The organism is Kitasatospora sp. NPDC041917 (assembly GCF_055589745.1).
The window spans coordinates 1-115,343 of sequence record NZ_JBVJBI010000025.1; the positions used below are offsets into that span (position 1 = coordinate 1).

General features: G+C 71.9%; 96 protein-coding genes, 1 pseudogene and 2 riboswitches (1 of these 99 running past the window's edge). Of the genes and pseudogenes, 50 read left to right on the plus strand and 47 right to left on the minus strand.

All coding sequences use genetic code 11. The features are described from left to right. A partial coding sequence (locus ACZ6EM_RS26665; RefSeq protein ID WP_465773400.1) for a hypothetical protein occupies window positions 1-954 on the plus strand: 954 nt, incomplete at its 5' end. Here the strand turns inward: ACZ6EM_RS26665 and ACZ6EM_RS26670 are convergent. Then, window positions 921-2,120, minus strand: coding sequence for an acyltransferase family protein (locus ACZ6EM_RS26670; RefSeq protein ID WP_465773401.1), 1,200 nt, complete (start codon window positions 2,118-2,120; stop codon window positions 921-923). The two genes, ACZ6EM_RS26665 and ACZ6EM_RS26670, sit on opposite strands and share 34 nt — an antisense overlap. A gap of 248 nt (window positions 2,121-2,368) precedes the next feature. Here ACZ6EM_RS26670 and ACZ6EM_RS26675 point away from each other — a divergent pair, with 248 nt between their 5' ends. After that, window positions 2,369-5,395 carry a bifunctional [glutamine synthetase] adenylyltransferase/[glutamine synthetase]-adenylyl-L-tyrosine phosphorylase gene (locus ACZ6EM_RS26675; RefSeq protein ID WP_452178355.1) on the plus strand — a complete coding sequence of 1,009 codons (3,027 nt, stop codon included), beginning with the start codon at window positions 2,369-2,371 and terminating at the stop codon, window positions 5,393-5,395. Between the two features lie 77 nt (window positions 5,396-5,472). On the opposite strand, the gene ACZ6EM_RS26680 is transcribed toward ACZ6EM_RS26675, so the two are convergent. After that, entirely contained in the window at window positions 5,473-6,441 is a 969-nt protein-coding gene (locus tag ACZ6EM_RS26680; protein ID WP_465773402.1) for a phosphatase PAP2 family protein, read from the minus strand. A 319-nt stretch (window positions 6,442-6,760) separates the two neighbouring features. On the opposite strand from ACZ6EM_RS26680, the gene pulA reads away from it, so the two are divergent. The 3 genes from pulA (at window position 6,761) to ACZ6EM_RS26695 (ending at window position 17,166) form a co-directional block, all read left to right on the plus strand. Then, on the plus strand, window positions 6,761-12,283 hold the full coding sequence (gene pulA, locus ACZ6EM_RS26685; protein ID WP_465773403.1) for a pullulanase-type alpha-1,6-glucosidase: 5,523 nt from the start codon (window positions 6,761-6,763) through the stop codon (window positions 12,281-12,283). 570 nt (window positions 12,284-12,853) lie between these two features. After that, window positions 12,854-15,181, plus strand: coding sequence for a M4 family metallopeptidase (locus ACZ6EM_RS26690; RefSeq protein WP_452178357.1), 2,328 nt, complete (start codon window positions 12,854-12,856; stop codon window positions 15,179-15,181). A 221-nt stretch (window positions 15,182-15,402) separates the two neighbouring features. Next, a complete protein-coding gene (locus ACZ6EM_RS26695) occupies window positions 15,403-17,166 on the plus strand; it encodes a carbohydrate-binding module family 20 domain-containing protein (protein WP_465773404.1) in 1,764 nt (587 codons plus the stop codon). A 94-nt stretch (window positions 17,167-17,260) separates the two neighbouring features. Here ACZ6EM_RS26695 and ACZ6EM_RS26700 read toward each other — a convergent pair whose 3' ends face one another. Next, complete coding sequence (locus ACZ6EM_RS26700; protein ID WP_465773405.1) at window positions 17,261-18,004, minus strand: SDR family oxidoreductase; 744 nt, start codon at window positions 18,002-18,004, stop codon at window positions 17,261-17,263. Window positions 18,005-18,400: 396 nt separating this feature from the next. On the opposite strand from ACZ6EM_RS26700, the gene ACZ6EM_RS26705 reads away from it, so the two are divergent. The 3 genes from ACZ6EM_RS26705 (at window position 18,401) to ACZ6EM_RS26715 (ending at window position 21,282) form a co-directional block, all read left to right on the plus strand. Beyond that, on the plus strand, window positions 18,401-19,456 hold the full coding sequence (locus ACZ6EM_RS26705) for an alpha/beta hydrolase (protein ID WP_452178360.1): 1,056 nt from the start codon (window positions 18,401-18,403) through the stop codon (window positions 19,454-19,456). Between the two features lie 355 nt (window positions 19,457-19,811). Further along, a complete protein-coding gene (locus tag ACZ6EM_RS26710) occupies window positions 19,812-20,642 on the plus strand; it encodes a hemerythrin domain-containing protein (protein ID WP_465773406.1) in 831 nt (276 codons plus the stop codon). 238 nt (window positions 20,643-20,880) lie between these two features. Further along, on the plus strand, window positions 20,881-21,282 hold the full coding sequence (locus tag ACZ6EM_RS26715) for a hypothetical protein (protein WP_359896962.1): 402 nt from the start codon (window positions 20,881-20,883) through the stop codon (window positions 21,280-21,282). Window positions 21,283-21,390: 108 nt separating this feature from the next. On the opposite strand, the gene ACZ6EM_RS26720 is transcribed toward ACZ6EM_RS26715, so the two are convergent. Continuing rightward, on the minus strand, window positions 21,391-21,984 hold the full coding sequence (locus ACZ6EM_RS26720) for a DUF6891 domain-containing protein (RefSeq protein WP_387689314.1): 594 nt from the start codon (window positions 21,982-21,984) through the stop codon (window positions 21,391-21,393). A 101-nt stretch (window positions 21,985-22,085) separates the two neighbouring features. Between ACZ6EM_RS26720 and ACZ6EM_RS26725 the strand changes: the two genes are divergently transcribed. Next, window positions 22,086-23,048, plus strand: a complete 963-nt coding sequence (locus tag ACZ6EM_RS26725) for a DUF1152 domain-containing protein (protein WP_465773407.1) — start codon at window positions 22,086-22,088, stop codon at window positions 23,046-23,048. A gap of 26 nt (window positions 23,049-23,074) precedes the next feature. Here the strand turns inward: ACZ6EM_RS26725 and ACZ6EM_RS26730 are convergent, their stop codons facing one another. Both ACZ6EM_RS26730 and ACZ6EM_RS26735 read right to left on the minus strand, forming a co-directional pair. After that, window positions 23,075-23,638: an FHA domain-containing protein gene (locus ACZ6EM_RS26730; RefSeq protein ID WP_401054848.1), complete on the minus strand. Its 564-nt coding sequence runs from the start codon at window positions 23,636-23,638 to the stop codon at window positions 23,075-23,077. 181 nt (window positions 23,639-23,819) lie between these two features. After that, window positions 23,820-24,368 (minus strand): DUF1697 domain-containing protein, encoded by a 549-nt coding sequence (locus ACZ6EM_RS26735; protein ID WP_465773408.1) that lies wholly within the window; start codon window positions 24,366-24,368, stop codon window positions 23,820-23,822. A 179-nt stretch (window positions 24,369-24,547) separates the two neighbouring features. Between ACZ6EM_RS26735 and ACZ6EM_RS26740 the strand changes: the two genes are divergently transcribed. Further along, window positions 24,548-25,018, plus strand: a complete 471-nt coding sequence (locus ACZ6EM_RS26740) for a pyridoxamine 5'-phosphate oxidase family protein (protein WP_359896970.1) — start codon at window positions 24,548-24,550, stop codon at window positions 25,016-25,018. A 24-nt stretch (window positions 25,019-25,042) separates the two neighbouring features. Here ACZ6EM_RS26740 and ACZ6EM_RS26745 read toward each other — a convergent pair whose 3' ends face one another. Continuing rightward, entirely contained in the window at window positions 25,043-25,399 is a 357-nt protein-coding gene (locus ACZ6EM_RS26745) for an arsenate reductase family protein (protein ID WP_401053451.1), read from the minus strand. 132 nt (window positions 25,400-25,531) lie between these two features. Here ACZ6EM_RS26745 and ACZ6EM_RS26750 point away from each other — a divergent pair, with 132 nt between their 5' ends. Beyond that, a complete protein-coding gene (locus ACZ6EM_RS26750) occupies window positions 25,532-26,773 on the plus strand; it encodes a cytochrome P450 (RefSeq protein ID WP_452178365.1) in 1,242 nt (413 codons plus the stop codon). A 168-nt stretch (window positions 26,774-26,941) separates the two neighbouring features. Next, on the plus strand, window positions 26,942-28,039 hold the full coding sequence (locus ACZ6EM_RS26755; RefSeq protein WP_359896975.1) for a PP2C family protein-serine/threonine phosphatase: 1,098 nt from the start codon (window positions 26,942-26,944) through the stop codon (window positions 28,037-28,039). Here the strand turns inward: ACZ6EM_RS26755 and ACZ6EM_RS26760 are convergent. Next, window positions 28,020-28,643: a 3'-5' exonuclease gene (locus ACZ6EM_RS26760; RefSeq protein ID WP_380540287.1), complete on the minus strand. Its 624-nt coding sequence runs from the start codon at window positions 28,641-28,643 to the stop codon at window positions 28,020-28,022. The two genes, ACZ6EM_RS26755 and ACZ6EM_RS26760, sit on opposite strands and share 20 nt — an antisense overlap. A gap of 201 nt (window positions 28,644-28,844) precedes the next feature. Here ACZ6EM_RS26760 and ACZ6EM_RS26765 point away from each other — a divergent pair, with 201 nt between their 5' ends. The 4 genes from ACZ6EM_RS26765 to ACZ6EM_RS26780 all read left to right on the plus strand — a co-directional run bounded on the left by ACZ6EM_RS26765 (window position 28,845) and on the right by ACZ6EM_RS26780 (window position 32,998). Beyond that, window positions 28,845-30,263 carry a diacylglycerol/lipid kinase family protein gene (locus ACZ6EM_RS26765; protein WP_465773430.1) on the plus strand — a complete coding sequence of 473 codons (1,419 nt, stop codon included), beginning with the start codon at window positions 28,845-28,847 and terminating at the stop codon, window positions 30,261-30,263. Beyond that, entirely contained in the window at window positions 30,256-30,888 is a 633-nt protein-coding gene (locus ACZ6EM_RS26770) for a phosphatase PAP2 family protein (protein WP_401054590.1), read from the plus strand. The genes ACZ6EM_RS26765 and ACZ6EM_RS26770 overlap by 8 nt, the downstream gene beginning before the upstream one ends. A gap of 54 nt (window positions 30,889-30,942) precedes the next feature. Continuing rightward, entirely contained in the window at window positions 30,943-32,208 is a 1,266-nt protein-coding gene (locus tag ACZ6EM_RS26775) for an acyltransferase family protein (protein ID WP_465773409.1), read from the plus strand. Between the two features lie 625 nt (window positions 32,209-32,833). Next, complete coding sequence (locus tag ACZ6EM_RS26780) at window positions 32,834-32,998, plus strand: hypothetical protein (protein WP_465773410.1); 165 nt, start codon at window positions 32,834-32,836, stop codon at window positions 32,996-32,998. A gap of 50 nt (window positions 32,999-33,048) precedes the next feature. Here the strand turns inward: ACZ6EM_RS26780 and ACZ6EM_RS26785 are convergent, their stop codons facing one another. The 4 genes from ACZ6EM_RS26785 to ACZ6EM_RS26800 form a co-directional block, all read right to left on the minus strand. Then, window positions 33,049-34,044 carry a helix-turn-helix transcriptional regulator gene (locus tag ACZ6EM_RS26785; RefSeq protein WP_465715340.1) on the minus strand — a complete coding sequence of 332 codons (996 nt, stop codon included), beginning with the start codon at window positions 34,042-34,044 and terminating at the stop codon, window positions 33,049-33,051. Between the two features lie 175 nt (window positions 34,045-34,219). Beyond that, on the minus strand, window positions 34,220-35,398 hold the full coding sequence (locus ACZ6EM_RS26790; protein ID WP_465773411.1) for a hypothetical protein: 1,179 nt from the start codon (window positions 35,396-35,398) through the stop codon (window positions 34,220-34,222). A gap of 113 nt (window positions 35,399-35,511) precedes the next feature. Then, window positions 35,512-35,757, minus strand: a complete 246-nt coding sequence (locus ACZ6EM_RS26795; protein ID WP_465715336.1) for a hypothetical protein — start codon at window positions 35,755-35,757, stop codon at window positions 35,512-35,514. Window positions 35,758-35,849: 92 nt separating this feature from the next. After that, window positions 35,850-36,707, minus strand: a complete 858-nt coding sequence (locus ACZ6EM_RS26800; protein ID WP_465773412.1) for a hypothetical protein — start codon at window positions 36,705-36,707, stop codon at window positions 35,850-35,852. 280 nt (window positions 36,708-36,987) lie between these two features. Between ACZ6EM_RS26800 and ACZ6EM_RS26805 the strand changes: the two genes are divergently transcribed. After that, the gene (locus ACZ6EM_RS26805; RefSeq protein WP_465773413.1) at window positions 36,988-37,680 is read left to right on the plus strand and encodes a Crp/Fnr family transcriptional regulator; all 693 of its coding nucleotides are present in this window, start codon (window positions 36,988-36,990) and stop codon (window positions 37,678-37,680) included. Between the two features lie 31 nt (window positions 37,681-37,711). Here the strand turns inward: ACZ6EM_RS26805 and ACZ6EM_RS26810 are convergent, their stop codons facing one another. Next, complete coding sequence (locus ACZ6EM_RS26810; protein ID WP_465715331.1) at window positions 37,712-38,170, minus strand: hypothetical protein; 459 nt, start codon at window positions 38,168-38,170, stop codon at window positions 37,712-37,714. 502 nt (window positions 38,171-38,672) lie between these two features. Then, a complete protein-coding gene (locus ACZ6EM_RS26815) occupies window positions 38,673-38,924 on the minus strand; it encodes a hypothetical protein (RefSeq protein ID WP_465773414.1) in 252 nt (83 codons plus the stop codon). Window positions 38,925-38,989: 65 nt separating this feature from the next. On the opposite strand from ACZ6EM_RS26815, the pseudogene ACZ6EM_RS26820 reads away from it, so the two are divergent. Then, window positions 38,990-39,178: pseudogene (locus ACZ6EM_RS26820) on the plus strand (DUF255 domain-containing protein); the annotation flags it as partial. A gap of 1,234 nt (window positions 39,179-40,412) precedes the next feature. Continuing rightward, window positions 40,413-44,870: an NACHT domain-containing protein gene (locus ACZ6EM_RS26825; protein ID WP_465773415.1), complete on the plus strand. Its 4,458-nt coding sequence runs from the start codon at window positions 40,413-40,415 to the stop codon at window positions 44,868-44,870. Window positions 44,871-45,711: 841 nt separating this feature from the next. Here the strand turns inward: ACZ6EM_RS26825 and glnA are convergent. Then, window positions 45,712-47,124 carry a type I glutamate--ammonia ligase gene (glnA, locus tag ACZ6EM_RS26830; RefSeq protein ID WP_359896989.1) on the minus strand — a complete coding sequence of 471 codons (1,413 nt, stop codon included), beginning with the start codon at window positions 47,122-47,124 and terminating at the stop codon, window positions 45,712-45,714. 274 nt (window positions 47,125-47,398) lie between these two features. Between glnA and ACZ6EM_RS26835 the strand changes: the two genes are divergently transcribed. After that, window positions 47,399-47,866, plus strand: coding sequence for an RDD family protein (locus tag ACZ6EM_RS26835; RefSeq protein ID WP_401055512.1), 468 nt, complete (start codon window positions 47,399-47,401; stop codon window positions 47,864-47,866). 140 nt (window positions 47,867-48,006) lie between these two features. Here ACZ6EM_RS26835 and ACZ6EM_RS26840 read toward each other — a convergent pair whose 3' ends face one another. From ACZ6EM_RS26840 to ACZ6EM_RS26870, 7 genes are all read right to left on the minus strand, one after another. Beyond that, window positions 48,007-48,705, minus strand: coding sequence for a DUF4191 domain-containing protein (locus ACZ6EM_RS26840; protein ID WP_401054496.1), 699 nt, complete (start codon window positions 48,703-48,705; stop codon window positions 48,007-48,009). 192 nt (window positions 48,706-48,897) lie between these two features. Then, window positions 48,898-49,092, minus strand: a complete 195-nt coding sequence (locus tag ACZ6EM_RS26845; RefSeq protein WP_359896994.1) for a hypothetical protein — start codon at window positions 49,090-49,092, stop codon at window positions 48,898-48,900. A gap of 211 nt (window positions 49,093-49,303) precedes the next feature. Then, on the minus strand, window positions 49,304-50,257 hold the full coding sequence (gene lipA / locus ACZ6EM_RS26850) for a lipoyl synthase (RefSeq protein WP_359896996.1): 954 nt from the start codon (window positions 50,255-50,257) through the stop codon (window positions 49,304-49,306). 177 nt (window positions 50,258-50,434) lie between these two features. Beyond that, complete coding sequence (gene lipB, locus ACZ6EM_RS26855) at window positions 50,435-51,205, minus strand: lipoyl(octanoyl) transferase LipB (RefSeq protein WP_465773431.1); 771 nt, start codon at window positions 51,203-51,205, stop codon at window positions 50,435-50,437. A 241-nt stretch (window positions 51,206-51,446) separates the two neighbouring features. Beyond that, window positions 51,447-53,357, minus strand: a complete 1,911-nt coding sequence (locus ACZ6EM_RS26860; protein WP_465773416.1) for a helix-turn-helix domain-containing protein — start codon at window positions 53,355-53,357, stop codon at window positions 51,447-51,449. Window positions 53,358-53,424: 67 nt separating this feature from the next. After that, window positions 53,425-54,825 (minus strand): MFS transporter, encoded by a 1,401-nt coding sequence (locus ACZ6EM_RS26865; RefSeq protein ID WP_465773417.1) that lies wholly within the window; start codon window positions 54,823-54,825, stop codon window positions 53,425-53,427. A 153-nt stretch (window positions 54,826-54,978) separates the two neighbouring features. Beyond that, window positions 54,979-55,740, minus strand: a complete 762-nt coding sequence (locus ACZ6EM_RS26870; RefSeq protein WP_401055666.1) for a 3-hydroxybutyrate dehydrogenase — start codon at window positions 55,738-55,740, stop codon at window positions 54,979-54,981. A 368-nt stretch (window positions 55,741-56,108) separates the two neighbouring features. Between ACZ6EM_RS26870 and ACZ6EM_RS26875 the strand changes: the two genes are divergently transcribed. Next, entirely contained in the window at window positions 56,109-57,977 is a 1,869-nt protein-coding gene (locus tag ACZ6EM_RS26875; RefSeq protein WP_452178370.1) for a regulator, read from the plus strand. Window positions 57,978-58,257: 280 nt separating this feature from the next. On the opposite strand, the gene ACZ6EM_RS26880 is transcribed toward ACZ6EM_RS26875, so the two are convergent. Both ACZ6EM_RS26880 and ACZ6EM_RS26885 read right to left on the minus strand, forming a co-directional pair. After that, window positions 58,258-59,589, minus strand: coding sequence for an FAD-dependent oxidoreductase (locus ACZ6EM_RS26880; protein WP_401054957.1), 1,332 nt, complete (start codon window positions 59,587-59,589; stop codon window positions 58,258-58,260). Window positions 59,590-60,132: 543 nt separating this feature from the next. After that, complete coding sequence (locus ACZ6EM_RS26885; RefSeq protein WP_359897007.1) at window positions 60,133-61,038, minus strand: TIGR01777 family oxidoreductase; 906 nt, start codon at window positions 61,036-61,038, stop codon at window positions 60,133-60,135. Window positions 61,039-61,121: 83 nt separating this feature from the next. Between ACZ6EM_RS26885 and ACZ6EM_RS26890 the strand changes: the two genes are divergently transcribed. Both ACZ6EM_RS26890 and ACZ6EM_RS26895 read left to right on the plus strand, forming a co-directional pair. After that, complete coding sequence (locus ACZ6EM_RS26890) at window positions 61,122-61,619, plus strand: GNAT family N-acetyltransferase (RefSeq protein ID WP_359897009.1); 498 nt, start codon at window positions 61,122-61,124, stop codon at window positions 61,617-61,619. 169 nt (window positions 61,620-61,788) lie between these two features. Next, the gene (locus ACZ6EM_RS26895) at window positions 61,789-62,928 is read left to right on the plus strand and encodes a DUF2510 domain-containing protein (RefSeq protein ID WP_465773418.1); all 1,140 of its coding nucleotides are present in this window, start codon (window positions 61,789-61,791) and stop codon (window positions 62,926-62,928) included. Window positions 62,929-62,934: 6 nt separating this feature from the next. Here the strand turns inward: ACZ6EM_RS26895 and ACZ6EM_RS26900 are convergent, their stop codons facing one another. The 7 genes from ACZ6EM_RS26900 to cobU all read right to left on the minus strand — a co-directional run bounded on the left by ACZ6EM_RS26900 (window position 62,935) and on the right by cobU (window position 71,700). Beyond that, window positions 62,935-63,450, minus strand: coding sequence for a DUF4240 domain-containing protein (locus ACZ6EM_RS26900; protein ID WP_401052546.1), 516 nt, complete (start codon window positions 63,448-63,450; stop codon window positions 62,935-62,937). Window positions 63,451-63,607: 157 nt separating this feature from the next. Continuing rightward, window positions 63,608-65,404, minus strand: coding sequence for a 2-oxoglutarate dehydrogenase, E2 component, dihydrolipoamide succinyltransferase (sucB, locus tag ACZ6EM_RS26905; RefSeq protein ID WP_465773419.1), 1,797 nt, complete (start codon window positions 65,402-65,404; stop codon window positions 63,608-63,610). Between the two features lie 80 nt (window positions 65,405-65,484). Further along, window positions 65,485-66,891, minus strand: coding sequence for a dihydrolipoyl dehydrogenase (gene lpdA / locus ACZ6EM_RS26910; protein ID WP_465773420.1), 1,407 nt, complete (start codon window positions 66,889-66,891; stop codon window positions 65,485-65,487). A gap of 428 nt (window positions 66,892-67,319) precedes the next feature. After that, entirely contained in the window at window positions 67,320-68,822 is a 1,503-nt protein-coding gene (locus ACZ6EM_RS26915; protein ID WP_465773421.1) for a leucyl aminopeptidase, read from the minus strand. 258 nt (window positions 68,823-69,080) lie between these two features. After that, window positions 69,081-69,872 carry an adenosylcobinamide-GDP ribazoletransferase gene (locus ACZ6EM_RS26920; protein WP_401053649.1) on the minus strand — a complete coding sequence of 264 codons (792 nt, stop codon included), beginning with the start codon at window positions 69,870-69,872 and terminating at the stop codon, window positions 69,081-69,083. Between the two features lie 87 nt (window positions 69,873-69,959). After that, window positions 69,960-71,084: a nicotinate-nucleotide--dimethylbenzimidazole phosphoribosyltransferase gene (locus ACZ6EM_RS26925; RefSeq protein WP_380353205.1), complete on the minus strand. Its 1,125-nt coding sequence runs from the start codon at window positions 71,082-71,084 to the stop codon at window positions 69,960-69,962. Between the two features lie 28 nt (window positions 71,085-71,112). After that, a complete protein-coding gene (gene cobU / locus ACZ6EM_RS26930) occupies window positions 71,113-71,700 on the minus strand; it encodes a bifunctional adenosylcobinamide kinase/adenosylcobinamide-phosphate guanylyltransferase (RefSeq protein ID WP_380353207.1) in 588 nt (195 codons plus the stop codon). Between the two features lie 109 nt (window positions 71,701-71,809). On the opposite strand from cobU, the gene ACZ6EM_RS26935 reads away from it, so the two are divergent. Continuing rightward, a complete protein-coding gene (locus ACZ6EM_RS26935; RefSeq protein ID WP_359897024.1) occupies window positions 71,810-72,010 on the plus strand; it encodes a hypothetical protein in 201 nt (66 codons plus the stop codon). 76 nt (window positions 72,011-72,086) lie between these two features. Here ACZ6EM_RS26935 and ACZ6EM_RS26940 read toward each other — a convergent pair whose 3' ends face one another. Both ACZ6EM_RS26940 and ACZ6EM_RS26945 read right to left on the minus strand, forming a co-directional pair. Then, a complete protein-coding gene (locus tag ACZ6EM_RS26940) occupies window positions 72,087-72,827 on the minus strand; it encodes a class I SAM-dependent methyltransferase (protein WP_452180620.1) in 741 nt (246 codons plus the stop codon). Window positions 72,828-72,985: 158 nt separating this feature from the next. Beyond that, the gene (locus ACZ6EM_RS26945) at window positions 72,986-73,585 is read right to left on the minus strand and encodes a DUF3043 domain-containing protein (RefSeq protein ID WP_359897026.1); all 600 of its coding nucleotides are present in this window, start codon (window positions 73,583-73,585) and stop codon (window positions 72,986-72,988) included. A 316-nt stretch (window positions 73,586-73,901) separates the two neighbouring features. Here ACZ6EM_RS26945 and ACZ6EM_RS26950 point away from each other — a divergent pair, with 316 nt between their 5' ends. After that, window positions 73,902-74,690 (plus strand): PspA/IM30 family protein, encoded by a 789-nt coding sequence (locus ACZ6EM_RS26950; RefSeq protein ID WP_380546013.1) that lies wholly within the window; start codon window positions 73,902-73,904, stop codon window positions 74,688-74,690. Between the two features lie 36 nt (window positions 74,691-74,726). Beyond that, window positions 74,727-75,020 carry a PspA-associated protein PspAA gene (gene pspAA / locus ACZ6EM_RS26955; protein WP_401056369.1) on the plus strand — a complete coding sequence of 98 codons (294 nt, stop codon included), beginning with the start codon at window positions 74,727-74,729 and terminating at the stop codon, window positions 75,018-75,020. An 82-nt stretch (window positions 75,021-75,102) separates the two neighbouring features. On the opposite strand, the gene nadA is transcribed toward pspAA, so the two are convergent. Continuing rightward, a complete protein-coding gene (nadA, locus tag ACZ6EM_RS26960; protein WP_380546007.1) occupies window positions 75,103-76,287 on the minus strand; it encodes a quinolinate synthase NadA in 1,185 nt (394 codons plus the stop codon). Between the two features lie 219 nt (window positions 76,288-76,506). On the opposite strand from nadA, the gene ACZ6EM_RS26965 reads away from it, so the two are divergent. From ACZ6EM_RS26965 to ACZ6EM_RS26975, 3 genes are all read left to right on the plus strand, one after another. Beyond that, a complete protein-coding gene (locus tag ACZ6EM_RS26965) occupies window positions 76,507-77,430 on the plus strand; it encodes an NADP-dependent oxidoreductase (protein ID WP_465773422.1) in 924 nt (307 codons plus the stop codon). Between the two features lie 136 nt (window positions 77,431-77,566). Further along, the gene (locus ACZ6EM_RS26970) at window positions 77,567-78,031 is read left to right on the plus strand and encodes an Lrp/AsnC family transcriptional regulator (RefSeq protein WP_049651848.1); all 465 of its coding nucleotides are present in this window, start codon (window positions 77,567-77,569) and stop codon (window positions 78,029-78,031) included. Between the two features lie 241 nt (window positions 78,032-78,272). Further along, window positions 78,273-79,640 carry a pyridoxal phosphate-dependent decarboxylase family protein gene (locus ACZ6EM_RS26975; protein ID WP_401050761.1) on the plus strand — a complete coding sequence of 456 codons (1,368 nt, stop codon included), beginning with the start codon at window positions 78,273-78,275 and terminating at the stop codon, window positions 79,638-79,640. A 59-nt stretch (window positions 79,641-79,699) separates the two neighbouring features. On the opposite strand, the gene ACZ6EM_RS26980 is transcribed toward ACZ6EM_RS26975, so the two are convergent. After that, window positions 79,700-80,560, minus strand: coding sequence for a GNAT family N-acetyltransferase (locus tag ACZ6EM_RS26980; RefSeq protein WP_380546001.1), 861 nt, complete (start codon window positions 80,558-80,560; stop codon window positions 79,700-79,702). 245 nt (window positions 80,561-80,805) lie between these two features. Here ACZ6EM_RS26980 and erpA point away from each other — a divergent pair, with 245 nt between their 5' ends. Beyond that, on the plus strand, window positions 80,806-81,159 hold the full coding sequence (gene erpA / locus ACZ6EM_RS26985; protein ID WP_359897039.1) for an iron-sulfur cluster insertion protein ErpA: 354 nt from the start codon (window positions 80,806-80,808) through the stop codon (window positions 81,157-81,159). Between the two features lie 90 nt (window positions 81,160-81,249). Here erpA and ACZ6EM_RS26990 read toward each other — a convergent pair whose 3' ends face one another. Together ACZ6EM_RS26990 and ACZ6EM_RS26995 are read right to left on the minus strand one after the other, a co-directional pair. Then, on the minus strand, window positions 81,250-81,939 hold the full coding sequence (locus ACZ6EM_RS26990; RefSeq protein WP_452179428.1) for a hypothetical protein: 690 nt from the start codon (window positions 81,937-81,939) through the stop codon (window positions 81,250-81,252). A gap of 112 nt (window positions 81,940-82,051) precedes the next feature. Next, the gene (locus ACZ6EM_RS26995) at window positions 82,052-82,258 is read right to left on the minus strand and encodes a hypothetical protein (protein WP_465773423.1); all 207 of its coding nucleotides are present in this window, start codon (window positions 82,256-82,258) and stop codon (window positions 82,052-82,054) included. A 273-nt stretch (window positions 82,259-82,531) separates the two neighbouring features. Between ACZ6EM_RS26995 and ACZ6EM_RS27000 the strand changes: the two genes are divergently transcribed. Then, window positions 82,532-83,509, plus strand: a complete 978-nt coding sequence (locus ACZ6EM_RS27000; protein ID WP_380635129.1) for a carbohydrate kinase family protein — start codon at window positions 82,532-82,534, stop codon at window positions 83,507-83,509. Window positions 83,510-83,519: 10 nt separating this feature from the next. Here ACZ6EM_RS27000 and ACZ6EM_RS27005 read toward each other — a convergent pair whose 3' ends face one another. Continuing rightward, window positions 83,520-84,932: an aminotransferase class V-fold PLP-dependent enzyme gene (locus tag ACZ6EM_RS27005; protein WP_465773424.1), complete on the minus strand. Its 1,413-nt coding sequence runs from the start codon at window positions 84,930-84,932 to the stop codon at window positions 83,520-83,522. A gap of 369 nt (window positions 84,933-85,301) precedes the next feature. Between ACZ6EM_RS27005 and ctaC the strand changes: the two genes are divergently transcribed. The 4 genes from ctaC (at window position 85,302) to ACZ6EM_RS27025 (ending at window position 89,807) form a co-directional block, all read left to right on the plus strand. Next, complete coding sequence (gene ctaC, locus ACZ6EM_RS27010) at window positions 85,302-86,156, plus strand: aa3-type cytochrome oxidase subunit II (protein WP_380545991.1); 855 nt, start codon at window positions 85,302-85,304, stop codon at window positions 86,154-86,156. Further along, window positions 86,153-87,928: an aa3-type cytochrome oxidase subunit I gene (ctaD, locus tag ACZ6EM_RS27015; protein WP_380545989.1), complete on the plus strand. Its 1,776-nt coding sequence runs from the start codon at window positions 86,153-86,155 to the stop codon at window positions 87,926-87,928. The genes ctaC and ctaD overlap by 4 nt, the downstream gene beginning before the upstream one ends. Then, window positions 87,928-88,344 (plus strand): cytochrome c oxidase subunit 4, encoded by a 417-nt coding sequence (locus ACZ6EM_RS27020; protein WP_359897049.1) that lies wholly within the window; start codon window positions 87,928-87,930, stop codon window positions 88,342-88,344. Before ctaD ends, ACZ6EM_RS27020 begins: the two co-directional genes overlap by 1 nt. 206 nt (window positions 88,345-88,550) lie before the next feature. Further along, entirely contained in the window at window positions 88,551-89,807 is a 1,257-nt protein-coding gene (locus ACZ6EM_RS27025; RefSeq protein WP_401056290.1) for a L,D-transpeptidase, read from the plus strand. Between the two features lie 19 nt (window positions 89,808-89,826). Here the strand turns inward: ACZ6EM_RS27025 and ACZ6EM_RS27030 are convergent, their stop codons facing one another. The 5 genes from ACZ6EM_RS27030 to ctaE form a co-directional block, all read right to left on the minus strand. Further along, window positions 89,827-90,198 carry a GntR family transcriptional regulator gene (locus ACZ6EM_RS27030; protein WP_401052947.1) on the minus strand — a complete coding sequence of 124 codons (372 nt, stop codon included), beginning with the start codon at window positions 90,196-90,198 and terminating at the stop codon, window positions 89,827-89,829. Between the two features lie 118 nt (window positions 90,199-90,316). Beyond that, window positions 90,317-91,978 carry a cytochrome bc1 complex cytochrome b subunit gene (qcrB, locus tag ACZ6EM_RS27035; RefSeq protein ID WP_359897054.1) on the minus strand — a complete coding sequence of 554 codons (1,662 nt, stop codon included), beginning with the start codon at window positions 91,976-91,978 and terminating at the stop codon, window positions 90,317-90,319. Continuing rightward, window positions 91,975-93,027 (minus strand): cytochrome bc1 complex Rieske iron-sulfur subunit, encoded by a 1,053-nt coding sequence (qcrA, locus tag ACZ6EM_RS27040; RefSeq protein WP_380545985.1) that lies wholly within the window; start codon window positions 93,025-93,027, stop codon window positions 91,975-91,977. The genes qcrB and qcrA overlap by 4 nt, the downstream gene beginning before the upstream one ends. An 8-nt stretch (window positions 93,028-93,035) precedes the next feature. Next, entirely contained in the window at window positions 93,036-93,845 is an 810-nt protein-coding gene (gene qcrC / locus ACZ6EM_RS27045; RefSeq protein ID WP_359897057.1) for a cytochrome bc1 complex diheme cytochrome c subunit, read from the minus strand. Between the two features lie 187 nt (window positions 93,846-94,032). After that, a complete protein-coding gene (gene ctaE / locus ACZ6EM_RS27050; RefSeq protein WP_049651835.1) occupies window positions 94,033-94,653 on the minus strand; it encodes an aa3-type cytochrome oxidase subunit III in 621 nt (206 codons plus the stop codon). 396 nt (window positions 94,654-95,049) lie between these two features. On the opposite strand from ctaE, the gene ACZ6EM_RS27055 reads away from it, so the two are divergent. The 3 genes from ACZ6EM_RS27055 to ACZ6EM_RS27065 all read left to right on the plus strand — a co-directional run bounded on the left by ACZ6EM_RS27055 (window position 95,050) and on the right by ACZ6EM_RS27065 (window position 98,335). After that, window positions 95,050-95,475, plus strand: a complete 426-nt coding sequence (locus ACZ6EM_RS27055; RefSeq protein WP_359897059.1) for a response regulator — start codon at window positions 95,050-95,052, stop codon at window positions 95,473-95,475. A 119-nt stretch (window positions 95,476-95,594) separates the two neighbouring features. Continuing rightward, entirely contained in the window at window positions 95,595-96,671 is a 1,077-nt protein-coding gene (gene trpD / locus ACZ6EM_RS27060) for an anthranilate phosphoribosyltransferase (protein WP_401055594.1), read from the plus strand. Between the two features lie 108 nt (window positions 96,672-96,779). Beyond that, a riboswitch (SAM riboswitch) is annotated at window positions 96,780-96,898 on the plus strand. A 51-nt stretch (window positions 96,899-96,949) separates the two neighbouring features. Next, a complete protein-coding gene (locus ACZ6EM_RS27065; protein WP_465773425.1) occupies window positions 96,950-98,335 on the plus strand; it encodes an aminotransferase class V-fold PLP-dependent enzyme in 1,386 nt (461 codons plus the stop codon). A 3-nt stretch (window positions 98,336-98,338) separates the two neighbouring features. Here the strand turns inward: ACZ6EM_RS27065 and ACZ6EM_RS27070 are convergent, their stop codons facing one another. Next, window positions 98,339-98,620: an Lrp/AsnC family transcriptional regulator gene (locus tag ACZ6EM_RS27070; protein WP_049651832.1), complete on the minus strand. Its 282-nt coding sequence runs from the start codon at window positions 98,618-98,620 to the stop codon at window positions 98,339-98,341. Next, window positions 98,617-99,444 carry a rhomboid family intramembrane serine protease gene (locus ACZ6EM_RS27075; RefSeq protein WP_387689195.1) on the minus strand — a complete coding sequence of 276 codons (828 nt, stop codon included), beginning with the start codon at window positions 99,442-99,444 and terminating at the stop codon, window positions 98,617-98,619. Before ACZ6EM_RS27075 ends, ACZ6EM_RS27070 begins: the two co-directional genes overlap by 4 nt. A 201-nt stretch (window positions 99,445-99,645) precedes the next feature. Here ACZ6EM_RS27075 and ACZ6EM_RS27080 point away from each other — a divergent pair, with 201 nt between their 5' ends. The 6 genes from ACZ6EM_RS27080 (at window position 99,646) to ACZ6EM_RS27105 (ending at window position 106,856) form a co-directional block, all read left to right on the plus strand. Beyond that, window positions 99,646-99,909, plus strand: coding sequence for a hypothetical protein (locus ACZ6EM_RS27080; protein ID WP_380545977.1), 264 nt, complete (start codon window positions 99,646-99,648; stop codon window positions 99,907-99,909). 105 nt (window positions 99,910-100,014) lie between these two features. Next, entirely contained in the window at window positions 100,015-101,481 is a 1,467-nt protein-coding gene (locus tag ACZ6EM_RS27085; RefSeq protein WP_465773426.1) for an NYN domain-containing protein, read from the plus strand. 198 nt (window positions 101,482-101,679) lie between these two features. Continuing rightward, window positions 101,680-102,717, plus strand: a complete 1,038-nt coding sequence (locus ACZ6EM_RS27090; protein WP_359897070.1) for a C40 family peptidase — start codon at window positions 101,680-101,682, stop codon at window positions 102,715-102,717. A 338-nt stretch (window positions 102,718-103,055) separates the two neighbouring features. Next, a riboswitch (cyclic di-AMP (ydaO/yuaA leader) is annotated at window positions 103,056-103,209 on the plus strand. 10 nt (window positions 103,210-103,219) lie between these two features. Continuing rightward, window positions 103,220-104,356, plus strand: a complete 1,137-nt coding sequence (locus ACZ6EM_RS27095) for a C40 family peptidase (RefSeq protein WP_401045190.1) — start codon at window positions 103,220-103,222, stop codon at window positions 104,354-104,356. 239 nt (window positions 104,357-104,595) lie between these two features. Beyond that, complete coding sequence (locus tag ACZ6EM_RS27100; protein WP_401045193.1) at window positions 104,596-105,642, plus strand: C40 family peptidase; 1,047 nt, start codon at window positions 104,596-104,598, stop codon at window positions 105,640-105,642. A gap of 182 nt (window positions 105,643-105,824) precedes the next feature. Continuing rightward, a complete protein-coding gene (locus tag ACZ6EM_RS27105; RefSeq protein ID WP_465773427.1) occupies window positions 105,825-106,856 on the plus strand; it encodes a hypothetical protein in 1,032 nt (343 codons plus the stop codon). On the opposite strand, the gene ACZ6EM_RS27110 is transcribed toward ACZ6EM_RS27105, so the two are convergent. After that, entirely contained in the window at window positions 106,857-108,227 is a 1,371-nt protein-coding gene (locus ACZ6EM_RS27110) for a glycosyltransferase 87 family protein (protein ID WP_359897078.1), read from the minus strand. A 214-nt stretch (window positions 108,228-108,441) separates the two neighbouring features. Between ACZ6EM_RS27110 and ACZ6EM_RS27115 the strand changes: the two genes are divergently transcribed. Continuing rightward, complete coding sequence (locus ACZ6EM_RS27115; RefSeq protein WP_359897079.1) at window positions 108,442-109,578, plus strand: glycosyltransferase family 4 protein; 1,137 nt, start codon at window positions 108,442-108,444, stop codon at window positions 109,576-109,578. 85 nt (window positions 109,579-109,663) lie between these two features. Here the strand turns inward: ACZ6EM_RS27115 and ACZ6EM_RS27120 are convergent, their stop codons facing one another. Further along, window positions 109,664-111,457 (minus strand): AMP-dependent synthetase/ligase, encoded by a 1,794-nt coding sequence (locus tag ACZ6EM_RS27120; protein ID WP_452179422.1) that lies wholly within the window; start codon window positions 111,455-111,457, stop codon window positions 109,664-109,666. 336 nt (window positions 111,458-111,793) lie between these two features. Here ACZ6EM_RS27120 and ACZ6EM_RS27125 point away from each other — a divergent pair, with 336 nt between their 5' ends. The 5 genes from ACZ6EM_RS27125 to ACZ6EM_RS27145 all read left to right on the plus strand — a co-directional run. Continuing rightward, window positions 111,794-112,228 carry an SRPBCC family protein gene (locus ACZ6EM_RS27125; protein ID WP_359897082.1) on the plus strand — a complete coding sequence of 145 codons (435 nt, stop codon included), beginning with the start codon at window positions 111,794-111,796 and terminating at the stop codon, window positions 112,226-112,228. A gap of 26 nt (window positions 112,229-112,254) precedes the next feature. Then, window positions 112,255-113,427, plus strand: coding sequence for an ArsA family ATPase (locus ACZ6EM_RS27130; protein WP_452179421.1), 1,173 nt, complete (start codon window positions 112,255-112,257; stop codon window positions 113,425-113,427). Between the two features lie 140 nt (window positions 113,428-113,567). Beyond that, window positions 113,568-113,996, plus strand: coding sequence for a DUF5304 family protein (locus ACZ6EM_RS27135; protein ID WP_465773428.1), 429 nt, complete (start codon window positions 113,568-113,570; stop codon window positions 113,994-113,996). 191 nt (window positions 113,997-114,187) lie between these two features. Then, window positions 114,188-115,132 (plus strand): ROK family glucokinase, encoded by a 945-nt coding sequence (locus tag ACZ6EM_RS27140; protein WP_401053723.1) that lies wholly within the window; start codon window positions 114,188-114,190, stop codon window positions 115,130-115,132. Window positions 115,133-115,258: 126 nt separating this feature from the next. Beyond that, on the plus strand, window positions 115,259-115,343 hold the start of the coding sequence (locus tag ACZ6EM_RS27145; RefSeq protein ID WP_401053722.1) for an endonuclease/exonuclease/phosphatase family protein. It continues 740 nt past the right edge of the window; the window shows 85 of its 825 coding nt (coding positions 1-85); it begins with the start codon at window positions 115,259-115,261; its stop codon lies beyond the right edge, outside the window.

Sequence of the window (115,343 nt, forward strand, 5' to 3'; positions counted from 1 at the left end):
GAGACCAAGGCGCCGCTCGACCCGGAGCAGCCGCCCTGCCTGGACGCCCGCAAGGGCCTCGGCCCCAGGCCGATCAACAACAAGTACGAGATGAAGTACATCAACATCGACCCGGGCTCGGTCGGCCCGCTCGGTGACGCGATCTACTCCGCCAGCTCCGCCGACCTCGGCCTGATCGACGGCTCCCGGGTCACGTACGCCCGGCTGTACTGGGGCGGCACCCGCGGCATCGACGACGTCGTGCTGCCGGAGAACCAGATCGACGAGGTGTACCTGAAGGTCCCGGGCGAGCCCGAGTACCGCAACATCGCCAACGACCAGCCCTCCATCGGCTACATCACCACCGACGTGGAGAGCAGCTACCAGGCCTCCGCCGACATCACCGACCTGGTCAGGCAGGCCGGCAACGGCACCTACACCGTCGCCAACATGGACTCGGTGGTGAAGCCGCACAGCTGGGGCGGCTGGACGATCGTGGTCGCCTACGAGAACGAGTGCAAGCCGTACCGGCACGTCCACCTGTGGGACGGCTTCCGGGTCGAGCTGCCCGACAGCCCGCCGCGCGAGTTCGACCTCACCGGGCTCCGGACCCCGGCCACCGGCCCGGTGGCGGGCAAGCTCGGCTTCGTGGTCTACGACGGCGACCTCAAGTGGACCGGCGACACCCTCGCCATCAAGTCCACCCAGGGCCCGCAGGCGATCTTCTCCGACCTCAACCACGCCTCCAACGACGCGTTCAACTCCACCATCGAGGAGCTGACCCCGGCCGACCAGTTCGTCCGCACCCCGTACAACCGCAACAACTTCGGCTACGACTCCAACCGCTGGGACATCTCGCCGTTCCTGCGCAACGGGGACAGCGACATCAAGGTGCTGTTCGACACCGACAAGGACGGCTACGACCTCGGCGTCTTCTACGCCTACGTCAACCTGGACGGCTCCACCGAGGGCTGATCCCCCGTCGCACCACGGCGCCGCTGCCGCCCCACCCGCACCGCGCGGGCCGGCAACGGCGCCGTCGCGTCCCGGCCCCGGGCGGCGCCGCGCAGCAGCCGCTCGCAGGGGCGCTCCACCCAGCGGTACAGCACGCCCGCGGCGGCCAGCGAACCGCCGGCCAGCAGCAGCCAGACACCGAACGTCGCGGCCCCCGGCGCCGGGCGGCCATGGACGGACAGCCAGCAGCGGACGCCGATCTCGTGCACCAGGTACCAGGCGAACGACCACTCGCCGAGCCGGACGGCCGTGCGGCCCGCCAGCAGCCGGGGCGGGCACCCGGCGGCGTCGCACCGGGCGGCGGCCGCCAGCAGGGCCGCGAACAGCGGCGCGGGGAGCAACTGGGAGGCGCTGTACGGGCCGTACCAGAGGGCGTCCGGGACAGCGGCGTGCCAGGGGACCAGCAGCAGGTGCCAGAGCGCCACGGCGGCGGCCGCCGGCAGGAGCCCCGACCGCGCCGACCGCACCCGGGGGAGCGCGCCGTGCCGCACCGCCAGGCCGGTGACCACGCCGAGGACGAACTGCGGAGTCCGGGTCAGCGGCAGGTAGTCCAGCAGCCAGCCGCGCACCGTCGGGTCGGCGGGCAGCAGGGCGCCGGCCGCCCAGAGCACCGGGCCGAGCGCGGTGCACAGGGCCGCGAGCGGCAGCCAGGCGCGCCGGCGCGGGGCCAGCAGGCGCAGCAGCGGCGGGAACAGCAGATAGAACCAGGCCTCGGCACCCAGCGACCAGGAGGCCGGGTTGCCGCCGTACACGGTGGGCAGCGCCCACGGGTGCACCAGCGCCAGCGACCAGAGCGCGGCCGCCACCGGAAGCACCGCGCCGATCGCCGCGTCCGCGCCCAGGGACAGCACGGTGGTCAGCAGGTGCAGCGGCCAGATCCGGGCGAAGCGGCGGCGGGCGAAGGTCAGGGCCCCGGCCGGGGCCGGCGAGGCCCCGTACGTCCAGGCCAGCACGAAGCCGGAGAGCACGAAGAAGAACGTCACGCCCGAACGGCCGTACCAGGCGAGCGGGCCGAGCACCGGAAGCGTGCCCACCTTGTGGGAGAGGTGGTAGAGCACCACCAGCAGGGCCGCCCAGAAGCGCAGCCCGGTGAGCGAGGGCAGGCGGGCGGGGCCGGTCGTGGGCATCGGCGCTCCGGGGGAGGGGGCGGGGCCGCGGGCAGAGCTGCGGCGCCCGGCTGAACGAGCGCGGCCGGGACGAGGTCACGCCTACGGCGGTCGAGGGGCCGGCCGTGTCCACCCGGCGGGCGCGTCCGGCGGCGGGCACCGGGGGCGCGTAGCCTGCTAGGGCCCGCGGCTCGGACCCGGCAGGGAATCCGGGGGCGGGCCCTGAGGACGCGGGTGCGAGGACGGTCCTCGGACGGACGGAGGGGTCGATGGCGGTCGAGGAGCAGCGGGCCGGGAGCCGGGTCAGCCGGCCGGAGAACCGGCTGGTCCGGCGCGGGTTCACCGACCCGGCGCGGGCGGTGCGGCTGCTGGAGGGCCCCGGGCTGGAGGGCCTGGCCGACGACCCGCTGCTGCTGGACGCGCTCGGCGCCACCGCCGACCCCGACCTCGCGCTGCTCGGCCTGGCCCGGCTGCTGGAGGCCGCCGACGAGGCCGACCGGCACACCCTGCGCGACACCCTCACCACCTCCAAGCCGCTGCGCGACCGGCTGCTCGGCGTGCTCGGCGTCTCCACCGCGCTCGGCGACCACCTGGCCCGGCACCCGCACGACTGGCACGTGCTGGTCACCTTCGAACTGCGCGACATGCACCCCGGCCCGGAGGACTTCCGCCGCGCCCTCGCCGAAGGCGTCCGGGACGACGCCCTCGGCCCCGCCAACGCGCTGCGCGTCGCCTACCGCCGCTGCCTGCTCGCCATCGCCGCCCGCGACCTCACCGGCACCACCGACCTCGCGCAGACCGCCGCCGAACTCGCCGACCTGGCCGGTGCCACCCTCCAGACCGCCCTGGACCTCGCCGCCGAGCAGGACCCGGAGGCCGCCGCGGCCTGCCGGCTCGCCGTGATCGGCATGGGCAAGTGCGGCGGCCGCGAGCTCAACTACGTCTCGGACGTGGACGTGGTCTTCGTCGCCGAGCCGCGCGAGGGCGTGGACGAGCCGGAGGCGATCAGGGCCGCGACCCGGCTGGCCGCCGCCCTCACCCGGCTGTGCGCGGACACCACCGGCGAGGGCACGATCTGGCCGGTGGACGCCAACCTGCGCCCCGAGGGGCGCAACGGCCCGCTGGTGCGCACCCTCGCCAGCCACCTCGCCTACTACCAGCGCTGGGCCAAGACCTGGGAGTTCCAGGCGCTGCTCAAGGCCCGCCCGGTCGCCGGGGACGCGGAACTCGGCGCCGCGTACGTCGAGGCGCTCGCCCCGATGGTCTGGCAGGCCGCCGCCCGGGAGAACTTCGTCGCCGACGTGCAGCAGATGCGCCGCCGGGTGGTCGACTCCATCCCGGCCACCGAGCTGGACCGCCAGCTCAAGCTCGGCCCGGGCGGGCTGCGCGACGTCGAGTTCTCCGTGCAGCTGCTCCAGCTGGTGCACGGCCGCACCGACCCGGCGCTGCGCAGCGGCAACACCCTGGAGGCGCTGGCCGCCCTCTCCCGGGGCGGGTACGTGGGCCGGGCGGACGCCGCCTCGCTGGACGCCGCGTACCGCTTCCTGCGCTCGCTGGAGCACCGCATCCAGCTGTACCGGCTGCGCCGCACCCACCTGATGCCCACCGCCGACGAGGACCTGCGCCGGCTGGCCCGCTCGCTGGCGGCGCTGATCAACGACGACACCCGCGCCGACCCGGTGGCCGCGCTGCAGCGCGAGTGGAAGCGGCACGCGATGGAGGTCCGGCGGCTGCACGAGAAGCTGTTCTACCGGCCGCTGCTGGACGCCGTCGCCGAACTGCCGCAGGGCGCCACCGGGCTGAGCCCGGACGCGGCCCGGGCCCGGCTGGAGGCGCTGGGCTACGCGGACCCGGCGGCCGCGCTGCGGCACCTCAGCGCGCTCGCCTCCGGGGTGAGCCGCAAGGCCGCCATCCAGCGGACCCTGCTGCCGGTGCTGCTCGGCTGGTTCGCCGAGTCCGCCGACCCGGACGCCGGGCTGCTCAACTTCCGCCAGGTCTCCGACGCGCTCGGCCGCACGCCCTGGTACCTGCGGCTGCTGCGGGACGAGAGCGCCGCCGCCGAGCAGCTGGCCCGGGTGCTGTCGGCCGGCCGGCTCGCCCCCGACCTGCTGCTGCGCGCCCCCGAGGCGGTGGCCATGCTGGGCGATCCGCGCGGCCTGGAGCCGCGCGGCCGGGCGGCGCTGCAGTCGGAGGTGCTGGCCGCCGTCGGCCGGGCCGGGTCCACCCACGCCGCGGTGGCCGCCGCCCGCTCGGTGCGCCGCCGGGAGCTGTTCCGCACCGCCGCGGCGGACGTGCTCGGGCGGCTCGGGGAGGACCCCGCCGAGGCGCTGGACACCGCGGGGGAGGCGCTCACCGCGCTCAACGCCGCCACCCTGGGCGGCGCGCTGCGCGCCTGCGTAGCCGGGTGGGAGGCCGAGCACGGGGACCTGCCGACCCGGATCTCGGTGATCGCGATGGGCCGCTTCGGCGGCCACGAACTGGGCTACGGCTCGGACGCGGACGTGCTCTTCGTCCACGAGCCGCTGCTCGGCTCGCTGGAGGAGGAGGCGGCCCGGGCCGCCCAGGCGGTCTGCCACGAGCTGCGCACCCAGCTGGGCGCGCCCTCCACCGAGCCGCCGCTGCTGGTCGACGCCGACCTGCGGCCGGAGGGCCGCAGCGGCCCGCTGGTGCGCACCCTGGCCTCGTACGCGGCCTACTACCGGCGCTGGTCGCACGCCTGGGAGAGCCAGGCGCTGCTGCGGGCCGAGCCGGTGGCCGGGGACGAGGAGCTGGGCGCGCGGTTCCGGCAGCTGATCGACCCGCTGCGCTACCCCGGCGGCGGGGTGCCGGAGCGGGACCTGGTGGAGATCCGCCGGATCAAGGCGCGGATCGAGGCCGAGCGGCTGCCGCGCGGGGCCGACCCGACCACCCACACCAAGATCGGCCGGGGCGGGCTGGCGGACGTCGAGTGGACCGTGCAGCTGCTGCAGCTCCGGCACGGGCACGAGCTGCCGGCCCTGCGCACCACCCGGACCAGGGCGGCACTGGCGGCCGCCGAGCGGGCCGGGCTGGTCGGGTCGGAGGACGCCGAGGTGCTGGACGCGGCCTGGGTGCTGGCCTCCCGGGTGCGGGCGGCGGTGATGCTGGTGCGCGGCCGGCCCGGGGACAGCTTCCCGGGGGAGGCCCGGGAGCTGGCCGGGGTGGCCCGCTACCTCGGGTACGGCTCCGGGCACAGCGGCGAGCTGCTGGACGACTACCGGCGGATCACCCGGCGGGCCCGGGTGGTGGTGGACCGGCTGTTCTACGGCTCCGGCTGACGGGCACGCGAAAGGGGCCCCGTGCGGGGCCCCTTCGACGTTCCGGGCGGCCGGCGTGGCGGGCCGGCGCGGCGCCGCTAGCGGCGTGCGCTGCTGACCGCGGGCTCGCTCCACTGCTCGGGCACGGTGACCGGCTGCTCGGCCGCCGTCTCCCGGGCGGGCACCCTGGGCAGCTTGTAGACCCACTCGTGGTACAGCCAGCGGGCGGCGAGGAAGCCCACCGCCAGGCAGAGCTCGCCGCCGACGGCGTCCATCCAGAAGTGGTTGGCGGTGGAGACGATGACCACCAGGGTGGCGGCGGGGTACAGCAGGCCGAGCACCCGGACCCACGTCCGGCGGGCCAGGAAGAAGATCGCCAGGCCGCACCACATCGACCAGCCGATGTGCATCGAGGGCATGGCCGCGTACTGGTTGGAGACGTGCGCGGCGGGCCCGGAGGCCATCGAGCCCCAGGTGCCGTGGACCTTCACGGTGTCGATGAAGCCGCCGTCGGTCATCAGCCGGGGCGGGGCCAGCGGGAAGAAGTAGAAGCCGACCAGGGCGATCCCGGTGGTCACGAACAGCACGGTGCGGGCCGCGACGTAGCGCCCGGGGTGGCTGCGGTAGAGCCAGACCAGCACGCCGATCGTGATCACGAAGTGCAGTGTCGCGTAGTAGTAGTTCATCCCGGTGATGAGCCACCCGACGCTGTCCACGGCGTGGTTGATCGAGCGCTCGACGGCGATGCCGAGGTGCTGCTCCAGGTCCCAGATCCAGCGCGTGTGCTTCTGGGCTATCGCTTCCTGTTCGGGAACCGCGTTGCGCACGATCGAGTAGATCCAGTAGCTGATCCCGATCAGCGCCAGTTCGAACCAGATCCGCGGTCTGGCCGGTGACCGGCGCTGGGCGCCGATGCGGCCGCGCAGGATGGCGGTACGGGACTGTGCGGCACGGGTGGCTCCATCGGGCAGGCGGCCGGGGAGGGCCTTCGCTGCTTCGGAACCGCCACCACTGGCCGCGTCGGCGCGCCCGGCGTCGCCTCGCTGGATCTCGGTCGGTTCCCCCATGGACGGCAAGTCTGCCAGACCGCTCGTAGCCGTCTGCTCATCCTCTGGAAGTGGATTCTTCACCGGCTGTCCCCCTTGAGGGCTAGGGGCCGGCTCCCACCGGGGTAGGGGGTGCTCTGGGGTTCGGTGCGTACCGGTGGGACGGACATGCGTCCCATTGTCACGCCCGTCGCTCCGAGGGAGTAATCGGGGTGGTCGGAGACGGTCGCCCACCTGGAAATTTCCCGGCACGAAACGGTTTCAGCATCTTGCTGAAACATATTGCAGGCCGCTAGCTTCCTGGGAAAATCGATCGCCCCTTCCCCTAAGGGAGCCCTCAGTGGCCGATGCCCCGCTCCGTCCCCGACGGAGCACCGCCCGACGAACCACCGGCCGCCGCAGACCGCCGGGCCGCACCGCCGTCCTGCTGGCCGCCGCACTGACCGCCGCCACCCTCGGCGGCGCCCCCGCGGCCCTCGCCGCCGCCCCGCCGGCCCCGCCCTCGGACGCCGCGCTGGCGGCCACCGCCGGGCGGCACGACCTCACCCGCGAACAGTTCTACTTCGTCCTGCCCGACCGCTTCGCCAACGGCGACGCCGCCAACGACGGCGGAGGCATCACCGGCGGGCGGCTGGAGAACGGCTTCGACCCCGCCGACAAGGGCTTCTACCACGGCGGCGACCTCGCCGGGCTGATCCAGCGGCTCGACTACATCCAGGACCTCGGCACCACCGCGATCTGGATGGCCCCGATCTTCAAGAACAAGCCCGTGCAGGGCAGCGGGGCCGACGCCTCGGCCGGGTACCACGGCTACTGGATCACCGACTTCACCCAGGTCGACCCGCACTTCGGCACCAACGAGCAGCTCAAGGAGCTGATAGCCAAGGCGCACGCCCGCGGCATCAAGGTCTTCTTCGACGTCATCACCAACCACACCGCCGACGTCGTCGACTACGCCGAGAAGCAGTACGGCTACCGCTCCGCCGGCGCCTACCCGACGCTCGACGCGGACGGGAACCCGGTGGACGAGACCGCCGTCGCCGACGCGGGAGCGCCCTGGCCGCGGACCACCAAGGACTCCTTCCCCTACACCCCGGTCTTCCGCACCCCGGCCGACGCCGGGGCCAAGACCCCGTCCTGGCTCAACGACCCGGCGCTCTACCACAACCGGGGCGACTCGACCTTCGTCGGCGAGTCCGCCACCGAGGGCGACTTCAGCGGCCTGGACGACCTCGACACCCAGAACCCCAAGGTGGTGAAGGGCTTCGAGAAGGTCTACCAGCAGTGGGTCAAGGACGCCGGCGTGGACGGCTTCCGGATCGACACCGTCAAGCACGTCAACATGGCCTTCTGGCAGCAGTGGGCGCCCGCGCTCAAGGACTTCGCCGCCAAGCAGGGCAACAAGAAGTTCTTCATGTTCGGCGAGGTCTACTCCGGGGACCCGGCGGTCACCTCGCCGTACGTCACCAAGGGCAGGCTCCAGGCCACCCTGGACTTCCCGTTCCAGGGCGCGGCCCGCTCCTACGTCTCCCAGGGCGGCTCGGCGCGCGGCCTCGCCGACGTCTACGGCCAGGACTACCGCTACACCGGCGCCGACACCGACGCGTACGAGCTGCCGACCTTCCTCGGCAACCACGACATGGGCCGCTTCGGCTCCTTCCTGCTCGCCGACAACCCGGGCGCCGACGACGCCACGCTGCTGAAGAAGGACCGGCTCGGCAACGAGCTGCAGTTCCTCACCCGCGGCCAGCCCGTCGTCTACTACGGCGACGAGCAGGGCTTCACCGGCGCGGGTGGCGACAAGGACGCCCGGCAGGACCTGTTCGCCTCGAAGACGGCCTCCTACAACGGTGACCGGGTGCTCGGCGGGCCCTCCGGCCCGGCCGACCGCTACGGGCAGGGCGGCGAGCTCTACCAGGGCATCGCCGGGTTGGCCCGGCTGCGCCGGGACAACCCGGCACTGGCCGACGGCGCCCAGGTCGAGCGGTACGCCGCCGACGGCGCGGGCGTGTACGCCTTCTCCCGGATCGACGCCGGGCAGCAGGTCGAGTACCTGGTCGCGGTCAACAACGCCGCCGAGGCGAAGACCGTCACCCTGGACACCTTCTCGGCGGGAACGGGCTTCGACCGGATCTACCCGTCCGCGGGGGACCGGATCACCAGCGGCGCCGACCGCAAGGCGACCGTCACCGTGCCGGCGCTGTCCTCCGTCGTGTTCAAGGCGGGCGCCCGGCTCGCGGCCGTCGGCCCGGCTCCGCAGCTCGCGGTGCAGCCGCCGGCGGACGGTTCGAGCGGACTCGTCACGGTCGGTGCGAAGGTCGACGGCGGTGGCTTCGACCGGGTGAGCTTCGCCGCCCAGATCGGCAACGGGCCCTGGCAGACCCTCGGCACGGCCGACAACGGCGTGTACAAGGTCACCCAGGACCTCGGCGCCGTCGCCCCCGGCACGGTGGTCCGCTACAAGGCCGTCGTGCGGGACTCCGGCGGCCACCTGCGCTCCGCCACCGCGAGCTTCACCACCGGCGCCCCCGCACCGAAGCCGGCGCCCACCGCGGGCTCCCGCCCGTACGCCGTCGTCCACTACAACCGGCCGGACGGCGACTACGACGGCTGGAACCTCTACGCCTGGGGCGACCTCGCCGACGGCGAGGCCACCCCGTGGCCGGCCGGGCACGCCTTCACCGGGCGGGACGCGTACGGCGCCTTCGCCTACGTGCGGCTGAAGCCCGGCGCCTCGGACGTCGGGTTCGTCGTGGAGAAGGACGGCGTCAAGGACGTCGACGCGGACCGGCACCTCGACGTCGGCAGCACCGGCGAGGTGTGGCTCAAGCAGGGCGACCCGGCGGTGCGCACCGCCGACCCCGGCCCGGGCAACACCCAGCCCGCGAACACCGCCGTCATCCACTACAACCGGGCCGACGGCGACTACGACGGCTGGGGACTGCACGACTGGACCGGCGCGGCCACCCCGACCGACTGGGGCAAGCCGCTGGCGCCGGTGCGCCGCGACGCCTTCGGCGCCGTTTTCGAGGTGCCGCTGGCCCCCGGGGCGACCAGCCTCAGCTACATCCTGCACAAGGGCAACGACAAGGACCTGCCCGCCGACCAGTCGCTGGACCTCGCCGTCAACGGCAAGGAGGTCTGGATCCTCGGCGGCCGCGAGGGCTACCTGCTGCCGCAGAACCCGGCCGCCTCCGCGCAGATCGACCTCGCCGGGGCCAAGGCGCAGTGGATCGACGCGAGGACCGTCGTCGTCCCGGCGAACTACGGCGCGGGCGACGAGGCCCTGGCCGGCGGCACCAGCGCCCAGCTGGTGTACGACCCGGCCGGCGGCATCAAGGCCGACAAGGGCGTGCTGACCAAGCCCGGCCAGTGGCTGCGGCTCACCCCGGTCAAGGGCGGGCCGACCGACGCCCAGAAGGCGAAGTACCCGCACCTGGCGGGCTACCGGGCCTTCACCGTGGACGGCCGGGACGCCGCCCGCGTCCCGGCCGCGCTGCGCGGCCAGCTGCTGTTCACCGAACACCTGCCCAACGGCGCCGTCCTGGCCGCCACCGGGGTGCAGATCCCGGGCGTGCTGGACGACCTGTACGCCGGGCGGACCGGCAAGGTGGACTTCGGACCGGCCCACTACAACGGCAAGGTGGCGCTGTCGCTGTGGGCGCCGACCGCGCAGGAGGTCTCCGTCCAGGTCTTCGACAGCGCCACCGGGGGCACCCCGAAGACGCTGCCGCTGAAGCTCGACGACGAGACCGGGGTGTGGGAAGTCGTCCGTGACAAGCGCGAGTTGGACGGCAAGTACTACCTGTACCAGGTGAAGGTCTGGGCGCCCTCGACCCAGCAGCCGGTGGTCAACACCGTCACCGACCCGTACTCGGTGGCGCTGTCCACCGACTCCGGGCGCAGCCTGGTCGCCGACCTCGACGCCAAGGAGCTCAAGCCCGCGGGCTGGGACGACCACGCCCGCCCGCAGGCCGTCCCGCCCGCGCAGCAGCAGATCCAGGAGCTGCACGTCCGGGACTTCTCGGTGGAGGACCCCACCGTCCCGGCTGCCGAGCGCGGCACCTACCTGGCGTTCACCGAGTCGAACTCGGCCGGCATGCGGCACCTGCGGGAGCTCGCCGATGCCGGGGTGACCACGATCCACCTGCTGCCGACCTTCGACATCGCCACCGTCCGGGAGAACCGGGCCGACCGGAAGCTGCCGGCCTGTGACCTCAAGTCCCTTCCCCCGGACGGCCCGAAGCAGCAGGAGTGCGTGGCGGCCGTCGCCGCCGACGACGCGTACAACTGGGGCTACGACCCGCTGCACTACAACGTGCCGGAGGGCTCCTACGCCACCGACCCCGGGGGGACGGCGCGCACCGTGCAGTTCCGGCGGATGGTGCAGGCGATGCACGCGGCCGGGCTGCGGGTGGTGCTCGACGTGGTCTACAACCACACCGCGGCCGCGGGCCAGGCCGAGCACTCGGTGCTGGACAAGGTGGTCCCCGGCTACTACCAGCGGCTCGACGCCGACGGCAAGGTGACGACGGACAGCTGCTGCGCCGACACCGCGCCCGAGCACGCCATGATGAACCGGCTGGTGGTCGACTCGGTGACGCTGTGGGCGCGCGAGTACAAGGTGGACGGCTTCCGCTTCGACCTGATGGGCCTGGACCCGAAGTCCACCATGCTGGACGTGCAGTCCGCGCTGCGGAGGATGACGCCGGACTCGGACGGCGTGGACGGGAAGAACGTCTTCCTGTACGGCGAGGGCTGGAACTTCGGTGCGGTCGCCGACAACGCCCGGTTCGAGCAGGCCACCCAGGCCAACATGGCCGGCACCGGCATTGCCACCTTCGACGACCGGATCCGGGACGCCGCCCGCGGCGGCAACTTCATGCTGAACTCCGCCCCGCAGCAGGGCTTCGCCTCGGGCCTGTACACCGACCCGAACGGCTCGGCCGCGAACGGCACCCCGGAGGAGCAGAAGGCCCGGCTGCTGCACGGGATGGACCAGCTGAAGGTCGGGCTGACCGGCAACCTGGCCGGCTACTCCTTCACCGACAGCTCCGGAAAGTCCGTCACCGGCGCCCAGGTCGACTACAACGGCGCCCCGACCGGGTACGCGGCGAAGCCCGGCGAGGCGGTGGAGTACGTGGACGCCCACGACAACACCGACCTCTTCGACGCCCTCGCGTACAAGCTGCCGACCGGCACCGCGCCCGCCGACCGGGCCCGGATGCAGGCGCTCGCGCTCTCGCTGACCGCGCTCACCCAGGGCGCGGGCTTCGCCCAGGCCGGCAGCGACCTGCTGCGCTCCAAGTCGCTCGACTCCAACTCCTACGACTCGGGGGACTGGTTCAACGCGATCCACTGGGACGCCGGCGACGGCAACGGCTGGGGCCGCGGCCTGCCGATGGCGAAGGACAACCAGGAGCAGTGGACGGCCGCGCGGTCCCTGCTGGCGAACCCGAAGCTGACGGTGGGCGCGGCCGACATCCGGGCGGCCTCGGCGCAGTACCAGGAGTTCCTGCGGATCAAGCGGTCTTCGCCGCTGTTCTCGCTGCCGAGCCTGGCCGCCGTCCAGCAGCGGCTCTCCTACCCGCTCTCCGGCACCGCCGGTGAGACGCCCGGGGTGATCACCCTGCACCTGGACGGCACCGGGCTGTCGGGGGCGGAGAAGGGCATCACGGTGGTCTTCAACGCCACCCCCGCGGCGCAGGCGCAGACCGTGCCGGCCCTGCGGGGCACCGGCCAGGCGCTGCACCCCGTCCAGGCGGGCGGGGCGGACCGGGTGGTGCAGCGGTCCGGCTTCGACGCCGCGACCGGCACCTTCACCGTGCCGGGCCGCACCGTGGCGGTGTTCGTCCAACACTGATTCGTACACTGCGACAACTCCCGGGCTCCGTACCACTGTTCAGGTGGTGCGGAGCCCGGCTCCGGTTCGGGGACGGCAAGGTTCCGTTCCGGACGCACAATGGCCGGAAACCGTTGATGGCACGGCCGGAACTGTGATGTGCCGGGTCTGCCTGGCGCTGGCGGCCGCTCTCCGCGGGGGAAAGCGGCCCTGAGTGCTGGTCACCGACCGTCGGCAGTGATCGAACTTTGTCCGGGGCATGAAAACCGTGTTCACGAGTTCGTCACGGGGTAACACAACTGACGAACCGTCCTGCATACGGTTTCGGTAATGAATCGGCCAATCCGTGGCATGCATCTGTCATTAACCGCTCGGTAGCTGCCACGATTCCCCCGGCTGTAGACGAGGGGGCCCCACCCCCCGGTGCAGCTGTTCCAGTTCAGGTGCAGCGCGTCCCGACCCTGCAAACGAGTTGTGAGCAACGCATCCGCACTCCCGTCGCACCCGGCGGGGGCCCCCACTGCGCCGCAACCGCGGCCCAGGTTTCTCTCCACCGTGCGCGACCCGGCGCCGGTCGGAAAAGGAGTCCGCATGTCCCGTTACGCTCACGCCCGGAAGGCGGCGGTTGTCATGGCCGCCTCCACCGCGCTGCTGGTCACCGGCATACCGGTGATCGCCCAGGCGGCCACGCCGGACGCGCCGGCCGCCGTCGCGGCCCAGCAGGCGAGCCGCGCCCAGCTGATCTCCGTCGCGAACCAGCAGACCGCCTCCCTCGCCCAGACCCTGGGCCTGAGCGGCACCGAGAAGCTGGTCACCAGGGACGTCATCCAGGACGCGGACGGCACCCGCCACCTGCGGTACGAGCGCACCCTCGACGGACTGCCCGTCCTGGGTGGGGACCTGGTGGTGCACCAGGCGCCCACCGGTGCGACCAAGAGCGTTGACCGGGCCAGCACCGCCTCGCTGAGCGGTGTGAGCACCACGCCGAAGCTGGCCGCGCCGGCCGCGCAGAGCGCCGCGCTCGCCGCCGAGTCGGGCACCGCGGTCGACACCGCGCCGCGCCTGGTGGTCTGGGCCGGGGACAACAGCCCCCGGCTGGCCTGGGAGACCGTCGTCTCCTCCACCAAGTCGGACGGCACCCCGAGCAAGATGCACGTCGTCACCGACGCCACCAGCGGCCAGGTCATCCAGCAGTGGGACGGCATCGAGACCGGCTCCGGCAAGGGCGTCTTCGTCGGCAACGTCACCATCGGCACGACCCAGTCGGGCTCGACGTTCCAGATGAAGGACACCACCCGCGGTGGGATGTACACCACCAACCTGAACCACGGGTCCTCGGGCACCGGCACGCTGTACAGCAAGGCGACCGACACCTGGGGCGACGGCACCGTCAACAACGGCGAGTCCGCCGCGGTCGACGCCCACTTCGGTGTCGCGGCCACCTGGGACTACTACAAGAACACCTTCGGCCGCAACGGCATCCGCAACGACGGTGTCGGCGCCTACAGCCGCGTCCACTACGGCAACAACTACGTGAACGCGTTCTGGGACGACTCCTGCTTCTGCATGACGTACGGCGACGGCAGCAACAACACCGCGCCGCTCACCGAGCTGGACGTCGCGGGCCACGAGATGAGCCACGGCGTCACCGCGGCCACCGCCAACCTGACCTACTCGGGCGAGTCCGGCGGCCTCAACGAGGCCACCTCGGACATCTTCGGCACCATGGTCGAGTTCTCCGCCAACATCCCCACCGACAACCCCGATTACCTGATCGGTGAGTTGATCAACATCAACGGCGACGGCACCCCGCTGCGCTACATGGACAAGCCGTCCAAGGACGGTGCCTCGGCCGACTACTGGTCCTCCACCGTCGGCAACAAGGACGTCCACTACTCCTCCGGCGTCGCCAACCACTTCTTCTACCTGCTGTCCGAGGGCAGCGGCGCGAAGGTCATCAACGGCGTCAGCTACGACTCGCCGACCCAGGGCAACATCACGGTCACCGGCATCGGCCGGGACAAGGCCGCGGCCGTCTGGTACCGCGCGCTGACCACCTACATGACCTCCAGCACCAACTACGCCGCGGCGCGCATCGCGACGGAGAAGGCGGCCACCGACCTGTACGGCGCCGGCAGCGCCGAGCTGACCGCGGTCAGCACCGCCTGGGCGGGCGTCAACGTCGGCACCGCGCCCAGCGGCGGCGTCACCGTCACCAACCCGGGCAACCAGTCCACCGCCGTCGGCGGTGCGGTGAACCTCCAGGTCAGCGCCACCGGCGGCACCGCCCCGCTGACCTACACCGCGACCGGCCTGCCCACCGGCCTGTCGATCTCCTCCTCCGGCGCGATCACCGGTACCGCCTCCACCGCGGGCACCTACAACGTGACCGTCACGGCGAAGGACTCGGCCGGCAAGACCGGCAGCACCAGCTTCACCTGGACCGTCTCCACCGGTGGCGGCAGCTGCACCCCGGCGCAGCTGCTGGGCAACGCGGGCTTCGAGACCGGCACCGCCACCCCGTGGACGGCGTCCAGCGGCGTGGTGGACAACAGCTCTTCGCAGGCGGCCCACGGCGGCTCCTGGAAGGCGTGGATGAACGGCTACGGCTCGACCCACTCGGACTCGCTGTCGCAGACGGTGAGCATCCCGTCGGGCTGCAAGGCGACGCTGAGCTTCTGGCTGCACATCGACACCGCCGAGTCGGGCAGCACCGCGTACGACAAGCTGACCGTGTCGGTCAACGGCACCGCGCTGAAGACCTACTCCAACGTGGACGCCGCGGCCGGCTACCAGCAGCGCACCTTCGACCTGTCGGCCTACGCGGGCCAGACGGTCACCGTGAAGTTCGCCGGGACCGAGGACGCCTCGCTCCAGACCAGCTTCGTGATCGACGACACCTCCGTCCAGACCGGCTGAGCCCGGGCCGGCTCCTGAAGGGCCGGTGAACCAGGACAGGTGAGGGGCCCGGCGGCTACGGCCGCCGGGCCCTTGTCGTGCCGTCCGGGGTTCCGTCCGAGGTCTTGACGGCCCTCGCGGGCGCCTCTAGGTTCGGCGCTGCAAGTTTCGGCAAGTTGCAGAAACTTCCTGCAGGCTTCACCTCCGGCTGCCCCACCCCAGCCACCCCCTCAGGAGACGACGTGGTCACCACCGCCCCCACCCTCCCCCGGCCCTCGGCCGGGAGGACCCCCAGGCGCGCCCGCGCGGCCGGTGCGCTCGCCGCCTCGGCGGCGCTCGCGCTCTCGCTCGGCACCTCCCTGGGCGCCCCCGCCGCCCAGGCCGCCCCGCCGGCCAACAACGGCAAGGACGTCACCGCCACCCTCTTCGAGTGGCGCTTCGACTCCGTCGCCCAGGCCTGCACCTCCACCCTCGGCCCCAAGGGCTACGGCTTCGTCGAGGTCTCCCCGCCGCAGGAGCACATCCAGGGCGCGCAGTGGTGGACCTCCTACCAGCCGGTCAGCTACCGGATCGCCGGACGGCTCGGCGACCGCACGTCCTTCAAGGACATGGTCGCCGCCTGCCACGCGGCCGGCGTCAAGGTGATCGCCGACGCGGTGGTCAACCACATGTCGGCGGGCTCCGGCACCGGCACCGGCGGTACCGCGTACACCAAGTACACCTACCCCGGCACGTACCAGGACCAGGACTTCCACACCTGCCGCCAGCCGATCACCAACTACCAGGACCGCGGCAACGTCCAGAACTGCGAGCTGGAGAACCTCTCCGACCTGAACACCGGCAGCGCGTACGTCCAGACCACCATCGCGCACTACCTGGACGACCTCGCCTCGCTCGGCGTCGACGGCTACCGGATCGACGCCGCCAAGCACATCGCCGCCGCCGACCTCGCGGCGATCAAGGCCCGGATGGCCAACCCGGCGGCCTACTGGGTCCAGGAGGTCATCTACGGCGCCGGCGAGCCGGTCCAGCCCACCGAGTACACCGGCACCGGCGACGTGGACGAGTTCCGGGTCGGCACGGACCTCAAGCGGATGTTCACCACCGACAAGCTCGCCAACCTCAGCGGCTGGGGCGCCTCCTGGGGCTACCTGCCGAGCGGTCAGGCGCGCGCCTTCGTCGACAACTGGGACACCGAGCGCAACGGATCCACCCTCAACTACACCTACGGCAACACCTACACGCTCGCCAACGTCTTCCTGCTGGCCTCGCCGTACGGCGCCCCCGACATCCACTCCGGCTACACCTTCGCCAACAAGGACGACGGCCCGCCGAACGGCGGCACCGTCAACGCCTGCTACCAGGACGGCTGGAACTGCACCCACGCCTGGCGGCAGGTCGCCAACATGGTCGGCTTCCGCAACGCGGTGGCGGGCACCGGAGTGACCGACTGGTGGTCCAACGGCGGCAACGCGATCGCCTTCGGACGCGGCAACAAGGGCTACGTCGCGATCAACCACGAGGGCGGCGCGATCACCCGGACCTTCCAGACCGGGCTGCCGGCCGGCACCTACTGCGACGTCCAGCACGGCGACCCGCAGTCCGGCGGCGGCTGCACCGGCCCGACGTACCAGGTGGGCGCCAACGGGCAGTTCACCGCGACGGTCGGTGCCGGCGACGCGGTCGCGCTGTACGTCCAGTCCGGCGCGAGCGTCTCCGGCGCCTCCTTCAACGTCAACGCGACCACCTCGGTCGGGCAGAACGTCTACGTGGTCGGCGACGCCGCGGCGCTCGGCGCCTGGGACCCGGCGAAGGCCCTGCCGCTCTCCTCGGCGGGCTACCCGGTCTGGTCGCTGGCGCTGTCGCTGCCGGCCGGCACGTCCTTCCAGTACAAGTACGTCCGCAAGGACGCGAGCGGCGCGGTCACCTGGGAGTCCGGCGCCAACCGGACGGCGACGGTGCCCTCGGGCGGGACCGTCGCGCTGAACGACACCTGGCGGCCGTGAGCCGCGGGTCCCGGTCCGCCCCGGATCCCCGTCGGCCCGCTCCGGCGGGGATCCCCCGCGAGGGCGGCCGGGAGGCGGGCGGCGCGGCCGTCCGTCACCCCCGCCCGATGTACGGCATGGCCGTCGCCAACACGGTGGCGAACTGCACATTGGCCTCCAACGGCAGCCCGGCCATGTGCCGCACGGTGCGCGCCACGTCGGCCACGTCCATGGTCGGCTCGGGGGCGATCCGGCCGTCCGCCTGACGCACGCCCGCGCCCATCGCCGCCGTCATGTCGGTCGCCGCGTTGCCGATGTCGATCTGCCCGCAGGCGATCCGGTACGGGCGGCCGTCCAGCGACAGCGACTTGGTCAGGCCGGTGACGGCGTGCTTGGTCGCGGTGTAGGCGATCGAGTGCGGGCGCGGGACGTGCGCGGAGATCGAACCGTTGTTGATGATCCGGCCGCCCTGCGGGTCCTGCGCCTTCATCTGCCGGAACGCGGCCCGGGCGCAGAGGAAGGCGCCGGTCAGGTTGAGGTCGACGACGGCCCGCCAGTCCTCGACCGACAGCTCCTCCAGCGGGACGGCCGGGCCGAAGACGCCGGCGTTGTTGAACAGCAGGTCCACCCGGCCGTGACGCCCGGCGGCCGCGGCGAACAGCGCGTCCACCGCCTCCGGGTCGGTGACGTCGGCCGGCACCACGTCGGCCGGGGCGGCGCAGAGCCGGGCGGTCTCCCGCAGCGGTCCGGGCCGCCGGCCGGCCAGCACCGTCCGCCAGCCGTCCGCGGCCAGTTCGACCGCCACGGCGCGGCCGACGCCGCTTCCGGCTCCGGTGACGACGGCGATCCGCTGGTTCATGGCACCCTCCTCGATGACTGTTCCCGGTCGGCCCTGGGCGTGCCCTGGAGATCGTCGCGGACCGGCGACCCGCCGTCACTGGTCAAAGCCACCGAAATCGGGACGGCTCGGCGAGAGCCCGGCGGTCACCCCCGCCATCCGACCCCCGCCGACCGGGGGGAGTGGTGAAGGCCTTGACCCGATCGCGAACAAACATTGGATTTCCGGTGGCCACCGCGCAACCGGGCCACCCGGGCCCACGTCATAAGATCGCAGGAAGGCGCACCCCCGCGAGGGGCGGCGCGCCATCGCTCCGGGGGACGCGCCAGCGCTGTGCCCCCGGTCTGTCCGGCCCCACCGGGGGGCCGCCGCCCGGTCAGACGGACCGGGCGCGACATCGGTCGGAGAGTCCTCACCGTGCTTAGGCAGTCGTCCCGTTCCCGCGCCGTCCTGTCCGGCGCCGCCGTGCTCGCCCTGGCCGCCTCGCTCGCGGCCTGCGGGAGTTCCGGCGGTGGGAAGGGGGACAGTGCCAAGAACGCCACCCCGGCCGGCGGCAGCAGCTCGGCGGGCAGCCCGAGCGCCGGCGGCACCAGCCCGGCCGCGACCGGCACCGCCACCGCGGCCTCCTCCGGCAAGGTGCTGATGCCCACCGGGCCCGCCGCCGCCCTCAACAAGGTCCGGGACACCGGCGCCGGCCCGATCATGATGACCAAGGTGACCGGCGCCAAGTCCGGCGTCACCGGCCAGGTCTGGGTCTGGCTGCCGCCCGAGTACAACGACCCCAAGTTCGCCAAGACCGGCTTCCCGGTGCTGACCCTGTTCGCGGGCGGCCAGAGCAACGGCTACAACACCTGGACCGACAACCAGCTGCCGATCCAGGAGGAGAACGAGCGGCTGGTCAAGGAGGGCAAGTCCCACCCGTTCATCATGATCATGCCGGTGCAGAACTTCAACAGCGACGAGAAGAACGCGCTGGACTGCTCCGACATCCCGGGCCAGCCCAAGATGGCCACCTGGATGGCCGAGGACCTCCCGGACTTCGTCCGCGCCAACTTCCGCACCGTGAAGGGCCGCGACGGCTGGGGCGTGATGGGGGCCTCCACCGGCGGCTTCTGCAGTGCCAAGCTCGCCCTCCAGTACCCGCAGGTCTACAAGGCCGCGGTGCCGATCGACGGCTACTTCATCCCGGACTCGGGGCTGTGGAAGGGCCACGACGCGGAGCGGGCCGCCAACAACCCGGACGTGCTGGTCGCCCAGGGCAAGGCCGACGTGAGCATGCTGGTGACCGCGGGCGGCGCCAACCCGTACGAGACCAAGGTGGTCAAGACCTGGGTGGACAAGGCGGTCCCGCCGGTGACCCTCCAGTACCACGAGCAGCCCGGTGGCAAGCACCTGACCTCGGACTTCAAGAAGATGATCCCGGACACCCTGGTGTGGCTCTCCGCCCACCTGGCGGGGCCGGCGGCCGACTGAGGGCCCGCCCTTCGGCTGCCCGCGCTGCCCGCACGGCCCGCGCTGCCCGCACGGCCCGCACTGCCCGCACGGCCCGCACTGCCCGCACTGCCCGCACTGCCTGTGCCGCTCGGACTGCTCGGACTGCCGTACTGCTCTCACCCGTACCGCCGGTGCCGGGACGCGTTCGCGCTCCCGACGCCGGCGGTCCTGCTTTCCGGCGGCGCCGAGCAGGTTGCGCCGCCCGTCCGCAGGCCCGTGACCTGCGCGTCAATCGGACATTGATTCGCTTCTGATCGACTGCGAGCACCTTGGCTGGGGCGGTCCTCCACCGGCCGCCACCACCCGCCGTGCCCCAAGCCGTGAAGAGAGTGCCATGCCGATCCACCTGGTGCCCCAGCCCGTCCCCACCGTGCCCGCGCAGGGCGAGTCCGGAGCCGCCTCGCTGGGCGCGGACGCGTACGGACGGGCCGCGGCCGACGAGCCGGCCGTCCTGCGGTTCTCCGGGCTCCGCCTGGTGCACGCCGCGCTGCGCCGGGACCTCGCCCGGCTGCCCAACGGGCTGCGGCTGCTCCAGCCCGACGAGGACGACAAGGGCGAGGCCCTGCTGCGGCACTGGAACTTCATCACCGCGATGCTCACCTGCCACCACGAGCAGCAGGACACCCGGCTGTGGCCGATCGTGCGCCGCTTCGCGCCCGAGCTGCGGCTGCTGCTCAACTGGCTGGAGGACGACCATCACAACCTGGACCACTCCTTCACCCGGGTCACCACGCTGGTGCGGATCGCCAGCCGGGACACCGGCAGCGCCTGGCCGGTCGCGTACGCGATGGAGGACCTCGCGGCCCGGCTGGAGACCCACCTGCGGATCGAGGAGCGGCAGTTGCTGCCCCGGATGGAGCGGGTGATCGCCGACGGCTCCCGGCTCGGCGGGCTGGGCGAGCTGCTGGACCTGCTGCGCCTGGCCGACGGCCCCGGCACGGCGGACGCGCTGGCCTGGCTCCTGGAGGGCGTGGAGCCCGAACTGGTCGAGCGGCTGCTGGCCGAGTGCGACGACGACGTGGCCCGCAACTGGCCGCACTGGCACGCGACCTACCAGCGCTGCACCTCGCCGCTGTGGGGCCCGCCGGACGCTCCGGCCGCCGGCGCCGGCGCCGGCGCCGGCGCCGGCCTCGGCCTCGACGGACTGGGGCGCATCGCGGACTGACTCCGGGGCTCTTCGCGGGCCCTTGATCTACGCGCGTGGCATGAGCCGGAGGCAGGGGACCGCGGCATATGCCGAGCCGGTCCCCAGAGCGGGGGAGATCTCAACTCCCCATGCCCCCTAGGGGATTCGACCCATCGCTCTCGGGGTCGGGCCGCCCCGGCCGCTCCGGGCCGCACCAGGGAAGGCGTCACGCCGACGGCTGATGGCGGGCCGTGCCCGCCGCACTACCGTCGACCGCATGACCACAGCGCGCAGCACACCCGGCCCGCACCGCACCCGCCCCGGGACCCGCCTCCGACGCGGCCCCGCGTTCCTCGTCGCCGGCGCCGTCCTGGTGCTCGGCGCCGGACTGACCGCCTGCGAGGGCGGCGTGGCCCTCTGCCTGGACGACCACAAGTGCACCGTCGGCATCAAGACCGACAAGGCCGACGGCACCAAGACCGTCAAGGTCTTCGGCGGCGACAACCCGATGAGGATGACCGTCGGCCACATCGGCGACAACTCGGCCGAGGTGACCGTCGGTGACGACAGGAAGACCGCCACCAAGGACTCCGAGACCTCCGTCGGCGGCGTCAGGATCACCCTGCGCAAGACCAACAAGGACGACCACTACGCCGAAGTGCACATCGAGCGGGACTGACCGCCCCGGGCACGACGAAGCGCTCCCCGGCCACGACGAAGCGCCCGGCCACGACGAAGCGCCCGGCCACGACGAAGCGCCCGGCCACGACGAAGCGCTCCCCGGCGCCTACCCCGGCAGGCGGTTGAGCCACTCCATCGGGGCGACCCGGATCGCCGTGTGCGGCGAGCCGTCCCACTCCGCCGGAAGCCCGACCGCCTCCAGTGCGGCGACCACCGCCCGCCCGACCTCCACCGTCCGGCGCTCCGACACCTCGGCCGTCTCCTCCCCGGCGCGGAACCCGCCGTAGCGCAGCATCAGCCCCCGCCCGGCGGCCGCCGCCTCGGTGTCCTGCTGATGGAAGAAGACGAAGCCGACCGAGTCCGTCCCGGCCTCGCCGCCGATCTCCGCGTAGCCGCAGCCCGCGCAGCAGGTGAAGTCCATCGCCGCGACGATGCCCCGGTCCTCCAGTGCGTCGAAGGCGTCCGCCAGCCGGTCCACGTCGGTGGTCTCCGGCCAGGCCGCCTGCTCGGCCAGTCGCTCGGTCCACAGCGGGGCGAGGATCCGCTCCGCCTCCTCCTGCGTCAGCCCCCGGTCGTCGAGGTGCTCGACCAGGGACTCGGCCATCTCGTCCGGCTCCTGGAAGCCGCACCGGATCAACTCGCGGGCCCGCTCCTGGGCTTCGCGCAGCACGTCGGGGGTGGGAACCGTCTCCTCGGTCATGCCCGCATCCTCGCACCCGCCGCCGACAACGCCCGGGCCTCCGGTGCGACGCCCGGGCCTCCGGCGCCGCCGTCCCGATACCGCCCTGCTACCGTCCGCCGGTGACTTCTCTGCTGCAACCACCGCTGATCACCCGGCTGCTGGCCGCCGAGCGCATCCTGATCGCCGGAGCCGGCGGCGGCTTCGACGTGTACGCGGGGCTGCCGATCGCCCTCGCCCTGCGGGCCGCGGGCAAGGAGGTGCACCTGGCCAACCTCTCCTTCACCCACCTCTACGGCCTGCCCCTCGACGTCTGGGCGGAGCCCGACGTGGCCCGGATCGGGCCGGACACCGCCGCCCCCGAGGGCTACTTCCCGGAGCGCACCCTGGCCCGCTGGCTGAACCGGCACGGCATGCCCGACACCGTGTGGGCCTTCCCGACGGTGGGCGTGCAGCCGCTGCGCGAGGCCTACCGCGCGTTGGTCGCCCGCCTGGGCGTGGACGCGATCCTGCTGGTCGACGGCGGTACCGACATCCTGATGCGCGGCGACGAGGCAGGACTCGGCACCCCCGAGGAGGACATGGCGAGCCTGGGCGCGGTGGCCGGCCTGTCCGAGGTGCCCGAGCGGCTGGTCGCCTGCCTCGGCTTCGGCGTCGACGCCTACCACGGCGTCAACCACTCCCTGGTGCTGGAGAACCTCGCCGCGATCGACCGGGCCGGCGGCTACCTCGGCGCCTTCTCCATCCCGCGCGACAGCCGGGAGGGCGTGCTCTACCTGGACGCCGTCGAGCACGCCAGGGCCGCCTTCCCGGACCACCCCAGCATCGTCAACGGCTCGGTGGCGGCGGCGCTGCGCGGCGAGTTCGGCGACGTCCGCTTCACCGAGCGCACCAAGGACGAGCAGCTCTTCGTCAATCCGCTGATGACGCTCTACTTCGGCGTCACGGTCGAGGCGCTGGCCGCCGGGAACCGGTACCTGGACCGGCTGGAGCACACCGTGCTGACCCGCCAGATCGCCACCGTGATCGCCGAGTTCCAGGACGAGCTGCCCCGCCGGCGGCCGCCCCGGCAGTTCCCGCACTGATCCGGAGCGCGGGCGCGGAACGCCGGTCAGAACGCGGCGAGCCGGAACTCCAGGTTCCCGAACCGCACCTGGTCGCCCGGGCGGACCGGTACGCCGCCCGCTATCCGGCGCCCGTTCACATGGGTGCCGTTGGTCGAGCCGAGGTCGTACAGCACCCAGCCGCCCTGCTCGTGCCGCAGTTCGGCGTGGCGCCGGGACACCGAGGCGTCGTGCAGCCGCAGTCCCGAACCGGGGATCCGGCCGATCGTCAACTGCCCGGCCCCGGCCTGCGGCAGGCTCAGCCCCGGCAGCCGCTCGGTGCGCCAGGCCCGGCCCAGCCGGTCGCCGAAGGCGGACGCCCGCCCGACCGTGCGCAGCACGAAGCGCTCGACCGGCCCGCCGGTGGGCAGCCCGGCCACCGCCGCGTCCAACTCGCCGCGGCTGGTGGCCTGCAGGACGATGTCCATCCGGCCGAGGAAGGTGTCGTGCGAGAGCCGCCCGCTGCCCGCGCCGTCCCGCAGCACCCCGAGCGCCTGGTCCCGCTCGGCGTCGGAGGGTCGGACCGCGCCGGTCGGACCGGCCGCGCCGGTGGGGAGCTCAGGAGTCGTCATGGCCAAATTGTCGGCGCGGCCGACTCGGGCTGTCCAGATCACGCCGTGCACGGGCGCGGGGTTCGTACGTCACGGCAGTCCAGACGCCCTTTCCGGCCGGGCGGTTCCGCGTGTTCCGGGCCGCCCGGGCGGGGTGCTCCGGCCGTGCCGCCCGGCCCGTTCCGGGGCGCCGTACGGGCCGTCAGGCCTTGCGGGCGGCGGCCAGGATCTTCTCCGTGGTGTGCAGGAACCGGGAGGTGACCGTGCCCCGGTAGGCCCTGCCGAACATGTCCTTGGTGACCCACTTGCCGTCCCGGAGGTGGATCACCACGTACGCGGCCCCCGGGTCGGCACCGAGCACCTCGACGTCGCCCTTCGGCGAGCGGTACGGGAAGGTGAATTCGCCCGGCAGCGGCTCGGAGAGGAAGGCGACGACCAGCCGGACGTCCGGCGTCACCTCGACGCCCCGGAAGGGCTCGGCGGCGAGCAGGCCGGCCACCTCGTCCACCGTCCGCAGCAGCGCCGGCACCGGGTACCCGAGCGCCTGCTCCAGGTGCTCCTCGATCCGCGCGGTCAGCGCCGCGCGGTCCGGCTCGTCGGTGGTGAAGAAGACGTTGCCGCTCTGGATGTAGGAGCGGACGTTCCCCAGGCCGAGCTCGGTGAACAGCGCCCGCAGCCGCTCCATCCGCACCGTCCGGCCGCCGACGTTGACGGCCCGCAGGAAGGCGATGTACGTGGTCGTGGTGGTCACCCGGTCAGTGTGGCACCGGCCACTGACAGCGGCCCGGCGCCCCTGCTCCGCGGGACCGCCCCGCCCGGCCGCCCGCCTTCGCGTCCGCCGTCCTGCCCCGCCCGCCTTCGCGTCCCGGCCCCCGCCCGTCCGGTCGTCCGCGCACGGCGGCCGTCGGTGCCGGGTGCCAGACTGGCGCCATGGCTACCTGGCAGGATTTCGAGCACGAGGCCCCCGATCTGGCGCCCCTGGTCCGGGCCCGGTTCGAGGCGAACAAGCACCACGTCATGGCGACGCTGCGCAAGGACGGATCGCCCCGGGTGAGCGGCACGGAGGTCGAGTTCGTCGGCGCCGACCTGTGGATCGGGTCGATGTACGGCGCGGTCAAGGCGCGTGACCTCCAGCGCGACGCCCGCTTCGCACTGCACGCGCACCCGGGGGACGAGACCATGGCCGGCGGGGACTCCAAGGTCTCCGGCAGGGCGGTGGAGGTCACCGACGAGACCGAACTCGCCGCCTTCGCCGCCGATCTGCCCGAGGCGCCGCCCGGCCCGTTCCACGCGTTCCGGCTGGAGCTCGACCAGGTGGTGCACACCTCCGTGGAGGGCGACCACCTGCTCGTGCACAACTGGCACCCGGGTCGGCCGGTGGAGCGGATCCAGGTCCACTGACCGGCCGATCCGGCCGCAAGGCCCCTACGGCAGGACGGACTTGAGGGCCTCGGGGGTGCGGGCCACGACGGCGTGCCCGTCGTCCGCGGTGATGATCGGGCGCTGGATCAGGATCGGGTGCTCGGCCATCGCCGCGATCCAGCGGTCGCGCTCACCCGCCTCCCGGGGCCAGCCCTTCATCCCCAGGTCCTTCGCGACCTGCTCGTCGGTGCGGGTGATGTCCCACGGCTCCAGGCCCAGACGCTCCAGCACCTGTACCAGCTCGGCCGCGGTGGGCGGCTGCTCCAGGTAGCGCCGCACGGTGTACTCGACTCCGGCGCCGTCCAGCTCGCCGAGTGCGGCCCGGCACTTGCCGCACCGCGGGTTGATCCAGATCTCCATGCCGGTCACCCTACCGAGCCGTCCGCGCCCGCCCCGCCCCGCCGCGCGCATCGGCCCGCCCCGCCCCGCCGCGCGATTCCGGTGGGTACGGGAACTCCGCCGCGCCCGACGGCGGTTGACCGGACAGGAAGCGTGATCTCGGGAGGGGAGCACCGGATGGACGGCGCGGCGATCATCGAACAGCTGATGACCACGGAGGTCAGGACCGATCCGTACCCGCTGTACGCCAGGGCCCGCGAGCTGGGCCCGGTGGTCCCGGCCGGGGACGGCATGTTCGTGGTGAGCGGCTACGCGGCGGTCAACAAGGTGCTGCGCACGCCCGCCTTCGGGGTGGCGACCGCCGAGATGATGGCCGGACTGGCCCCCGAGTACGCCGTGCACTCCTCGCTGGCCCTGTTCGGCCGCTCGATCCTCCAGCGCAACGCCCCCGACCAGCCCCGGGTCCGCTCGCTGATCGCCTCGGTGTTCACCGCCCGCCGGGTCGCCGCGCTGCGCCCGGCCGTGGAGACGGCGGTCGACCGGCTGCTGGACGGCATGGCCGAGCAGGGCGCCGACGGCTCGCCGGTGGACTTCATGGACGCCTTCGCCTTCCGGCTGCCGGTCGGGGTGATCTGCGAGCTGCTCGGCGTCCCCGAACAGGACCGCTACCGCTTCCGCGACCTCGCCTCCGACCTGACCGTCGCGCTGGAGATCATCCAGGACCTGGACGAGCTGGCCGCCGCCGACGAGGCCGCCGACGAGCTGGCCCGCTACTTCACCGAGCTGGCCGCCGAGCGACTGGCCCGGCCGCAGGACGACCTGGTCACCGACCTGGCCCGGATCGCCGCCGCGGACGACGAGCGGCTCTCCGCCGAGGAGCTGCTGGCCAACCTGGTGCTGCTGCTGGTGGCCGGCTTCGAGACCACCACCAACCTGCTCGGCAACGGCCTGGCCCTGCTGTTCCGCCACCCCGAGGCGGCCGCCGGGCTGCGCAGCGGCGCGATCACCCCGGCCGGGTTCACCGACGAGGTGCTGCGCTTCGACTCCCCGGTGCAGGCCACCGGCCGGGTCGCGCTGGAGAAGGGCCTGAGTGTCGAGGGCCTGCCGATCCCGCCCGGCCACGCGGTGACCCTGCTGATCGGCTCGGCCAACCACGACCCCGCCCGGTACGAGCACCCCGAGGTGTTCGACCCGACCCGGACCGACAGCCAGCCGCTCAGCTTCGGCGGCGGCACCCACTTCTGCCTGGGTTCCCAGCTGGCCCGGCTGGAGGCCGAGGTCGCGGTGCCCGCCCTGCTCGACCGGTTCCCCCGGCTCGCCCCGGGCGGCGTCCCGACCCGGCGCGACCGCCTGGTGCTGCGCGGCTACGAGACCCTGCCGGTGACCGTCCGGTGACCGTCGGGTGACGCGCGGTCCCCGGGGCCGGGGATTTGGCTCCTCCGGCCCCGGGGACCGGGACGTTCGGCCGTTCGTGGCTGGGCCGTTCGTGGGAGAGCATGGAGGGACGAAAGCGGCCAATCCGGACCGATCACCCGGAACGGCCACCTGCCAGGAGGTCCCACCGTGCGCACAGCACCCCGCCCGCCGCGCCCCGCGGCGCTGGAGCCCAGGGTTCCGCGCTGGGTGCCCTGGCTGCCGGTGCTCCTGCTGGTGCTGGACCTGGTCGCCGAGGCCGTCGTCCCGGACGCCGTCGCCGCCGGCTTCCTGCTCACCGCACTGCCCGTGGTGGCCGCCTTCAGCTACGGCCCGGTGCTGACCGCCGTCACGACGGCCGGCTCCCTGGCGCTCCAGCTCGGCCTGGCGCTGCGCGCGGACCACGTCAACGAGCAGCACCACGTCTGGGTCTACATCGCCACCCTGCTCTCCGGCGTCATGGGCACCGCGCTGTCCTGGCAGCGCACCCGGCAGAACCGCAACCTGCTCCAGGCCCGTACGGTCGCCGAGACCCTGCAGCGCACGGTGCTGCGTCCGGTGCCCGAGCGGGCCGGCGGGCTGCGGGTGGCCGGCCTCTACCGCCCGGCCCAGGCCGACGTGCTGGTCGGCGGCGACCTGTACGAGGTCTGCGACACCCGCTTCGGCGTGCGGGTGCTGCTCGGCGACGTCCGGGGCAAGGGCCTGGGCGCGGTCCGCACCGTCGCCGACGTCCTCGGCGCGTTCCGGGCGGCCGCGTACGACACCCCCGGGCTGGTCGAACTCGCCGACCAGCTGGACCGCGCGGTGCTGCGCGACGCCGCCGACCGCGGCGACGACGAGCTGTTCGTCACCGCCGTCCTGCTCCAGTACCGGCCCGGCTCGGACTGCGTGGAGATCGTCAACCGCGGTCACACCACCCCGCTGCTCCTCGGCGGGGGCGGCATCACCCCGGTGTCCTGCGCCGACGAGCTCCCGCTCGGCCTCGGCCACCTCGGCCCCGCCGACGAGCGCAGCAAGGCGGTCGCCGTGGCGCTGCCCCCGGGCCACACCGTCCTGCTCTACACCGACGGCGTCAGCGAGGCCCGCGACACCGCCGGCGCCTTCTACCCGCTGGCCCCCCGCCTCGCCGCCCTCGGCACCACCGCCCCCGACCGGGTGGTCTCCTTCCTGGCCCAGGACGTCCACCGGTACGCCGGCCTGCTCGCCGACGACCTCGCCGTCCTCGCCCTCACTCCGGACGTCCCGTAGGCCCGGACCACTCCCAGAGGTTCGCGAACAGCTCCGCCTGCTCCCGGGCGTCGTCCAGGGCGTGGTGTGTATGAGGGAGGTCCGGCAGCAGCTCCGGCGGCATCGACCGCTTGCCGATCCCGGCGAACGGCACCCCGGCCCGCGCCGCGTACAGCGTCTTCAGATCCAGGCAGCCGGAGTGGCCGAACGGGCTGGAGCCGGTGAACCGCACCAGGTACCAGTAGAGGAACTGCCAGTCGTACACCGCCGGGTAGCCCACCATCACCGGCCGGTACCGCTGCCCGCCCGGCCCGCGCCGCACCCCCTCCACCCAGCGGCCGAACTCCCGCATCGCCGCCGCCGGATCGGCCCCGTCCGCCTGCAGCGCCGCCCGGTCCAGCCCCGACACCGCCAGCGCCTCCGGGACGTACTCCGCGCTGATCGGCCGCAGCTCCCGGTAGAACGCCGCCGCCCCCGCCGGCGGCCGCCGGAACCCCTCCCCGTCGTGCCGGCCGGCCACCACGGCCCCGAAGCTCAGCATCGAGTACGGCCCCGGGATCGGCCCGTCCGACTCCACGTCCACCGACACGTACACCGTCGGGGTGACCTTCTCCCTGTGTCCCATGGCCCCATCCAACTCGGCCCGGCAACCGCTTTTCCCGCCCTCGTCCTTCCTGTCGCCCGCTGTTCGCCGCCCGTCGCCCCGGTCACCCGGACGGGCCCGCCGGGATGCCCCCGGGCGCGGGAGTGCGCAGGCTGCTGGCAACGACCGGGCCCGACCGGGCCCGGGGCGGACACGCCCTGGCGCGCGGCACGGGAGGACGAGATCGACAGGACACGGACGGCGGACCACGCCGGGGGAGCGGGCGCGACGCTGCTCGCCCGCTGCGCCCTGCTGACGGTCGCGGGGGCCGTCGGGGTGCTGCTGTTCGCGCTGGGGGAGGGAGGGCTGCTGGTGCTCGCGGCCGGGCTGCTCGGACTGGTCGTCTGGGCCGCCGGCGTCTGGTGGTTCCTGGCCTACCGGGGCGCGGTCCGGCTGTTCGGGCTGCTCGTCGCGATCGCGGCGCCGGTCGCGGTGCTGGTGTTCTTCGCCCACCACCGGCTGTGGCTGACGGCCCTGCTCCTCGTCCTGATCTGGGGCATCGCGCTGGCCCTCGCCCGTGCCGCGCTGCGCCGGGCCCGTCCGGAGCCGCCGATGCGCGGGCGTGCCGCGACCCGGCCGCTGCGACCGGTCCTGATCATGAACCCGAAGTCCGGCGGCGGGAAGGTCGGCCGCTTCGGGCTCGTCGAGCGGGCGGAGGGATACGGCGCCCGGGTGGTCCTGCTCGACCCCGCCGCCCCCGCCGACGTCGCCGAGCTGGCCCGCACGGCCGTGGCCGAGGGCGCGGACCTGCTCGGCGTGGCGGGCGGCGACGGCACCCAGGCGCTGGTCGCGGCCGTCGCCGCCGAGCACGGCCTGCCGTTCCTGGTGATCTCCGCCGGCACCCGCAACCACTTCGCCATGGACCTCGGCCTCGACCGCGACGACCCCTCCCGCTGCCTGGACGCGCTGACCGACGGCGAGGAACTGCGGGTCGACCTCGGCGAGGTCGCGGGCCGGGCCTTCGTCAACACCGTCTCCTTCGGGGTGTACGCCGACGTCGTGGAGCGCCCCGAGTACCGCGACGCCAAGGCCGGCACCGCGCTCAGCCTGCTGCCGGACCTGCTGGTCGGCGAGGGCGTACGGCGGGTCGACGTGAGGGCCGACGCCACCGTGCTCACCGCCCAGCAGGCGCTGCTGGTCAGCAACAACCCGTACGGCTCGACCGACGACCTCGGCATCGGCGGCCGCCGACCCCGGATCGACAGCGGCCTGCTCGGTGTCCTCGGCATCCGGGTGGAGGGTGCGGCCCAGGCCGCCGACCTGGCCGTACGCGGCACGCAGTCCACCGGGCTGACCGCGCTGACCGCACGGCGGGTGGAGGTGACCGCGGAGGAGGACGAGATCCCGGTGGCGGTCGACGGCGAGACGCTGCGGATGCCCGTCCCGGTCGTGTGCACGCTGCGCCCGCGGGCCCTGCGGGTCCTGGTGCCGCGCGACCGCCCCGGCGTCCCCGCCCCCGTGCCGTCCGTGAACTGGCGCCGGCTGGCCGCCCTCGCGTTCGGCCGCTCCGACCCGGGCACCGGCGACAGCTCCGGTTCCGGCTCCGGCCACAGCTCCGGCCACAGCTCCGACCCGACTGCGGAGGGGCCGACCCGTGACTGACCACCCGGACCACGACGCCACCCCTCCCGTCCCGCCGCCCGTCCCGCCTCCCGCATCGCCGTCCGTACCGCCGTCCGTACTCACCGACCTGCGGGCGCTCGACGGAGCCGTCTACGCGGCCGTCGCCGCCACCTCCACCCCGACGCTCGACTCCGCGCTGCGCCGGCTCTCCAGGGCCGCCGACCACTCGAAGATCTCGTTGGCCGTCTCCGCCCTGCTCGCTCTGCGGCCCGGCCGCCCCCGACAGGCGGCGGTGGCCGGGGTCGGCGCGGTGGCGCTGGCCTCGGTGGCGGCGAACCTGGTCGGCAAACAGCTGGTCCACCGCCCCCGGCCCGACCGGGAGCTGGCGAGGGTGACCGTCGGCCGGCAGGTGGCGATGCCGGAGTCGGCCTCCTTCCCGTCCGGGCACACGGCCTCGGCGACGGCCTTCGCCACTGCCGTCGGCGTGCTGCTGCCACCGCTGGCGCTGCCGCTCGGCGCGCTGGCGACCGCGGTCGGCTACTCCCGGGTCCACACCGGCGTGCACTACCCGGGGGATGTCGCGGCGGGCGCGCTGCTCGGCTTCGCGGCCGCCGTGGCGTCCCTGGCCGTCGTCCGGACCGTGCCGCCGAGCCTCCCCGAGTGAGCGGGCCTCCGGGCCTGCACCGGGCAATTGAACGTGTGTGCGCTATCTTCTGCCGTGAGCATTTTCCCCCGGCAACGATCAGGTTCCTCGGGCCGCCGCAAGTCCGCCAAGGGCGGCCGACTCGCGGTCCTGGACGGATTGCGCATCCTGGCCGCGCTGATGGTGGTCTTCCACCACTACGTCGGCTACGGCGGCGGTACCAAGCCCGAGGACAGTGCCTGGGGCAAGCCGGTCGATCAGGTGTTCCACCGCGCCTCCTTTCTCGGCGCCTATCTGTGGACCGGCATCTGCCTGTTCTTCGTGATCAGCGGCTTCGTGATCTGCATGAGCAGCTGGGGCCGTCCGGTGGGCGACTTCGTCCGCTCCCGGGTCATCCGGCTCTACCCCGCGTACTGGTTCGCCGTCCTGCTCACCACCGCGGTCGTCACGGTGTGGCCGCTCGTGCGCCAGCCGCTCCCCTCGGAGCAGGTGCTCGCCAACCTGACGATGTTCCAGGAGGGCCTGGGCATCAAGGACGTCGACGCCGTCTACTGGACGCTCTGGATCGAGCTGCGCTTCTACCTGCTGTTCGCCATCGTGGTCTGGCGGGGCGTGACCTACCGGCGGATCGTGGCCTTCTGCTCGATCTGGACGGTCGCCGGCATCGTCGCGGCGAGCACCAAGTGGCCGGTGCTCGACTTCTTCGCGATGTCGCAGGTCTCCTCGTTCTTCGTCGCCGGCCTCGCGCTCTACCTGGTCCACCGGTACGGTCCCAACCTCATGCTCTTCGGCATCGTCGGCATCAGCTGGATCCTTTCGGTGCTCTACACCATCCAGCACCAGAAGGACGTGAACCCCTACCTCGGCCGCGTCGACCTGCCGACCTGGCCCGCCGTCCTGCTGACCAGCCTCTCCTACCTCGTCATGATCGTGGTCGCCCTGGGCTGGGGATCCCGGATCCAGTGGCGCTGGCTCACCTTCGCCGGCGCCCTCACCTACCCCCTCTACCTCCTCCACGAGACCATGGGCTGGACCGCCCTGCGCGCCCTCCACGAGCGCGACGTCAAGCCCTGGACGGCGGTCGCCGTCGTCACCGCCGGCATGCTCGTCGCCTCCTGGCTGGCCCACCGCCTCATCGAGAAGCCCCTGACGCCCCGCCTCAAGACCGGCATGACCAGGAGCATCGACGAGCTCCGCGCCGCCGAACCCCTCCCCCCGCAGCCCGCCCCACCGCCGACCCGGACCCCCGGCGCCCTGGAAACCGTCACCACCCCCTGGGCCACCGCCTTCACCCCCAGGGACACCCACCCGCCGCAGCAGCACACCCCCGACTCCTACTGACCCACCCCACCCCCGCGGCTGAAAGCAGTACGCGCCGGGCGGCCGGCCCGACCTCCGTCGGACCGCCCGCCCGGCGCGTGCTGTCAGCCCCACGGCCCTCTACAGGTCGTAGTTCTGATCGAACATGCCTCTGACCTGCGAAAATATGGGTCTCGCGGAAGATCATTTCACAACCGGTGCACATGCCGCTGCCACAACTGATGAGGCGCGCTGATAAGTACCGAGTGGTGACGAGGAGATCGTGTCGGCCGCTCGTCGTAGGTCGCTACGCAGCGTTCTAGAACTAGACCGACATCAATCGCGTCGGCGCCCCCCACCCGCCGGGGCGCGATGGCCCGTTGTGCGTGGGCTGCCGCGAGTCGGCGAACGGGAGTAGGCACGCCGGGGCTCCGAGTGCCTGTCCGACCAGGACGCCCCCAGTCCGGCCCGCTCCAGCTTGACCACCTACCACCAGCAGGCGCAGACCGTGCAGGTCCGGATAGACAGGTCGGCGAGGTCTGGGGTCTGCTCGCCGACCTTGTCGAGGTCGCTGATACGGACGAGTGGGTGGGTGACGACTCTGCACGATGTCGCCATGGCCGGCCGTGTGAGGCGTTCGTACCACGAGCATGCGGAGGGTCGGAGCGTGCAGCAGGCGCAACGGGATCTGCGCGCGCTGGTCACCGCCCTGATGCTCGAACCGGTCGGCCGTTCTCGAGCCGGGTACTACACGGTCGGAATTCGTTTCCCGGACAGTGGACTGAAGGTGACACGCACCCTGATAGGCCTCGTCGACCCGTTCGCCGGCTGAGCCGCTACTGGCATCCGGCCGGTACTCGATCCGGGCTTGGCGAGAGGTGCTCATTGCGCGGCGCCCCTCGCGTGGAGAGCGCCGTTCTCGATGTCGTCGGCGTGGACGATGGTGTCCGGGATGTCCGTGAAGTGCATGAGGGCCCTGACGGAGACCTTGTAGCTGCGGCCCGCCCTCGCCACCGGAAGGGGGAACTGGCCCGCCCGGATCAGCCGGTACGCGGTGGACTCCGGGAGCCCGATCACGCCAGCTGCCTCCCGGAGCCCGATGAACGATGGGTAGAGGTCCGAGGCGTAGTAGTAGAGGTTGCTGTTGGAGAACCGCGAGCGGGACAGGCCTGTGGCCTTGACTGCCTGGCTGATCGACCCCGATCGGCGGCCGGCGCGCATGTCCTCGTGGAAGTCCTGCACGGCGTCGAAGCAGCCCAGTCCGTGGAGAAGCGCTCCGAGTCGCTCGCCCCTGATCTGCTCCGCGACCTCCGCACTACGGACGCGGCTGACGTCGATGATCGAGGACGCCTGCATGGTGTGGTCGACGACGGGAATCTCCGGTGGGGCGAAGACATCGAGCCGGTCTGTCATGAGCTCAGGTGAGCTGGTCTTCCCCCGCTGGAAGGCGACCTCGAAGGCCGCCTTCACGATGCGATCCCTCACGAGGCGCGGTGGAACGCCCGCAGCAGTGGCGGCCCAGACTTCCAGTGCGGTCACCACCATCGCCGAGCGGATCTCCTCGAGCTCGACTCGGAAGTCCCGGGCGATCCGGGTGGAGAGCGAGCGGAAGCAGGGGACGATGCAGTCGAGGATGACCAGCCGCCAGGTGTCGTCACCGTCCAGGTCGCACAGCCTGCCCATGGCGATCAAGGACTCCCAGAGCCGGGAACTCGGAGCGGAGCGGACCCCCGCCAGGATTGCCTCGGTGCGGAACTTCGGATACGTGGGGTGCCGCTTGATGTCGCAGTCCTGGACGTTCCCCACGTGCACGCAGACCGGTTCGTCCCCGAAGATCTTCCGGGCGCTCGACTCGATCTGATGGAAGATGCCTGACATGCTGCGCGCCTCAATCCGTGGTTGTCGCCCATCGCCGGATTTCGACATCCGGTCCTCGGGTGTCCGATCTGATTCATGAGAAGAGTGGAGAGAACTGCGGAGAGCCGACCCCTCGCCGGACAGGCCGCAGTGAACGGCGGTTGCTGTCCTCGAGAGTTCGTGGTCGAGTCCGTGCTCAGGCCGCCAGCCGCTTGGCCCGCTGGGCCCATGTCTCCAGCACAGCCATCGCATCACTGAGTCGTTCCACTGCAGTGGCGATGTCCCGGACTGGACCACGGAGTTCGCGATGCACGGCGATCATCACGTCGGTGATGGTTCGGAACAGGGCGAGCGTCTCTGCGCCCTGGCGGGCGACAGCGGAGACGTCGACGAGCCGGCTCAGGAACCCCCAGTCATCGGCGTTCCAATGAGCCGGCAGGACCCTTTCGAAGAGGTCGAGCGCGGCCTGTACGGTGGCGTCGATGTCGGCCATGCGCTCGGTGAACCGCTGCGCGGACTCCCTTAGCTCGGCGGCCGGACCGATGAGTGCGGCCGACAGCCGCTTGGTAAAGGCGAGTTGGACGCTCATCGGACTTCCGTCCCGGGCCGCACGCCGCATGTCGGGGCCGAACTGCTCGGCTGCTGCGGCGATGTCGGTGACCAGCGCGATGATCGCCGCGATGTGGCTGGACGTTGCCTCCAAGTCCGGTGCCAGCTCGGTGAACCGTTCCAGCAGGCCGGGAGGATGGTCCCCTGAGGGGGCCGCAGTTCCGGCCGGGCGGTCAGCCGGCGGCCCCTCGGTGTCAGGCCTGGTCGCGCTACGGAGGGCGCGGGCGGGGATGAGCGGGTCGAAGCCCTCACGTAGCACTAGAGAGAGCGCCTCGATCAGCTCGTCCCTGGCCTCGACCATCCCGGCGGGCGACCGCCTGAAGGTGATGGTTCGGAACAGTGCGCTATTGAAGGGAAGTTGACCAGTCTCCCCGAGTTGAATGACCGGCTTGCCCGTGGCGTGCCGCAGGCCCAGCCCATACATGACACCCGGATTGCCGCCGCTCACATCGGCGATCACCAGATCGGCTGCCAGTAGCTGCCGGCAGACCTGTTCGGTGATCTCGCCGGTTCGGGAGATCTGGTTGGACCGCATCGGTCCGATGTCGAGCCGGGCACAGGCCGGCTCGACGATCATCTCGAAGACCAGCAGGGCGGTCGCACGAGCCGGTTGGGTGGGTGAGCCGATCTCGGCGTGCGGCTCCCCGGCCGGGCCGATGACGAAACAGCTCTGCGACTGGTCGACCGCGCGAATCCCGGGACCGGTGAACGGTCCCGGCCCGGTCGGTTGGGCGAGTACGAGGGCGGACGAGGTACCGGCGGTCATACGAAGTCCTCCAACTAGTTTGGGTGTGAGGCGCTGTCATGGCCATTCGGGGAGATGCACGGTCCCCGGGCCGGCGCCACCACAGGTGACGCCGGGAGCGCGGGGGATCACCTTCACGGGTCGGTGTCTCCGGGACGGCCGGGTGGCGCGGTGCCTGGACCGACCGGGCCGACCAGCCGCCGCCACTGCACACGCAGCTCGTGGAACAACTCCTGGAGCCCGACGGTGAGGCCGTGTGCAGCGTGAGAGGTGCGACGTTCGCAGGAGTGCGGCGGATCGCACTGGCAGGGGAGCTGGAAGGTGATGGTGACGTTGCCCGTCAGGCCGTTCACGGTCATGCCCTGCTTGACGGATTGCACCAACTGCTGGTAGTTGCCGGCCGGGAAGGAGTCCGGTGGGTGATCGGCTGTCGTGGATGCCGGGCCCGGTGGCGGGATTGCAGGAGGCGCTGTCACTGGCGCAGTCCCTCACGGTCCGTCGTTGTGGTGAACGAGAGGGTCACGTCCCCGGTGGAGCTGTTTGCCAACGCCACTCCCTGGCCCACGTCTTGAACCGTGTCTGTCCGCATCCGGGCCCCGGGGGCCCGGGTGGGGTCCTCGCCTGCCGGGAGCGGGCTCGGCACCGCCGGCTCGGGCGATGAACAGGGCGGGGCCGGCGGGACGGTGAGCAGGCCGCCAGACGGGGCGGGTACGTAGATCCAGGCTGGTGCGTGAAACGTCTTGCCCGGCACGGTAGCGATGATCTTGACGAACCGGTCTGGGTGCAGCGCACAGTACCTGCCGACCACGACGTCCTGGTACACGCGGTCCGAGACGATCGCCCCCAGGTGGGTTGCGGCCGGACTCGCCTCTGCCATGGCCCACTTGAGCATGCCGGCATCCACCAACCGGTGGGCCTCGTTGCGGGCCGCGCCGTAACCATCACTTGGCCCGCCCTCGGCGGGCAGCGGGCCGCACGCGATGGCCGCCCGCAGCCGCAACTGCCGACAGCCGGGCGTGGTGTTGTGGCGGGCGAGGCCTGCCTGAAGCTCGGGGAGGAACTGGTCCAACAGTCCTGGAAGGTGCTTCGGCGAGCATCCGAAGACGAACCCGTCGCCACTGTCGCGGAGGAAGAGCTTGTTCTCCCGGACCGACTCAAGGCCGGCACGGGAGAGTGCCTCGTCGGTCAGTTCGCCGATCACCGTGGCGAATTCGGCCTGGATTGAACCCGGCTGCTGGGTGAACGCCTCCTGGTCCAGAACGACGACGCCGCGGTGGTCGGGCAGCGGCATGCCCCGGAAGGTGCGGTCGCTGTGGGCAGGGTTGGTCATCGAGCCTCCTGGGCGCGTGCTGTCCCGGCCGGCAGCGGATTGCCGGTCCGGCCGTCCGTTCTCGTCTCTTCACGAGTGTGGCGCGGCGAGGGGCCGTGGCTTGGTGCCGTTGGCAGTACGACGCGGGATCGAGGAGTGCTACGCGCGCGATGAGAAGAGGTGAAGCTCGCGCCCGGAAAGAGCTCGGAAGAGTAGCACCGGAGAGTGGAATCAGTCCGAGAACACGTCAACACCCGTCGAATCAACGGGACGTGGGAAGAAATGCCATATCTTGCTGGGCATGTACGACAGTGGGAATGAACGTCGCACCCTCTCAGGGGACACAACCTTTCGGGGCCTGATGGGTGGTTGGTGGACGGAAATGACCGACGGATGGCGGTCCAAGGTGCTCGAAGCGGGCGATCCGTTGATCTTCCAGGGTTCCTCCTCGAACGAGGTCTTCGCGGTGCAGCGCGGCGCCCTCAGGATCGAGCGGTGGGAGGACGATCGCGACCAGCCGGCGGTGCTGGCTTTCCGGGCCAGCGATGACCTGGTCGGAGAGACGCCCATGATCGAGCCGGAAGCACCGAGGACCGCCCAGGTCGTTGCGCACACACGGGTGGTGGTGCTGGTCGGACAAGCTGAACGCCTCAACCGTTTCCTGGTACTCAAGAAAGCTGAGCGCTTGTTGACCACATACCTCGCGCACCGAGCGCACGAGATGTCAGTGGTCCAGGGGCGCGGGGACGCGGAAGTCCGGCTGGCCACCCTGGTGCGGCCGCTCGTCCGCGACCAACTCCGTAAGACCGGCAGCCGGACCGGTCAGGTGGTACTAAAGGTCAGCCGGGATCATCTGGCTCAGGGGCTCCAGCTAGGGCACCGCAGGGCCCGGGGACTGCTGGACGACCTCTGGATCGGGCGCTTCCACAGCAAGGGGATGCTGACGATCGACCTGGCACGTTGGGCGGAGCGCGTGTCCGGACTGCGCGGCTGACGTGCAAGCCTTGACCTGACCGGGTTGCCGATCAGCCCGAGGCGACGAAGGCGGCGCACGCCTCGAACCCGTGGTGCCAGGCCTGGTCCATCAGGTAGGCGCCGTTCAACCCGCCGTCCGCGAGGTCGATGAAGCGGCCGCCCTTAGTGGCACGGGCCAGTCGGCGCAGTAACTCGCGGCGATCGGCCGCGAAGTGGCTGGTGGCAGAGAGGAGCAGCGCGACCGCGATGCGGGAGGGTCGTAGCCCGAGCACGAGAGCTCGGTTCGCGAACAGCAGGGCAGCGGCTTGTGTCGCGGTGTAGGACGCCACGTGGGCGGCACAGGCCCGGCGGCCGGCTGCTCCGGACTGCCCTGGTACGCCGTCCCGCTGAGCTTTGGTGGCGGCCTGGTAGTCGGTCTGGATCCAGTGGTCGGCCACGTCTGCCGAAGCTCTGAGCAACGCGTAGACGGCGGCGAACCGGGCGGCCCGATGGACGGTGTTCGTGGTCACAAATACTCCGGGTGCTCGGGTACTGCCTTGGCAGCCGATGGTCAGGGACGGCGACCGCTTCTGTCCGAAGTGCTCCAGGGTGCTGGTGCGGGGCCGGGGGCGTGGGGTGTGTGTCGGTGAGCCAAGCGGCGAGGTGGATGAGGTTGATCGCCGCGCCGGTCAGTCGGTGCTGGGGGCTTGTCTTCGCTGTCTCGGTAACGGGCTCTGCGCAGGTCGCAGGCCCTGACCACTTGGGAGATCGTTCTCTCGGCACAAGCGCGGATCTCGTACTGGGCCTACCACTCGTCGCTCTGCTGGAGCTCGCGGATGTGCTGGAGTACTTCGTAATCCTCGCGGGGGGCGCAGGTTGACTTCCCGGCGCTCCGCTCTGGGCGAGTTGACGGACTCCCGCAGCGCAGGGCAGGACAGGCAGTCGGCCTGGAGAACCGGACCCGGATGGTCGGCACTCCAGTTCTGGAACGGCGCTGGTGCCACTGGACGCCGGTCACCCCGTTCGGGCACGTCACGCGCTGATTGTCACAGTCGATGGCGCAGGCATCCTGCGGTATACGGTGCGAGTGTGCGGAACGGCCGCCGGCCAGATCAGGACCTGTAGAGCGACGTGGTGTTCTCGGCACGCTGAGACCAAGGCGCTGGCACTGGAATAGCCGGTGTCCACCCTGTGCCCGCCGGGCAGCAGGTCCCGCTCCGCCAGGTTGGCGTGGACTGCGGTCACCATCTGATCATCCGTGATCGTGGCGATGGTGGTGGTCACGTTCGTGATGGGAATCACCGAATGTGCCGCGCTTGCTGTGGCAACCCGCACTGTGGGGCGACAGTGTGGAACGGGCAGTCAGGGGAGCTTCGGTGCTCTTCCAGCACGCCGACGACAGGGTCGACTGGTGGCCCTGGGGCCCGGAGGCATTCCAGGAGACCGAGCGGCACGGGGTGCCGGTGCTGCTGTCCGTCGGCCATGCCGCTTGTCACTGGTGTCACGTGATGGCACGCAAGTTGCATCGCTCGGGGGCCGTGGGCAGAGGCCGATCCGGTAGGTTGGCGCTGGTTCGCCGGTGGGCCGCGGGGCGGTTGGACCTGAGGCAAGCGAGGCTGGCGTGCTGGCGGAGGCTCTGGGAAGTGGGAGGTCGGCCGGGGAACCCCAGCCGAGCGTATGCACGGACTATGCGCGCCTTGATCAACCACACGTGATCCGAGGAACTCGTCCGTCAGGTGGCAGTCGGGACGACGGCGCACAGCCAACGGCTACTCACCGTCACGACGCCCAGCTCTTCCGTGGACATTTCCGCAGGTCGGCGAGGCGCCGACTTGCGGAAACGATGAGAGATCGAACTGCGTTTCCGCAGGTCAGAGGCACCTTTACAGGTCGCAGTTCTGATCGAACATGCCTCTGACCTGCGGAAACATGAACCCTAAAGAAGATCATTTCACAACCGGTGCACACTGGGCGGCTTCAACGGATGAGGCGAGTCGAGAAGTGTCGAACGGTGGTGAGTGTCTCCTGCCAGCTGCAGGCTTCGGTTGTTACGCATGGCGGCGGGTACAGGCTGCGGCTGCTTTGTGCCAGCGCCGCGATGTCTTTCGTTCCCCTGCGAGATTGCGCTGGTCAGATGATGCCCAGCAGGTCGAGCGGGCGGATGAAGGGCTCGTAGGAGCGTGCCGGATACCGGCGGCGATGTAGCGATGCCCGGCGGCGCGGATGGTGTTGATCGGGAGGCTGCGCACAGGGTCGCTATGTTCTCCGGGCCGTGGCCGGTACGGATCTTCGAGGCATCCTCGGCGAAGGTGGTGTCGCGGACGAAGTGGGGCCGGTTCTCGATGGTCCACTGCGACCTGGCGAGCTGGCCGAAGCACTGGGGCGAGGCTTCCTGTGAAGTTCGTGACGACCCAGTCCATACCCCTCGTACCGCCGCGACTGCGGACTCACCTGATCACCGGGAATTTGAAGCGCCCCTGCCACAGAGGTGGAGTCATCTGAGGCGTGGATAAGTAAACGTTGTACGCGTTTCGAATCAACCTGCAATCATCGAGAATCTTTCTCTTCTTTCGGTAGGAGTCAGCCTAGGGATCGCCCTGTCTCTCGCGATGAAGGTTTGACGATGCGAGCGTCAGGGAAAGACATCGACTCCGCCCCTGGCGGAAGTCGCGCGGGCAAATTCACAGTTCGTAGCGCTTGTGTAGCACAAAGCAGTAGCATAGTGGTGCTGATGCGCCCATGGAAGACGAACACCCAAAATAGGAGCTTGAAGTGAGCCCTCGCGCCGGCGGAGAGACCGATAAGTTCGGCAACCGATACGAGGGCGTCTGGACAGTCCGACACCTGCTGTACGTACTTCTGGGGAATGCTCAATCCATCAAGATTGAAGATATCGACGCTCTAGGCAAGGGTGCCGAGTTCACGTACCGCCACGGCGACACTGTCGAGGTTCATCAGGTTAAACGCCAAAACGGCAATGCTAATAGCTGGAATGTAAAATCTCTACACAAGAAGGAGATTTGGGAGAACGCTCGCTATCACGTGGAGCGAGGACGGCATTTTCACTTTGTATCCATCGTTCCCGCTCGCCCTATCCAGGAGCTCACCGAAAGAGCCAGAAGTGCTGATGATCTCATGGAGTTCATCAGCGATCGGCTGACGAAGGGACTCAAAGATGCGTTCGATGAGCTTTCATCCTCTGCTATCTATGGATCGGCTGACGTAGCTTGGAAGGTGCTACGAGGCCTCTGGGTCTCTTGGCCTGACGAAAATGATCTCGTCCGCGGGAACGCAGCCCTTGCAGAGCTTCTTCTAAGCGGCGCGACCGGACGTCTCGCAGCTGTCGGGCTCGGGGATCTAGCTAACTATTACGGTCTTGGCTCCACGTTGGATTCCGCAACCATCGAGTCTCGACTAGAAGAGTATGGCCTTCGACGCTCAGCACTCCTCTTCGGGAACACCGTCTCCAGCAAGGTTCGTGAGATTACAACGGTATGGGCTGCCAGCGTCGAGCGTGAGCTTCTTCAGCCTGCAATCCGACGCACTGAAGCTGATAAGCTTGTTGAGCTTTTCGATGCGGATTCAGAAAAGCTGACGCTTCTGATGGGGGCAGCAGGTGGCGGAAAGAGCGCCACTCTTCTTCAGGCCGTTCGGAACCTTCAGGAGCGAGAAACCCCCCTCCTGAGTTTTCGGCTTGACAGACTCGAACCCTTCGCATCGACCACAGAGCTAGGTCAGCGGATCGGGCTAGATATCTCACCTGTGGCAGCCCTGGCATCTGTAGCTAGGGAACGCCCCTGCGTACTTATCGTGGACCAGGTTGATGCCGTCAGCCTGGTATCAGGACGTATGCCCAGAAACTTTGACTCAGTGGCTGACCTTGTCCGTGAGGCGTCTGCCTTTCCGAAGATGCGGGTACTACTGGTCTGCCGGAAATTCGATGTCGAGAATGATCACCGCATTCGGGAGCTGGTCGATGCTAAGCAGTGTGAGCGCGTCGAAGTACAGGAGCTTTCCGAGGCTCAAGTCACTGAGGCTGTCAAGGCTATGGGGCTGGATGTTGCTGCTCTGAGTACTCACCAGAAGAACCTCCTCCGGTCACCATTGAATCTCGTCTTGCTACGAGGGGCTGGTGCTGATTCTGAGGCTCTCGCATTCCAGACGACTAAGAATCTCTTCGACGCCTTCTGGCAGCGTAAACTGATTGACTGCACACAGAGGCGCGATACGGTGAGATTTGACGAGGTGATTTCAACACTCGCGGGGGCGATTAGCGTTCGACAGCGCCTATCGGTCCCCGCAACTGTTCTTGACCGGGCCAATCTCGCTGTCGATGCCGGCGTACTGGTATCTGAGCACATGTTGGTTCGAGACGGCCAAGAGATCGCATTCTTCCATGAGGCATTTTTCGACTACGCATTCGCGCGTGGATGGGTCGATCGCAACGAATCTCTCCTCGACTTCCTAAAGAGTGGAGAGCAGGAACTCTTTCGGCGTGCACAAGTACGGCAGATTCTGAATCACTTGCGTGAACTTGAGCCGGATCGGTTTGTGACTGAAGTAGCGGATACGTTGACAAGCCCTGACGTCCGGTTTCATATCAAGGATGTCATCCTTACTCTTTTGAGTGCGCTAACAAAACCAACCTCGCAAGAATGGGAGATGGTGACTGATGTACTGGAAACGCATCCCTCCTTTGAGGAGCGGCTATGGCGCTCGTTGCGTAGCGCTGAGTGGTTTGAACGCATTGATGCGGAAGGCCTCATTGAGGAGTGGCTGACGAGTGGTGATGGTGCTGAAGTAGGGCGGGCGCTTGAAATCATGGGAGGGGCAGCTAAATTTTACCCCGACCGCCTGGCCGCGCTTCTTCAGGCACATGTTACTGAGAGTGATTTTCCTGCTCGGCTGCGGTGGGTGACTCGATTTGCTGACATCCACGAAAGTCGCCCCCTGTTTGAATTGGTTCTGCACGCAGTTCGCAACGGGCACTATGATGGAGATGCAGAGCACGATCTTTGGCTTTCATCCCGCGACCTTGCGCAGCATCAGCCTGCTTGGGCAGTTGAACTCCTCGCCGCCTTCCTCGCCGATCGTCCTAATTCTATGGTCGTAGATTCAAACAATAAGGTTGCAGCCCTAGTGAGTAGAGAGCACAGTGCGATTGAACTGGTGCGGCTCGGGGCTGAGGGTGCTCCTGGTTCATTTTGTAACCTACTGCTGCCATACATGCTCCGTGTAATGGAAGTAGCCTCTTATGAGAGTGATGAGCGGCCAACTCTCGATCGACACTTTGCACATCGCTATCCGGATCTCAATGCGCATGAACTCGAAGAAGCCATCCTGGCTGGGATGGCTTCCGCCATCCGCAGCTTGGTTCGACAGGACTCGGAACTGGCTCGGCCTATTCTTGAGACTCTTGCGTCGAGTCACTATGAGACGGCGCAGTGGCTCTTGTACGAGGGCTTGCGGGTAGATGGTGAGCGGTACGCGCAGTGGGCGACTCGCCTCCTGCTGGAGGGAACCCACCGCTTCATGAGTGGGTACTCTTCGAATGGTGTATGGACGGCGCGTCAGCTGATCCAGGCGACGAGCCATTTTTGCGCCGAGGAGTCGTACCGCGAGCTAGAAGCATCGATTCTAGCTCTCCGCTTCCCATGGGAAGGCCGGCGGCCAGGTTGGTACATGTTTAACCTCCTGTCCGGGATGGATGAGCAGCGTCTTTCTGATGTAGCCAAGCGTCGTCTAGGCGAGCTGCGGAGAGCTACAGGTATGGAGCAGCCACCTGAGCCCGAAGGTATAACGGGAGGGGGCATTGGATCTCCGATTCCCCCGGAAGCCGCTCAGCGAATGACCGATCAGCAATGGCTAGGTGCTGTTGCCAAGCACAGTGCAGATAGAACTAACTGGAGCACATTCACGGGTGGTGCCCAGGAACTTTCAAGCGTGTTGCGCCAGGAAGCGGAGCGTGATCCTGCAAGATTCTCAGCCCTCGCCCTGCGCTTTGATCGCAACACGCACCCGGCTTATGGCACTGCGCTTCTCATAGCTTTGGGGGCAGCAGAGGCCCTCGATAACGGGGCTCCAGTATTCGATGCCGTCCGTCACATTTCATCACTTGACCGGGACGACAATGCTCGATGGGTTGGTCATGCACTTCGGCACTACTACAAGTCAGTCCCTCTGGACCTCGTAGAGACGATTGTTGCTTACGCGGCTCGTTCGGATAGTCCTGGTCGGAGAGATCCAGATACTTGGTCATCCGATGACGATAGAAACATCGGTCGTGATGTCTACGGGGCTGGAATAAACTCGGTTCGTGGCGCGGCAGCTGAAACCTTGGGGGATCTCCTCATCTACGACACGGACGGAAGTCGTACCTCACATATTCTTCCAATACTGAATCGGCTAGCCGGAGATGCGTCTACCCCGGTTCGTTCATGTGCTGCACATCTAATTCACGCTTCCATGCGGCACGCACGGCCGCAGGCGTTTGATGCATTCGCTGAACTTATCGAGACAGACGACGACAACCTTTTCGCGACCCACACAGTCATCAAATTGATCGTCTACATTGGGTCGGAAGATCCAGATGCAGTCCGCCCCGTGATCGCACGAATGCTTCAATCTCAGATAGCGGAAGTGCGAAGAGTTGCGGGTCAACTTGCCGCCCTGGCCGCAGTGCAATGGAGTGTGTCGGACCTTCTTGATGCGATCCTGTCCACTGGTGATGTGGCGCAACGGGAGGGTGCTGCACGGCTGTGTGCCCACAGATTGTCGGATGTAAATGATTCTATCGTTGTCCGGCGCGCGTTTGAGGTGCTTATGAATGATTCAGACAAGGCAGTGCAGAATGCGGTTGGCGAAGCGGCTGCTGCACTCCGCGGCAAGCGCCTTCGCCCCGTGAGTGAACCCCTGTCTCGCCTGATCTCCTCAGCTTCGTTCTCAGCTGCATTGCCTCAGCTGTTTATCACGCTGAAGCATGCCCCTGATCGCGTAGATGACTTGGTCCTGGCCTGTTCGCAACGTTTCATTGAAGTCAAGGGCGCAGATTCTGCTGACATGAGAACCGGTGCGGCAGGAGATGCTCAGTATGTCGGTAAGCTCCTCATTCGGGCATATGCCCAAGCCGCCATGCGAACGAAGCGAGCGAAGGTTCTCGATCTCATTGACCAGCTGCTCGAAGTTGGTGCCTTTGGCGTCGCGGACCTGGTCGAAAGATCGGAACGTTAGCAGCCGGCGGCCCAGGGCCGTTGCAAAGTCCCGGTGAGCACGTGAGTCCGCAGGTCATGGCGATGCAGGGGTCCTAGCAGGCCCTCAGAGCGATTGGGGAGCAGCTGCTGGTACGCCGGGTCGTAGTGAGGCCCGCCCTTTTGCCCTAACCGAGTGTGCGCGATCTCGGCGATGTTCACGTTCCTCTCCCGGTCTTGAACGGTCAAGGATTCGTGGCAGGTCGGGTAGGCGCAATGCACAGCACTCGCGTACAGCACCTTGAGGGTTTCGGCGGTATAGCTGGGCGCCGGTGCAGGCTGCTCTGCTGTACTGACGAATAGTCAGCCTTGGTGCCCGCGGGCCAGGTGGCTGTGGCCCTCCCGGGCCCGGGCCACCGATCGCGGGAACGGCCACGCAGCAGCCGCCACTTCCCTGAGCCGGCGGACATCCCTGCTTGCAAGGAGGACACCGGACGGAGCAGACAGCCCGGCCCAGTTGCCCGACGCTTCCGATGCAGAGGAGCGCCGCTGGTCGAACCTTGCCCAGCGCCCTCCTGCCCGGCAGCCGCAGGTCCAGCCGTCCCGGGTCCGGCTTCCGGGGTACAGCTCGAACACGGCGCGCGCAACAAGATCCTTGGTATCGGCTTCCCGTCCGACGAGGGTCACCTGTCGGCCACGCATGGGAGAAGTTGATGGGCTCGGGCATTCTACGAGCCCGTTCTCCGTTTCACTCTCATTTCACATCGTGAACCACCAGACGGTCGATGGCAGGCTCGAAGAAAGCGTTTCCGCAGGTCGGAAGCGTGTCTGACCTGCGGAAACGATGAGAGGTCGAACTGCGTTTCCGCAGGTCAGAGGCACTTCTACAGGTCGTAGTAGAGCTCGAACTCGTGCGGGTGGGGGCGGAGGGCGATCGGGGCGATCTCGTTGGTGCGCTTGTAGTCGATCCAGGTCTCGATGAGGTCCGGGGTGAAGACGTTGCCGGCGAGGAGGTACTCGTGGTCGGCTTCCAGGGCCTCCAGGACGGCGGGGAGGGAGGAGGGCACCTGGGGGACGTTGGCGTGCTCCTCGGGGGCCAGCTCGTAGAGGTCCTTGTCGACCGGCTCCAGCGGCTCGATCTTGTTGCGGATGCCGTCGAGGCCGGCCATCAGCATGGCGGCGAAGGCCAGGTAGGGGTTGGAGGCCGGGTCCGGCGCGCGGAACTCGATGCGCTTGGCCTTGGCGTTGGAGCCGGTGATCGGGATGCGGATCGCGGCGGAGCGGTTGCGCTGCGAGTAGACCAGGTTGACCGGCGCCTCGAAGCCCGGCACCAGGCGGTGGTAGGAGTTCACCGAGGGGTTGGTGAAGGCCAGCAGCGAGGGGGCGTGCCGCAGCAGCCCGCCGATGTAGTAGCGGGCGGTGTCGGAGAGCCCGGCGTAGCCCTGCTCGTCGTAGAAGAGCGGGGTGCCCTCGCTCCACAGCGACTGGTGGACGTGCATGCCCGAGCCGTTGTCGCCGAAGATCGGCTTCGGCATGAAGGTGGCGGTCTTGCCGTTCCGCCAGGCGACGTTCTTGATGATGTACTTGAACAGCATCAGGTCGTCGGCGGCATGCAGCAGGGTGTTGAACTTGTAGTTGATCTCGGCCTGGCCGGCCGTGCCGACCTCGTGGTGCTGGCGCTCGACCTCCAGTCCGGCCTTGGCGAGCTCCAGCGACATCTCGGCGCGCAGGTCGGCGAAGTGGTCGACCGGCGGGACGGGGAAGTACCCGCCCTTGTACTTGACCTTGTAGCCGCGTACGTCGCCCTCGGCGGCGCCGCTGTTCCAGGCGCCGGCCTCCGAGTCGATGTGGTAGAAGGACGCGTTGGCGCTGGTGTCGAAGCGGACCGAGTCGAAGACGTAGAACTCGGCCTCGGGCCCGAAGAACGCGGTGTCGGCGATGCCGGAGGAGGCGAGGTAGGCCTCGGCCTTCCTGGCGACGTTGCGCGGGTCGCGGCTGTACGCCTCGCCGGTGACCGGGTCCTGGATGAAGAAGTTGATGTTGAGGTGCTTCTCGGCCCGGAAGGGGTCGAGGCGGGCCGTGGCGAGGTCCGGCACCAGGGCCATGTCGGACTCGTGGATGGCCTGGAAGCCGCGGATCGACGAGCCGTCGAACATCAGGATCTCGGACGGGTCGAAGGTCGCCGCAGGTACGGAGAAGTGCTGCAGGACGCCCGGCAGGTCACAGAAGCGGACGTCGACGAACTTCACGTCGTTGTCCTGGATGAACTGCTTCACTTCGGCGGCGTTGTTGAACATCCATCCTCCTCGGCGTGCGAATTGGGCTCACCATAGGAATGGGTCGTTTCCATTCGGTGACCCGCTCGTTTCCTAGATGTTAACCACGGCTGCCGGGCGGCTGGCAAAGACGTACGGGACGGTACAAATCACCCTGCCCGACTGGGCGTCCTCCCGCAAGTGGTCTGGACCACTTGGAAAGCGCCGGAACGACGATTCACCCGGTCGGGGGTGATGCCCCGACCGGAGGGGAGCCGGTGGCGGCGTACGCCGTCAGCCCGGTTAGTGTGGATTCGTGGACACCAGAGAAGCGTTGGGATCGTGGATCGACGGCCCCCGGGCGGCCGCCGAGAAGATGGGCGCCGACTTCGGCCACCGCGGCGAGCGCCTCGGGCTGCCCAAGGAGGGCCCCGGCTCGATCGCCGGCCCCGGCCGCCGGATCGGCGCCCTGTTCGTGGACGGCTGGCTGGTCGCCCTGATCTCGTACGGGCTGATCGCCCGCGGCGACCAGGCCGAGGCCAACCTGTGGACCAGCCCGCTGTTCTTCCTGGTCGCGGCCCTGCTGCTGGCCACCACCGGCACGACGGTCGGCAAGCGGCTGTTCGGCCTGCGGGTGGTCCGGCTGGACGGCAGCCGCGCGACCATCCCGCAGGTCCTGCTGCGCACCCTGCTGCTCTGCCTGGTGGTGCCGCCGCTGGTCTGGGACCGCGACACCCGCGGCCTGCACGACAAGGCGGTCGGCACCGTCGAGGTCCGGATCTAGCCTCCGGCCGGGATCCGGCCTCCGGTCCCGGCCCTGGTCGAGGCCAGGATGCACCCCCGACGCCGTACGAACGTCGGAACGGCCCCGCCGCGGAGCTTCCGCGGCGGGGCCGTTCTCGTGTCGTCAGGGGCGGGGGAGGATCAGCGGGCCTGGCCGCCCTTGGGCATCCGGGCGCCCTTCGGCATCGGACCCTTGGGGATCGGCGCCTTGGAGAGCAGGTCGCCCAGCGCGCGCAGGCGGTCGTTGGTCTCGGTGACCTGGGCGGCGGTGATGGCGCGGGGCAGGCGCATCAGGTGGATCTGGAGCTTCTTCAGCGGGATCTCGTCCTCGCCGTTGCCCACCACGATGTCGTGCACCGGCACGTCGCCGACCACGCGGGCCATCTTCTTCTTCTCGGAGGCCAGCAGCTGGCGGACCCGGTTCGGGTTGCCCTCGCCGATCAGCGCGATGCCGGCCCGGCCCACGGCGCGGTAGACCGCGTCCTGGTTACGGGTGACCGCCACCGGGGTGCTGTTGGAGCTCCAGCCGCGCCGGATGTTGTTCAGCACCGCGGCGACTGCCCCCGGCTGCCCCTCCATCTGACCGAACGCGGCCCGCTCGGCCCGGCGCCCGAAGACGATCGCCATGGCCAGCACGGCCACGATGAAGCCCAGGATGCCCAGGTAGACGGGATGCTCGATCGCGAAGCCGATGGCGAGGAACACGCCGAAGGTCAGCAGGCCGACGCCGGCGATGATCAGGCCGATCTTGGTGTCGACCTTCTTGGTCATGGTGTACGCCAGACGGATCTGCTTCAGTCGCCCGGGGTTCTCGGATGTTTCCCTCGCCATAACGCTCATGGTACGTGGCACGGGTACGGGATATCCAAGCCCGGGTACCCGTTCGCCCCAACCGTGACCCGTGTGCCCGTACGCCGTCGCACAGAGCGACGCCGGGGGGCCCTGTGACGTCGAAGCGTTATCGCCGATGGCGACGCCGATGCGTTACCGCCGGAGCACTACCGCCGACGCCGATGCGTCAGCGCCGGAGCACTACCGCCGGACCGGCCGCGGCTGTGCCGTCCGGGCCGCCGCGTCGTCGTGCCGGCGGTCCGCCGCGTACCGGCGGTTCTCGCACACCGCCGCCCACGCGTTGCGGCGCGCGTGCCGCTGGCCGGGAGCGAGCAGGACGCTCTCGGCGAACCGCAGCGCCACCCCCACCGACCGGATCCGCATCTGAACCCGCATGCCGAACAGCTCCTCTCGTGGCTGAGAAGAATCGAACGCTCACCAGGCGTCCAGAGTCCCCACCCCGTGTTACCAGCCCGTGACCAGCCAGTCAAAGCGTGGTGAAAACCGGAAGGGCGGAGCCGAAGCTCCGCCCTTCCCGTGGCTCGAACCGATCGGTGGACCGGGAGGCCGCCGTCGGACCGCCGTCACACGCGTGATCGGACCGCGATCAGACCGCGGCCTGCGCGCGCCGCTCCAGCGCCTGCCGGTACAGCCGGCCGGCCCGGTACGACGAACGCACCAGCGGGCCCGACATGACGCCGGCGAAGCCCAGCTCCTCGGCCTCCTCCTGGAGCTCGACGAACTCCTGCGGCTTCACCCAGCGCTCGACCGGGTGGTGGCGCAGCGAGGGGCGCAGGTACTGGGTGATGGTGATCAGCTCGCAGCCGGCGCCGACCAGGTCGGCCAGCGCCTGGCTGACCTCCTCGCGGGTCTCGCCCATGCCCAGGATCAGGTTGGACTTGGTCACCAGTCCGGCCGCACGCGCCTGGGTGATGACGTCCAGCGAGCGCTCGTAGCGGAACGCCGGGCGGATCCGCTTGAAGATCCGCGGCACCGTCTCGACGTTGTGCGCGAGCACCTCGGGGCGGGAGGAGAAGACCTCGGCCAGCTGCTCGGGCACCGCGTTGAAGTCGGGGATGAGCAGCTCGACGCCGGTGCGGCCGGCCTCGCGGGCGGCGGTCATCGCGTGCACCTGGCGCACGGTCTCGGCGTACAGCCAGGCGCCGCCGTCCTCCAGGTCGTCACGGGCGACGCCGGTGATGGTGGCGTAGTTGAGGTCCATCGTGACGATGGACTCGGCGACCCGGCGCGGCTCGTCGCGGTCGAACTCGGCGGGCTTGCCGGTGTCGATCTGGCAGAAGTCGCAGCGGCGGGTGCACTGGTCACCGCCGATGAGGAAGGTCGCCTCGCGGTCCTCCCAGCACTCGAAGATGTTGGGGCAGCCGGCCTCCTGGCAGACCGTGTGCAGCCCCTCCTTCTTCACCAGCGACTGGAGGGCGTTGTACTCCGGGCCCATCTTCGCGCGGGTCTTGATCCACTCGGGCTTCCGCTCGATGGGGGTCTCGCTGTTGCGGACCTCCAGGCGGAGCAGCTTCCTGCCGTCGGGCGCGACAGCGGACACGTGCGACTCCTAGAACTAGACGGGGTACCCCCAGGGTACGCCTGTGGTTGTACGGCCTTCGCCGGGCCTGCCGCCCTGCAATCGCAGGGCAACATGGCTACCGGTCGGTAGATTCCCAGCGGCCGCCGGCAGTTTCGGCGGCCGTCGGCGGAAGGTGCGTCGGCGCTGCCGGGCGGGTCAGTGGCCGAGGACCGGTTCCGGCAGCTCGGCGAGGACGTCCGACAGGTGCCGTTCGACCACCGGCGCGGCCTCGGCGGCGGACAGTCCGCGCTGCAGCTCGCCGGTGAGCGAGGCGACGCCCGCGTCCCTGATGCCGCACGGCACGATCTTGTCGAACCAGGTCATGTCCGGGTCGCAGTTGAGCGCGAAACCGTGCATGGTCACCCCGCGGGCGACCCGCACGCCGATCGCGGCGAGCTTGCGGTCGTCACCGCGCTGGCCGGCGTTGGAGGGCGCGTACTCGGGGCCGGCCAGGCGCGGGTCGATGCCCAGCGGCAGGCCCATCCGCAGGGTCAGCCTGCCGATGTCCACCACCTGCGCCGGATCCACCACGGCGTCCGGGATGGACTCGCCCAGCACCCAGACGCCGCTGCGGCCCTCGACCCGGGTGGACCCGATGCCGAACTCGCCGGCGGTGCGGATCAGCGCCTCCTCCAGCCGGCGGACGTAGGCGATGACGTCGATCGGGTCGGGCAGCTTGACGATCGGGTAGCCGACCAGCTGGCCGGGGCCGTGCCAGGTGATCTCGCCGCCCCGGTTGACCTCGACCACCGGGGTGCCGTCCAGCGGCAGGTCGGCGGGGTTGGTGCGCTTGCCCATGGTGTACACCGACTGGTGCTCCAGGAGCAGCACGGTGTCGGGGATCTCGTCCGCGACCCGCAGCGCGTGCAGCCGCTGCTGCTCCTCCCAGGCCTCCTGGTAGGGCACGGTGCGCTCACCTATGCCCATGCGAACAAAACGCACGTTCTCGCTCACCGTTGCCGCTCCTTGCCGGGCGTTCGAGACCAACCTCGCCACTGTACGCCCAGCCCGGTCGAACCCCCTCGGCCGCCCATGAGCAGCGGTCCTGCCGGGTCCGGCCGTCCTGCCGGGGTCAGTTGCCCCGCCCCGGGCAGCGGTCCGGCCCGGGGGCGGCAGCCCGGCCCGGGAGCGGCAGCCCTCCCCGGGCGAGCCGTCGGCCTGTTCGGGCTCAGCCGCCCGCGAGCAGCTGCAGCCGCAGCGCGAGCTGGAGCTCCAGCGACCGCTCCGGCTGGTTCCAGTCCCGTCCGAGCAGCGCCTCGACCCGGTCCAGCCGCTGGACCACGGTGTTCACGTGGACGTGCAGCTCGTCCTTGGCCCGGGTCAGGCTGCCGCCGCAGTCGAAGTAGGCGCGCAGGGTGCGGACCAGCTCGGTGCCGCGCCGGGCGTCGTATGCCAGGAGCGGGCCGAGCGTCGAGCCGACGAAGCCGTCCACGTCGTGGCCGTCGCCGAGCAGCACGCCGAGGAAGCCGAGCGCCCGGGCCGAGGCGCCCTCCCCGGCGCGGCCGAGCACCCGCAGCGCCCGGAGGCAGCGCACGCCCTCGCCGTAGGACGCGGCCAGCGCGGACGGCCCGGCGGCCGGCCGGCCGGCGCCGACGGTGACCGGGAACCCGGCCAGCCGGGCCAGCCGTTCGGCGGCCTGCCGGGCGGTCTCCTCGGGGTCGTCGGTGCTGCCGCTCTCGACGGGCGCCAGCAGTACCACCGTCTCGGCGTGCTCGGCGCTGACGCCCCGGGAGCCGAACAGGTAGCGCCGGGCCGCACCGGCCAGCCGTGCCCGGTCGTCGGCCTTCCCGTCGGCGGGCTCCGCGACCAGCACGAGGTGCGGCCGGGCGAGGTCGACGCCGAGCCGGCGGCCGCGCGCGGTGAGCCCGCCCGGGTCCCGTTCGGGGGCGGTCAGCAGGTCGGTGAGCAGTTCGCCGCGGACCCGGTTCTCGGTCTCGGCGACCGAGCGGCGCAGCAGCAGGAGCAGCGCGGTGACCACGCTGGCCCGCTCGAACAGCCGCCGGTCGGCGTCGTCGAGGTCGGGCCGGCCACGCAGCACCATGGTGCCGAGCGCGTCGTGTCCGGCCAGCACCGTGCAGACCCACTGCTCGCCGTGCCGTACGGACCGGCCCTCGGCGCGGGAGGCGGCGACCGCCTCGGCCAGTTCGGCGGCGGGTGCGGAGCGTCCGGCCAGCGGTTCGCCCTCGGCGTCCAGGACCGCTATCTCCCCGCCCAGCAGGGCGGCCACGGCGGCGGCGACGTCCGGCACCTCGGCGCCGCGCAGCACCAGGTCGGTGAGCCGGTCGTGCGCCTGCTCGGCGCGCTGCACGGCGGAGGAGTGGGCCCGGACCAGCTCGTTGGCGGCGTTCAGCTCGGCGAGCGCGGCCCGGGTGTCGGCCAGCGACTTGGCGGTGTCCAGGGCGATCGCGGCGTGCGCGGCCAGCGAGCAGAGCAGCGCGACCTCGTCGGGGGAGAAGGCGCGCGGCGTGCGGTCGGCGGCGAAGAGGACACCGATGACCTGACCGCCGAGCAGCAGCGGCACCCCGATGATCGCCACCAGGCCCTCGTCCAGCACACCGGCGTCGATCGTGCCGGTGTGGTGGAAGCGTTCGTCGGTGCGGTAGTCGGGGGTGGCGTACGGGCGGGCGGTCTGGGCGACCAGCCCGCCCAGGCCGTCGCCGAGGCTGAGCCGCAGGGTCTGGAACAGGACGGAGACCGAGCCGTCGGTGACCCGCATGTAGGTGTCGCCGGCGCCCTCGTCCGGCAGGGTCAGGTACGCGGTGTCGGTGCCGAGCAGCATCCGGGCCCGGCGGACGATCGCCTGGAGCACGGTGTCCAGGTCCCGGGAGGCGGCGAGGTCCCCGGCGGTGTCGAACAGGGCTGTCAACTCGGCTTCGCGCCGCCGGTGTTGACGCAGGGTGCGGTGGACGCGCAGGGCCTGCCAGGTGGCGTCGTCGATCTCGGCGAGGACGGCGGCCGGCGCCCCGCGGCGGCGGGCGTCGGCCAGCACGTCGGCGAAGTCCTCGGTGGCGGCTCCGGAGGCGAGCAGGTCGAGCAGCCGCCGCAGCGCGGGCGCGGCGCTTTCGTGAGGGTGGTTCATGGTGCGTGCTGCCAATCGGCGTCGGTTCCGTCGGTTCCGAGAAACCGTGATCGTATCGGCTCGCTCCTCAGGCGACGGCGGGCTTTTCGGCCGATGCGGTGTCCGGCTCCCGGCCGTCCCGGCCGTCCCGGCCGTCCCGTCCCTCGACGTCCATGAGGTCCTGACCCCTGGTCTCCCGGCCGCACAGCACCGCCAGCACGGTGATCGCCGCCGCGATGGCGACGTACACCGCGATGGGCGTGGAGCTGCCGTAGTCCTTGAGCAGCGCGGTGGCGATCAGCGGCGCCGGGGCGCCGGCCGCCACCGAGGAGAACTGGGCGCCGATCGAGGCGCCCGAGTACCGCATCCGGGTCGCGAACAGCTCGGAGAAGAAGGCCGCCTGGGGCGCGTACATGGCGCTGTGGAAGACCAGGCCGACGGTCACGGCGGTGACCAGCGAGCCGAAGGACTTCGTGTCGACCATCCCGAAGAACACGAAGGCCCAGGCGCCCACCCCGACCGCGCCCACCAGGTACACCGGCCTGCGCCCGACCCGGTCGGACAGCGCGCCGAACAGCGGGATCAGCGTGAACTGGATCGCGGAGGCGATCAGGACGGCGTTCAGCGCGGTCTGCTTGGAGAAGTGGGCGTGGGTGACGGCGTAGGTGAGCACGAACGTGGTCATCACGTAGTAGGAGATGTTCTCCGCCATCCGCGCGCCCATGGCCACCAGCACCTCCCGCCAGTGGTCGCGCAACACCTCCACCAGCGGCAGCCGTTCGGCCGTGCTCCGCTCCTCCTGGCGCTTGTGCTGCGCCGCCAGCGCCTCCTTGAACAGCGGCGACTCGTCCACCGCGAGCCGGATCCACATCCCGACCACGACCAGCACCGCCGACAGCAGGAACGGCACCCGCCAGCCCCACGCCAGGAACGCCGCGTCCGACTGCACCGCCGTCATCAGCGACAGCACCCCGGCCGCCAGCAGGTTCCCGGCCGGCGCCCCGCCCTGCGGCCAGGACGCCCAGAACCCCCGCCGCCGCTGGTCCCCGTGCTCCGACACCAGCAGCACGGCGCCACCCCACTCGCCGCCGAGCGCGAAGCCCTGCACCAGCCGCAGCACCGTCAGCAGCACCGGCGCCGCGACCCCGATCGAGTCGTACGTCGGCAGCAGCCCGATCGCCGTGGTCGACCCGCCCATCAGCAGCAGGCTCACCACCAGCAGCTTCTTCCGTCCCACCCGGTCCCCGAAGTGACCGAACACCAGCGCCCCGAGCGGCCGTGCCGCGAACCCGATCGCGTAGGTCAGGAAGGACAGCAGCGTCCCGGTCAGCGGATCGCTGTGCGGGAAGAACAGCTTCCCGAACACCAGCGCCGCCGCCGTTCCGTACAAGAAGTAGTCGTACCACTCGATGGTCGTGCCGATCAGGCTCGCAGCCACCACTCTCGGGAGTGAACTGCTCGCCGCCGTACCTCGTGCGGAGGTGCTCATGGCCACCACTTCCAGAACCAGGGGGGAGACGATGTCGCCACAAGGTAGGAAGCACCCGACCCCGGGACTATGTGGACGGCCCACACAGTCCCGGGGTCGAATGTGCCTTCCTGCCCTATGAGAGGGGAGGCCTGATCGCCGGGCGCTCCCCGCTCAGTGGGCGGTCCAGCCGCCGTCGACGGGGAGGCTGGCGCCGGTGATGTAGGAGGCGGTGGGGGAGCAGAGCCAGAGGGCGAGTTGGGCGACCTCCTCGGGTTCGATGAGGCGCTTCACGGCGGTGCGGTCGAGCATGATCCGCTCGACCACCTCGTCCTCGGGGATGCCGTGGGCGAGCGCCTGGGCGGCGATCTGCTTCTCCACCAGGGGAGTCCGGACGTAGCCCGGGTTGATGCAGTTGCTGGTGACGCCGTACGGCGCGCCCTCCAGGGCGACGGTCTTGCTGAGGCCCTCCAGCGCGTGCTTCGCGGTGACGTACGCGGACTTGAAGGCGCTGGCGCGCAGGCCGTGGACGGAGGAGACGTTGACGACCCGGCCCCACTCCTGCTCGTACATGTGGGGCAGGGTGCGGCGCAGGATGCGGAACGGGGCCTCGACCATGACGCGCTGGATGAGCGTGAAGCGGTCGGGCGGGAACTCGTGCACGGGCGCGACGTGTTGGAGGCCGGCGTTGTTGACGACGATGTCGGCGTCGTCCGGCAGGGCGTCCACGGCCCCGGGGTCGGCGAGGTCGGCGACGATCGCGCGACCGCCGATCCGCTCGGCGAGTTCCTCGGCCGGGCCGGCCGCGAGGTCGACGACGTAGACCCGGGCGCCGGCCTCGGCGAAGGCCTCGGCGCAGGCCCGGCCGATGCCCGAGGCGGCCCCGGTGACCATGGCCGTGCGGCCGGCGAGCGGGCGGGCAGTAGAGGTGTCCATGGCCGAGAACGGTAGGAATCCGGCGGCCCCGCTCCCATGTGGCGGAACGCCACAGCAGTCCGCTGAGCTGTGGTGTCGTTCGCCATGACACCGGAGCGGGGTCCGAACGGCGGATCGACCCTCGGAGAGGCCCTCGGGGAAGCCCCTGGAACGGCCGGTGGTTCGACCCCGGACGACCAAACCCGAGAGGGCCCCGCTTCCCCACAATGGGCGCGGTTGCTTCACCCGTTCGGTGGATTGCTCGGTCAGATCCACCCATAGCGCCCGAATGCTCGCTACATTCACGCCGATTCCCGACAGGGGGCGCCGCCCCGGGCCGCCGAAGTGCTGGTGAGGCCCGGTGCGACGTCCGAGAGGTGTTGACAGACATGCCCCAACGGCCTGCAACCGACAGCCCGGCGTACGGACCGCTCGACCCGCTCGGCCAGCACCGAGGGACGGTCGGCCGGACCCTTCCGGACGCCCCCGACGCCCTGACCGCCGACACGCTGACCGCCGACGCCCCGGACGCCGACGACCGGCGGCTGCCGGTGCAGGCCACACCCGACCGGCACGAGAACCCCGCCGCGCCCGTGCCCGGCCCTCCCCGCGGCCCCGGCCACTCCGGCCCGGCCCCGCAGAACGGCCAGCTCGCGGCGCTGATCGAGGAGGCCGGCTTCTCGCACGCGGGCCTCGCCCGCCGGGTCGACCAGCTCGGCCTGGAGCACGGCCTGGACCTGCGCTACGACAAGACCTCGGTCACCCGCTGGCTGCGCGGCCAGCAGCCGCGCGGGGCCACCCCGGCGCTGATCGCCGAGGTCTTCACCCGCCGCCTCGGCCGCCGCCTCACCGCCCAGGACCTCGGCCTGGACGCCTGCGCCCCGGTCTACGCCGGTCTGGAGTTCGCCGAGACGCCGCAGGAGGCGGTGGACATCGTGGCGAGCATGTGGCGCAAGGACAACGGCCCGCAGTCCGAGCTGCGCCGGATCGCCTTCACCCCGGCCGGCCTGGTCGTCCCCAGCCGGGACTGGCTGATCGGCCGCACCGACGAGCGGGTCGCCCGGGACGGCTCCACCCTGACCCGCTCGGACGCCGCCGCCGGCCCGCCGTCCGGCAGCGCCACCTCCGCGGCCATCACCGGCGCCCCGGCGCCGGGCGCGCCCGGCGCGTCCCCCGGGAGCCCGGCGCGCGGCCCCGCCCCCGGCGTCCCCGGGGCCCCCACCGCCCGCAGCACGGCCGGGACCACCGGCACCGCCCCCACCATCGGCCGGGTGCCGATCCAGAGCCGCCGGCCGCCGGTCGCCGTCGAACCGCCGTACACCGACCCGGCCCGCGAGTCCCGCCCCACCCTGCGGGTCGGCCGCGGCGACATCGCCGCCATCCGCGCCGTCGGCGACCTCTTCCGCGCGCTCGACCACGCCTACGGCGGCGGCCACGCCCGCCAGGCGCTGGTCCGCTACCTGGAGAGCGAGGCCGAGCCGATGCTGCGCGGCCGCTACGGGGAACAGATCGGCCGGGCCCTGTTCGGCGCGGTCGCCGACCTCACCAGGCTGGCCGGCTGGACGTCCTTCGACATCGCCGCGCACGGCCTCGCCCAGCGCTACTTCGTCCAGGCGCTGCGCCTCTCCCAGGCCGCCGGGGACCGCGCGCTCGGCGGCTACGTGCTGGTGACGATGAGCCAGCAGGCCGTCCACCTGGGCCACGGCCGGGAGGCGGTCCAGCTCGCCCGGGTCGCCCAGCAGGGCGTGGGCACCGCCGTGCCGCCGGTCGTCCAGTCGCTGATGCACGCCGCCGAGGCGCGCGGGCACGGGCTGCTGGGTGACGTCCGGTCCTGCACCACCGCCCTGGTGCGCGCCGAGCGCTCCCTGGCGGCGGCCCGGACGGGCGACGAACTGCCCTCCTGGGCGCGGTACTTCGACGAGGCCCAGCTCTCCGACGAGTTCGCCCACTGCTACCGCGACCTCCAGCAGTGGCGGACGGCCGCGCAGCACGCCGAGAAGTCGCTGCGGCTGCGTTCGCCCGCCTACGCCCGCAGCCGGATCTTCTGCCGTCTGGTGCTGGCCACCGCCCGGCTCGGCATGGGGGACCTCGACGAGGCCTGCACCATGGCCACCGACGCGCTGCGGGCGGCGGGGGAGATGCGCTCGGCCCGCTCGCTGGAGTACGTCCGGGACTTCCACCGCCGCCTCACCCCCTACCGCGGCAGCCCGGTGGCCCGCGCCTTCGAGGAGACGGCCCGGCAGGCGGGGGTGATCTGACCGAAGGACGGGTGGGGCCCGCCCCACGCACCCGGCGCACGGAGGTCCGGGCCCAGCGGCCCCGGCCCGGACCTCCGGCCGTTCCGCGGCGGCCGTCACCGGCGCGGAGCGGCCCGCGGACGGCCGGGAACGGCCGGGAACGGCGGCAGGAACACGGGCACCGGCCACGCGGTGCCCGCCGTTCCGGCAGGGCGCCGCGACGCCCGCCGGAGCCGAGGAGCCTGCCGATGCCGCTCGCCGTGCCCGCGCCCGCGCCTGTGCCCGGGCGCGGGCCGGGCCGTCAGGCCGCCGCCTCCGCCTCCCGGGCGTCGGCGGGGACCCCGAGGTCGCCCAGCACCGCCTGTGCCGCCCGCCGCCCGGAGACCAGCGCGCCCTGCACGGTGCTGGTGTCCCGGTGGTCCCCGGCGACGTACAGCCCGGCCAGCAGCCGCACCGGGCGGCGGGGGTTGTGCGGCGGCGGCATCGCGGGCAGCGCGTCCGGGACGTGCCGCACGCCGAGGAACTGCCAGCCCGACGTCGAGCCGCCGTACAGCTCGGCCAGCCGGGCCCGGACGGCCGGTTCCAGACCGGCCGGGCCGCCCACGTCGAAGGCGCGCCGCCCGAGCACGGTGGTGGCGATCAGCGACTGGCCGGCCGGGGCGTAGGACGGGTGCAGCTCGCTGAGCACCAGCGAGTGCGAGACCAGCGGCGGGTGCCCGTTCGGCCGGTCGCCGTCGAGCAGCAGGACGGCCTCGCCCAGCGGGGCGGCGTCGGCGGCGTGGTAGAAGGTCGTGACGGGGTGGAAGTCCGGTAGCCGCAGCCCGGGCAGCAGTTCGGCGGCGGAGCGGGCGTCGGTGGCGACGATGACGGCCTGGGCGCCGATCCGCCCGTGCGCGGCGGTCTCCACGCCGTCCGCGGCGATCGAGGTGACCCGCACCCGGGTGCGGACGGTGCCGGCGGGGAGGGCGGCGGCCAGTTGGGCCGGCACCGCCGCGATCCCGGCGGCGGGCAGACAGAGCCGCCCACGCGCGTACGAGCGCAGCACCAGGTCGGCGACCCGGCTGCTGGTCCCGAGCGCCGGATCGGAGAGCAGGGCGCTGAGCAGCGGTCGCAGGAAGCCGTCCACGGTGCGCTGGGCCAGGCCGTGGCCGGCCAGTGCGCGGGCGGCGGTGGTCTCCGGACGGGCCTGGAGCCGGCCGACCGGGGTGGCGGCGAGCCGGCCGAGCCGGCCCGCCAGCCGGGCCTTGTCCAGCGGGCTGCCGAGCGGGGCCCGGGCGGCGGCCTGCCGGGCGACGGTGAGCTGGGGGTCCCCGGCGCGGTACCGGCGGCCGGCGCTGTGCACCAGCACGCCGGGCGCGAGCTGGCGCAGGTCGAGGCGGTCGAGGTCGAGCGTGCGGCGCAGCTCGGGGAAGGCGGTGTTCAACAGGTGACTGCCGTCGTCGAGCCGGAATCCGTCCTGCTCGCGGGTGGCCATCCGGCCACCGATCCGGTCGGTGGTCTCCAGGACCTGAACGGTGAGGCCGTGGCCGGTGAGCGCGCGGGCGGCGGCCAGGCCCGCGAGTCCGGCGCCGACCACGACGACGTCCGGGTCGGACGGCCGGCGGGCGCGGCGGGTGAAGTCGTACGTGGGCACTGGGGTGCTCCCTCCCTGGTCCCGGGGCTCCGGCCGACGCAGGCAGCGGGGTGCCGGGACACGGTCCGTGGAGGGTGATGCCCAGTCAGTGTGAGCATCAGACAAGCGCATCGGGCCGGATCCGAAGGCCGGGGAGGGTCCTGCGGCACCGGGCGGGGGAGTGGTCACGGACAGTGCGCCGTGGTGGCCGGGTTCGGGGGTCGGTGGGCGCGTACGGTCACCGGGGGCGTGCGACGCGCCCACCATGTGCTCCCGTGCGCCCCCTCCCCGGGCCCCCTCGGGCCCCGCTCGGCATATGCCGCTGGCCAGGGCGGATACCGTCGTCGGAGTACGTACGGGCTCCGCGCGACCCGCGCGCCCGCCTACCCCCCCGGCGCGCGCAGCCACCCCGCGCGCCCGCCGCCCAGCACCCGCCCCAGGAGCCGCACCAACCCGTGCGCCGGCCGCGCCCGTCCCGTCGGCCGCGCCCGTCCCGTCGGCCGCGCCCGTCCCGTCGCCCGGCACCCGCTCCGCGCGTGCCCCTGACGCCGCCCCGCGCACCCGTCACATCGCGGCGAGCACCGCCGAGTACACGTCCGGGTGGGTGAAGCGGAAGCCCGCGTCCAGCAGCCGCCGCGGCACCACCCGGTGGCTGCCGACCACCTCGATCGCCAGCTCGCCCAGCACCGCCTTGAGCACCGCCTCCGGCACCGGGAACGGCGTCGGCCGCCGCAGCGCCCGGCCCAGCGCGGTGGTCAGCTCGGCGTTGGTCGCCGGGTTCGGCGCGGTGAGGTTGAAGGCGCCGGAAAGGTCGTCGTGGTCGATCAGGAACCGCAGCGCGGCCACCTCGTCGTGCAGCGAGATGAAGCTCCAGTACTGCCGCCCGTCGCCGAGCCGCCCGCCGAGACCCAGCTTGAACAGCGGGAACAGCCGCCCGCCCGCCCCGCCGGCCGCGGACAGCACCATGCCGGTGCGCGGGTGGACGACCCGGATCCCGGCCCGCTCGGCCGGCCGGGCGGCGTCCTCCCACTCCCGGCAGACCTCGGCCAGGAAGTCGTCGCCGGCGGGGGAGTCCTCGTCGATCACCCGGTCGCCGGTCTGCCCGTACCAGCCGACCGCGGAGGCGCTCACGAGGACCTGCGGCGGCTCCTTGAGCCCGGCCAGGGCGACGGCCAGCGTCTCGGTGCCGTACACCCGGCTCTCCCGGATCTCCCGCTTGTAGGAGTCCGTCCAGCGGCGGTCGCCGACCCCGGCGCCGGCCAGGTGCACCACGGCCTGAACCCCGGTCAGTCCGTCCCGTTCGACCTCGCCGAGCAGCGGGTTCCAGCCGATCGCGGTGCTGCCGTCCGGCCGTGGGCCGGTCTTCGAGCGGTGCCGGACCAGCCGGACCACCTCGTGGCCGTCCGCCAGCAGGGAGCGGACGAGCGCCGAACCGATCAAACCCGTGGAACCCGTGACAGCGATGCGCATGCGCCCATCCTCGCAGCTCCCGCGCGCTCCCGCGGTGTTCCCGACCGGCCGTCACCTCCGCGTGCGCCGTTAGCATGACGCGCATGCCTGACGACGATCTGATCATCCGTACGGCGCGGAGCGAGGACGAGCGCGAACTCGCCGTCCTCAACCACGCGGCCTGGTCCGTCCTGTCCGACGTCTCCCCGCAACCGCCCGTCGAGGACCCGCTCTTCGACGAGCGGCACGCCCCCGAGCACTACCTGCTGGCCGTGCTGGACGGCCGGATCGTCGGTTACATCCGGCAGGTCCCGGCCACCCGGCTGGCGAGCAACCGGCACGTGCGGCAGATCCAGGGCCTGGCCGTCGACGGCACCGTCCGCGGCCGGGGCATCGGCCGGCGGCTGGTCGACGCGGCCTGTGCGGCGGCCCGGGCCGAGGGCGCCCGCAAGATGAGCCTGCGGGTGCTCGGGTGGAACGCTCCGGCCCGCCGCCTCTACGAGAGCTGCGGCTTCGTCGTCGAGGGCTCGCTGGCCGAGGAGTTCCTGATCGACGGCCGGTACGTGGACGACATCTGGATGGCCCGCGGCCTGGCCGACTGAGCGGCAGGGCAGCCGCCCTGCCCGCACCCGCGCGGTCCTCCCGCCCCGCCCGCGCGCCGGCCGTTCGAACAGGCCTGCCGCCAAGGGAGGTTGGCCGCCCGCCGGGCGGTGCAGAGTCGTGACAGTCCCGACCTGTCTGGAGCGCCGCCGTGCCGGGTACCGTACGCCCGTGAGCAACTCGACGCCTCCCGGGTGGTACCCGGTCCCGGGTGCGGACGGCACCCCCGGTCACGAGCGCTGGTGGGACGGCAACGCCTGGACGGCCGAGGTCCGACCGCTCCAGGGCGGCGTCGCGGGCGGACTCGCCGACGCCCCCACCCAGACCGGGTCGCCGTCCGACCGGAAGCCCGGCTACGGGTACCCGGGCGGCCCGGCGGCCCCGACCTACGGCTACCCGGGCCAGGATGCCCACCAGGCACCCGCCTACGGCTACCCGGGCCAGGACGCGTACCAGCCCCAGGCCCAGGCCCAGGGCGGTTACCAGGCCCAGGGCGGCTACCCCGGCCCGGCCCAGGGCGGTTACCCGCCCCAGGGCCCCGGCTACGGCCCCGGTTACGGCTACCCGGGCCCGGGCTACCCGCCGCCGGCCGGGCCGGCCCGACCGAAGACCGGTCTGATCATCGGCATCGCGGTCGCCGTGCTGGCGGTGGCCGGGATCGTCGCCGGGGTCGTCTTCAACAGCGGCGGCGACCACCGGGCGGACCCGACCCCGGACCCCACGGTCACCGCGCCCCGGAGCAGCAGCCCCACGCCGAGCCCCGGCCCCACCGCGCCCACCAGCAGCCCCGCGGCGCCCAAGCCCCTGCCGGCGGTCAAGAGCACCGTCCCCGACCCGGAGCACGCGATCACCGTGCCGGTCCTCGACGGCTGGGTGGTGTCCGACAACCCGCCGCACTCGACGGTCTACCTCGGCACCGACCGCTACACCTGCCCGGACGGCAGCTCCTGCATCCGCGGCCAGTTCTCGGTCGAGAAGGACATCATCCAGGGCACCACGCCCAAGGCCGCCGCCGACGCCCAGATGCCCTCCTACGCCGGGCAGGTCTTCTCCGGCGTCAGCTCGCACACCGACGCCGGCTCCGGGTACATCAGCGTGGCCGGAGTGCTCGGCTACGCCACCCGCTGGCACATCCGCACCACGGACGGCACCCAGGGCTACGTCCTGCTGGCCGCCCTCCCGGCCAAGGGGGGCGGCTACGTGGTCATGGAGGGCGGCGTGGACGACAGTCCGGCCGCGCCGGACTTCGCGGTGCTGGACCAGATCCTCAAGGGCATCAAGCAGGACAGCTCCTCCGGCAGCAGCACCTGACCGCCCTCAGTCCCCGTACCGCTCCCAGAGCTTGGGGAAGCGCTTCGCCATGACGTCCGGGTCGTCGAAGTCCAGCCCCGGCCCGGCCGGCCGCTCGGGCTGCCGCACGCCCACCTCGGGCAGCGGCAGCCCGGTCAGCCGCTCGTACGCCTCGTCGGCGGCGTAGCCGAGGTCCTCGGCCTCGCCGTCCTCCTCCTCGTCGAACTCGGGCAGCAGGTCCGCCAGGTCGTCCGGATCGGTGAGCCCGCCCTCGAAGACCTCCCGGCCCTGGCCGATCAGCCAGGACCGGAAGTAGTCGAAGGTGTCGTCGGAGGCGCCGTCGAGCATCAGGTAGGCCGCGCCCCACAGGTCGTGGCGGTAGGCGCGCTGGAACCGCGCCTGGAACAGCCGGGCGAAGTCGATCACATCGTCCGGGGTCAGCTGGAGGAGCCGTTCCACCAGGATGTCTGCCTGCTCGTCGGGGTCGCCGTCGGCGTCGTCCCGGGTCTCGTCGATGATCTGCCAGAAGTCCGTCTCGTCCATCACCGCTCAAGCATCCCCGTTCGGCCGCGTCCGCGCATGCCGCGACTCGGTGCGACCCGGGACTCGGCGTGTCCGGGGGCCGGGAACGGCGGAACCCCGCGCCGTCCGGGGACGACGCGGGGTTCCGTACGCGGGGTTCCGCGGGGACCTGGTGGGGTCAGAGGCCGAGCTCGACCTCGAACTCGCCGGCCTCCAGGATCTCCTTGACCGCGACCAGGTAGCGGGCGGCGTCGGCGCCGTCCACCAGGCGGTGGTCGTAGGAGAGCGACAGGTAGGTCATGTCGCGGATGCCGATGGCGGTGCCGCCGTCGGCCTCGATGACCACCGGGCGCTTGACGGTGGCACCGATGCCCAGGATGGCGACCTGGTTCGGCGGCACGATCACGGTGTCGAACAGCGCACCGCGGGAGCCGGTGTTGCTGATGGTGAAGGTGGCGCCGGACAGCTCGTCCGGGGTGATCTTGCTGTCGCGGACCTTGGTGGCCAGCTCGGCGGTCTTCTTCGAGATGCCGGCGATGTTGAGGTCGCCCGCACCCTTGATGACCGGGGTCATCAGACCCTTCTCGGAGTCCACCGCGATACCGATGTTCTCGGTGTCGAAGTAGGTGACCGTGCCCTCGGCGTCGTTGATCCGGGCGTTGACGACCGCGTGGACCTTCAGCGCCTGGGCGGCGGCCTTGACGAAGAACGGCATCGGGGAGAGCTTGACGCCCTCGCGGGCCAGGAAGCCCTCCTTGGCCTTGGCGCGCAGCGACATGATCTTGGTGACGTCCACCTCGACCACGCTGGTCAGCTGGGCCTGCTCGTGCAGAGCCTTCAGCATGTTGTCGCCGATGACCTTGCGCATGCGGGTCATCTTGACCGTCTGGCCGCGCAGGGCGGACGGCGAGGCGGCGGCCTTCGGCGCGGCGGCCGGGGCGGCAGCGGCGACCGGGGCCGGAGCGGCCTTGGCGGCCTCCGCGGCGGCGATGACGTCCTGCTTGCGGATGCGGCCGCCGACGCCGGTGCCGGCGACGGAGGCCAGCGCGATGCCGTGCTCGGCGGCGAGCTTGCGCACCAGCGGGGTGACGTAGGCGTCACCGCTGTCGGCCACCGGAGCGGCAACCGGGGCCGGGGCGGCGACCGGAGCCGGGGCGGCAACCGGGGCCGGAGCGGCAACCGGGGCCGGAGCGGCAACGGGCGCCGGGGCGGCGACCGGGGCCGGCGCCGGGGCAGCGGGAGCCGGGGCGGCAACCGGAGCCGGAGCCGGGGCGGCCGGGGCAGCGGGGGCCGGAGCGGCGACCGGAGCCGGGGCGGCAACCGGGGCCGGGGCGGCGGCGACGGCACCGGCGGCGCCGATCAGCGCGAGCTGGGCGCCGACCTCGGCGGTCTCGTCCTCGCCGACCAGGATCTTCACCAGGGTGCCGGCGACCGGCGACGGGATCTCGGTGTCGACCTTGTCGGTGGAGACCTCGAGCAGCGGCTCGTCGATCTCGACGGTGTCACCCTCGGCCTTCAGCCAGCGGGTGACGGTGCCCTCGGTGACCGACTCGCCCAGCGCGGGCAGCAGCACCGGGGTGGCGTCGGCGGCCGGCGCGGCGGCGACCGGGGCCGGGGCGGCGACCGGAGCCGGCGCCGGGGCGGCCGGGGCAGCGGCGACCGGAGCGGCGACCGGGGCCGGGGCGGCGACGGGCGCGGCCTCGACGGCGGGGGCCGCGGCGGCGACCGGGGCGCCCGAGCCGTCGTCGATGATCGCCAGCTCGGCGCCCACCTCGACGGTCTCGTCCTCGGCGACCTTGATCGAGGCCAGGATGCCGGAGGCCGGGGCCGGGATCTCGGTGTCGACCTTGTCGGTCGACACCTCCAGCAGCGGCTCGTCGACCTCGACACGCTCACCCTCGGCCTTCAGCCAGCGGGTGACGGTGCCCTCGGAAACGCTCTCGCCCAGCGCGGGCAGTGTTACTGAGACCGCCATGGTTTCAGCGACTCCTATCAAGTCTTGCGTACGGGAGGTACTTGCGTACGGGAAGTACCGGGAAGGGGGGTGGGGCGTGATCAGTCGTGCGCGTGCAGCGGCTTGCCGGCCAGCGCCAGGTGCGCCTCGCCCAGGGCCTCGGACTGGGTCGGGTGCGCGTGGATGAGCTGCGCGACCTCGGCCGGGAGGGCTTCCCAGTTGTAGATCAGCTGGGCCTCTCCGACCTGCTCGCCCATGCGGGCGCCGACCATGTGGACGCCGACCACGGCGCCGTCCTTGACCTGGACGAGCTTGATCTCGCCGGCGGTCTTCAGGATCTTGCTCTTGCCGTTGCCGGCCAGGTTGTACTTCAGGGTGACGACCTTCTCCTTGCCGTACAGCTCGACGGCCTTGGCCTCGGAGATGCCGACGGAGGCCACCTCGGGGTTGGAGTAGGTCACGCGCGGAACGCCGTCGTAGTCGATCGGCACCGGCTTGAGGCCGGCCAGGCGCTCGGCGACCAGGATGCCCTCGGCGAAGCCGACGTGGGCCAGCTGGAGGGTCGGGGCGAGGTCGCCCACGGCGGAGATGGTGGGCACGTTGGTGCGCATGTACTCGTCGACCAGGACGTAGCCGCGGTCCATCGCGACGCCGTTCTCCTCGTAGCCGAGGCCGGAGGAGACCGGGCCGCGGCCGATGGCGACGAGCAGCAGGTCGGCGTCGATCTGCTTGCCGTTCTCGGTGGAGACGCGCACACCGGTCTCGGTGTACTCGACGCCCGAGAAGCGGGCCTTCAGCTCGAACTTGATGCCGCGCTTGCGGAACGCGCGCTCCAGCAGCTTGGAGGAGTTCTCGTCCTCCAGCGGGACGAGGTGCGGCAGCGCCTCGACGATGGTGACCTCGACGCCGAAGGACTTCCAGACCGAGGCGAACTCGACGCCGATCACGCCGCCGCCGAGGATGACGGCCGACTTCGGGATGAAGCCGAGCTTCAGGGCGTGGTCGGAGGAGATCACGCGGTTGCCGTCGATCTCCAGGCCCGGGATCGAGCGCGGCACGGAGCCGGTGGCCAGGACGATGTGGCGGCCCTCGATGCGCTGGCCGTTGACGTCCACCGAGGTCTGCGAGGAGAGCTTGCCCTCGCCCTGGATGAAGGTGACCTTGCGGGAGGCCACCAGGCCCTGGAGGCCCTTGTACAGGCCGGCGATGACGTCGTCCTTGTACTTGTGGACGCCGTTGATGTCGATGCCCTGGAAGGTGGCCAGAACGCCGAACTCGGAGGCCTCCTTCGTCTCGTCCGCGATCTCCGCGGCGTGCAGGAGCGCCTTGGTCGGGATGCAGCCGCGGTGCAGGCAGGTGCCGCCCAGCTCACCCTTCTCGACCAGGGCGACGCTCAGGCCCAGCTGAGCGGCGCGGAGCGCCGCGGCGTAACCGCCGCTTCCGCCTCCGAGAATGACTACGTCGAAAACGGTGCTGGCGTCGTTCGCCACGTCACGTCCTCCATGCATGGGGTGGGTCGCCGGGCCGGTCGCGGTCCGGTGGGTCGGAAGCCTTTGTGGGGCGCCCAGTCGTGCCGGAAATACATCTTCGCACTTGTTCACGGTGGCTGATGTCCGGGTCCGCCCCAGGGGTGTCCCGCGGAGCGGTCACCGGGGCGGGAGCACCCCCGACGGAAGGGCATCATCGCAGCTCAGCGCGGTGTTGACAGCCGCCGGACGGGCGTCTTCCGCGTTGCTCGTCACAGCTTCTTCCGTACTGCGGAACAAAGTTTCGCCCGCAGCGAACAGAGGTGCGCCACGGCCGCCGGTCCTACTCGCAGGTAACCGGGCCGGAACGACGGCGGGGCCCGGCGCACACGCGCCGGGCCCCGTCGCAGCGGGTCCTGGACCAGGGAGCGCCCCGGGTCCGGGGGTGCCTGGTTCAGGGCATGCCTGGATCAGGCCTTGCCGTTCGCCCTCTGCTCGGCGAAGCGGACCAGGGTGCGCACCGCGCTCGCGGTGCCGCCCTTCGGGGTGTAGCCGTACGGCGCGCCCTCGTGGAACGCCGGACCGGCGATGTCCAGGTGCGCCCAGTCGATGCCCTCGGCCACGAACTCCTTCAGGAAGAGGCCGGCCACCAGGCCGCCGCCCATCCGCTCGCCCATGTTGGCCAGGTCGGCGATGGTCGACTCGGTGAAGCCCTTGCGCAGGTCCGCCGGCAGCGGCATCGGCCAGGACTGCTCGCCCGCCTCGCCGGCCAGGACGTGCAGCTCCTCGCGCAGCTCGTCGCCGTTGGCCATCACGCCGAAGGTGCGGTTGCCCAGGGCCAGCACCATGGCGCCGGTCAGGGTGGCCACGTCGACGATGACGTCCGGGTTCTCCTCGCCGGCCCGCACGATCGCGTCGGCCAGCACCAGGCGGCCCTCGGCGTCCGTGTTCAGGACCTCGACGGTCTTGCCGCCGTACATCTTCAGCACGTCACCCGGGCGGGTGGCGGAGCCGGACGGCATGTTCTCGGCCAGCGCCAGCCAGCCCGTCACGTTGACGGCCAGGCCCAGGCGCTTGGCGGCCACCACGGCGGCGAACACGGCGGCGGCGCCGGCCATGTCGCACTTCATGGTCTCGTTGTGGCCGGCCGGCTTCAGCGAGATGCCGCCCGAGTCGTAGGTGATGCCCTTGCCGACGAACGCCAGGGTGGCCTTGGCCTTCGGGTGGGTGTAGGCCACCTTCACCAGGCGGGGCGGGTTCTCCGAGCCGACGCCGACGCCCAGCAGGCCGCCGAAGCCGCCCTTGGTCAGCGCCTTCTCGTCCAGCACCTCGACCTTGAGGCCGTGCTCCTTGCCGGCCGCCTGGGCGATCGCGGCGAAGCTCTTCGGGTTCAGGTCGTTCGGCGCGGTGTTGACCAGGTCGCGGGCCCGGTTCATCTCCTCGCCGACCGCGGCGGCGCGCTCCACGGCGGCCTTGGCGTCCTTGCTGCCCTTGCGGGCGGCCAGCAGGACCAGCTCGCCGACCGGCTCCTTGCCGTTGCCGTTGGCCTTGTACGTGCCGAAGGCGTACGAGCCGAGCAGGCCGCCCAGCGCGACCGCCTCGATGTCGGCGGCGGACTCGGCGGGCAGGGCCAGCGCGGCCTTCTTGGCGCCGGCCAGCGTACGGGCGGCGACACCGGCGGCGCGGCGCAGCGCCTCCAGCTGGTAGCCGGCCTCGGCGGCCTCGCCCAGGCCGACCGCGAGCACGAGCGCGGCCTTCAGGCCGGCGGGGGAGGGGACCTTGACGGCCTCGCCCTCGGCGCCGGTCGCGCCCAGGGTGCTGAGGACCTCGGTCAGCTTGCCCTCGAACGCCTCGTTGACGGCCTCGGCGCCGGGGGCCAGCACGATGCCCTTCGGGCCCTTCGCGACACCGATCACCAGGGCGTCCGCGCGCAGCGAGGCGGCGGAGGAGGTGCTCACAGACAATGCAGTCACGTAATGCGTCCTGTTCTTTCGCGGTCCACGGCCGGCCACGGCGAGGCTGCCGCACCGGCGCAGCCCGCCGTCGCAGGTCGTCCGCCGGCGGGCCTCCGGGGTCCGGGCCCCCTGGCGCGCGCGTCCGTCCGAGGCGGCCGCGCACACCAGAGGCCCCGGCTCCTCGGTACGCGCCGGGCGGGCAGGACCTGCCACGGTGCAGGGCTGCGGTGCTCCACGCATGGTAGTCCGCATGCTGGGATCACGCGCCGCCCGGTATCAGCCGAGCAACGCCAGGGCGAACAGCGAGGCGGTCGCGGCGGTTTCGGCCATCGCGCCGAGCACGTCACCGGTGATCCCGCCGAACCTGCGCACACACCGTCCGAGCAGCAGCCGGGCGCAGCCCGTGCCGAGCACAACGGCCAGCGGGAGACGGAGGGCTGACCATCCGTCGGACAGTCCCGCCGCGGCCAGGGCGAGCGCCGCGGCGGCCGTCGCGGCGGCGGCTCCGACGGGCGGCACGGTGCCCGCCACCATCGCCCCCAGCCCGCCCGGCCGGGCGGCCGGCACCGACCGCAGGCAGCCCCAGGCGAGCGCGCACCGCGCGGCCGTCGCCGAGGCGAGCACCGCGAGCGCGCCGCGCAGCGGGGAATGGGCGAACTGTCCGGCCAGCGCGGCCACCTGGGCGAGCAGGACGAGCACCAGGGTCAGCACGCCGAACGGACCGATGTCGGACTGCTTCATGATGCGCAGCGCGTCCTCGGCCGGCTTGCCGCTGCCCAGCCCGTCGGCGACGTCCGCCAGGCCGTCCAGGTGGAGTCCGCGGGTCAGCCCGGCGAGCACCCCCACCGCGGTCACCGCGCCGAGCGGCCCGCCCGCCCGCCAGGCCACCAGGGCCCCGGCCGTGGCGGCCAGTGCGCCCAGCACCAGTCCGACCAGCGGAGCCGTCAGCATCGCCCGGGCCGCCGCCGCCCGGTCCCACCGTTCCACCCGCACCCGCAGTACGGACAGCGTCCCGAACCCGAACCGCAGGCCGTCGGCCCAGGTGGCCCGATCGGTGCCGCTCGCCATGAACACGTTCCTCTCACGGCGGGAACGCCCCTGGCAGGGGCGTTCCCGGGGTTGTCGTGCCGTCGGCCGGGGGCGCGGGCCGGTTCGCTACAGCTTCCGCAGCAGGTCCGCCGCCGAGGGCAGCCTCGGCTGCTCCTTCGGCGCGCTCGGCGCCATCGGCACGAACGGCTTCGGCGCCTCGTCCGCGAGCACGTCCCCCGCGGCCTGGAGCAGGGGCAGCGCCAGCAGCGCGCCGAAGCCCTCGCCCATGGTGATGCCCTGGTCCTGCAACGGCGTCAGGGTCAGCCGGTCGTACGCCTTCGCCTGGGCCGGCTCGCCGCTGGACTGCCCGGCCCGCCACCACTCGGGCGCCCGGAAGGCGATCCGCTGCGCGACCAGCGCGCAGGCCGCCGAGACCACACCGTCCAGCACCACCGGCAGCCGCCGCACGGCCGCCTGGAGCAGGAAGCCGGTGATCGCCGCGAAGTCGGCCCCGCCGGTGGCGCCGAGCAGCGCGAGCTGGTCGCCGAGCACCGGCCGGGCCCGCCGCAGCGAGTCCCGGATCGTGGCGCACTTGACCATCCACACCCGGTCGTCGATCCCGGAGCCGCGCCCGGTCACCGCCGCCGCGTCCGTCCCGCAGAGCGCGCCGACCAGCACGCCGGCCACCGTGGTGGCGCCGACCCCGAGGTCGCCGAGCAGCACCAGGTCGGTGCCGGCGTCGGCCTCCTCGTCGGCGACGGCCATGCCGGCCCGGAACGCCCGGACGGTCTCCTGCGCGGTGAGCGCGTCCTCGACGTCGATCCGCCCGGAGCCGCGCCGGATCCGGTGGGTGACCACCTCGTCCGGGAAGTCGGCCGGGTCGGCGTCCACCGCGACGTCGACGACCCGCACCCGGGCGCCGTAGCGCGCGGCCAGCCGGGACACCGGCGCGCTGCCGTCGAGCACGGCCCGCACCCGGGCCGCGGTGCCGCCCTCGGCGGGCATCCGGGACACCCCGAGCGCCGCGACGCCGTGGTCGGCGGCGAACAGCAGCACCTTGGGAGCGGAGATCGGCCGCACCGGGGAACGCCCCTGCACGGAGGCCAGCCAGCTGCCCAGCTCCTCCAGCTTGCCGAGCCCGCCGCGCGGGCGGTCGGCCGCCTGCCAGCGCTCGTCGGCGGCCCGCCGGGCGCTCTCGTCGGGGCGCTCGACGAGCGAGGAGAACGTATCGAGATCCACGGTCGTGTCCATCGTCCGGAAGGCTACACGCCGAAGGTGTTCAGCCTGCGGCTGGCTTGACGGTCAGCACCTGCCCGGCCACGACCAGCAGGACCCGCTCCGAGGCGTCCGCCACGGCCATGTTGAGCCGGCCCAGGGTGTCGCGGAAGCGGCGGCCCGCGGCGGTGGCGGGGACGACGCCCATGCCGACCTCGTTGCTCACCGCGACGACCGTGCGCCCGGTGGCCGCCCAGGCGCGTGCCAGCGCCTCGCAGCGGCGCTGGACCGCGCTTTCGCCCCGGTCCGCCCAGACCTCGTCGTCCCAGGCGTCGCACTCGTCCATGACGGAGGTCAGCCACAGCGCCAGGCAGTCGACCAGCACCGGGGCCGGGTCGGTGGGGTCGGCCAGCACGGTCTCCAGGTCGCAGGTCTCGGCGGTGCGCCAGCTCGACGGGCGGCGCTCCCGGTGCAGCGCGACCCGCTGGGCCCACTCGGCGTCGCCGTCCCGGGTGCCGCCGGTGGCCACGTACAGGACGTCCGGGTGGTCGGCGAGCAGCTGTTCGGCGCGGGTGGACTTGCCGGAGCGGGCGCCGCCGAGCAGCAGGGTGCGGGGCAGCGGGGGACGGGTGGGCTCGGAGGGGGTCGCCATGCCGCCCATCCTGCCGGACCGGGCCGCCGGACCAGGCATACGGAAGATCGGGCCGGGCAGGCTATGGTGCGCAGCAACACAGGCAGCGTGGTCAGTGGGAGGAGCCGGCATGGTCTGGACGTGGCGGTACGAGAAGGCGGACGGCAGCGCGGTGACGCCCGGCGGCGGCCAGGAGGAGTTCGCGGGCCAGGGAGACGCCGAGACCTGGATCGGGGAGACCTGGAAGCAGCTCGCGGAGGACGGTGTGGACACCGCGGTGCTGCTGGACGACGACCGCGTCGTCTATGCGATGAGCCTGCGCGAGGAGTAGGCCCGACGGGGTGGGGCGGTCGCCCGGCGGCTGCTCCGCCCCCGACCGGCTCCGGCCGGATCGGCTCCGCCCGGGGCTACTTCGCCCCGATCACGTGCAGGAGCGCGGCGACCTGCCGGTACGGGTCGGTGCGGCCGGCCCGGTACTCGGCCTCCAGGAGCTGGGCCAGCTGCCGCCCGTCCACCGGCGGGGCCGCGTCGTCCGGGGCGTTGTCGGTGAAGACCCGCACGCCGTACCAGTGCCGCAGCGGCACCGACACCTCGGAGAGGGTGACGGTGAGGTCGCCGAGCCGGTCGGCCCGCGCGGCCAGCCCGAGCCGGTTGTAGTACCGGTCGCTCTCGAAGGCGTGCAGGGTGGCCCGCCAGTCCCCGGCGGCGGCCGGCCGCAGGGCGAGCGCGTCGCGGTTGCGGACCAGCAGCGAGAGCAACCCGCCGGGGGCCAGCAGCCGGGCCAGCGAGGCGATCATGGGATCGGGGTCGGGCAGGTACATCAGCACGCCGTGGCAGAGCACCACGTCGAAGCTGCGCGGGCCGAACCAGCGCCCGCACTGGTGGCCGTCGCCGCTGAGCAGCTGCATCCGGCCGCGGACCTCCGGCGGCTCCTCGGCGAGCGCCCCCTGGGCGACGCCGAGCGCGACCGGGTCCGAGTCGATCCCGGTGACGTAGTGGCCGGCCCGGGCCAGCCGCAGGGCCTGGGTGCCCTGGCCGCAGCCGATGTCGAGCACCCGCTGCGCGCTGCGCCCGGCGAGCTGTTCGGCGAGCTGGCGGGCGACGAGCTCCTGGCGGACGAAGTTGCGCAGCCCGCCGAGCCGGTCCAGCCAGGCGCCGGTGCCGCCCGCGAAGGACCCGCTGCGCGAGGGCAGCCTGCGCTCCTGGGCGAGACGGTCGTGGCCGCCGTCCCCCTGCCCCGGAAGCGCGTAGAGGCCGGGCCCCTCCCAGGACGGGGGGGCCCAGCCGGAGTCGACCGGTTCGGCGGTCAGGGCTTCTCCCCGCGCCGCACCTGCGGCTTGGGCAGGCGCAGCCGGCGCATCTGGAGGGTGCGCATGATGCCGTACGCGACGGCGCCGCGGGTGTTCTGCCCGGCGAAGCGCTCGGCCAGCTGCTTGCGAAGGCCGAAGCCGAGGCGGACGAAGTCCAGGATCACGAGCACGAAGAACAGCAGGAACAGCAGGGTGGAGAGCAGCTGGAGCGTCGGCACCTTGACGATGCTGAGCACCAGGATGACCACGGCGGCCGGCAGGAAGAACTCGGCGAGCGACCAGCGGGAGTCCACGTAGTCGCGGGCGAACTTGCGCACCGGGCCCTTGTCGCGGGCCGGCAGGTGGCGCTCGTCGCCGTTCATCAGGGCCTGGCGCTGCTTCTCGCGCTCGGTGCGCATCCGCTCGCGCCCTTGGCGGGCGGCCTCCTTGCGGTCCTTGGGCACGGTCACCCGGGTACGCCGGTTGGCCTCGGCCTCACTGCGCTTGGGGGTGGGGCGGCCCTTCTTGGCCTGCGGATCGCGGGCCTGGGTCGTCTCGTCCTGCTTCTCCAGCACGGTGGCGGAGGCGGCGGCATCATCTGAACGGCGTCGGAACACACCACCAGCGTACGGGGTGCGACGCGGCTTCCACGGGTGCCCTCGGACCCAAACGCATATCGATACCGCCAGGTCGCCGTCCGAAGCGGGTTTCCCGGGGCCTTCCCGTAGGGGATCAGTCGGATGGACGATGGGGGGTATGAGGGGCGGATCCACCCGGGGGAGGAGGAAACGCCACTGGTCGCTGTAGCAGTCTTGTTGCAGGCAGGTGCACTGCGGCGACGGGCTCGCTGCACATACACTCGTCGTGTCTGGTAACGAGATAAAGACCGCAGGCCGGAGAAGGGGGCACCCGAGGCCCATGAGCGACGGAATCATGAAGCGTATGGGGTTGATCTTCCGCTCCAAGGCGAACAAGGCCTTGGATCGGGCGGAGGATCCCCGTGAGACGCTCGACTACTCCTACCAGAAGCAGCTCGAACTGCTGCAGAAGGTACGGCGTGGTGTCGCGGACGTCGCGACCTCGCGCAAGCGGCTCGAACTCCAGCTGACGCAGCTGCAGCAGCAGTCCGCCAAGTACGAGGACCAGGGCCGCAAGGCGCTGTCGCTCGGCCGCGAGGACCTCGCCCGCGAGGCGCTGACCCGCAAGGCCAACATGCAGTCGCAGATCACCGACCTGGAGACGCAGTACCAGCAGCTCCAGGCCGAGGAGGAGAAGCTCACGCTCGCCTCCCAGCGACTTCAGGCCAAGGTGGACGCCTTCCGCACCAAGAAGGAGACCATCAAGGCGACGTACACGGCCGCCCAGGCGCAGACCCGCATCGCCGAGTCCTTCTCCGGGATCTCGGAGGAGATGGGCGACGTCGGCCTGGCGATCCAGCGTGCCGAGGACAAGACGGCCCAGATGCAGGCCCGGGCCGGTGCGATCGACGAGCTGCTCGCCTCGGGCGCGCTCGACGACGCGAGCGGTCTCGGCCGCAAGGACGACATCGAGGCCGAGCTGGAGCGGGTGGCCGGCGGTTCCGACGTCGAGCTGGAGCTGGCCCGGATGAAGGCCGAGCTGTCCGGCCCCTCCTCGACCGGCCCCGCCGCGATCGAGCAGGGCAAGCAGGACGTCCAGCCGCAGCCGCAGCAGGACACCCCGCGCATCAATTACAACAAGTGATCTGAGCTCGACCCACGAACCAGGGAGACGCACGGCATGATCATGAGGGTCATGGGTGAGGGGCAGTACGAGGTGGGCGACGACCACCTGAACCTGCTCAACGAGCTCGACGCCGAGCTCGTCACTGCGGTGGATTCGGGGGACGAGACGCTCTTCCGCCAGGCCTACGGCAAGCTCATCGACGCGGTGAAGCAGTACGGCACCCCGGTGCCGCTGGATTCGCTGGAGCCGTCCGAGCTGATCCTGCCGAGCGCCGACGCGACGATCGACGAGGTCCGCGAGCTGCTGATGGCCGACGGCGAGGGCGTGATCCCGGGCTTCCCCGAGTAGCGCCCGCGGCTGCTGCCAGACGAAAGGGCGGGCCCCCTCCGGTGGGAGGGGGCCCGCCCTTCGCCGTTGTCCGCGGGACGGGCTACGGCAGGGCCAGCATCCGGTCCAGGGCCGCCTTGGCGTGCTTCTCGGTCTCCGGGTCGACGGTGATCACGTTCGGCACCCGGCCCTCGACCAGCGACTCCAGCGCCCACACCAGGTGCGGCAGGTCGATCCGGTTCATGGTCGAGCAGAAGCAGACCGCGCGGTCCAGGAAGACGATCTCCTTGTCCGGGTGCGCCTTGGCCAGGCGGCGGACGAGGTTCAGCTCGGTGCCGATGGCCCACTTGGAGCCGGGCTCGGCGGCGTCCAGCGCCTTGATGATGTACTCGGTCGAGCCCACCATGTCGGCGGCCGCGACGACCTCGTGCTTGCACTCGGGGTGCACCAGGACGGTCACGCCGGGGATCCGCTCGCGGACGTCGTTCACCGAGTCCAGGCTGAACCGGCCGTGCACCGAGCAGTGGCCGCGCCAGAGGATCATCTTGGCGTCCCGCAGCTGCTCGGCGGTCAGGCCGCCGTTCGGCCGGTGCGGGTTGTAGACGACGCAGTCGTCCAGCGAGAAGCCCATGTCCCGCACCGCGGTGTTGCGGCCGAGGTGCTGGTCGGGCAGGAACAGGACCTTCTGGCCCTGCTCGAAGGCCCACTCCAGGGCGCGCTTGGCGTTGGAGGAGGTGCAGATGAGGCCGCCGTGCCGGCCGGTGAAGGCCTTGATGTCGGCGGAGGAGTTCATGTACGAGACCGGGACGGTGACGTCGGCTATGCCGGCGTCGGTCAGCACGTCCCAGCACTCGGCGACCTGCTCGGCGGTGGCCATGTCGGCCATCGAGCAGCCGGCCGCGAGGTCCGGCAGGACGACCTGCTGCCGCTCACTGGTGAGGATGTCCGCGGACTCGGCCATGAAGTGCACGCCGCAGAAGACGATGTACTCGGCCTCGGGGCGGGCCGCCGCGTCGCGGGCGAGCTTGAAGGAGTCGCCGGTGACGTCGGCGAACTCGATCACCTCGTCGCGCTGGTAGTGGTGGCCGAGGATGAAGACGCGGTCGCCGAGCGCGGCCTTGGCCGCGCGGGCGCGCTCGACCAGGTTCGGGTCGGAGGCCGGGGGGAGGTCACCGGGGCATTCGACGCCGCGCTCGCTGTTCGGATCGGCCTCGCGGCCGAGCAGCAGCAGAGCGAGCGGCGTCGGAGTGGGGTCGACGCCGTGGGTCTCGGTGATGGTGGTGGTCACGGGCGGGTGCCCTTCTGTGCGGCCGAGCTAGCGGTGGGGCCTTTTCGTCTAACTGACGCTATCTATTCTAACCGCTTAGCGTCAGAGTGACGATGGCCATCCTGTCGATGTGACGAGAACCGCTCGCCGAAACGGACCCCCGGCGGAGCCCGATAGCCGATTCGGGGCAGTCCGGCGTGGCCGAATCGATACTTCGAAGCCCGCGGGTATGGCTGAGCCATGAAAGCAATCGCGATCAACCGCTACGGCGGCCCCGAGGTGGTCGAGTACACCGACCTGCCCGACCCCAAGGTCGGACCCGACTCCGTCCTGGTCGAGGTCCGGGCGGCCGGGGTGAACCCGGTGGACTGGAAGGTCCGGGACGGCGCCCTGGACGGCATCCTCGACGCGCACTTCCCGCTGGTCATGGGCTGGGACCTGGCCGGCGTGGTGCGCGCCGTCGGCGGCGGGATCACGGAGTTCGCCCCGGGCGACGAGGTGTACGGCTACGTCCGCAAGGACGCCGTCGAGCACGGCACCTACGCCGAGCTGGTCTCCGCCCCGGTCCGCACCCTGGCCCGCAAGCCGGCCGCGCTGGACTGGGCGCAGTCCGGCGGCCTGCCGCTGGCCGGGCTCACCGCCCTGCAGGGCCTGCGGACGCTGCGCCTCGCCGAGGGGGAGACCGTCCTGGTGCACGCCGCCGCGGGCGGGGTCGGCCACCTGGCGGTGCAGCTGGCCCGGGCCTTCGGCGCCCGGGTGATCGGCACCGCGGCCGAGCGCAACCACGACTTCCTGCGGGGCCTCGGCGCCGAGCCGGTGGTGTACGGCGAGGGCCTGGCCGACCGGGTCCGCGCGCTCGTCCCCGACGGGGTGGACGCGGCCCTCGACCTGGTCGGCCACGGTGCCGTCCAGGTCTCGGCCGGCCTGGTGGCCGACCCGGGCCGGATCGCCTCGACCACCGACTTCGGGGTCAAGGCGCTCGGCGGCCGGTACGTCTGGGTCCGCCCGGACGCCGGCGACCTCGCCGAGCTGGCCGCGCTCGCCGACGACGGCCGGCTGACGGTCACCGTCGCCTCGACCTTCCCGCTGGCCCAGGCCGCCTCCGCCCAGGCGCTCAGCGCCGAGGGCCGCACCCGGGGGAAGATCGTGCTGCTCGTTCCGTGACGGCCTCCGGCTCGTCATCCTTCGGCGGTGAACTCGTCCAGGTCATCCGCCAGAATGGTGACGAACCGTTTCGGCAGTGGCAGCCCGCCGCCGGAGCGCCCCACCGACCCCCGTACGACCGTGGAGCCCCGCACCCATGACCAGCAGCCGAGCGCACGAGGTGGTCGGGGCCGACCTGGACGAGACCGACCGGCTCCTGCTCGCCCGGCTCGGCAGCGACGGCCGCGCCTCGTACGCCGAGATCGGCCTACAGGTGAACCTCTCCGCCACCGCCGTGCGCCGGCGGATCGACCGGCTGCGGGCGCGCGGCGTGGTGCGGGGCTTCACCGTGGTGCTCGACCCGTCCGTGCTGGGCTGGCAGACCGAGGCCTTCGTCGAGGTCTACTGCCGCGAGCGCACCGCCCCCGAGGAGATCCTCGCCAGCCTGCGGCAGTTCCCCGAGGTGGTCGCCGCCTGGACGGTCACCGGCGACCCGGACGCCCTGGTGCACCTGCGGGCCGCCGACATGCGCCACCTGGAGGCCGTCATCGAGCGCATCCGGCGCGAGCCCGGCGTCCAGCGCAGCCGCTCCTCGGTGGTCCTCTCCCAGCTCATCGGGTGACCCGGGCGGTGTCCTGCGGGTCCTCGCCGGGCCCGCCGGGACCCACCGGACACGACCTCCCCGGCCCGCACGCAGGAATCCTGCGCGGACCGGCCCGAAGACGCCCGAAACCTGCCTGACCAGCCGCGTTCCGACGCGCGGTGAGGTGCTCGTGCTGCCTACGCTGATCACGTCCGGTCGACGCGGTGAGGCGTCCCGCCGGTCGGACGCCCCCCGACACCCCACGCCGAGAGGGACAGCCGTGTCCGCAGCACCCGACCGCATGCACCGGCCCGACAACGAACTGGTCGACCTGGTTTTCGACTACATGCGGGAGCGGCTGCAGTACGACCCCGTCCCGCTCGACCACCCCGGGGACGGCGAGCACCTGCGCGCCCAGCTGTCCGGCCTGCTGAACCAGGACGGCAACAACCCGGTCGACGTGCTCAAGCTGTACGACCACGAGCTGTCCCGGGCGGTCATCTCCGCCGACAGCCCGCGCTACCTGTCCTTCATCCCGTGCGCCCCGACCAAGGCCGCGCTGCTGTTCGACATGGTCGTCTCCTGCGCCTCCCTGCAGGGCATCTCCTGGCTGGAGGCGGCCGGCGCGATCGCCGCCGAGAACCAGGTGCTGCGCCTGATCGCCGACCGTGCGGGCCTGCCCCAGTCGGCCGGCGGCACCTTCGTCTCCGGCGGCTCGGCGGGCAACCTCTCCGCCCTGGTGGTCGCCCGCGACACCGCCCGCCGCCGACTGGGCGTCGGACCGGAGGCGCGGCTGCGGATAGCCGTCGCCGACCAGGTGCACTCCTCGGTCAAGAACACCTTCAACATCATCGGCGTCGAGGCCTTCAAGGTCCCGACCGTCGACCGCCGGTTCACCGGCGAGGCGCTGCGCGCGGCCCTGGCCGCCGACCCGAACCCGGAGACGGTGATCGGCGTCGTCGGCACCGCCGGCACCACCAACGAGGGCATCGTCGACGACCTCAAGGGCCTGGCCGAGGTCGCCCGCGAGCGCGACCTGTGGTTCCACGTGGACGGCGCCTACGGCGGCGCGGGCCTGTTCGCCCCCTCGGTGCGGGAGCGCTACGAGGGCATCGAGCACGCCGACTCCTTCGTGGTCGACCCGCACAAGTGGCTGTTCGCCCCGTTCGACTGCGCCGCGCTGATCTACCGCAACCCGCAGCTCGCCCGCGCCGTGCACACCCAGGACGCCTCCTACCTGGACGTCCTGCACACCGAGGGCGACGAGTGGAACCCCACCGACTACGCCTACCACCTGACCCGGCGCGCCCGCGGCCTGCCGCTCTGGTTCTCGCTGGCCGTGCACGGCGTCCAGGCCTACACCGACGCCATCGAGGCCGGCCTCACCCTGGCCCGCGAGACCGCGCAGCTGATCCGCGAGACCGAGCACCTGGAGCTGCTGTTCGACCCGCAGCTCTCGGCGGTCTGCTTCAAGCGCAAGGGCTGGACCAACGACGACTACTACCGCTGGTCGCAGCAGCTGCTCGCGGACCAGATCGGCTTCGTCACCCCCACCGGCTGGGACGGCGAGACGGTCGCCCGGTTCGCCTTCCTGCACCCGGGCACCACCATGGAGACGGTCCGGGAGATCCTGGACACCATGGTCTGAGCCCGCTCCCGTCACGGCCCCGTCGGCAGTCCCGGCGGGGCCGTACGCGTGCCCGCGCCCTACAGGAACGCCCCGCTCGGCAGGTACGGCGTCGGCGGCCGCATCCCGCGGACCCCGACGAAGCCTCCGGCCCGCGGCGTCAGCCCGACCTCCAGCCCGACGTCCAGCGCCCACTCCTGCTCCGCGGTCAGGTGCTCCACCCGCGCCTCGGTCCCCTCCGGCACCCGGGACAGCGCCTCGCGCAGCAGCCGGGCGGCGATCCGCTTGCTGGTGGCCGCGAGCAGCCGCACCACGCCGCCGTCCCGGTAGCAGTAGCCGCTGCCGGCCAGCGCGTCGGCGATCAGCAGCTCCTCGAAGTGGCCCAGCATCAGCTCGTGGTCCGGCCCGTGCGCGGACCCGCGCAGCCGCCGGTCCACCGAGTCCAGCAGGTGCAGGTGAGTGGCGTTGCCGCGGTGCACCGGGATGTCCCCCGGGTCGAGCAGCCCCTCCCGGTCCACCCGCCCGGCCAGCCGCATCGCCGGGTGCAGGGTGAAGCCGGCCAGCCGGTAGCGGCGGGCCGCCGCCGGGGAGTCCGCCGCGCAGACCATCCCGCGCAGACAGCCCCGGGAGTGCGCCGCCGCCCGTTCCAGCAGCAGCCGCCCGACGCCCCGGCCCTGCGCGGACGGCCGGACGGCGTACAGCGACGGCGCCCACAGGCCCTCCCGGCGGATCGACAGCACCGCCCCGACCGGCTCGCCGGCACTCTCCGCCAGCCAGCAGCCGCCGGGATCGGTGCGCGCCAGGTGTCTGGTCCGGGCCAGCCGCAGCGGCGTCGGCCCCGGCGCCGCCGCGGCCGGGGAGGCGTCGGCGAACGCGGCGTCGGCGAGCTCCTGGACGGCCTCCGCGTCCGCGGCGGTGTCCCTGACCGGGCGAAGGATCATGGGAACCATCCTGGCGTCCGGCGGCCCGCCCCGGGGCCGGTTCGCCCGGATCCGCACCTCGCGCGGTGACCCGTCCCGCGGGGGTGTGCGAGCATGGGGAGCGTAGGGGACGCGGGTGGCACACCCGGCCCACGGATATTCGGTCGCGAACAGGCCGCAGAAATCAATCGCCGTCCGGGAAATGAAACCGGACGGCCGTTGGTTGGCACTGGCGGCAGACCGTCGTCAAGACCGGGAGAAAGCAGATGACCGTCCAGGACGAGACCACCGTCGAGAGTGGCATCCTCCTCACCGATGCCGCCGCGGGCAAGGTCAAGGCCCTGCTGGAGCAGGAGGGCCGCGAGGACCTCGCGCTGCGCGTCGCCGTCCAGCCCGGTGGCTGCTCCGGCCTGCGTTACCAGCTGTTCTTCGACGAGCGCTCGCTCGACGGCGACGTGATCAAGGACTTCGACGGTGTCAAGGTCGTCACCGACCGGATGAGCGCCCCGTACCTGGGCGGCGCCACCGTCGACTTCGTCGACACCATCGAGAAGCAGGGCTTCACCATCGACAACCCGAACGCCACCGGCTCCTGCGCCTGCGGCGACTCGTTCAGCTAGGCCCGCTGCGGAAGGCGGCCCCGGGGATCACCCCGGGGCCGCCTTCTCGTTTCCCGCCCGCGCGGGGCCGCCCGGCGCCCGCGGGGGCGTCTACCGTCCGGCGACGTCCGGGCCGACCGGGTCCGGCCCCATGTGCGGGTCGCCCTCCAGCGGCAGCTCCTGGCCGCTGGTCCGGTCGACGACGGTCCGCCCGGCCAGCGGCGAGCGCAGGTCGGCCGAGACCGACTGCCGCTTGGCCAGCGCGTTGCACACCTGCCCGGGCTGGACGGTGGGCGGGCCCGGCACGACCAGCACGTCCACCCGGCCCGGCTGGGACTCGTCCGCCTTCAGCGTGTACGTGGTGCAGACCCCGCCGAAGAAGTAGACGGTCAGCTTGGTGGTGCCGTCCACCCGGTAGGCGACCGGCGGACGGACGGGCGCGCCCGAACCGTTCGGGTTCGGCTCGCCCACCGCGATCCCGTTGCCCGGGGGAGTGCCGGGGGCCGGCTGCCCGGGCGCGGGCGAGGCCGGGGTGGGCGTGAAGCCGCCCGGCGGTCGGTCCGGCTGCGCGGTGCCGGAGGAACTCCCGGTCGGCGCCGCCGAGGACGGGCTCGCGGAGTCCGTCGGGGCCTGCGGGGAGGCACTCCCCGAGGCCGACGCGGTGGGCGAGCCGCTCGCCGCGGCGTCCGAGGCGGGCTTGCCGCCCCCGCCGCAGCCGGCCACCGTCATCACCGCCGCCAGCGCCAGACCCGCCAGGGCCACCGCCCGCCGACCGCGCCGGGGCATCGTCTCCGGTTCCATCTGCACATCCTCCCGAGGGTTCAGCGGTGCCGCTTCCTCGCCGCTCCGCGCGGATGTGACGTGCTCCGGTCGGATCCGGTTCCGTACCGGTCGGATCCGTTCCGGCGCGGGCTCAGAAGCCGTACTCGGCCATCCCGGCCACCATCCGCTGCGCCCCGGACGGGACCCGGAAGCCGGTCGGCGCGGGGGTGGCGGGCTGCGGACCGGCCGCGAGCTGCGGCCAGAACCGGCGCAGCCGCCGGGAGGAGTCCACCAGGGCGTCGAGCGTCTCGCCGTCCTCGGTCCGCAGGACGGGCAGGGAGCAGTGGTCGGTCGTCATCGGGCATCGCTCCGATCCAGGGCCGTGGCCACGTTGCCACGGTCGACGGCGGGGCCCGCGCGCCGGGCCCCCACGGCCGACCCTAGGCAGGGGCCCGGCCGCCCACCAGTGCTACCGGGGGGTAGTACACGTTCGAGGACCACGGGTGCCACCATGGCCGTGCGGGCGGCAACTTGCGGCACTCTTGCCTGGGCGCTCCCCGGGGCCGGGTACCGTGGGTGGGTTCATCCCCGCCTGCCCGTTGGCCCCGCAGCCATCCTGAGGAGACCTTCCGTGCGTATCGCCGTTGCCGGCTCGATCGCCACCGACCACCTGATGACGTTCCCCGGCCGGTTCGCCGACCAGCTCGTCGCCGAGCAGCTGCACACCGTGTCGCTGTCCTTCCTGGTCGACACCCTGGACATCCGCCGCGGCGGCGTCGCGCCGAACATCACCTTCGGCATGGGTGTGCTCGGCCTGCGCCCGGTCCTGGTCGGCGCCGCCGGTGCGGACTTCGCCGAGTACCGCAGCTGGCTGGAGCGCAACAACGTGGACTGCGACTCCGTCCACATCTCCGAGACCCGGCACACCGCGCGCTTCATGTGCACCACGGACGAGGACCACAACCAGATCGCCTCGTTCTACACCGGTGCCATGGCCGAGGCCCGCAACATCGAGCTGAAGCCGATCGCCGACCGCGTCGGCGGCCTGGACCTCGTCCTGATCGGCGCCGACGACCCGCAGGGCATGGTCCGCCACACCCAGGAGTGCCGCACCCGCGGCTACGCCTTCGCCGCCGACCCCTCCCAGCAGCTGGCCCGCCTGGAGGGCGACGACATCCGCGAGATCGTGGACGGCGCCGCGTACCTCTTCACCAACGAGTACGAGGCCGCGCTGATCGAGAGCAAGACCGGCTGGGGCGCCGAGGAGCTGCTCACCCGCGTCGGCACCCGGATCACCACCCTGGGCAGCAAGGGCGTCCGGATCGAGCGCAAGGGCGAGGCGCCGATCCTGGTCGGCTGCGCCAAGGAGGAGGCCAAGGTCGACCCGACCGGCGTCGGCGACGCCTTCCGCGCCGGCTTCCTGGCCGGCCTGTCCTGGGACCTCGACCTGGAGCGCTCCGCCCAGCTCGGCTGCATGCTCGCCACCCTGGTGATCGAGACCGTCGGCACCCAGGAGTACGAGCTGCGCCCGGCCGCCTTCCTGAAGCGCTTCGAGGAGGCCTACGGCGCCGAGGCGGTCGCCGAGATCAGCGCGCACCTGGTCAAGTAGTCCGCCCCGCTCAGGAGCGACGCAGCACGAGGTAGGCCGAGCCCCGGTCGCCGCCGTACTCGGCGGCCGGGGCCTCGCCCGCGTACTCCTGCCCGCGCATCCCGCACCAGGCCGGGATGTCCAGCCGGGCCGCCTCGTCGTCCGCCAGCACCGCGACCGTGCCGCCCCGCGGCACCTCGCCGATCCGCTTCGCCAGCTCGATCACCGGCAGCGGGCAGCGCTTGCCCAGCGCGTCGATGACCAGCAGCGACTCCCGGGCCGCCGGTTCGGGTGCGGCCGCCGGCTCGGGCGCCGGCAGGTCCAGCCCGAGCGGCGCCCGGACGCCGGCCACCAGGTCCGGCAGCACCGCGAGGAAGCGCTCCACGTCGGCCTCGGCCGTCCCGTACGGCAGCGAGACCCGCACGTTCCCCTCGGTGAGCACGCCCATCGCCGCCAGCACGTGGCTGGGCGTCAGCGTGGACGAGGTGCAGGAGGAGCCGGAGGAGACCGCGAAGCCCGCCCGGTCCAGCTCGGTCAGCAGCACCTCCCCGTCCACGTACAGGCAGGAGAAGGTGACGATGTGCGGCAGCCGCCGCACCGGGTCGCCGACCACCTCGACCTCGGGCACCAGCTGCGGCACCCGGGTGCGGATCCGCTCCACCAGCGCGTGCAGCCGGGCGTTCTCCCGCTCGGCCTCGGCGCGTACGGCGCGCAGCGAGGCGGCCGCGGCCACGATCGCGGGGACGTTGACGTAGCCGGGCACCCGGCCGCCCTCGCGCTCGTCGGCGGGCAGCGGCGAGGCGTACCGGACGCCCTTGCGCACGGCCAGCACCCCGACCCCGGGCGGGCCGCCCCACTTGTGGGCGCTCGCGGTCAGCAGCGACCAGCCCGCCGGGACGTCCACCCGCCCGGCGCTCTGCGCCGCGTCCACCAGCAGCGGGACGCCGGCCGCGGCGCACAGCTCGGCGACCTCGCCGACCGGCTGCACCGTGCCGACCTCGTGGTTGGCGCTCTGCAGCGCGGCCAACGCGGTGTCCGGGCGCAGCAGCGCGCCGAAGGCCGCCGGGTCGGCCCGGCCGCCGCGGTCCACCGGCGCCACCGAGACCTCGCCCCCGCCCGCCAGGTGGCGTTCCGCGACGTGCAGCACGCTGGAGTGCTCCACCGCGGAGTGCGTGAAGTGGCGGCCGCGCCGCCGGTTCCCGGTCAGCGCGCCCAGCAGGCCGAGTTGGACGGCCTGGGTGCCGCTCGCGGTGAAGGCGATCTCGTCCGCCCGGGCACCCAGCACCGCGGCCACCGTCTCGCGGGCGGCGTCCAGCAGCATCCGGGCCTGTCGGCCGGAGCGGTAGAGCCGGGCCGGATCGGCCCAGCCCTCCTCCAGGGCGGCGGTCAGCGCCTGCCGCGCGACGGGGTGCAGAGGGGCCGTCGAGGCCGCGTCGAAGTACACGGTGACATTTAACGACACACCCGGCCGGTGTCCGGGGCCCCTCGCGCGGCTCACCCGCCGTCAGTCGATCATCCCGAATGTCCGCTTCGTCCGCGTCCGACGGGCCGTCACGGACGTCGTCCGAGGTCATCCCCCGATCGGGCGTACGGACCTCGAATGCCTACGATGACCTGCGACGCAGCCCCCGCCGGGCCTGATCGGGCTAGCGGGCGGCGCGTTACCGGGGGCTGCCCGTCAGGAGCGCATAAGGCTGGAGTAGGGTTTGGCCCGCATAAGCATTCAAACCGTGCCCGTGGACGGGTCGCCGGGGAGGCTCACACTCCTCCCCGGGGCGACGCGAAGGCGGGCGAGACTTCGGGAAGGCGCTACGTGAGTCCCAACGGCTCCGACCGCTCGCCGCGGCGCACGATGCGGCGGAAGCTGCCTCAGGCGCTGGCACTGGGCCTCGTCATCGCGACCGCCACCGGCTGCTCGGCCAACGACCTCCCCAGGCTTGGCCTCCCGAGTCCCGTCACCCAGGAAGGGCCCTTGGTCCTCCAGATGTGGCAGGGCTCCTGGATCGCGGCGCTGGTGGTCGGCGTACTGATGTGGGGTCTGATCATCTGGAGTGTGATCTTCCACCGGCGCAAGCGCACCGGTGTGGAGATCCCTCCGCAGACCCGGTACAACGTGCCCATCGAGGCGCTCTACACCGCGGTCCCCATCATCATCGTCTCGGTCCTCTTCTACTTCGTCGCCCGCGACGAGGCGAAGCTGACCTCCACCTCCGAGAAGCCGCAGCACTACGTCAACGTGGTCGGTTTCCAGTGGAGCTGGGCGTTCAACTACGAGAACACCGAGACCCCCGACCCGGCCAACCGGGACGCCGCGTACGAGGTCGGTACGCCCAAGGACGCCCCGACGCTCTGGCTGCCGGTCAACGAGTCGGTTCAGTTCCGCCTCACCTCGCGTGACGTCATCCACGACTTCTGGCCCGTCAACTTCTTGATGAAGATGGACGTCGTGCCGGGCGTGGTGAACAAGTTCGAGGTCACGCCGACCGTCAAGGGCGAGTACATGGGCAAGTGCGCCGAGCTCTGCGGCGTCGACCACTCGCGCATGCTGTTCAACGTCAAGGTCGTCGACCGCGCCGACTACGACAAGCACCTGGCCGAGCTTCGCGCCAAGGGCCAGAACGGTGCGGTGCCCTCCGGCCTGATCACCATGGGAAGTGAAGAGAAGTGACAATCCTCAACGAGCCCGCCGCGGCCGGCGGGGGCGCCGAGGCCGTCACGGTCGGGGCGCAGCGGACCCGCAAGCCGGGTTCGACCATCATCAAGTGGTTGACCACCACTGACCACAAGACGATCGGCACGCTGTACCTGGGCACGTCGTTCGCCTTCTTCCTGATCGGTGGCATCCTCGCCCTGGTCATGCGTGCCGAGCTGGCTCGTCCCGGGACCCAGATCCTGTCGAACGAGCAGTTCAACCAGGCGTTCACGATGCACGGCACGATCATGCTGCTGATGTTCGCGACGCCGCTCTTCGCCGGCTTCGCGAACTGGATCATGCCGCTCCAGATCGGCGCCCCGGACGTGGCGTTCCCGCGTCTGAACATGTTCGCGTACTGGCTGTACCTCTTCGGCTCGACCATCGCGGTGGCGGGCTTCCTGACCCCGAACGGCGCCGCCAACTTCGGTTGGTTCGCCTACTCCCCGCTGTCCGACGCGGTGCACTCGCCCGGCATCGGCGGCGACATGTGGATCATGGGTCTGGCCTTCTCCGGCTTCGGCACGATCCTCGGCGCGGTCAACTTCATCACCACGATCATCTGCATGCGCGCTCCGGGCATGACGATGTTCCGGATGTCGATCTTCGTCTGGAACGTCCTGCTGACCTCGGTGCTGGTCCTGCTGGCCTTCCCGGTGCTGGCCGCCGCGCTGTTCGCCCTGGAGGCGGACCGCAAGTTCGGTGCCCACGTCTTCGACCCGGCCAACGGCGGGGCCCTGCTGTGGCAGCACCTCTTCTGGTTCTTCGGCCACCCCGAGGTGTACATCATCGCGCTGCCGTTCTTCGGCATCGTGTCGGAGATCATCCCGGTCTTCAGCCGCAAGCCGATGTTCGGTTACTCCGGTCTGGTCGCGGCCACCATCGCGATCGCCGGTCTGTCCGTGACGGTGTGGGCGCACCACATGTACGTCACCGGGCAGGTGTTGCTGCCGTTCTTCTCGTTCATGACCTTCCTGATCGCGGTCCCGACCGGTGTGAAGTTCTTCAACTGGGTCGGCACCATGTGGAAGGGCTCGCTGAGCTTCGAGACCCCGATGCTCTGGACGGTCGGCTTCCTGGTCACCTTCCTCTTCGGTGGTCTGACCGGTGTTCTGCTGGCCTCCCCGCCGATCGACTTCCACGTCTCGGACTCGTACTTCGTCGTCGCCCACTTCCACTACGTGGTCTTCGGCACCGTCGTGTTCGCGATGTTCGCCGGCTTCCACTTCTGGTGGCCGAAGATGACCGGCAAGATGCTGGACGAGCGCCTCGGCAGGATCACCTTCTGGACGCTGTTCTTCGGCTTCCACACCACCTTCCTGGTGCAGCACTGGCTCGGCGCGGAGGGCATGCCCCGCCGCTACGCCGACTACCTGAGCTCGGACGGCTTCACCACCCTGAACACCGTCTCGACCATCGGCTCCTTCGTGCTCGGCCTGTCGATCCTGCCGTTCCTCTACAACGTCTGGAAGACCGCCAAGTACGGCGAGAAGGTCACCGTGGACGACCCGTGGGGCTTCGGCCGCTCGCTGGAGTGGGCGACGTCCTGCCCGCCGCCGCGGCACAACTTCCTCACCCTCCCGCGGATCCGCTCCGAATCCCCGGCCTTCGACCTCCACCACCCGGAGATCGCCGCGCTGGACTACCTGGAGAACCACGGCGAGCCGGCCAAGCACCTCGCCGGTGTGACCCCGGCGAAGTACGACGCCCCGAAGCTGGGCAAGGGCAACAAGGAGGGTGACGCCTGATGAAGGAACAGGGAAAGATCTTCCTGGGCCTGTCGGTCTTCGTGCTGGCCATGGCCGTGACCTACGGCCTGTGGACCAACCACTCGGACAAGGGCATCGAGGCGGCCGGTACCACCGCGCTGTTCCTGGCCTTCGGCCTGTGCGCCTTCATCGGGTACTACCTCGCCTTCACCGCCCGCCGGGTGGACAGCGGCGCGGGTGACAACCCCGAGGCCGAGGTCGCGGACGACTCCGGCGAGCTGGGCTTCTTCGCCCCGCACAGCTGGCAGCCGCTCTCGCTGGCGCTCGGTGGCGCGCTCGCCTTCCTGGGCGTGATCTTCGGCTGGTGGCTGATGTTCTGGGCCGCCCCGATCATCATGATCGGCATCTTCGGATGGGTCTTCGAGTTCTACCGGGGCGAGAACCAGAACCAGTAGGTTCCCGCCTCCGGCACCAGGGCCGGTCCTCCCGCACGGGGGGACCGGCCCTGCTGCGTCCCCCGGCGTTGCCGCGTTCCCCGGTCCTGCTGCGTCCCCGGGATGACGGCCTCACTCCGGTGGGTGAACGGGAAGTCCCTCGAATGTCGCTTCACCGGGGGGCGTTCCTACGATCTGATCAATCGTGCGAACCCTCGGAGGCGGTCATGGCCGACAGGCGTGGAATCGCAGCTCTAGGCGGCATCTCGCTGGCCCTCGCAGTGCTGGCCCCGCTGGCCGCCTGCACGGCCGGGGGCGACGAGCCCGCCGGGCCGCACCGGATCGACGCGGCCCCGCTGGTCCACCTCTCGGCGGACGGCAAGGCCGATCCCGCCCAGCCGGTCACCGTGAGCGCCGTCCAGGGCAGCACGCTCACCGACGTCACCGTGGTCGGCCCGGACGGCCGGGTGGTCGCCGGGAAGCTCGCGGAGGACCAGCGCAGCTGGCAGACCACCGGCCGGCTGAAGGCCTCGACCGCGTACACGGTGCGGATCTCCGCCGACGACGGCAGGGGCGGCCGCGGCGACACCACCGCGAGCTTCAGCACCGTCGCCGCCCAGCGCGTGCTGACCGCCAAGCTCGGCCCGGACTCCTCCGGCACCGGCGTCTACGGGGTGGGCCAGCCGCTCACCGTGCAACTCTCCGAGGCGGTGACGGACCCGCAGGCCCGCCAGGAGGTCGAGCGGGCCCTGACGGTCGGCTCCCAGCCCGTCGTCACCGGGGCCTGGTACTGGGTGGACGACAAGAACCTGCACTTCCGCCCGGAGGCCTACTGGCCGGCCGGCACGGCCGTCTCGCTGGCCTTCGACGGCACCGGCACCCGGATCGCGGACGGCCTCTACGGCGGTGACCGCAGCTCGCTGAAGCTGCGGATCGGCGAGCGGGTGGAGTCGGTGATCGACGCGGCCGCCCACGAGCTCACCCTGAAGCGCGACGGCGAGGTGCTGAAGACCATCCCGGTCACCACCGGCAAGCCCGGCTTCGACACCCGCAACGGCGTCAAGGTGGTGCTCGGCCAGGAGCGGTCGGTCCGGATGAACGGCGAGACCATCGGCATAGCCGCTGGCAGCACGGAGTCGTACGACCTCGACGTGAAGTGGGCCACCCGGGTGACCTGGAGCGGCGAGTACGTCCACGCGGCGCCCTGGTCGGTCGGCTCGCAGGGCATCGAGAACGTCAGCCACGGCTGCACCGGCATGAGCACCGGCAACGCCGAGTGGTTCTACCAGCACACCCGGGTCGGGGACCTGGTGACGGTGGTGAACAGCCGGGGCGGCGCGATGGAGTCCTTCGGCAACGGCTTCGGGGACTGGAACGTCGACTGGAAGGAGTGGGTCAAGCACAGCGCCTCAGGACAGCCCGTCAGCACCACCGCACCGCCCTCCCAGGCCCCCGCCGCGGGGATGATCCGCCCCGACCTCTGACGGGCCCCTCCCGGGCCCGTCAGCCCTCCGGGAAGGCCAGCCGCAGAGCGGTGTCCACGGCGGCCAGGGCGTCCGAGCGGGAGACGCCCAGGCGGCTCGCCCGGGCGGCGAACTCGGCGGCGGCCTCGGCGGTCAGCCGGTGGGCGGCGTCCCCGGTGGCGGCGATCAGCGTGCCGCGCCGGCCGTGGGTCTCCACCACGCCGTCCGCCTCCAGCTCGCGGTAGGCCCGGGCGACGGTGCCGGCGGCCAGCCCCAGCTCCTCGGCCAGGGCCCGGACGGTGGGCAGCCGCAGCCCGGTCGGCAGCTCGCCGGAGCGGGCCCGGTCGGCGATCTGGGTGCGGATCTGCTCGTACGGGGGAGTGGCCGAGGCGGGGTCGACGGACAGCTGCACAGGGGCTCCTGGTGGCGCGGCGGGCGGGTACGGGAAAGCCGCCGGACACGCCCGAGGGCCGCCGACCAGAAGAACTCTGGTCAGCGGCCCTCGGGGTGGCGCGGTGGCGCTTACGGGATCAGTGGTGGCCGTGGCCGCTGGTGATCTCGTGGTGCTCCTCGGCGGTCGGCTTGGGGATCTGGCTGCCCTCGCCGTAGAAGCCGCGGGAGAGCTTGGCCCGGGTGCGGGTGAGGACGCCGGCCTTGCGGGCCACGCCGTTCTCGTCCGTCTGGGCCGGCAGCTCGACCGGCTGGTTCTGGTCGTGCGCGGTGAGCTTGAACAGGTCCTTCTGCGGCAGCTGGGCGTGCACCTCGATGAACTCGCCGTGCGGCAGGCGCTTGATGACGCCCGTCTCGCGGCCGTGCAGCACCTTCTCCTTGTCACGGCGCTGGAGGCCGAGGCACCAGCGCTTGGTGATGATGAAGACGACGACCGGGACGACGAAGAAGCCGACGCGGACGAAGTAGGTGATCGAGTTGATCGACAGGTGCAGGTGGGTGGCGAACAGGTCGTTGCCACCACCCATCAGCAGCACCAGGTAGAGGCTGATCCAGGCGGCACCCAGGGCGGTGCGGACCGGAGCGTTGCGCGGGCGGTCCAGGATGTGGTGCTCGCGCTTGTCGCCGGTGATCCAGCTCTCGATGAACGGGTAGACCGCGATCGAGACCAGGACCAGCGGGAAGATCGCCAGCGGGATCATGACGCCCAGGTTGAGGGTGTGACCGCCCCAGACGCTGATCTCCCAGCCCGGCATGACACGGATCAGACCCTCGGAGAAGCCCATGTACCAGTCGGGCTGGGCGTCCGTGGAGACCTGGTCCGGACGGTACGGGCCGTACGCCCAGATCGGGTTGATCGTGGCGATCGCCGAGACGACGGCGATGAGGCCGAACACCAGGAAGAAGAAGCCACCGGCCTTGGCCATGTAGACCGGCATCAGCGGCATGCCGACGACGTTCTTCTCGGTCTTGCCCGGGCCCGCCCACTGGGTGTGCTTGTGGTAGAAGACCAGGATCAGGTGCGCCACCAGCAGGCCGAGCATGATGCCCGGGATCAGCAGCACGTGGATGGTGAAGAAGCGCGGCACGATGTCGTGGCCGGGGAACTCGCCCCCGAACAGGAACATCTGGACGTAGGTGCCGATCAGCGGGACGGCGAGGATCGCGCCTTCCATGAAGCGGATACCGGTGCCCGACAGCAGGTCGTCCGGCAGGGAGTAGCCGAAGAAGCCGTCGAACATGCCCAGGACCAGCAGCAGGAAGCCGAAGACCCAGTTGATCTCACGCGGCTTGCGGAACGCGCCGGTGAAGAACACGCGCATCATGTGCACGAGCATCGCGGCCACGAAGACCAGGGCGGCCCAGTGGTGGATCTGACGGATCAGCAGACCGCCGCGGACCTCGAAGCTGATGTCCACCGTGGAGGCGTAGGCCTCCGACATCGGGATGCCCTTGAGCGGCACGTACGAGCCGTCGTAGACGACCTCGGCCATCGAGGGCTTGAAGAACAGCGTCAGGTAGACGCCGGTCAGGATGATGATGACGAACGTGTAGAGGCAGATCTCGCCCAGCATGAAGGACCAGTGGTCCGGGAAGATCTTCCGCAGGTTGGCCTTGGCGAGGGAGTAGATCCCCAGCCGGCCGTCCGTCCAGTCAGCCGCGGCTTCCCACTTGTTGGCGGGCTTTTCACGCGTGCTGGAGGGCTTGGCGGCACCGGTCGTGGTGCTGCTCGCGCTACTCATCGAGCACGCTCCCAGTAGCTCGGGCCGACGGGCTCCGCGAAGTCGCCGGTGGCGACCAGGTTGCCCTTCTCGTCAGTGATGATCTTCAGCTGCGGCAGCGGGTGACCGGCCGGGCCGAAGATGACGCGGGCGCCGTCCGCCAGGTCGAAGGTCGACTGGTGGCAGGGGCAGAGCGCGTGGTGGGTCTGCTGCTCGTACAGGCTGATCGGGCAGCCGACGTGGGTGCAGATCTTGGAGTAGGCGAGGATGCCCTCGAAGCCGAGCTCCTTGGACTTCTCGTCCTTGATGTCCTCGGGCGCGATGCGGACCAGCATCAGGGCGTCCTTGGCGATCCGCTGCTGGAAGTCCTCGCTGTGCGTGGACAGGCCCTCCGGCATGGCGAAGGTGAGCGAGCCGATGACGATGTCCTCGGGCTTCATCGGCTGCAGCGTGTTCATGTTGATCAGCGGCAGCGGCTTGGCCTCGGTCGCCTCCTTCCAACCGGTCTCCTTGAGCTTCTTCTCGGGAAGCGGGCCAAGGTCACGGAGCAGGACCACGCCGGAGAGCGGGACCAGCGCCATGGAGCCGATCAGGGTGTTGCGGATCATCTTGCGGCGGCCGAAGCCGGACTCGGCGGCGCCGGTCTTGAACTGCTCGATGACGTCCGCGCGGACCTCGTCGGACGCCTCGATCGGGTGACGCTCGGCCGGCAGCTCGACGTCCGACATCAGGGTGCGGGCCCAGTGGACCGCGCCCGCGCCGATCATGAACAGCGCGATACCCAGGGTCAGGCCGAGCGCGAAGTTCAGCGCGCTGACGTGACCGAGCGGGAAGATGTAGACGATCTTGTCCGGGTCGATGGCCACGTACGAGGCGATGAAGCCCACGGTGGCGAGCATCGAGATCACGAACATCAGCGAGACCTGGCGCTCGGCGCGCTGGGCGGCCCGCTCGTCGATGTCGGTGCGCCGGGGCTCGTGGGCCGGCAGGCCCGGGTCGGCGAACGGGCTGCCGTGGTCGGCCACCTCGCCGGCGGAGCCGTGCGGCTCCGGGAGCTTCTCTTCTGACATGTCGTGGCTCATGACTTCTTGGCCTTGGTGGTGTGGGCGGCGACCCAGATCGCGACCGCGATGAGCGTGCCGAGGCCGAAGATCCAGCCGAACAGACCCTCGGTCACCGGACCGAGGCTGCCCAGGGTGAGACCGCCGGGGTTGGGCTCATCGTTGGTGGTGTGGCGGACGAAGGCCACGATCTGCTTCTTCTGCTCCTCGGGCATGGTGGTGTCCGGGAACGACGGCATGTTCTGCGGGCCGGTCTGCATGGCCTCGTAGATGTGCTTGGCGTCCACGCCCTCGAGCGACGGGGCGTACTTGCCCTTGGTCAGGGCACCACCCTGGCCGGCGAAGTTGTGGCACTGGGCGCAGTTGGTGCGGAACAGCTCGCCACCCTTGGAGATGTCCTCGGGGTTGGTCGAGGTGAACTGCTCCTCCGTCGGGGTCACCGGGCCGGGACCGAGGGAGGCGACGTAGGCGGCGAGCTGGTCGATCTCGGCCTGCGAGTAGATGTTCTTCTTGCGCGGGACCTGGGCGCCGGGCTGCTGGGCGGGCATGCGGCCGGTGCCGACCTGGAAGTCGACGGCGGCGGAGCCGACGCCGACCAGGCTCGGACCGTCACTGCTGCCCTGGCCGTTCATGCCGTGGCAGGAGGAGCAGCCGACGGCGAAGAGCTTCTTGCCCTCATCGATCGCGAGCGACTGCGCGGCGACGTCGGCCTGCGCCTTGTCGGCGGGCGCGAACGCGGCGTACAGCCCCCCGGTTGCCGCCAGGGCGAGAAGTAGGACGACCAGCGCCGCCAATGGGTGGCGCCGTCGTGCGGAGAGCTTTTTCACGGAATAACCCCGGTGTCAGGATCTGGTCGACTGGTGGGTGCACCCGGCGGCCGGTCTGGCCGGCACGAGGCTGCCTGTCTAGGGCTGCGCGCGCGGTCGGTCGGTGGGAGCGTCGGCACCGGCAGAAGCGGCCCGTCGCCGGTGAGGGCGGGGGCCGCAGCCGGTGGCCAGCGACCTGATCAGCTGGTTACTTGATCAGGTAGATGGTCGCGAACAGGCCGATCCACACGACGTCGACGAAGTGCCAGTAGTACGACACGACGATCGCCGCGGTGGCCTGCTCGTGCGTGAAGCGCTTGGCTGCGTACGTCCGTCCCAGGACCAGCAGGAAGGCGATCAGACCACCCGTCACGTGCAGCCCGTGGAAGCCGGTGGTCAGGTAGAACACCGTGCCGTACGGGTCGGAGGACAGCGACAGGCCGTCCTTCTTGACCAGCTCGGTGTACTCGAAGACCTGGCCGCCGATGAAGACCGCGCCCATGGCGAACGTGAGGATGAACCACGCCCGGAGCTTCTTCACGTCACCGCGCTCGGCAGCGAACACGCCGAGCTGGCAGGTGAGCGAGGAGAGCACCAGGATCGTGGTGTTGACCGAGGAGAAGGGCACGTTGAGGGCGTGGGCCTTCTCGGTCCAGAACTCCGGCCCCTTGACGGAGCGGAGCGTGAAGTACATCGCGAAGAGGGCCGCGAAGAACATCAACTCGGAACTGAGCCAGACGATCGTTCCGACGCTGACCATGTTCGGCCGGTTGACCGATCCGTGCGCGTGCCCGGTTTCTACTGCTGTTGCTGTCGCCACGACGGACATTATGTCGGTCCCTTATTCCGTCTTCACGTCGGGGGGTGTCCCTCGGAGTGTCCGGTGCGTGCGGTATGCCCCCTTGGGGGGTGCCGGGGTGCCCGGACGGGGGTTGAGCAGCGGCGTGTCCCTTTTCTGATGGTTCCTCGGAGGGGCCTGCGACCCCGTTGCCCGGCGCGTCGCTGCACGGTCGGACCAGCCGTGGGAGGTAAGGGGACGGGCCCGGGGTCGGCCGTACGGGTGGACTGGACGGGATCGGGTGACGGGCCGTCCTCCGGGCGGGTGAGCCCGGGGCGCGGCGGCTCGGGACGGATCGTGCGCGAGGGGGACTCGGCGGAGGGTGATCGGGAGTAGCATCCGGATCAGGCGAACGTGGTCCGGATCACACTTGAGGGAGCAGGGCCCATGGCGTACACGACCGATGAGACGCTCACCGTCCTCGTCTACAGCGACGACCGCAACACCCGCGAGCAGGTGCTGACGGCGCTCGGCCGTCGGCCCGCCGAGGATCTTCCGGAACTGTCCTACCTGGAGTGCGCGACCACCCCCGCGGTGCTCAAGGCACTGGAGAAGGGGGGCGTGGACCTCTGCGTGCTGGACGGCGAGGCCGTTCCGGCCGGGGGGCTGGGGCTCGGGCGCCAGCTCAAGGACGAGATCTACGGCTGCCCGCCGGTGCTGGTGCTGATCGGCCGGCCGCAGGACTCCTGGCTCGCCGCCTGGAGCCGGGCGGACGCCGCCATCTCCCGCCCGGTGGAGCCGGTGGCGCTGGCCGGGGCGGTCGCCACCCTGCTGCGGGCGCGGCTGGCGAAGCGGACTCCGGTCGTCCGCTGAATTCCCCCCCGGTAACTGGAAAAGAGAGGGGTAGAAGCGGCCGCTTCGCTCGATAGGCTGGCTCCATCCGTACGGACGTCCCCCCGGAGCGGGGAACCGACAAACAGCTGGAGTCAGCCATGGTGAACGTGAACCCTGCGAACGGCGGTAGCGACCCCGCGCAGGTGATCCGCACCTGGCCGGACCTCCTGGCCGCGCTGTTGCAGGGGGAGGACCTCGACCGCGCGTCCACCGCGTGGGCGATGGACCGGATCATGAGCGGCGAGGCGTCCCCCGTGCAGGTGGCCGGGTTCATGATCGCGCTGCGGGCCAAGGGCGAGTCGGTCGAGGAGATCGCCGGCCTGGTCGACGCGATGTACGAGCACGCCGAGCCGCTGGAGATCCCCGGACCGGCGGTGGACATCGTCGGCACCGGCGGGGACCGGGCGAAGACCGTCAACATCTCCACCATGTCGGCGATCGTCGCGGCGGCCGCCGGCGCCAAGGTGGTCAAGCACGGCAACCGCTCGGCCTCCTCCAGCAGCGGCTCCTCGGACGTGCTGGAGAAGCTCGGGGTGGCGCTGGACCTCTCCTCGCAGCGGGTCGCCGAGGTGGCCGAGGAGGTCGGTCTCACCTTCTGCTTCGCGGCCAAGTTCCACCCCTCGATGCGGCACGCCGCCACCGCGCGGCGCGACCTCGGGGTGCCGACCTCCTTCAACATCCTCGGCCCGCTCACCAACCCGGCCAGGGTCACCGCGCACGCCATCGGCTGCTTCGACACCCGGCTGGCCGGGCTGATCGCCGGGGTGCTGGCCGAACGGGGCGCGACGGCGCTGGTCTTCCGCGGTGACGACGGGCTGGACGAGCTGACCATCACCACCACCTCGCAGGTCTGGCTGGTGCGCGACGGGGTGGTCACCGAGACCACCTTCGACCCGCGGGACGTCGGGATCGAGCTGGTCGGCATCGAGGCGCTGCGCGGGGCGGACGCCTCGTACAACGCCGAGGTCGCGCGGCGGCTGCTGGCGGGGGAGCACGGGCCGGTGCGGGACGCCGTCCTGCTGAACACGGCGGCGGCACTGGTCGCGCTGGACCTCGGCGAGGCGCCGCTCGCCGAGCAGCTTGCGGCCGGCATGGAGCGGGCCGCGGAGGCGATCGACTCCGGTGCCGCGCAGGACCTGCTGCGGCGCTGGTCGGAGGCCACCAGCCGGATCTGAGGCGGTAGTTGGGGAGCCCGTGCCGGAACGCCGGCACGGGCTCCCGCGCTGTCCGGATGCTGGATGCCCGTTTGACCACCCGATGGACGCGGCCTAGAGTCTTGGCCAGGTCATGAGTGACAGTGCGAAGCCCCAGCTGGCTGTCCGGCAACCCTCCGTCCGTGGCGGGGTGCCCTGGGTGAGGACCGGGTCGTCACGGCAAGCCGTCCGTGCGACAAGCGCGGACGCCCGACGACTAGCACTCCCGGGGTCCCTCACCCCTGAAGGAGTGCATCCTCATGTCCCCTCTCGCCACCACCGAGACCTGCGCCCCGCTCGCCGTCCTCGGCGCCGACGTCCAGGTCCCGCTCGCCAACGGTGAGAAGGTCGGCTACGCGGCGCTGGACTACGCGGCCAGCTCCCCGGCGCTCCAGCGGGTGTGGGACGACGTCGCCGCCTACGCGCCGTACTACGGCAGCGTCCACCGCGGGGCCGGGTACCTCTCCCAGCTGTCCACCGACCTGTTCGAGCAGAGCCGCCGCACCGTCGGCGAGTTCCTCGACCTGCGCGAGGGCGACCAGGTGGTCTTCACCCGGGCCACCACCGACTCGCTCAACCTGCTGGCCGCGGCCGTTCCGGCCGGCACCCGGGTGTTCGCCTTCGAGACCGAGCACCACGCCTCGCTGCTGCCCTGGGCGCACGCCGGACTGGGCGTCACCTACCTGCGGGCGCCGCGCTCCCGGGCCGAGGCGGTGGGCGCGCTGGACGCCGCCCTCGCCGGGGCGCCCGAGGGCCCCAAGCTGCTCTGCGTCACCGGCGCCTCCAACGTGACCGGCGAGCTGTGGCCGGTCGCCGAGCTGACCCGGACCGCGCACCGGCACGGCGCCCGGGTGGTGCTGGACGCCGCCCAGCTGGCGCCGCACCACCGGGTCTCGGTCCGCGAGCTGGACGTCGACTGGATCGCCTTCTCCGGCCACAAGATCTACGCGCCGTTCGGCGCCGGGGTGCTGGCCGGCCGGGCGGACTGGCTGGACGCGGCCGAGCCGTACCTGGCCGGCGGCGGGGCGACCCGGACGGTGGCCCGGGAGAGCGACGGCTCGGTGGCCGTGCAGTGGCACACCGGCCCGGCCCGGCACGAGGCCGGCTCGCCGAACGTCATCGGCGCCTACGCGATCGCCTCGGCCTGCCGGGCCCTGACCGAGGCCGGCTTCGACGCGCTGGAGGCCCGCGAGCAGCAGCTGATCGCCCGGCTGACGGCCGGGCTGGCGCAGATCCCGCAGGTCAAGGTGCTGAACCTGTTCGGCTCCGACTCCGCCCGGGTCGGCGTGCTGTCCTTCGTCGTCCGGGGCTGGAACAGCTCGCACTTCTCGGCCGCGCTGTCCGCCGAGTACGGCATCGGGGTGCGCGACGGCCTGTTCTGTGCCCACCCGCTGGTGCGCACGCTGCTCGGGGACGAGGACGTCGCCCCGTCCGAGTGCGGCGCGCCGGAGCCCTCGCTGCCGGGCGAGCGCAGCCTGAACGCGATCCGGGTGAGCTTCGGCGCCGGGACGCCGGACGAGCACGTCGACCGCTTCCTGACCGCCGTCCGGGAGCTGGTCACGGACGGGGCGGCCTGGAACTACCGTAACGAGGGCGGTCGCTGCGTCGCGACCGTGCAGATCGACCGGGGCCGGCGCGAGGGCTGAGCGCTACTCGTCCAGGCCCAGGGCGAAGGCGGCTTCCAGGTCGTGCTGGGAGTAGGTGCGGAAGGCGATCTGGGTCTCGGTGTGGGCCACGCCCGGGACCTTGTTGAGCCGGCCCGGGATGACCTCGGCCAGGTCGTCGTGCCGGCGCACCCGCACCATCGCCACCAGGTTGTAGCCCCCGGTCACCGAGTAGACCTCGCTGACGCCGTCGATGGCGGCGATGGATTCGGCGATCTCCGGGATGCGGTCGACACTGGTCTTGATCAGGACGATGGCGGTGATCACAGTTCGGGCTCCTTTGTGGGGTGCCGCCAGCGTATCGGGCGTCGGCCGGGTCGTCGCGGGGGGTGGCGAACCACGGTGCAGGCGTAGAGGAACCCGGCCGAGAAGCCGATCACGTGGACCAGGTACGCCACCCCGGGCCCGGCCGAGTGCACCGACCACCACTGCAGGGCGAACCAGAGGCCGAGCACCAGCCAGGCGGGGAACCGCAGCGGCAGGAAGAGCAGCAGCGGGACGAGGGTGGTGACCCGGGCCCGGGGGTGGAGGCGCAGATAGGCGCCGAGCGCGGCGGCGATCGCCCCGGAGGCCCCGATGAGCACCCGGGTGGAGTTCGGCGAGTGCGCCTCGGCGAGCGCGAAGCCGTACGTGGTCAGGCTGCCGGCGGCCAGGTAGAAGACGGCGTACCGGGCCCGGCCCAGCCGCCGTTCGACGGTGGGGCCGAAGACCTGGAGGAAGAGCAGGTTCCCCAGCAGGTGCAGCCAGCCGGCGTGCAGGAAGAGGCCGGTGAGGACGGACAGGGCCGGGTGCTTGCCCGGGGTCGGGGCGGCCGGGCAGCCGGGGACCGGGTCGGGGGCCTCGGCCAGCTGCGCGGCGGTCAGCGGCCGCCCGGCCAGCACCTCGGCCGGGACGGCGCCCCAGCGCTGCTCGTACCGCTGCTCCGCGCAGACCCGGGCCCGGCCGGTGCCGTACAGCGGGTTGAGCCCGGCGGCCGGGCCGAGCAGGAAGACCAGGGTGTTGAGTGCGATCAGGGCGTAGCTGACCGCCGGGACGGTCGCGGCCGGGCGGCCGCCCCGGGCGGCGGTGTCGTCGGGGACCGCGAGCGCCATGCGGCCAAGCATCCCTCCGGGCGCCGCAGGTGACACGGCGGTTTACGGCAGGTGGACCAGTCCGGGTGTTCGGGCAACCGGTGGCCGCGATGGTTGCCCCAGGCAATAGGCTTGGGGCGGGCATTCCCGCCTCCCGCCGCCGATGCCGGGGCTCCGGGGGGAGCGCCTAGCCCACGAAGGGACCACCCGAGAGGACCCCCGATGACCGTCCCCGCCCTGACCGCCGAGACGCGCTGGCGCTGCACCCTGTGCGGCAACCTCACCCGCTTCGACGTGACCCGCACCGCGCGGGTGACCGAGTTCCTGCACTTCGACCTGGCCGGCGAGTCCAGGGTCGAGGAGACCGAGGTGCTGAGCGAGACCATCGAGTCGGTGCGCTGCCGCTGGTGCAACGCGGTGGACCAGGTCGAGCTGGTGGCCCGCCCGGGTGCCGAGGGGGCGCAGGCCCCCACCGAGCAGGGCTGATCCCACCCGCCGCGGCGGGTGGGTGCGCGGCGCACCCGCCCGCGCCGCACGGGACAATGCAGAAACAAGACGCACGGAGCGTGACGACAGGGGGAGGTCGCGGCCGTGCCCCGCTGGACCAGGATCGGAGCCGAGGACGTGGTGGACGCAGCGAAGGAGCCCGGCGAAGCCCAGGGGCTTCAGCCCGCTGCGGCCGAGGCCCGGGCCGGGGCGGCGGCCGAGGCGGCGAACGACTCCTCCGAGCCCGCGGCGGAGCACGCCGTCGAGAAGCTCGACCGGCCGCTGCCCGAGGGCGTGCGCCGACGCGTGGTCGGGCTGGCCTCGGACGCGCTCGGCGGGCTGCCGGCGGGCGAGCTCCCGCAGAGCCTGCGTCAGTACGTGAAGTTCACGCCGGCGCGGCGGGCCAAGTACGCGGCCACCGCGCTGGCGGCGGCCCTGGAGGCGGAGCCGGCCTTCCGGGTACGGATAGCGGAGCGGCTGCGCCTCGGGCAGCCGGACCTGGTGAAGGCGCTGGAGTCGGGCACCGTCCCGAGCGCCGCCGATCCGATGGACGTCGCGGCCGCCGCCTACCTGGTGCGTTCGGCGGGCTGGAGCCGACTGGTGGCCGAGGCCGGCGAGGAGGCCGAGCGGGCCGGCGCCGAGGACGCGGCCGCGGAGTCGGCCCGGCTGGTGGAGAAGCTGCACGCCGAGCTGGCCGAGGTGCGGGCCTCCGCGCGGGCGGACGTGGACCGGCAGCGGGCCGAGTCGGACGGCGTCCGCAAGGAGGCCGAGTCGCTGCGCAAGAAGATGCGGTCGCTGGAGAGCGACACCCGCCGGGCGCAGGCCGAGACCCGCCGGGTGGCCGGCGAGCTGGAAGCCCTGAAGGCGCAGACCGCGGCCGAGCGCGGTGCGGCCGAGACCGAGGCGCGCAGGCTCAGGCACCGGGTCTCGGAGCTGGAGAACGCGGTCGAGCAGGGCCGCCGGTCGGCCCGTGAGGGGCGCAGCGTCGAGGACATGCGGCTGCGGCTGCTGCTGGACACCGTGCTGCAGTCGGCCCAGGGGCTCCAGCGGGAGCTGGCGCTGCCGGTCTCCCAGATCCGCCCGGCGGACCTGGTGGAGGCGGTGGTGCCGGGGGCGGCCTCGCCCCACGACGTGGCCCGGCGCGGGCTGGCCGAGGACGATCCGGCGCTGCTGGACCAGCTGCTGGCGATCCCCCAGGTGCACCTGGTGGTGGACGGCTACAACGTGACCAAGACCGGTTATCCGACGCTGCCGCTGGAGCAGCAGCGGATCCGGTTGCTGGGCGGGCTGGCGATGCTGGCGCAGCGCACCCAGGCGGAGGTCACCTGCGTGTTCGACGGGCAGGACCTGGACGTCCCGGTGATCATGGCGCCGCCGCGCGGGGTCCGGGTGCGGTTCAGCCGGACCGGGGAGACGGCCGACGAGCTGATCCGCCGTCTGGTGCGGGCCGAGCCGCAGGGCCGTCCGGTGGTGGTGGTGTCCACCGACCGGGAGGTCGCGGACGGCGTGCGGAAGGCGGGCGCGCGCCCCGTGGCCTCGGTGCTGCTGCTGAACCGGCTGGCGCGCCCCTGACCTCGACCGGACGTGCGATGCCTGGTCAGGAGTGGTTCCGGGGTGGTGTGCGGGTCCCGTGTCGTCAGTGTGCGGACCGGAGTTCACACCTACGGGGGAGTGGCAAAACGGATAGATCTTCACTAGGGTCTGGCGTCAAACCTATTTTCCGGAATCTCATCCCATCAGGTGAGTCCGTTGGAAGAAGGAGCAGGACCCTTGGCCTCCCACCGCCGTCCCAAGCAGCCGAGCCGCGCGCGGATCTCCGTGCTCACCGCTGCTGCTGCGACCGCGGTCGCCCTCTCCGCGCAGGTGGCCGCGCACGCCGCGCCGCAGCCGAACAAAACGGACGTCAAAGCGCAGATCGACCAGCTCCAGGAGGAGCAGGAGCAGGCGGCGGAGAAGTACAACGGCGCCAAGGAGCGGGCCGACCAGCTGCGCAAGCAGGCCGACCAGCTGCAGGACCAGGTGGCCCGCAGCCAGGAGCAGATGACCCAGCTCCAGGGCGGTCTCGCCGAGGTGGCGGGCGAGCAGTACCGCACCGGCGGCATCGACCCGTCCGTCCAGCTGATGCTCACCTCCGACCCGTCCGGCTACCTGGAGAAGGCCTCCACCGTCCAGCAGGCCAGCAGCAGCCAGGCCGAGGCGCTCAAGGGGCTGCTGGACCAGCAGCGCCGGCTGGACCAGGAGAAGGTCGAGGCCTCCGCCGTGCTCGCCTCGCTGGACACCACCACCAAGGACCTGAACCAGGCCAAGGCGGACGTCAACACCAAGCTGAAGGCCGCCCAGGACCTGCTGAACTCGCTGAGCGCCACCGACCGCGCCGCGCTGAAGGCCCAGCAGGCGCAGGACGACCGCGCCTCCCGCGGCAGCGACCGGGTCGACCTCAGCAGCCTGCCGCCGGCCAGCGGCTACGCGGCCGTGGCGATGGCCAAGGCGATGAGCAAGCAGGGCTCGCCGTACGTGTGGGGCGCCACCGGCTCGACCACCTTCGACTGCTCGGGCCTGATGGTCTGGGCGTACGGGCAGGCGGGCGTCTCGCTGCCGCGCACCTCGCAGGAGCAGGGCCACTACGGCACCCGGGTGCCCTCGCTGGACCAGGCCCAGCCGGGCGACCTGGTGGTCTACGGCAACGACATGCACCACGTCGGGATGTACATCGGCAACGGCATGGTGGTCCACGCGCCGCACACCGGTGACGTGGTGAAGGTGATGAAGGCCGACGCGATGTCGATCAACACCATCCGCCGGGTCTGACGGCCCGACACGCCCGCGAGGCCCCTCCGGGGGCTGTGAAAAGCGCCACCCCTCGCGCGGGGGTGGCGTTCGGCTTTCCGCCCCTTCGCGGCCACATGCTGAGAACTGATCAGCCTTCTGTGTGCCAGTGGTCACCATCGGTCATTTTCACAGAAGAACTTGGGAAATCTTCGGTCTTTTTTCTGACAAGGATTTGAACGGATCACGGTTCAGTTACTAGGGTCGTGCCCTGAACCACCGCACTGTCGATCGCCCAGCCAGGGTGGCGGCGGTGGTTACCGTCGAGTTCGTGAGGCAGCGGGGCAGGTCGAAGCGACTGCCCGACAGGGGAGCCCAGTGGTTTGGGGGCGCTGCGGAGCGGAGCCGGGGAACCACGTTCCTCCGGGGTGAATCGACGCCAGGTCGGCCGATGGAACGGCCGTGAGGCGTCGTAGGGCATGCTTCCGGCCCGAACCCGTCAGCTCACCCGGTAGGCGGACGTAGGAAGAAGGAGTCCGCCTTCGTGGCGTCCCATCGTCGTCCCAAGCCCGCAGGCCGCGCCCGGGTCTCGATCCTGACCGGTGTCGCCGCGGCAGCCGTCGTCCTCTCCGCTCAAGGTGCCCACGCCGACCCGCAGCCGACCAAGGAACAGGTCAAGGGGCAGGTCGACCAGCTCAACGAGCAGGCCGAGATCGCGACCGAGAACTACAACGCGGCCCAGGCCAAGCAGCAGGAGCTGGAGAAGCAGGTCTCCGGCATGCAGGACCAGGTGGCCCGTCAGCAGGCCCAGGTCACCGAGCTCCAGGGCGGCCTGGCCGAGATCGCCGGCGAGCAGTACCGCAACGGGGGCATATCCCCGACCGTCCAGCTGATGTTCTCCTCCAGCCCGGACACCTTCCTCAGCCAGGCCGACGCGCTGAACCAGGCCGGCAGCACCCAGAAGGGTCAGCTGAAGGAGCTCCAGGAGCAGCAGCGCAAGCTCGACCAGGACCGCAACGAGGCCCAGGGCAAGCTCGCCGAGCTGGAGTCGACCACCCAGCAGCTGAAGGCCTCCAAGGAGGAGGTCCAGGGCAAGCTGAAGGCGGCCCAGGACCTGCTCAACACGCTGACCGAGCAGGAGCGCCAGGCGCTGCGCCAGGCCGAGGAGAAGGCCGCGGCCGACGCCAAGGCCAAGGCCGACGCCGCCCAGGCCCAGCAGCAGCAGGCCGACCGCGCCTCCCGCGACAACAGCCGCGGCGACCTCGCGACCGGCTCGTCCGGCTCGTCCGCCTCGACCGCCTCCTCCCCGGTGAAGGTGGCCCCGGGCAGCTCGCGCGGTGCCGCCGCGCTCTCGGCCGCCGCCTCCAAGATCGGCAGCCCGTACGTCTGGGGCGCCACCGGCCCGGGCTCCTTCGACTGCTCCGGCCTGATGGTCTGGGCGTTCAACCAGGCGGGCGTGTCGCTGCCGCGCACCTCGCAGGCGCAGGCCTCGGCCGGCACCCGGATCGGCTCGGACATCTCCCAGGCCCAGCCCGGCGACCTGCTGATCTTCTACACCGACGCCCACCACGTCGGCATCTACGCGGGCAATGGCCAGGTGCTGCACGCGCCCAAGCCGGGCGCGTCGGTGCGCTACGAGGCCGTCACCAACATGCCGCTGGCCTCCATCGTGCGGGTCTGATCACCGCTCGGACGCTTCCAGGCCCGGCCTCCCCCAGGGGAGGCCGGGCCTGCGGTTTTTCCTGCGGTTTTTCCCGAGGGCCGATCAAATGTCCGACAACAGCCTGAATATTCTGGTTGGCAGGGGTTTGGACTCGCTTGCCCTGACTCGCTAACGTCTGCCACCGGACTCCCGCTCGACGGCCGCCCGTCCCGGTGCGGCGGCGGGAGCCGCGCCGCAGGATTGGAGCCGCTGCCGCCATGCCCGTGCACCGCCGTTCCCAACTGCTCGCCCGGGCGCTGGTGCTGACCGCGGCCGCCGCCACCGCCCTGGGTGTGGCCGCCGGAGGCAGCGCCCAGGCCGCCCCCGGCAGCCCCGACCCGGGCGACCGCCAGGACGTCAAGACGCAGGTGGAACAGCTGTACGACGAGGCCGAGCAGGCGTCCGAGAAGGCCAACGCGGCGCAGGAGGCCCAGCGGCGGCTCCAGGGCGAGACCACGATCCTCCAGGGCGAGATCGCCGTGGCCCAGGACCAGCTCAACGGGCTGCGGGGCGACCTCGCGACGGTGGCCGGGGCCGAGTACCGCGGCGGCGGGATGACCCAGACCGCCCAGCTCATCCTCTCGCCCGACCCGGAGGGTTACCTGTCCCGCGCCCGCGCCCTGGGCCAGGCCGCCGCGCGCCAGCAGGAGACCCTGCACGAGCTGGTCGCCCGGCAGCGTCGGCTCGACCAGCGCCGGACCGAGGCGGCCGGCAAGCTCGACGAGCTGGACCGGACCCGCCGCTCGCTCGCCGACAGCAAGCAGCAGATCCAGCAGCGGCTGGCCAGCGCGCAGAAGCTGCTGAACGGTCTGGGCGCCGCCGAGCGGGCCCGGCTGACGGTCCAGGACGCCCGGGACGCCGAGCAGCGCGCCACCCGGGGCACCGACCGGCTGGACCTCGGCACCGCCCCGCCCGCCTCCGAGCGCGGGGCCGCCGCGCTGGCCGCCGCGGTGCGGATGATCGGCTCCCCGTACGTCTACGGGGCCACCGGCCCGCACGCGTTCGACTGCTCCGGTCTGATGTACTACAGCTGGCGGCAGGCCGGAGTGACCCTGCCGCGCACCTCGCAGGCCCAGGCGTACGCCGGGCAGCGGGTCAGCCTGTCCGAAGCGCGACCGGGAGACCTGGTGATCTTCTACCGGGACATGCACCACGTCGGCATGTACGCCGGCGGCGGCGTGATCGTGCACGCCCCCCGCCCGGGCGCCAAGGTCCGCTACGAGAGCGTCACCGCCATGCCGGTCTCCGGGGTGGTCCGGCTCTGAACGCCCCGCCGTCCGGCCCCGCCGACCCCACTGGCCCCGCCGGTACATCCGGCTCCCGCCCCCGCCGGACGCTGTCCCGGCGGGGCGCGCTGCTGCTCGCGGCCGGTGGGCTGGCCCAGCTGTCGCTGCCTCCGGCCGCCCCGGCGGCGCCCGCGGCCCGCTCGGCGGACCGGCACGACGAGGTGGCCGCCGCGCTGGCGGAGCGGGCGCGTTCGGCGCCGCCGTGGGCCGGGCTGCCGGTGGCCGGGGCGGGGTACCGCAACCTGGTGCTCGCCGCCTCCGGCGGGCCGGAGCGGCTGACCGCCGCCGCCGAACTGGCGGTGCGGATCGCCGGGTACGACGAGTACCCGGTGGTGTACCCGCGCCGGATCGAGCTGGTCCGGGCCGGCGACGGCTGGCGGGTCGAGCGCGAGGAGAGCGCGGGCGGCCCGCCGGCGCCGTGGGACTTCGGGCCGCTCCGGTCGGCTCCGGGAGCGAACTGCCTGGTGGTCGGGCCGGCCGCCGGGCCCGACCCGGCCGAGCTGGCCGCGGTGGGGGACCGGGCGGTGCCCGCCGTCACCGAGGTCTGGGGCGGCGCCTGGCCGGAGCGGCTGCTGCTGGAGCGGCCCGCCACCGAGGAGCAGTTCGCCCGGCTGCTGGAGGGCGACCCGGACGGCTGGACGGGCATGGCGGCGGTCACCGTGGCCGCCCCCGGCGCACCGTGGCACACCCCGGCGGACCGGGTGCTGGTCAACCCGGAGATGTACGGGCGGCTCAGCGACTTCGGCCGCCAGGTGGTGATCACCCACGAGGCCACCCACGTCGCGACCAGGGCCGACACCCGGGCCTGGACCCCGCTGTGGCTCTCCGAGGGCGTCGCCGACTGGACGGCGTACCGCGACTCGGGCCGCAGCCCGCAGCAGGTCGCCCCCGAGCTGGCCCGGGACGTCGCCGCCGGGAGGACGCCCACCGCGCTGCCCGCCGACCGGGACTTCGCCGCCGGGGCCACCGGCATCGCCCAGGCCTACGAGCAGTCCTGGCTGGCCTGCGAGCTGATCGCCCGCACCCACGGGCCGCAGCGGCTGGTCGCCTTCTACCGCGCGATCGGCGCGGCCGACGGGCAGGGCGAGGACCGGGAGCGCCGCACCGACCGGCTGATGCGCCGCGAGCTGGGCGTCGGGCTGGAGGAGTTCACCCGGCAGTGGCTGGCGCGGATGGCGGAGCTGAGGGGCTGATCAGCGGCGCTGCTCGGCCGGGGCGCCCGGGTGGTCGATGCCGTCCAGCAGGTCCTGCTCGTAGGCGATGCCCGGGCGCACCGGGTAGCCGGCGGACGGCAGCGCGGCGGGCTCGCGGTCCAGCACCACGGTCGGCGGCAGCGGCGCCTCGCCGCGGGTCGAGCGCCAGAGCCGGACGCAGGAGAGCACGGCCGCGGCCAGCAGCAGCAGGTTGCGCGCGGCCAGCACGGTGACCGCCACCGGGTCGCTGGCCAGCACCTGGGTGAACATGGTCGGGAACTCGACCAGGGTCAGCGGGCAGGCGAGCAGGATCAGTACCGCCACCGGCCGCTGGCTGCTGTTGCGCACGGTCAGGCAGACCGCCGCGACGCCGACCAGCCAGACCAGGTACTGCGGGCTGATCACCCGGCTGGTCACCACGAAGATCAGCAGCGCGCAGAGCGCCGCGTCGTACATGGTGGCCGCGCTGCGGCGCTTGGAGGTGTAGCGCCACAGCAGCAGCCAGGCGAAGCCCAGCACGGTGCCGGCCATCATCACCTTGCTGATCACGCTCACCCACGGCCCGAGCATCTCGGGGGAGCCGTAGTTCATCGTGACCCTGCCGTCCCAGCCGCCGGCGAGCCGGGCGAAGTGCAGCGGCAGCGCGCCGAGCGACTCGACCTCGATGCCGCGGTCCTTCTGGAAGGCCAGGAAGTCGAAGGCGCCGTTCATCCCGGCGGCCAGCAGGAAGCCGATCGAGACGGCGGTGGCGCCGGCCAGCGTCCAGGAACGGCGGGTGCGGCGGCCGGAGGGGGTGCCGATCAGGCCGAGCAGCGGCCAGATCTTGACGATGCCGCCCAGGCCCAGCAGCAGCCCGCCGACCGCCGGGCGGCGGATCAGCGCCAGCAGACCGGCCAGGGCGACCGCGGTGACGATGACGTCGAAGCGGTTGTAGATCATCGGGCCGAGCAGCGGGACGCCCACCACCCACATCCAGGCGCCGGTCAGCGCCCGGCCCCGGCGCAGGCCGGTGCGCACCAGCAGCGCGGCCGCGGCGGCGTCGGCGATCCCGCAGATCACCCAGAACGAGACCAGGTACGACCAGGGCAGCAGGCCCGGCAGCAGGATCACCAGGGCGGCGCCCGGCGGGTACTGCCAGGTCACGTCGTCGAAGGGGAAGGTGCCGGTCTGGAGCACGCCGTACCAGGCGTGGTAGATCATCCAGACGTCCGCCGTGACGTCGCCGCCGGGCGCCTTCAGCACGCCCGTCGCCAGCAGCACCAGCAGCGCGCGGGTGGCGATCCAGGTGGCGCCGAGCGCGGCGAGCGCCCCGAGCGGGCGGCCGAGGCGGCCGCGTGAAGAACCGGGCTCGGTGGCCGGGGCCAATTCCACTGCGCTCCCTCGTTCGTCTCGGACGTCCCCACCGGAGGCGTCGTGGAGACGGACGCCCGGGCCGCGTCGCACTGCGGCCTAGGTACTAGGACTGACCCGGGGGTCAAACGGTTGCCGTGCGCGGTTCCGTTCCCGGCGGGTCATGGTGTTGACCTATCGTACGGATCACCCAGCGGTACACCGCGCACCCCCCGACCGAGCGAGCCGTGGCCTGATGCACAGAACCTTGATCGTCACCAATGACTTCCCGCCGCGCCCCGGTGGCATCCAGGCCTTCGTGCACAACATGGCCGTCCGTCAGCCCGCAGGCAGTGTCGTGGTGTACGCCTCGACCTGGCGGGACGGCAGCGAGGTGGCCCGCTTCGACGCCGAGCAGCCGTTCCCGGTGATCCGGGACCGGACGAAGGTGATGGTTCCCACACCGCGGGTCACCCGGCGGGCCGCCGAGATCCTGCGCGCGGAGAAGTGCGACTCGGTCTGGTTCGGCGCCGCCGCGCCGCTCGGGCTGATGGCGCCCACGCTGCGCCGGGCCGGGGCCGGGCGGCTGCTCGGCATGACCCACGGCCACGAGGCCGCCTGGGCCCAGCTGCCGGTCTCCCGGCAGCTGCTGCGCCGGATCGGCGCCGGCACCGACGTGCTGACCTACCTGGGCGAGTACACCCGCTCCCGGATCGCCGCCGCGGTCGGGCCGCAGGCGGCGGCCCGGATGGTCCAGCTGCCGCCGGGCGTGGACGAGACGACCTTCCACCCGGGCTCCGGGGGCGCCGAGGTGCGCCGCCGGCTCGGGCTGGCGGACCGGCCGGTGGTGGTCTGCGTCTCCCGGCTGGTGCCGCGCAAGGGCCAGGACACCCTGATCGAGGCGATGCCGCAGATCCTCGCCGACGTGCCGGACGCGGTGCTGCTGATCGTCGGCGGCGGCCCGTACCGGGCGGACCTGGAGAAGCTCGCCGACGCCACGGGCGTGCGGGACTCGGTGCGGTTCACCGGCTCGGTGCCGTGGGAGGAGCTGCCCGCCCACTACGGGGCCGGGGACGTCTTCGCGATGCCGTGCCGCACCCGGCGCGGGGGGCTGGACGTCGAGGGCCTGGGCATCGTCTACCTGGAGGCCTCGGCGACCGGCCTGCCGGTGGTCGCGGGGGACTCCGGCGGCGCGCCGGACGCGGTGCTGGAGGGCGAGACCGGGTACGTGGTGCCCGGCGGCTCGGCCCCGGCGGCGGCCGAGCGGATCGTGCGGCTGCTGCGCGACGAGGAGCTGCGGCGGCGGATGGGCGAGGCCGGGCGGCGCTGGGTGGAGCGCTCCTGGCGCTGGGACCTGCTGGCCGGGCGGCTGACCTCGCTGCTGGCCGGGTGACGCCGACGGGCCCCGCCACTTCCTGGAGTGGCGGGGCCCGTCCGGCGCCCGCGGTCGGGCCGCGTCGGGCGGCCGCTTCCGGCGGCTACTTCCGGTAGAGCGCCTCGATGTCGGCCGCGTAGTCCTTCAGCACGACGTTGCGCTTGAGCTTGAGCGAGGGCGTCAGGTGGCCGCTCTCCTCGGAGAACTCGGTGTCCAGCAGCCGGAACTTCTTGACCGCCTCGGCGTGCGAGACGGCGGCGTTGCCGTCGTCCACCGCGCTCTGGAGGGCGGCCAGCAGGTCCGGGTCGTCGGCGAGGTCGGCGACGGTGGCGCCGGCGGGCTTGCCGTTGAGCTCCTTCCACTTCGGGAAGAAGTCCGGGTCGACGGTGATCAGGCAGGCGATGAAGGGCTTGCGGTCGCCGACCACCATGACCTCGCCGACCAGGGCGTGGGCCCGGATCCGGTCCTCGATCACGGCGGGGGCGACGTTCTTGCCGCCGGCCGTGACGATGATCTCCTTCTTGCGGCCGGTGATGGTCAGGTAGCCGTCGGAGTCGAGCGAGCCGAGGTCGCCGGTGGCGATCCAGCCGTCCTTGAGGGTGTCGGCGGTGGCCTTCGGGTTGTTCCAGTAGCCGGTGAAGACGTGCGGGCCCTTGAAGAAGACCTCGCCGTCCTCGGCGATCCGCACGGAGGAGCCGGGCACCGGCTGGCCGACCGTACCGATCTTCTGCTTGTCCCACGGGTTGAAGGCGGTGGCCGCGCAGGTCTCCGTCAGGCCGTAGCCCTCCAGCACGGTGAAGCCGATGCCCCGGTAGAAGTGGCCCAGGCGCTCGCCGAGCGGGGCGCCGCCCGAGATGGCGTAGCGGGCCCGGCCGCCGAGGGCGGCGCGCAGCTTGCCGTAGACCAGCTTGTCGAAGACCGCGTGCTTGAGCCGCAGCAGCAGACCGGGGCCACCCGCGTCCAGCGCCCGGCTGTAGGCGATCGCGGTGTCGGAGGCCTTGTCGAAGATCTTGCCCTTGCCGTCGGCCTGGGCCTTGGAGCGGGCGGTGTTGTAGACCTTCTCGAACACTCTGGGCACGCCCAGGATCAGGGTCGGCTTGAAGGAGGCCAGCTCGGCGGTGACGTCCCGGATGTCGGAGACGTGGCCGAGCTTGATCGGGGCCATCGCCGGGGCGATCTCGACGAGCCGGGCGAAGACGTGGGCCAGCGGCAGGAAGAGCAGGACCGAACTCTCGCCGGTGTTGAACATCGGGGCCAGGCGCTCGACGACGTTGCCGCACTCGGCCAGGAAGTTGCCGTGGGTCAGCTGACAGCCCTTCGGGCGGCCGGTGGTGCCCGAGGTGTAGACGATGGTGGCGATGTCGTCGGGGCCGGCGATCCGGCGGCGCTCCTCGATCGTCGCGTCCGGGACGTCCTGCCCGGCCTCGGCCAGGGCGGCGATCGCCCCGCCCTCGATCTGCCAGGTGTGCTTCAGCTCCGGCAGCCGCTCGCGGACCGCGCCGACCACCCGGACGTGCTGGTCGGTCTCGGTGATCACGGCGACCGCGCCGGAGTCGCCGAGGATCCACTCGACCTGCTCGGCGGAGGAGGTCTCGTACACCGGCACGGTGATCGCGCCGGCCGTCCAGATCGCGAAGTCCAGCAGCGTCCACTCGTACCGGGTACGGGACATGATGGCGACCCGGTCACCCGCCTCGACACCGGCGGCGATCAGGCCCTTGGCGGTGGCGTGCACCTCGGCCAGGAACTGGACCGACGTCAACTCCTGCCACTGGCCGTCCACCTTCCGGCTGAGCACGGCGAGATCCGGGTGCATCTCGGCGTTCCGGTGCACCGGGTCGGCGAGGTTGCCGTTGCTCGGTACCTGGTAGAGGGCCGGAAGGCTGAAGTCGAGCAAGACTGCTCCTCGTACGCGACGCTGCGGGACGGCAGGACGTTACTGCCCGGTAGGCAGCTTCGACCAGAGGGGTCGGCTCCGGTGTTCGAAGTGTCACACCCGGCCGGGTCGGACCAGGCCGTGACCGGGTCGTTCGAATGGCACCCTATGACAGAGCAGGGCGACCGGCCGGTAACATGCCCGGCCGCCCGGCGCCCGCCCGCGCCACGGCAGCCCGCCGGGCACGGCCCGCGCCGCCGCGCCGCCCGCCGGGCGCGATAGCCTGCTCCGGGCGGACCGGGCCGAGCGCGCCCCGGCCGGACCGGCAGGCAGAGGGACGAGGCGGAGGGCCATTCCATGGCGGAGCACACCAGGTCGAGCATCACCATCGACGCGACCCCGGCCACGGTCATGGCCGTGATCGCCGACTTCGCCGCCTACCCGGCCTGGACCGGGGAGGTCAAGGAGATCGAGGTCCTCAAGGCCGGCGAGGACGGCCGCGCCGCCGAGGTCCGGCTGCTGCTCGACGCCGGCGCCATCCGCGACGAGCACGTCCTCGCCTACACCTGGGACGGCGACCGCGAGGTCTCCTGGACCCTCGTCCGCAGCCAGATGCTCCGCTCGCTGGACGGCTCCTACACCCTCGCCCCGCTGGCCGGCGGCCGCACCGAGGTGACGTACCAGCTCGCCGTGGACGTCAAGATCCCGATGCTCGGCATGATCAAGCGCAAGGCCGAGAAGGTCATCATCGACCGCGCCCTGGCCGGTCTGAAGAAGCGCGTCGAAGGCTGACACGACCGAACGGGGGGCCGGACGGCATGACGGCGACACGCACCATCCTGATCAGCGGTGACTCGGGGGCTCCCACGGTGGCCGCCGCCACCGCCCTGCACGCCGCCCGGCGCGGCCACCGCACCTGGCTGCTGGCCGCCGACGACCCGCACCGCGCCCTGGACTCCGCCCTCGGCACCCGGCTGGAGCCCGAACCGCTCCTCCACGCACCGGGCCTGACCGTCTCCCGGATCGACGAGCAGGCCGCCTTCCGCTACGCCGTCGGCGAGCTCACCGGCCGGCTCAAGCCCGCCCTCGACCTGCTCGGCGCCGAACAGCTCGACCCCGAGGAGCTCACCGCCCTCCCCGGCATCGCCCGGCTCGCCCTGCTGCGCGCCCTGCCCGCCGCCGACCAGGACGTCCTGGTCGTGCTCGCCCCGCCGCCCGCCGAGCTGATCGCCACCCTCGCCCTGCCCGAACAGCTCGCCCGCTACCTGGACCGGCTCGTCCCCGAGCAGCGGCAGGCCGCCCGGGCGCTGCGCCCGCTGCTGGCCGGACTGGCCGGCGTCCCGATGCCCGCCGACTGGCTGTACGAGGGGCGCACCAAGGCCGTCGCGGCGCTCGCCGAGTCCCGCGCCGCGATCACCGGCCCCGGCACCAGCGTCCGGCTGGTCGTCCCGGCCGACGGCCACCCGTACCGCGAGCTGCGCCGGATCCGGGCCGGACTCGCGCTGCACGGGCACCGGCCGGACGCCGTGGTGGTGCACGGCGCGCTGCCCGGGGCCGCCGCCTCCTCGCCCGACCCCTGGCTGGCCGCCCTGGCCCGCCGCCGGCAGGAGGAGCTGACCGCGCTCGCCGCCGAGACCGACGCCCCGGTGCTGGTCACCGGCCTGGCCGACGCCACCCTGGAAGCCGTCGCCGACCGGCTCTACGGGGACGGGGACGGGCCCGAGCGGCTCACCCCCGGGCCCTGGCCGGTCGAGGACCGGCTCGCCGAGGAGGGCCTGCTGGTCTGGCACCTCGACCTGCCCGGCGCCGACCGCTCCGAACTGGACCTGGTCCGCCGGGGTGACGAACTGGTGGTCGGAATCGGCACCCACCGCCGGGTGCTCACCCTCCCGTCCGCGCTGCGCCGCTGCACGGTGGCCGGGGCGGGGCTGCACGACGGGGTGCTCTCGGTGCGGTTCGCGCCCGACCCGGCGCTCTGGCCCCGGGGCTGACGGGGGTTCGGCGGCGCTTCAGTGGCGCTTCGGCGGGGGTCCGGCGGGGGGTCCGGCGGCTTTTCGGGCCGCCCGGCCGGTCGGGTAGCGTCGGGCCCAAGGGGCCGCGGGGTGCGGCCACGGCTGAGGAGGCGCCCGCGATGACCAGCACCGACGACCGCACCGAGCCCGGAGGCCGGCCGGACGGCGAGCAGGGCGGCCAGGGGCACCCGTTCGGGCCGGAGCTGGGCCCGCTGGTGGACGAGGTGCGCCGGTTCGCCGGTGCGCTCGGCGACAAGGCCCAGGAGGCGAGCGCCACCACCCTGATCACCCTGTCCGGGCTGGCCGACCGGCTGCGCACCCAGCAGCCGGAGGTCTACTCCCACCTCGCCGCGGCCGGCACCGGGCTCGCCGCCGCGGGCGCCGAGCTGCTGGCCGCCTACCGCGCCGCCGTGGCCGGGCACGAGAGCCGCTGGACCGCCGGGGAGGGCGCGCCGACCGAGAAGATCGACCTCGACCTCGACGGCGATGGCGGCGGCGACCTCGGCGGCGATGTTGACGAGGCTGACGGGTCGTCCGTCAAGCAGTGAAACCGTGACTTTCGGAGGGTGATCGGGTTGCTCTCGTACGTCACGAAGAAGGAGATTAGATACGACTTTTGAAGCATCACGGCCAGGCTGGCCCAGGATTGTCTTCGGATAATGTATGCGAGGCTGTGTACGGGGGCCGGGTTGGACGGTAGCGTTCCGTCCAGCGGAACGAGTGAATAGCTGAGGGACACATGGCTCTGACCATCGGCGTCGATGTCGGCGGGACCAAGATCGCGGCAGGCGTGGTCGACGAGGCGGGCGCCATCCTGGCCCGGACCAGGGTGCCCACCCCGGCCGACCCGCAGTGGGCGGTCGACGCCATCGCGCAGGCCGTGCGCGAGCTCAAGGAGGAGCACCCCGGTGTCACGGCGGTGGGCGTCGGTGCCCCCGGGTTCGTCGACAGCAACCGCTCGACCGTGATCTTCGCTCCCAACATCGACTGGGAGAACGAGCCGCTGCGCGGCCGGATCGAGGAGCTCACCGGCCTGTCCACCGTCGTCGAGAACGACGCCAACTGCGCGGCATGGGCCGAGTTCCGCTTCGGCGCGGCCGCCGACCACCGCGACATGGTGCTGATCACCGTCGGCACCGGCATCGGCGGCGGCATCGTCCTGGACAACCGGCTGCACCGCGGCCGCTTCGGCGTGGCCGGCGAGATCGGCCACCTCAACATGGTCCCCGACGGCCTGCTCTGCGGCTGCGGCGGCAAGGGCTGCTGGGAACAGTACGGCTCCGGGCGTGCGCTGCGCCGCTACGGCCGGGAGAAGGCGGCCGCCGACCCGCAGCGCGGCCACCGGATGCTGGAACTCAACGACGGCGTGGCCGAGACCATCCGCGGCATCCACATCACCCAGGCCGCGGCGGAGGGCGACCCGCTCGCCCTGGAGTGCTACGCGGAACTGGCCGACTGGCTGGGCCGCGGCATGGCCGACCTCGCCGCGCTGTTCGACCCGGGCGTCTTCGTGCTCGGCGGCGGCGTCTCCGACTCCGGCCGGCTGCTGCTCGACCCGGTCGCCAAGGCGTTCGAGCACTACCTGACCGGCGGGGTGCACCGCCCGCGCGCCGAGGTCGTGCTGGCCTCGATGGGCTCCGCCGCCGGCATCGTCGGCGCGGCGGACCTCGCCCGCACCGCCTGACCCCTCCGAGCCCGCCGGCGGCGGTGCGACCGGGCCCCGACCGATCCCGGACGCACCGCCGCCGTCGCACGTCCCGGCCCGGCCGCGTACGGTCGGATCGATCCGGTGACCGCCCAGGGGAGGACCATGAGCGCCGCGACCACGACCACCGCCATGACCGGGACCGCCGCCGCGACCGGGACCGCCGCGCGGGCCGAACCGCTGCCGCCGC

Coding starts and splice junctions, on each gene's coding strand:
- ACZ6EM_RS26670 (WP_465773401.1), bottom strand. CDS start 2,120: ATGCCCACGACCGGCCCCGCCCGCCTGCCCTCGCTCACCGGGCTGCGC.
- ACZ6EM_RS26675 (WP_452178355.1), top strand. CDS start 2,369: ATGGCGGTCGAGGAGCAGCGGGCCGGGAGCCGGGTCAGCCGGCCGGAG.
- ACZ6EM_RS26680 (WP_465773402.1), bottom strand. CDS start 6,441: ATGGGGGAACCGACCGAGATCCAGCGAGGCGACGCCGGGCGCGCCGAC.
- ACZ6EM_RS26690 (WP_452178357.1), top strand. CDS start 12,854: ATGTCCCGTTACGCTCACGCCCGGAAGGCGGCGGTTGTCATGGCCGCC.
- ACZ6EM_RS26700 (WP_465773405.1), bottom strand. CDS start 18,004: ATGAACCAGCGGATCGCCGTCGTCACCGGAGCCGGAAGCGGCGTCGGC.
- ACZ6EM_RS26710 (WP_465773406.1), top strand. CDS start 19,812: ATGCCGATCCACCTGGTGCCCCAGCCCGTCCCCACCGTGCCCGCGCAG.
- ACZ6EM_RS26715 (WP_359896962.1), top strand. CDS start 20,881: ATGACCACAGCGCGCAGCACACCCGGCCCGCACCGCACCCGCCCCGGG.
- ACZ6EM_RS26720 (WP_387689314.1), bottom strand. CDS start 21,984: ATGACCGAGGAGACGGTTCCCACCCCCGACGTGCTGCGCGAAGCCCAG.
- ACZ6EM_RS26730 (WP_401054848.1), bottom strand. CDS start 23,638: ATGACGACTCCTGAGCTCCCCACCGGCGCGGCCGGTCCGACCGGCGCG.
- ACZ6EM_RS26740 (WP_359896970.1), top strand. CDS start 24,548: ATGGCTACCTGGCAGGATTTCGAGCACGAGGCCCCCGATCTGGCGCCC.
- ACZ6EM_RS26745 (WP_401053451.1), bottom strand. CDS start 25,399: ATGGAGATCTGGATCAACCCGCGGTGCGGCAAGTGCCGGGCCGCACTC.
- ACZ6EM_RS26760 (WP_380540287.1), bottom strand. CDS start 28,643: ATGGGACACAGGGAGAAGGTCACCCCGACGGTGTACGTGTCGGTGGAC.
- ACZ6EM_RS26785 (WP_465715340.1), bottom strand. CDS start 34,044: ATGTCAGGCATCTTCCATCAGATCGAGTCGAGCGCCCGGAAGATCTTC.
- ACZ6EM_RS26790 (WP_465773411.1), bottom strand. CDS start 35,398: ATGACCGCCGGTACCTCGTCCGCCCTCGTACTCGCCCAACCGACCGGG.
- ACZ6EM_RS26800 (WP_465773412.1), bottom strand. CDS start 36,707: ATGACCAACCCTGCCCACAGCGACCGCACCTTCCGGGGCATGCCGCTG.
- ACZ6EM_RS26805 (WP_465773413.1), top strand. CDS start 36,988: ATGTACGACAGTGGGAATGAACGTCGCACCCTCTCAGGGGACACAACC.
- glnA (WP_359896989.1), bottom strand. CDS start 47,124: ATGTTCAACAACGCCGCCGAAGTGAAGCAGTTCATCCAGGACAACGAC.
- ACZ6EM_RS26840 (WP_401054496.1), bottom strand. CDS start 48,705: ATGAGCGTTATGGCGAGGGAAACATCCGAGAACCCCGGGCGACTGAAG.
- ACZ6EM_RS26845 (WP_359896994.1), bottom strand. CDS start 49,092: ATGCGGGTTCAGATGCGGATCCGGTCGGTGGGGGTGGCGCTGCGGTTC.
- lipB (WP_465773431.1), bottom strand. CDS start 51,205: ATGGGCATAGGTGAGCGCACCGTGCCCTACCAGGAGGCCTGGGAGGAG.
- ACZ6EM_RS26860 (WP_465773416.1), bottom strand. CDS start 53,357: ATGAACCACCCTCACGAAAGCGCCGCGCCCGCGCTGCGGCGGCTGCTC.
- ACZ6EM_RS26865 (WP_465773417.1), bottom strand. CDS start 54,825: ATGAGCACCTCCGCACGAGGTACGGCGGCGAGCAGTTCACTCCCGAGA.
- ACZ6EM_RS26870 (WP_401055666.1), bottom strand. CDS start 55,740: ATGGACACCTCTACTGCCCGCCCGCTCGCCGGCCGCACGGCCATGGTC.
- ACZ6EM_RS26875 (WP_452178370.1), top strand. CDS start 56,109: ATGCCCCAACGGCCTGCAACCGACAGCCCGGCGTACGGACCGCTCGAC.
- ACZ6EM_RS26885 (WP_359897007.1), bottom strand. CDS start 61,038: ATGCGCATCGCTGTCACGGGTTCCACGGGTTTGATCGGTTCGGCGCTC.
- ACZ6EM_RS26890 (WP_359897009.1), top strand. CDS start 61,122: ATGCCTGACGACGATCTGATCATCCGTACGGCGCGGAGCGAGGACGAG.
- ACZ6EM_RS26900 (WP_401052546.1), bottom strand. CDS start 63,450: ATGGACGAGACGGACTTCTGGCAGATCATCGACGAGACCCGGGACGAC.
- sucB (WP_465773419.1), bottom strand. CDS start 65,404: ATGGCGGTCTCAGTAACACTGCCCGCGCTGGGCGAGAGCGTTTCCGAG.
- lpdA (WP_465773420.1), bottom strand. CDS start 66,891: ATGCATGGAGGACGTGACGTGGCGAACGACGCCAGCACCGTTTTCGAC.
- ACZ6EM_RS26920 (WP_401053649.1), bottom strand. CDS start 69,872: ATGGCGAGCGGCACCGATCGGGCCACCTGGGCCGACGGCCTGCGGTTC.
- ACZ6EM_RS26925 (WP_380353205.1), bottom strand. CDS start 71,084: ATGGACACGACCGTGGATCTCGATACGTTCTCCTCGCTCGTCGAGCGC.
- cobU (WP_380353207.1), bottom strand. CDS start 71,700: ATGGCGACCCCCTCCGAGCCCACCCGTCCCCCGCTGCCCCGCACCCTG.
- ACZ6EM_RS26935 (WP_359897024.1), top strand. CDS start 71,810: ATGGTCTGGACGTGGCGGTACGAGAAGGCGGACGGCAGCGCGGTGACG.
- ACZ6EM_RS26950 (WP_380546013.1), top strand. CDS start 73,902: ATGAAGCGTATGGGGTTGATCTTCCGCTCCAAGGCGAACAAGGCCTTG.
- pspAA (WP_401056369.1), top strand. CDS start 74,727: ATGATCATGAGGGTCATGGGTGAGGGGCAGTACGAGGTGGGCGACGAC.
- ACZ6EM_RS26965 (WP_465773422.1), top strand. CDS start 76,507: ATGAAAGCAATCGCGATCAACCGCTACGGCGGCCCCGAGGTGGTCGAG.
- ACZ6EM_RS26970 (WP_049651848.1), top strand. CDS start 77,567: ATGACCAGCAGCCGAGCGCACGAGGTGGTCGGGGCCGACCTGGACGAG.
- ACZ6EM_RS26980 (WP_380546001.1), bottom strand. CDS start 80,560: ATGATCCTTCGCCCGGTCAGGGACACCGCCGCGGACGCGGAGGCCGTC.
- erpA (WP_359897039.1), top strand. CDS start 80,806: ATGACCGTCCAGGACGAGACCACCGTCGAGAGTGGCATCCTCCTCACC.
- ACZ6EM_RS26990 (WP_452179428.1), bottom strand. CDS start 81,939: ATGGAACCGGAGACGATGCCCCGGCGCGGTCGGCGGGCGGTGGCCCTG.
- ACZ6EM_RS26995 (WP_465773423.1), bottom strand. CDS start 82,258: ATGACGACCGACCACTGCTCCCTGCCCGTCCTGCGGACCGAGGACGGC.
- ACZ6EM_RS27020 (WP_359897049.1), top strand. CDS start 87,928: ATGAAGGAACAGGGAAAGATCTTCCTGGGCCTGTCGGTCTTCGTGCTG.
- ACZ6EM_RS27025 (WP_401056290.1), top strand. CDS start 88,551: ATGGCCGACAGGCGTGGAATCGCAGCTCTAGGCGGCATCTCGCTGGCC.
- qcrB (WP_359897054.1), bottom strand. CDS start 91,978: ATGAGTAGCGCGAGCAGCACCACGACCGGTGCCGCCAAGCCCTCCAGC.
- qcrA (WP_380545985.1), bottom strand. CDS start 93,027: ATGTCAGAAGAGAAGCTCCCGGAGCCGCACGGCTCCGCCGGCGAGGTG.
- ctaE (WP_049651835.1), bottom strand. CDS start 94,653: ATGTCCGTCGTGGCGACAGCAACAGCAGTAGAAACCGGGCACGCGCAC.
- ACZ6EM_RS27055 (WP_359897059.1), top strand. CDS start 95,050: ATGGCGTACACGACCGATGAGACGCTCACCGTCCTCGTCTACAGCGAC.
- trpD (WP_401055594.1), top strand. CDS start 95,595: ATGGTGAACGTGAACCCTGCGAACGGCGGTAGCGACCCCGCGCAGGTG.
- ACZ6EM_RS27065 (WP_465773425.1), top strand. CDS start 96,950: ATGTCCCCTCTCGCCACCACCGAGACCTGCGCCCCGCTCGCCGTCCTC.
- ACZ6EM_RS27075 (WP_387689195.1), bottom strand. CDS start 99,444: ATGGCGCTCGCGGTCCCCGACGACACCGCCGCCCGGGGCGGCCGCCCG.
- ACZ6EM_RS27080 (WP_380545977.1), top strand. CDS start 99,646: ATGACCGTCCCCGCCCTGACCGCCGAGACGCGCTGGCGCTGCACCCTG.
- ACZ6EM_RS27100 (WP_401045193.1), top strand. CDS start 104,596: ATGCCCGTGCACCGCCGTTCCCAACTGCTCGCCCGGGCGCTGGTGCTG.
- ACZ6EM_RS27115 (WP_359897079.1), top strand. CDS start 108,442: ATGCACAGAACCTTGATCGTCACCAATGACTTCCCGCCGCGCCCCGGT.
- ACZ6EM_RS27125 (WP_359897082.1), top strand. CDS start 111,794: ATGGCGGAGCACACCAGGTCGAGCATCACCATCGACGCGACCCCGGCC.
- ACZ6EM_RS27130 (WP_452179421.1), top strand. CDS start 112,255: ATGACGGCGACACGCACCATCCTGATCAGCGGTGACTCGGGGGCTCCC.
- ACZ6EM_RS27135 (WP_465773428.1), top strand. CDS start 113,568: ATGACCAGCACCGACGACCGCACCGAGCCCGGAGGCCGGCCGGACGGC.
- ACZ6EM_RS27140 (WP_401053723.1), top strand. CDS start 114,188: ATGGCTCTGACCATCGGCGTCGATGTCGGCGGGACCAAGATCGCGGCA.